The organism is Blautia sp. Marseille-P3201T, assembly GCF_900120295.1.
Lineage (GTDB): Bacteria > Bacillota > Clostridia > Lachnospirales > Lachnospiraceae > Blautia.
Genome location: NZ_LT635466.1, coordinates 1 through 115343, shown reverse-complemented (window position 1 = coordinate 115343; position 115343 = coordinate 1). Strand labels below are relative to the sequence as shown.

Here is a 115343-nt window from a genome sequence, read left to right as displayed (position 1 = left end):
TCCTGATATGAAAATTGTAGGAAATGCAAAAATCTTTTCTATGCTGCCACAGTTCTTTTCCATGGATCTTTCAGAGAGAAGTGTTGTAGTAAAAGAAGGCGAAACATTAAGCCTTGGAAGTCACACACTACAGTTTTTTATGGCTCCAATGGTTCATTGGCCGGAAGTTATGGTTGAGTATGAACAGTCTGAGAAAATCCTGTTTTCAGCAGACGGATTTGGAAAATTTGGCGCTCTTGATGCGGAAGAAGAATGGACAGACGAAGCCAGAAGATATTTCATTAATATTGTAGGAAAATATGGTACACAGGTACAAAACTTGTTAAAGAAAGCAGCAACTTTAGATATTCAGACTATCTGTCCGCTGCATGGACCTGTTTTAAAAGAAAATCTGGGATATTATATTGATAAGTATCTTACATGGAGCAGCTATGAACCGGAAGAAGAAGGCGTGGTAATTGCCTATGCATCTATTCATGGAAATACGGCAAAAGCAGCTGAAAAACTTTCTGAAATTTTAAAAGCAAAAGGTGCAAAAGCAGTTTGCAGTTTTGACTTGGCAAGAGATGATATGGCAGAAGCAGTAGCAGAAGCATTTCGCTATGACAAACTGATACTCATGTCCCCAACTTATGATGGAGCATTATTTCCTTGTATGGAGGACTTTTTATACCATTTAAAAGTAAAGACTTATAAGAAGAGAACAGTGGGAATTGTAGAGAATGGTTCATGGGCTCCTATGGCTGGAAAATTGATGAAAGCATATCTGGAAAATATGAAAGATGTTCAGATTTGTGAGCCGGTTGTCAGTATTAAATCTGTGATGAAAAAATCAGATGAGGAAAATCTGGAAGCTTTGGCAGAGGCAATTTTAGCATAAAAACCAGTGGAAATGAAACTACAAAAGACAGGAGGGCTTTGCCATGAAATGTCCGTTTTGCGGTCAGGAAAATACCAGAGTCATTGACTCAAGACCTGTACCAGATAATAATTCTATAAGACGAAGACGTCAGTGTGATGAATGTGGGAAACGTTTTACAACATACGAAAAAATTGAAACCATTCCGCTGGTGGTCATAAAAAAAGATCAGAGCAGAGAACAGTATGATCGCTCCAAAATTCAGGGCGGAGTCACACGTGCCTGCTATAAACGGCCAATTTCCGTAAAGAGAATAGAGGCTTTAATTGACGAGATAGAAACAGAAATCTTCAATAAGGAAGAGCGTGAAATACCAAGTACTCTTATAGGTGAAATTGTTATGGACAAGCTCAAAGAGCTGGATGCAGTGGCTTATGTCCGATTTGCGTCTGTATACAGGGAATTCAAAGATATTGATACCTTTATGGACGAATTAAAGAAAATGATGAAATAAAAAAGAGATGGAGTTGTCACATTCGATTTATATCCAGAAATAATCTTTAATGTGACAGGTCCATCTCTTTTTACCTGTTACTTTACATTAAGAATTCAATAAGATTTTCATAAATATCCTGACTCTTTTCTTTCCAGTTCATACAGACAGCAGCGGCAGCTTCTTCTGTAGGAACTGCAATTGTTAAATCTACCACAGAAAAATCATTTTTTTTCAGTCGGCAACGCACCTGATAACCTTCCACTTCGCTTTTATAGTAATCGGCAACAGCAGATAACTCTTCCCGCATTTGAATGATATTTTCTTTGAAAAAAGTAGAAATGTCTGATTTGATTTCATCAGAAATCTGGTCTTCAAAGTAGGAAAGCGTCTGTCTGCCCTGAGCAGTGATTTCAAAGTAAGAGGAGTTTCGAATTGTTTTGGACTCAATTAATTCTGAGTCAATGAGCTCCGAAATCGCCTGCTGCAGATGAAAATAGGTGGTATATCCTTTATCCAACACAAAACCGGAAATTTGAGCATTTGTAAGTGGAAAATCTACTTTTTCCAACATATATAGAATAATTAATTTATAGAGTGTGAGGGGTTCTGACATGACTTAATCCTCCTTATTTTCTATTATTTTATACTGTTTTCCCTGAAAAGAATGGCGAAGTTTACATTCACGATGGAGGGTATTTAAAACTGTTCTTTTGGCGCTGCTCCACAAAGGAGCAATAAGCAAGTCCTTTGGACCGTCACCGGTGAGACGGTGAATGACAATTTCCGGATTAAGATGTTCCAGACAATCAATGACAAGATCCAAATATTCTTCCATAGTGTATACCTGAAATTTTCCTTTGAAATAATCATCTGCTAAATCTGTTCCTTTTAATACATGAAGGAGCTGTAATTTAATTCCCTGAATATCCTGATGATTGAGATACTCTATAGTAGATAAAATATCGTTTTTGCTTTCACCGGGAAGACCTAAAATAGTATGTACAATAACGTCCAGATTTCTTTTTCGAAGTTCTGAAACAGCAGTTTCAAAGCAGGAAAGGGCATAGCCCCGGCGAATATATTGGGCAGTAGTTTCGTGAATGGTTTGAAGACCTAATTCCACCCATACAGGCTTTTTTTGATTTAATTCGTCCAGAAGCTGTAAAATATCCTCATCCAGACAATCCGGCCTTGTTCCGATAGAAATCGCTACAATATCAGGATGAGAAAGTGCCTCTGTATAAATTTTACGTAAGTAATCCACAGGAGCATAGGTATTTGTATAGGCCTGAAAATAAGCAATAAATTTTGCAACTCCTCGTTTTTGCCGAATAGAAGCGGTCTGTTTTTCAATCTGTTCTGTAATAGAGTCCTGCCGGTTTCCGGCAAAATCACCGGAACCGCCTGCACTACAGAAAATACAGCCTCGGCTGCCTAAAGTTCCATCGCGGTTAGGGCAAGTCATACCTCCGTTTAAGGCAACTTTATATATTTTTTCTCCAAATTTTTCTCTTAACATATAGTCAAAAGAATGATAGGGTTTTCCATTCCAGTTTTCCATAAGAAATCCTCTCTTTTTATTCTTCTTATATCATACCATTAAGAAAATTCTTTTACAAGAGAAAGAATGCGACAGAAAATAACAGTATCAGGGGAGGAAAAAGAAAATTTTCTATGGAAGGAATGTAACAGAGCGTAAGTTATATGCCATTGACAAAGCTTTTCTATTTGTGTTAATGTGGACTTAAATAAATTTGAAAGATAATAGGATAATGTTTATGAAAAAGAGATACAAAAGCTTTGTTTGTTTAATGGCTGTCATACTCCTATGTTTCAGCGGCTGCAGTATAGGGAAAAGTGAGGCCAGACCTATAGAAAATGGAACACTAAAAGTGGGAATGAACCTGCAGCTGGATAAGATGTGTTATGTTTCGCCGGAAAGCAGTATGCCGGAAGGATTTGAAGTTGAAGTGGCACAGAAAGTAGCAGAGAGATTAGAATTGAAACTGGAGATTGTGGATACATCGGAAGATAATCTTTTAAAATCTCTGGATGCGGATTTATATGATTGTGTAATATCGGCGGTAGGTCTTGCAGACTGGAACGAGAGCCATTATTCCCATTCTGATGCTTATGCAGATATTTCAGAAATTGAGGATATTGTAGGTGTAAATACGGACAATACGAAAATTGCAGCGTTTACAAAGAAAAACAACCCTATGGCAGAGAAAATTAATGAAAAGCTGATAGAACTTAGAAAAGATGGAAGTCTTGGAGAAATTTCAAAAAAATATTTTGAAAAGGATATTACTATTCCGGTTCAATAAAAAGTAGAGAGGAAACAAGGGAAATTTGCCTGAAAAATCCTCTCTTTTTTTGTAGAAATTTACATGTCATTTTTAAGAAAAACAACTTGATTTTTTGTACGTATAATGTTAGCATAAATATATAGTTTAATGACTAAACTAAGTGAGGAGGTTTTGGTTATATTATGGAAATTTTACAGGTTTCCCACCCGAACTTTAAAGCTTACGGAAGGGTAATAACAGGTATTGATGTATCAGATTTATTGGATGTGTTAAGAGAAACACCGAAGCCTGAAGACGTAGTTTATGTGGCTTCTGATGCAAAACTGGAAGCATGTGAAAGTGCAAAAAAAATTGCCTACAGCTTGTATGGCGGTATGCCGATACAAATCGGATATTGTAATGGCAGTAATGTACTTCTAAATGCTGTTGAATATCACAGAGATTCGGAAGTAAATGTGGCGCTGACAGATATGATTTTATTGCTGGGAAAGGAACAGGATATTGAAGAAGACAAGAGTTACGATACGGAAAAAATAGAAGCCTTTTTCATTCCGGCAGGAACGATTGTAGAAGTTTATGCAACTACACTGCACTATGCGCCATGTAACGCAAATGGAGAAAAATTCTCTACAGCAGTTGTTTTACCAAAAGGAACAAATACAGAGATTGAAAAAACGCAGGAAAATGTGAAAGAAGATCAGCTGTTATTTGCCAGAAATAAATGGTTAATTGCTCATGAAGATGCAAAAATTGAGGGAGCATTTGTAGGATTAAAAGGTGAAAACCTTTCAGTAGAATAAAATATTTTCAGGAGGAAAGAAACATGAATTTATCAAATATGCCGGAATTAAAATTAGGTATTGTTGCAGTAAGCCGTGACTGTTTCCCTATGTCTTTATCTGAAAACAGAAGAAAAGCAGTTGTAGAAGCTTATAAGAAAAACTTTAATGGGGAAATTTTTGAATGTCCTACTGTAGTAGAAAGTGAAACAGATATGTTAAAGGCAGCAAAGGAATTAAGAGAGGCAGGCTGTAATGCACAGGTTGTTTATCTTGGAAACTTTGGTCCGGAAACAGAAGAAACTATGTTAGTAAAAGCTTTTCATGGTCCGTCTATGGTTGTTGCTGCAGCAGAAGAAGGAAATCTGGTACAGGGCAGAGGTGATGCTTACTGTGGTATGTTAAATGCCAGCTATAATTTAAAACTGCGTAATCTGCATGCATATATTCCGGAATATCCGGTAGGAACAGCAGAAGAAGTTGCAGAAATGATTAACGAATTTGCTCCGATTGCAAGAGCTGTTGTTGCTCTGAAAAATCTGAAAATCATCAGCTTTGGTCCAAGACCTGCAAACTTCCTTGCTTGTAATGCACCAATTAAGAGATTATATGATTTAGGTGTAGAAATTGAAGAAAACTCTGAACTTGATTTATTTGAAGCATTTAACAAACATGCAGATGACCCACGTATTCCTGACGTTGTAAAAGAAATGGAAGCAGAGTTAGGCGAAGGAAATATGAAACCTGAAATTCTGCCTAAGCTTGCTCAGTATGAAATTACATTATTAGACTGGGTAGAAGCACACAAAGGCAGCAGAAAATATGTGACACTTACAACAAAATGCTGGCCTGCATTCCAGACACAGTTTGGATTTGTACCATGTTATGTAAATAGCCGTCTGACAGACAGAGGAATTCCTGTTTCCTGTGAAGTAGATATCTGGGGAACATTAAGTGAATACATTGGTACAGTTATCAGTCAGGATACCGTTACATTGCTGGATATTAACAATACAGTACCGGCTTATATTTATGATGAAGAAATCAAAAATAAATATAACTATACACAAAAAGATACTTTTATGGGATTTCATTGTGGAAACACAGCAGCAAGTAAGCTGACAGCATGTTCTATGAAGTATCAGATGATTATGGCAAGAACATTGCCGGAAGAAGTAACACAGGGTACTCTGGAAGGAGATATTATTCCTGGAGATATTACTTTCTATCGTTTACAGAGTACAGCAGACTGCAAACTTCGTGCATACATTGCACAGGGAGAAGTTCTGCCGGTAGCAACACAGAGCTTTGGAGGAATTGGTATTTTTGCAATTCCTGAAATGGGACGTTTTTATCGTCATGTTCTGATTGAGAAAAATTATCCTCATCATGGAGCAGTTGCTTTCGGACATTACGGAAAAACATTGTTTGAAGTATTTAAATTCTTAGGTGTGGAAGTTGATGAAATTAACTATAACCAGCCAAAAGGCGCTTTATACCCAACAGAAAACCCATTTGCATAAAATAATTGGAAATACATATTGATATTTTGACATAATTACAGAGGCTGTCTTTCTATGGGCAGCCTCCATTGTTTCATAGGAGGTTTGTTATGTTATATATTGGAGTAGATTTAGGAACTTCAGCAGTAAAGTTGCTTTTAATGAATGAAACAGGGAAAATTGAGAAAATTGTATCAAAGGAATATCCATTGTGTTTTCCTAAGCCGGGCTGGTCTGAGCAGAACCCGGAGGACTGGTGGAAACAGAGCTTAGAAGGAATTAAGGAATTGACGGCAGAATGTGATAAAAGCCAGGTGGCAGGTATCAGCTTTGGAGGACAGATGCATGGCCTTGTAATTTTGGATGAGAATGATGAAGTTATTCGTCCGGCAATTTTGTGGAATGATGGAAGAACACAAAAAGAAACAGATTATTTAAATCAGGTAATTGGAAAAGATAAATTATCTGATTATACAGCAAATATTGCTTTTGCAGGATTTACAGCTCCTAAAATTTTGTGGGTAAAAGAAAATGAGCCGGAGAACTTCAAAAAAATCAGAAAAATCATGCTTCCAAAAGACTATCTGGCATACAGACTTTCCGGTGTTCATTGCTGTGATATGTCTGACGCATCAGGGATGTTACTCCTTGATGTAAAAAACAGATGCTGGTCTAAAGAAATGCTGGAAATCTGTGGCATCACAGAAGAACAGATGCCTACATTATTTGAGAGTTATGAAACTGTGGGGACATTAAAAAAAGAACTGGCAGAAGAACTTCAGATTTCTGAAACATGTAAAATTGTGGCCGGAGCAGGGGATAATGCAGCTGCAGCAGTAGGAACAGGTACTGTAGGAGATGGAAGATGTAATATTTCTCTTGGAACAAGTGGAACAATTTTTATTTCCAGCAAAGAATTTGGAGTTGACCCAAACAATGCACTGCATGCATTTGCTCATGCAGACGGAAATTATCATTTGATGGGATGTATGTTAAGCGCTGCTTCTTGTAATAAGTGGTGGATGGATGAAATTATTGGTACAAAGGATTACGGAAAAGAACAGGCAGAGATTGACAAGCTGGGGGAAAATAAGGTATACTTTCTTCCATATCTGATGGGAGAACGTTCTCCTCACAACAATCCAAATGCAAGAGGAACTTTTATTGGTCTTACTATGGATACAACAAGAGCTGACATGACACAGGCTGTTTTAGAAGGAGTTGCTTTTGCAATTCGTGATTCTTTTGAAGTGGCAAAATCTCTGGGGATTAAAATCGAAAGAACAAAAATCTGTGGCGGTGGCGCTAAGAGCCCTCTTTGGAGAAAAATAATTGCAAATGTTTTAAATATTAAAGTAGATATTATTGAGTCAGAAGAAGGACCTGCTTTAGGCGGAGCCATGCTGGCGGCAGTTGCTAATGGGGAATTTGCGTCTGTAGAGGAAGCAGCAGAAAAAATTGTAAAAGTTATTGATACTATAGAGCCTGAACCGGAATTAGCTGCAAAATACGAGGAAAAATATCGTAAATTTGCAAAAATCTATCCGGCAGTAAAGGAATTATTTGAAGAAATTGTATAAAATTTTGTAAAAGAGGCTGTTGCATTGAGAGCATATTTCTGTTTATGCAATAGTCTCTTTTTCTAAAATCAGAAAAATGCAGGGAGGAATAGGAAATGAAATATGTATTAGATGTGCATACACATACCATTGCCAGCGGACATGCTTATAATACCATGCGGGAAATGGCGAAAGCGGCATCCGAGAAAGGATTGGAGCTTTTAGGGATTACAGAACATGCTATGGCTATGCCGGGAACATGCCACGAATATTATTTTCAAAACCTGAAAATGGTGGAGCGGGAAATGTATGGAATAGAGCTCTTACTTGGAAGCGAAGTCAATATTTTGGACAGTAGAGGAAACATGGATTTAGATGAAAATCTTCGAAAAAAGCTGGATATTATTATTGCAAGTCTTCATATTCCCTGTATAAAACCAGGAACGAGAGAGGAAAATACACAGGCATACATTGAAGTTATGAAAAAACCTTATGTGGATATTATCGGGCATCCGGATGATGGGCGGTATCCGGTGGATTATCTGGCATTGGTACAGGCAGCCAAGGAATATGGAATTCTTTTGGAAGTGAATAATAATTCTCTGGATCCCAGATGTACAAGACAAGGCGGAGCAGAGAATGTAAAAACTATGCTGGGCTATTGTATGGAATATCAGGTTCCGGTAGTGGTAAACAGTGATGCACATACAGATACTTTAGTGGGATTTCACAAGTATGCACAGGAGATTTTTGACGAAATTGCTTTCCCGGAGGACTTAGTAGTGAACAGGAGTGTATGTGAATTGAAAAAATACGTCAATAAATATAAAAATTTATAAAAAATTGGTAACTTTTCTTTACTTTAAAAATTTACTGTGCTACTATATATAGGAAGAATGGGGTGCACACTAAAATGTAAGGAGAATTGAAATATGAGTAAAAAAATTCACACAGAGGCTGTTGATTCACTGTTTGATGCAATTTTAAGTTTAAAAAACAGAGAAGAATGTTATCTGTTTTTTGAAGATGTTTGTACTGTGAATGAAATTTTATCTTTATCTCAGCGTTTTGAAGTGGCGAAAATGTTGAAAGAAAAGAGAACCTATCTGGAAATTTCAGAAAAAACAGGGGCATCTACCGCAACAATCAGCCGTGTTAATAGAAGTCTGAATTATGGAAATGACGGATATGACATGGTATTTGAAAGAGTAGAAGAAAAATAAAAAAGGAGCTGTGGCATAGGTGGCTGGTAAACAGAATGACTTATGTCACAGCTTTTTTACACTTTTCATATAGAAAATCAGTCTTGATTTTTGGAGGGGTCTTGTGTTGCCATCTGGTCAATGAGATTTTCGATGACCTGTTTTTTTACATAAACGTCAAAGCTTAACATACAGATAAAGGCAAATTTTTGAAGAAAATCCTGTTCTTTTTCATCTGCATCAGAGAAAGAAGACCGGGCTTTATTGAATTTTCTGGTAACGTCCTTTATAAGTGGCTCAATCTGTTCTAACTCCAAATCCATAATTTCCTGATATACTTCTGTTAATTTTAAACTGCCATTTCCCGGAAAAAATTCCTCGGCAATAGGCCCTAAAAGAACTTGTATGTCATTGATGGACATAATATTTTTAAAATAATAGATAAATGTCAGCATCAAAATATGTTCCCGAGAATATTTTTTCTTTACAGGAGGGGGAAGCAAATGATTTTTGGCATAGTTGTTAATCATGGTTTTTGTTAATACTTTATCTTCAGGATGACGCTTGGAAGAAGATAAGTGGTTTTCCATGAATGTTGTGACCTGGTCCATATATAAATCAATGCCGGGGATTTCTTCAGGTTTGATATAGTCAATCCGTGAAATACTGGCTAATATGCTGTTTAAAATATCTTTTGTGTCTATCGTCATGTTATCACCTCTACTCCCTATTATATGGTTTTGAATACTATTTGTAAAGAGGGTATTTCAGATTTGAAAAAGAAATCAAGTTGACAGACTTTTTGTACTTGCGTTGTTAAAAAAAGATATGTTATATTAGAAGAACAAATGTTTTGATTGTAACAGGAGTTTAAATGGAGGATAAATAAAAATGAGTATCTATGATACATTAAATACAGAACAAAGAGAGGCTGTTTTTCATACAGAAGGACCTGTACTTATTCTGGCAGGAGCCGGTTCAGGAAAGACAAGGGTTCTTACACATAGAATTGCTTATTTAATAGAAGAAAAGGGTGTAAATCCATGGAATATTATGGCAATTACCTTTACAAATAAAGCAGCAGGTGAGATGCGTGAAAGGGTGGATAAAATCGTGGGATTTGGTGCGGAAAGTATTTGGGTATCTACTTTCCATTCCAGCTGTGTGCGAATGCTTCGCCGTTTTATCGACCGCTTGGGATATGATACAAATTTTACGATCTATGATGCAGATGACCAGAAAACATTGATGAAGGATATTTGTAAGCGTCTCAATATTGATACAAAAGTTTATAAAGAAAAAGCAATTTTGGCAGCGATTTCTTCCGCGAAAGATGAATTAATCAGTCCGGAAGAATATGAATTACAAAATATGGCAGATTTTTCTAAGAAGAAAATTACTTTGGCATACAAGGAATATCAAAAGGAATTGAAAAAAAATAATGCACTGGATTTTGATGATTTAATTGTAAAAACCGTAGAGCTTTTTCAGTCCTGTCCTGATGTGCTGGAATATTTTCAGGAGCGTTTCCGTTATATTATGGTAGATGAATATCAGGATACCAATACAGCACAGTTTAAATTTGTAAGCCTTTTAGCAAGTAAATATCAAAATCTCTGTGTAGTCGGGGATGATGACCAGTCGATTTACAAGTTCAGAGGAGCAAATATCGGAAATATTTTAGGATTTGAAAAGGTATTTTCCAATGCAAAAGTTATTCGTCTGGAACAGAATTACCGTTCAACGCAGAATATTTTAAATGCAGCAAATCAGGTTATTCAAAATAATATGGAGAGAAAGAGAAAAACTCTTTGGACAGAGAATGAAGAAGGTGAAAAGCTTCATTTCAGACAGTTTATGAATGCCTATGAAGAGGCAGAATATGTGGTCGGAGAAATCAGCAAAAAGGTACGGGAAGGCGATGGAGAGTATCGTGACTTTGCTGTATTGTACAGAACAAATGCCCAGTCCCGTCTTTTTGAAGAAAAACTTTTGATGGCGAATATTCCGTATAAGCTGGTAGGTGGTGTAAACTTCTATGCCAGAAAGGAAATTAAAGATTTGCTGGCATATTTAAAAACAGTAGATAATGCAAAAGATGATTTGGCAGTGAGAAGAATTATTAATGTGCCGAAAAGAGGAATTGGAGCCACTACTTTAAGTCGTGTACAGGATTATGCCAGCGAAAGAGGAATGGGATTTTACGATGCACTTCGGGAGGCAGAACAAATTCCATCTATTGGCAGAGCAGCCGTGAAAGTAGAGCCTTTTGTTACTTTTATTCAAACATTGAGAAGTAAGCAGGAATTTCTTTCACCTTCCGAGCTTTTAAAGGATATTATAGAAAGTACAGGGTATGTGGAAGAACTGCGAAATGAAGGCACAGATGAAGCAGAGGCTAGAATTGAAAATATTGACGAGTTGATTACAAAGGTAGTTTCCTATGAGGAAGAAAATGAAACTCCTACTTTATCCGGATTTTTAGAGGAAGTAGCACTGGTAGCAGATATTGACTCTGTGGATGGCGATGATAATCAGGTACTTTTAATGACCTTACACAGTGCCAAGGGTTTGGAATTTCCTTATGTGTATCTTGCAGGTATGGAAGATGGTATTTTCCCAAGCTATATGACAATTACAGCAGATGACCCTACGGAAATTGAGGAAGAAAGACGGCTTTGCTATGTTGGAATTACAAGAGCCATGAAAGATTTAACTTTGACATGTGCACAGCAGAGAATGATCAGGGGGGAAACACAATATAATAAGGTATCCCGCTTTATTAAAGAAATTCCAAGAGAGTTAGTGGAACTGGGAAGAGAGTTTCCAGAGAAAAAATTAAAAGAAATACCAATGCCAACATCTTATCAGCAGATGAAACAGGCATTTAAACAGCCTGCATTTATACCAAAACAGTTTGAGGTGAAAAAAGCGCAGGGGCTTGACTACGGAGTGGGTGACACGGTAAAACATATTAAGTTTGGAGCAGGTGTGGTGACGGATATTACAGAAGGCGGCAGAGATTACGAGGTAACTGTGAATTTTGATAAAGTCGGTGTGAAGAAAATGTTTGCATCCTTTGCAAAATTGAAAAAAATTTAAGAAGTTTTTGAAATTGGAAAACTCCCCTTGAAAAATTTAAGAAGGGATAGTAAAATTCAGATTACAGTGGTATAATAGAAGAAAAAAAGTTGAGTAAACAACAGCTTTCAACAGATTTTACAATAGCTTGTAAAAAGAGAGGACGGTGCAGTATATGAATCGTATTGAGAATTTAATCACAGCATTACAGAAGAAAGAGGAAGAAAAAAACAAAAATACGGTATTATGGGTATTGGCAATTATTGGTGCAGTAGCAGCAATCGCCGGAATTGCTTATGCAGTTTACCGCTTCTTTACACCGGATTATCTGGAAGATTTCGAAGAAGACTTTGATGATGATTTCGATGACTATTTTGAAGACGAGGATGAGGACGAAGAAGATAAATAGGAAAGAAACAGGAAGCTTCGGGAGACCGAAGCTTCTTTTGTTTCATAGGAAATTGCGTCCTATGAAACAAAAAAGGCTTCGCAAGGATGCGCAGCTCGCGGAGATGAAATTATCACTATGTGAACCGCTCGCACGCGGAGATTGCGCTGTTGCGCAATCTTTTTATGTAATGAAAAACAGAAAGGAATTATAATTTGAAAAAGGGAGAAATTTACGAGGGAATTATTGAAACAGTAGAGTTTCCAAATAAGGGAAAAGTACAGGTAGAAGGAAAAACAGTTGTAGTAAAAAACGGTATTCCGGGACAGAAGGTTCGCTTTATGATTAATAAAAAGAAGGGAACACGTCTGGAAGGCAGATTGTTGGAAGTTTTGGAGAAATCTCCTTTGGAAGTGAGGGAGCCTGTATGCAGCATTTTTCCTGCCTGTGGAGGCTGTATGTATCAGACAATGTCTTATGAAGAACAGTTAAATATGAAGGCAGCACAGGTCAAGAAGTTAATTGACGAAGCAGTAATCAGAGGAGGACAGGTAGATACAGAAGGCAAACCGGATTATATTTTTGAGGGAATTAAAGGAAGTCCACAGGAGTTTGCATATCGAAATAAAATGGAGTTTTCCTTTGGAGATGAATATAAAGATGGTCCGTTATCCTTAGGACTTCATAAAAAGGGAAGTACTTATGATGTGTTAAATGCCTGTGACTGTAAGCTGGTACATGAGGATATGACAAAAATACTTACTTGCATTTTGGAATATTGCAGAGAAGAAGGATTTTCCTATTACCATAAAATGCAGCATACAGGATTTTTGCGCCATTTGCTTTTACGCAGAGGAAACACAACAGGGGAAATTCTGGTAAATCTGGTAACTACAAGTGAAATTGAAACAGATTTTGCAGAGCTGCAAAACCGTTTATTAGAGTTACCGTTAGAGGGAAAAATCGTAGGTTTTCTGCACATTATCAACAATTCTCTTTCTGATGTGGTAAGAAGCGATGAAACCAGAATTCTCTATGGACAGGACTATTTTTACGAAGAAATTTTAGGATTGAAGTTTAAAATTACACCATTTTCCTTTTTCCAGCCTAATTCTTATGGGGCAGAGGTGCTTTACAAAACTGCCAGAGAATATATCGGTGATACAAAGGAAATGACAGTATTTGACCTTTATAGCGGAACCGGTACCATTTCACAGATTATGGCTTCTGTGGCAAAAGAAGTCATTGGTGTGGAAATTGTGGAGGAAGCAGTGAAGGCAGCAGGGGAAAATGCACATTTGAACGGAATTGAAAACTGCAGGTTTATTGCAGGGGATGTGCTGAAGGTGTTGGATGATATTCAGGAAAAACCGGACTTTATTGTATTGGACCCTCCAAGAGATGGAATTCATCCAAAGGCATTGCCGAAGATTATTGATTATGGAGTGGATAAACTGGTGTATATTTCCTGTAAACCTACAAGTCTGGCAAGGGATTTGGAGATGTTTTTGGGAAGAGGATATCAGGTGGAGAAGGTTTGCTGTGTGGATCAATTTTGTCAGACGGTGCATGTGGAGACGGTCTGTTTGATGTCAAGGGTCGAAGGAAAATAGGCGCGAAAGCCCAGTAATACTGCGGTTTTCGGGCGATCGGACAAATTTGGCATCGGGCAGGGCAAACGCTTCTCGGTAACTTATCCAAGGGCAATCCGGCTCAAAAAGTGTGAGAGTTGAGTTGCCTTGATAGATGTCAATATGTTGAGTTGCCGAGTTAGATGTTGGGGTAGTTGTGGCTGTGAGATAGATGTCAGAGGAGGTTTTGTATTTGTTTAGTACTTATGATATACGATCTTCTGCAAATGCCTGCAAAACATTAGTAGGACTAAGCGGAGTAGACATTTCAACTTGGGAACAATTCGTAGGGCATGAAAGCGAATACAGATATACAGATGATTTAGTGGAAGATGTAATAAAAAGATTCGGACATCTTCCGAGGACATATCTTGATTTTAATTTTGTGTATTTTCACGTGACGACGAGTGCAAACGAGTGTGAAGCCATAAAGAAATATGGAATCTTAGATTTACAGCAAGCATATCTTTGTGACGAATCAGAATTGAGAGTTTTTTTAGACCGGCACGGGATAATAATAAATATAGAGGACGCTCTATTGACATATAATGGGAAAGTCTTTGATATTTCTTATAACGCTGGCAATTGTCCCAGAACAGGTACACAGGAATATTTATGCTGGTCGATTGGAAGAAAGTTCTATTATGATTTTACGACTTGCGGGTTTTTATCGGTATGGGAAAGAAGTCCTTACGGGGGTCAGGTTCATCGTCGCCCGGAAATACTATGGGATATTGACAACCTATTAAGATTAAATTTATCTGAGGAATGGGAGCAGTCGCATTTCCCATATGAAATAGTAGCTCAAGTAAACGGTTCCGATATTGTTTTTGACGGGGACGATGATCAGAGCGATAAGGACAAAGTATTGATGTATTTAACGATGGCTTACGATACCGCTTTTGGAGAGCCATTTGAACATATCCTCCTGATGAAAAACGGTATTCAGATTTCTCCAGATCGAATAATTGAAATAAAACCTTTAACATGTTGGAGGTAAAGCAAACAAGCATCTCAGATAATAAGTCTGCGATGCTTGCTCTTTTTATGATTCTATGTCGATTGTAATGCCGGACTTGAATTCCACGGTGAAGTGGTCGGCAAAGACGGTGATCTTCTCGATGAGCTTTTTGACCAGCGCTTCATCAAACTGTGTTATGTCGGTTTCCTGCTCGGAGATGAAGTCCTGCAGCTCCTTGATCCGGTTCATGGCTTCTTCCCGGTGGTGGCTGTCAAGCTCTGATTGTTCTTTCTGTTCACGGAGCCGGAAAATCTCATCAGCGATGGCGTCATAGTCCTGTTTGTTATTTGCCTTCTTGATGAGCTCTTTTTGAAGTTCCTCCAGCCGTGCCTGAATGCCGTCCGGTGAGAGAGTGTCAGCGTTAACCACGGCCTTGGCTATGTTCTGCTGTAAGGTTTTCAGGAAAAAGTCCCGTTCAGTAAGAATCTGATGGAAGGCCTTGACCGTGACTTCCTGCAGCAGGAGCTCGTTGACCGTCCGGTTGGTACAGTCCTTTTCAGCGGAGGAGGGCTCCAAGCGACTGATGCAACGCCAGACGATGGACTTGCAGCCGTGGTTGTTCCAGTGAACGCGCCTGTAAAGCTCGCCGCAGTCTCCGCAGAAAACCATCTGTGCAAAACAGTGATTGCAGGAGAAGCTGCGTTTCTTGCCGGTCGGGCTGACGTGGACTACCCGGCGACGGACAAGCTCCGCCTGCACCTGCATGAAGAGCTCTTTCGGAATGATCGCTTCATGGTCGCCCTCGACGTAGTATTGAGGAACGGTGCCGTTGTTCTTGATGCGCTTCTTTGTCAGGAAGTCTGTGGTGTAGGTCTTTTGCAGGAGTGCGTCACCCATGTATTTCTCGTTGCGGAGAATCTTGTTGATGGTGCTGGTGTGCCATTTTGTCTTGCCAGCGCCGGTGAGGATACCGTCAGCCATAAGCCCGTCGGCGATCTTATCCATGCTGGAGCCTTCGAGGTATTCCCGGTAGATGCGCTTTACGATTTCTGCCTGCTCCGGATCGATGATCAGGTGCCCATTTTCATCCTTGGTGTATCCGAGGAATCGATTGTGATTGACCTGCACCTTACCTTGCTGGTAGCGGTACTGCAGTCCCAGTTTGATGTTCTGGCTCATTGACTGGCTTTCCTGCTGGGCAAGGCTCGCCATAATCGTGATCAGCACCTCGCCCTTAGCGTCCAGCGTGTTGATGGCTTCCTTCTCAAAATAAACAGGTATGTTCTTATCCTTCAGCTGCCGGATGTATTGCAGGCAGTCGAGAGTGTTTCGAGCAAATCGGCTGATGGACTTGGTGATGACCATGTCGATGTTACCAGCCATGCACTCGTCGATCATTCGATTGAATTCATCACGCTTTTTTGTGTTGGTGCCGGAGATACCGTCGTCTGCAAATATGCCCGCCAGCTCCCATTCCGGATTCTTTTGAATGTACTCGGTGTAGTGCGTGACCTGAGCCTCGTAGCTTGTTTCCTGTTCTTCGGAATCCGTGCTGACGCGGCAGTAGGCTGCAACACGGAGTTTTTTCTGCGCTGATTGCTTTACTGTATTTCCGACCTGCCGTCTGGCCGGAATCACCATTACATTTCCCATTAGCTTACCTCGCTTTCAATGAGGCTGTAGAGGTATTCTGCCTGCAGCCTCGGATCTTCATAGTGTTGCTCTGCCGCAGCCATACGAAAGCCGGTAGGAGACGCTGCGGGTTTTACACTCTTTTTCCTGTTCAGCCTGCCAAGTTTCCCGGCGCGTTCAAATCGGATGGCGGCAGCTTTATCGTAGGTTTCCTGATCAATGATAGCCGGGTAAAAGTCGTCTCCGAGGTAGTGCCTGTTTTCCATCAGGCGCTTTGCCGTGCCGTGGTAGGTTTCAATGCCAGCAGCGGCAGCAGCCTTGGCCAGTGCCATCCCGGAGAGGTAATTCTCATAGAGCTTTCGTATTTTATTGGCTTCATCCTCTTTAATCGTGGCGCAGCCGTTTTCAATGCTGTAGCCGTAGGGTGTATGTCCCATGTATTCACATCCTTTCTCGAAGCGTCAGACCGCATTTCAGTTCAAAGCGCACTTCATTTCTGGAGCGGACAATGATGCGGTTCACATATTCTTTAAACAGGTCATCATCGAAGTCCTGAAGTATCCCGCCTTTTTCTGTATAGTGCAGAAGCGCTGTGGCTGCGGTAACCTTTGTTACATCTCCGGAAACAGCGTTTTTTAAGGCGTTGATCTCATCCCGGAAACTGTCTGCCTGCGAAAGCAGCTCGTTCGTCTCTTTGTTGAAAAGGATCGGGTCGATGATGCCCTGTGTCATGAGCTTTGTCAGCGTCTCGCGCTTTTCTGTATTCTGCGCCAATAGGGTCTGTATTTCCTGAATGCGCCGAAGCGAGTCATCAGACGATGTGTTTTTCAATGCTTCAACATATGGCTTTAGGATGATCCGGTGCGCGTAGACCAGCTTGTTCATCATGGTGATGAAAGCCTGCTTCAGATCATCGTCCTTTACAAAAAGCATGTGGCATTTATCCTTATCCTTGATGTGGGTACTGCAGCACCATGCGGTGTATTTGTATCCGGTGCAGCTGTGTATCCGGCGCTTAAAGGTATCGCCGCACTCGCCGCAGATGATCTTCCCGGAGAAGGTGTAGCGATTCTGGTATTTGTCGCTCCCTTTGACGACACCTTTTTCCGTTGCCCGCTGGTGAATAAAAGCGTGAGCGGCTTCAAAGTCCTCCCGGCTGATGATTGCCTCGTGATGATCCTTGACCATGTACTGTGTCTGCTCGCCGTGATTGTTGTGTCGGACAAAGCGTGAATCCGAGTACGTTTTCTGGAAAAGGCAGTCGCCGACATATTTCTCATTGGTGAGCATCCCGCGAATGGTTGTCGCCGTCCAACGTCCGTTTCGCTTGGTAGGAATGCCTCGCCGGTTCAGGTCGTCCGCGATGGCGTGGGTACCTTTACCGGAGAGCAGCGCTGCGAAGATTTCCTTTACCACAGCCGCCTGCTCCGGATTAATCACCATCTGCTCGCCATCCCAATCGTAGCCGTAGGGTGGGTAGCTGACCTTATAGGTGCCACTCTCAAAACGTTTCTGGATTGACCACTTGTTGTTTTCCGATATGGAAACAGACTCGCCTTCGGCCATACTGGAGAGAATTGCCAGAAACAGCTCGCTCTCCATTGAGCCGGTGTTGATGTTTTCCTTCTCAAAATAAATCGGAATGTGCAGGGCGAGCAGTTTTCTTACCAGCTCTAAGCAGTCCGTTGTGTTCCGGCTGAAGCGGCTGATGGATTTTGTGATAACAAAGTCCACTTTACCGGCCTTGCAGTCGTCAATGAGTCGTAGGAGCTCCGGGCGCTTGTCCTTCTTGGTGCCAGTAATGCCTTCATCGAAATAGAGTCCAGCAAACTCCCAGTCATCACGGGATGTGATGTAATTTTCGTAGTGGGTTTTCTGTGCCTCAAGGCTTTCAAGCTGGGCATCGGAATCCGTAGAGACGCGGCAGTAGGCGGCTACCCTGATCTTCTTGAGTTTAACTTTCGAGCTCGGTGTTTCTGCGATTTTCGTGACTTTTTTCAAGGGAAGTCCCTCCTTTCCGTACGTCTATACATCACTCTAAAGCGACTACATATCAAGGGATTTTCGGCATTATTTCCGCGAACAAGGGAGAGAAAGTTTCCCGATTGATGGCGGTTAATTTGTTGAATTCAGCCACAGAAATGAGGCCGTCATCGAGCATCTTCTTTGCGATTGTCTGTGCTCTGCGGTAGTCCAGATCGCCCTGAATCAGCTCCTGCGTGAAATATCCAGATTGAACATTTGTGATTTCGTCTGTCATAACATATCCACCTCCAGTTTCCACTGGAGATGAACTGCCTTTTTGAGCGGAGGAAAATAAAAAAGCCTGCGGGCATTCCGAAGAACACTCGCAGGCATAGCAGATTGGATATTCAGTTATTTCACTCTGATCTTCCAGCCGGTCAGAATAAGGTTGACGTTTTTGATGAGCGTCGGGTTGAGCTTCTGGATCGCCGAAACCGTGGTGCTGTATTTCTTAGCAATTCCGGAGAGGGTCTCACCGCTTTTCACGGTGTAGTAGACAGGAGTAGATTCCTGCTTTTTCACCAGAGCATTGACCTTTGCCTGCACGGCAGAATAATCATACCCTGCAGCGGTGAGGCGTTCTTTGCGGTCGGTTCCGTTTCCCCATTTGCCGTCCAGCACCTCTTGCGCCAGCTCATCTACGGTCTTTGCCGGAGTGACCGGAGCAGGAGTGGCAGGCTTGCTGTCATCGGACGCAGACTTTGTAAAGCCGTTGAAGCCGCCGTTCTGGATAATGGCAGGATAATCCACATAGGCGTAGTCCATATCCACATTACCACTGATGCCGTCAACAGAGCCCTTGGAAGAATACTGCCAGATGCCGTAGTCGCCCTTATAAGAACATTTGCTGGCATACTGCGCTACCCAGTGAGCGTAGGGCGTGAGCTTCGTGTCATCCATGCGTTCCTTGAAGCCGGAAACAGCGGAGCCATAGATCCCGACGAAGTATCCGGCATCCTCCATCGTCTTACAGAAAGCAATGGTGGCCTCAGTGATTCCGGCTTTGACAGAAGCGGGCTGTGCCTCGTTATCCATATAGACCGGATATTCCAGCTGCTTGCCCTTCAGGATATGCAGGAAGCGCTCGGCATCTGCTTTTCCGGCGGCAGCAGTCACGCAGTCTTTTCCGACAAAGTAATAAGCGCCGATCGAGATACCGGCAGCCTTCGCACCTTTGTAATTTGCTTCCCATTTGCTATCCGTATAAAAACCGGCATCGGAGCCGCCAGCCTTGATGATGGCAAACTCAATACCGGCCTTTTTGACCTTATTCCAGTCAATGGTTCCCTGCCAATGACTGACGTCGATTCCTTTTCTCGTCATATTATTTTTCCTCCTCATTGTGACGGTCGTGGAGCTGCTCCAAGACCTCCTTTAATTTCTCCGGTACCGGCAGGCCGAGATGTGCTGCGTTCTCCGTCAGTGACAGGCCTTCATTGGACAGGTAGAAGAAGATGATCGCCGTGCGAAGCACTCCCGGATGTCCAAGTACCTGAACATCAATGACGTTTCCGATGCCTACCAGTAGAAAGATCAGCACCTTGCGGCAGATTCCCTTAAAGCCGACCTCGCTTGAGAGCTTTTTGTCTGAGATGGCACACATGATGCCGGTAAGGTAGTCGCAGACCACAAAGATCACAAGTGCAATCAAGAGCCCGTCACAGCCGCCAAGGAAATAGCCAAGCCAGCCTCCGACAGCGGCAAATACCAGTTGGATCGTGTTCCAGAATTCTTTCATGAGAAAATCCCTCCTTTGTGCAAAATAAAAGCCGCCTGCATTTTGCAGACAGCCTCGTGAACTGAATCCGTGTATGAAGTTATATCTGTTTCGGCAGCGCTTCCCAGAGCCGCATATCCTCCTGTCCCAGCGACCACATGGCAAAACCTCTCACTCCCCAGCGGTAGGCCGCTTCGTTTGCCCAGTAAACGAGCGAATCCACATCCTGATAGTAGAGGATGGAAAAGCCGTCTGCGTCTCCGAGAAAGAGCCTTGCTATCCAGATGTCGATATCCTTTGGCGTGATGGTCACCGTATAATCGTTCCCACAGGTCAGAGCAAGCTCATGGGAGTGGTAGAATTCATAATCCAGCGAAATGCTCTCGCTGCGTGTCGCATCCTCCTCAATATCCGAGGTCAGCGTAAACACCTGAAATTCCGTATCCCATGTGACATTCGACCGACTGATCCTGCCATACTGCGTAACTGTGCCGTCCGGGAAGGTAACATCAAAACGCTCATAGGGCTCGTAAGTCCACGCATCGCCAAGACGGAGCAGTTCGCAGACCGTCCGGTTATCTGACCGGTATCCGGCATAGCCTCCGGAAAAGCCGCTGACCGTAGCGGTGAAGCGAAGCGTATAGGAAGAACCAGAATAGACACGCACTGTAGTGGTCAAGCATTTTTGTAACACTTTGTTCGAAAAATTCACCCGGCATATCTGGCTTCAAATGGTGTTTTCCAATCATTGTATGAATGAGGGCGGACATGATTATACCATACATACACATAGCGGTTTAGTGCTTCATCTAAGCTGGCTGCATCATAAAAATGATTGGGATATATCAATTCATTTTTTAGTGTATTATAGAAACGCTCCATCGGTGCGTTATCATAAGGACAGCCTGCCTTACTCATGCTTTGACAAATTCCCTTACTTTCACAATAATTGATAAAATCCCAAGATGTAAACTGGCAGCCTTGATCACTATGTAAAATCAATCCTTTTGCAGGCTTTTCTGTCAGCAGTGCTTTCTCTAAAGTTGCCTTTGCCAGTTCTGTATTGATATAGTCTGAATTTAAACTGGCAACTACACTGCGGTCATATAAGTCAAGAATAGAGCAGTTATAACGCATTTTTCCGTTCCCCATACGGATATAGGTAAAATCTGTACACCATATCCGGTTTGGTTTTGGGCAATGGAAGTTCTGCTTTAAGAGGTTTGGGAAAATCTTATTTTTTATTCCATGGACATACGTCGGCTTTTTTCTCATAATCATTGCATGAAGCCCCAGGATTTGGTTCATATATTTATGAACAGTAGTTTTACTTAAAGAAATCCCCTGTCTTCTCAGAAAAATCATCATAGGTCTATGTCCTAAAATTTGGTTATTATTATAATAAATAGTTTTAATCTGTTCAAAAACCTGTTGCCGATGTTGCAGAAAGGATTTTTTTCGGTTTTTCCGGTAGTTATAATAAGCATTGGGATAAATATGGAAACGCTGGAATAACCAGCGCAGCCCAAAGAAATCCTTATTTTCATCAATAAATCGATAAGCCTCTAATCGATTTCCTTTGCAAAGAATGCCGCTGCTTTTTTTAAGAAAAGATTTTCCTTTTCCAGTTCGTGGATACGCTTCTGAAGTTCGTGAATTTCCTTTGCATTTTCTGAAAAAGAGGGAGAGGTTTGTGGCTTTGTAAACTGGCATTCTTCGCTGTATTTTTTCACCCATCCTACGAGGGTGGATTTTGCAACATGGTATTCTTTTGAAAGTTTTGGATAGCTGGTACCTTTTAAATATTCCTGTACCATCTGCTTTTTAAATTCTTCGCTGTACTTTTTTGTCATGGTGGGTTCTCCTTGTTCGTTTTATTCTATTTTATCCGAACGGAATGTTACAACTTTAGTATACCACAACACTTGCTTATCGTGGATTGCTTTAAACTTTTCTACACGTGAACTTAATGGAACCATCCATAACAGGGAAGTCTTATTGTCACGCAGACAGTAAAAAGTGGGACGATATGTACCGCCTTCTTTATTCTGCATTAAGTTGGTATCCTGTACTTTTTCAAAATATTCATCTTTAATATGGTAAACGTAGCCCTCTTGATATATCATGTTCATCACCTATAAAATAAGCCCTGCCATGCGACAGGGCTGAAATTTTCGAGCCGGATATTTATTAGACGCTTCCGGTGAGCGAACAATATTTTCGAGCCGATCACTTGTAAGCCGCCAACGGTGGGCGAACAATATTTTCGATGACAGAAGTTCTGTCTCTATCATTATTATATGATTGCAATAAAAATATGTCAATAAGAAATAAAAAGAAGTATTAATAATAGTTGGAATAAGTACTAAAATATAATTGGGACAAAGAAACAGAACTATTATAGTGTGGAGAAGAGAATGAAGAATAAAAAAATTAAATGTGATATTTATACCAGAGTATCCACAACCATGCAGGTAGATGGTTACAGCTTAGATGCTCAGAAAGAAAAATTAAGGCGTTATGCAGAGTTTCAAAATATGGAAATTGTAAATGAGTATTCAGATGAAGGTAAATCTGGAAAAAGCGTAGAGGGAAGACCTGAATTTCAGAGAATGCTGGATAATATAGAGAATGGCACAGATGAGATACAGTTTGTACTGGTATTCAAACTTTCCAGATTTGGTCGTAATGCGGCAGATGTTTTGAATTCTTTGCAGAGGATGCAAGACTTTGGGGTGAACCTGATTTGTGTCGAGGATGGGATTGACAGTTCCAAGGATAGTGGAAAGCTGATGATTTCCGTTCTATCTGCGGTAGCTGAGATTGAACGAGAGAATATCCTTGTTCAGACAATGGAGGGACGTAAACAAAAAGCCAAAGAGGGAAAATGGAATGGTGGATTTGCTCCATATGGTTATGAACTGGTAAATGGAGAATTGCAGATCGCAGAGGATGAAGCAGAGGTCATACGTCTGATTTATGATAAATTCATTCATACGAATATGGGAATTGCTGCGATCGCCATATGGCTCAATCAGCATGGATATAAAAAGAAAAAGAGACAGAATAATACACTGGATGCATTTGCCGCTTCTTTTATAAAAGGTGTTTTGGACAATCCGGTTTACTGTGGGAAACTGGCTTACGGACGAAGAAAGAATGAAAAGGTTGCTGGAACACGAAATGAATACCGTATTGTAAAACAGGAGAATTATATGTTATATGATGGTATTCATGAAGGGATTATCTCAGAGACAGACTGGGAACTGGCACATCAGAAAAGGGTAAAAAATGGAGTGAAATATGAGAAGATCCATAGCTTAGATCATGAACATATTTTATCCGGAATCTTGAAATGTCCGCTATGTGGAAGTGGAATGTATGGAAATGTGAACCGAAAGAAAAAGAAAGATGGAACTTTGTATAAGGATTATTTTTATTATGCCTGCAAACACCGTCGTTTAATGAATGGTCACAGATGTGATTACCATAAGCAATGGAGTGAGGATAAGGTCAATAATGCAGTTGAAGAGGTTATCCGGAAACTGGTACAGAATCCTAAATTTGAAGAAGCCATCCGAAAAAAGATTGGTTCAAGGATTGACACAAATGAAATTGAAAGAGAAATCGAAAATTTGGAAAAGCAGTATCGTCAGTTGACGGGAGCAAAAGCAAGGCTTGGTCAGCAGATGGACAGTCTGGATATTACAGATAAATTTTATGAAAAGAAATATCAGGATATGGAAACTCGCTTATATAGGTTGTATGATGAAATTGAAGGCGTGGAAAATAGTATAGAAGAAATTAAGAAGCGTTTGCTGAATATTAAGCAGCAGAAAATATCAGAAGAAAACATCTATCAATTTCTTTTATATTTTGATAAACTATACGATAAGTTTACCGATTTGGAGAAAAAAGAATTTCTTAACAGCTTTGTAGAACGGGTGGATATTTATGAGCAGGAGCAGCCGGATGGTAGATTCCTGAAGCACATAAAGTTCCGCTTCCCAGTGTATTTTGGAGACAGGGAAACACAGGAACTTTGTTGGGACAATGAAAGTACCGTTGAAACAATCTGTCTTTTGTCAAAGAAATCTTGATGTTTTTGTAATTTGATAATGTAAATATTGTTTTACTATGTGGACAGGATTATATAGAATTAAAATGCTTTTGCTAAATTGTTTTATACTTTTTAGCAAAAGCATTTTTGCGTTTGTGACGGAAAAATAAAAAAACAGAAAAGCTTTAAAGTTCAATTAAGGTTAAGAGAGTATTCTGTGTATGTAAAATACAAAAGCACGGGAGGAATACGATGACCTATCAAAGTACTTTTAAGCATTACGAATTAAAATATCTGCTTAACAGGCAGGAAAAAGAACAGCTTCTTTTTACAATGAAACCGTATATGAAAGTGGATCATTTTGGAAGAAGCGTTATAAGAAATATTTGTTTTGATACAGACACATTCCGGTGGAATAGCCCACTTGGACGCATGCTGACAAAAACAATACAGGGAGGATATAGCAATGTTTAATACTTTATTTCATGGAATTTTTGATACAGATATGACTAGTGTGATTTCCGTTTCAGACTTTTTATTGTGTGTGGGATGCGCTCTTGTTATAGGACTGATTTTGGCGGGAGCTTATATGTATGGAACGAAATATACCAAGAGTTTTGTGGCAACGCTGGCTTTGCTTCCGGCAGTTGTCTGCGTGGTAATCATGATGGTCAATGGAAATGTGGGAACCGGAGTAGCAGTGGCAGGAATGGGATATTTGGCTTATGCGCTGTTATCAGCAGTAATTCTCGGAGGAATTATGCTGATTTATAACCGTATGGATTTTGGAACAAAAAAGAATGCTGAACGCTATAAAACTTTACATATCACAATACCGGAAGATTTGGATTACAGTGGAGTATTTGACAAAATATTGAAAAAATATACGACAGAGTATGAGGTTGTGCAGATTAAGACTACAAACATGGGAAGTTTATTTAAACTTACTTATAATCTGATATTGAAAGATCCAGGAAAGGAAAAAGAATTGATTGATGAACTCCGTTGCAGAAATGGAAACCTGGAAATTAATATTTGCAGACAGGAAACGATAATCGGAGAATTATAGGAGGCGATGACGGATGCAAAAAAGAGAAATTTTACTGCTTTTTCTTATTGGAACTTTGATGCTGCCGGGATGCAGTACAAAGACAGACCAAGAAACCCGGCAGAATACAGAAACCAAAGCAACTGAAAGCAATTCTGTTACAGAAATTGATACTTCGAGTATGTTCTCAGAACGAGACAAAGAGACAGGATATGAAGAAACGGAAAGCGTCAAAATTCAGTTATCAGATGCTGGATCTGTGTGTAAATCAGATGCTGTATCTATTACAGAAAATACGGTGACAATTAAAGAAGCGGGGACATATGTGCTTTCAGGTTCACTCTCAGATGGTATGGTGATTGTAGAGGCGGAGGATACAGACAAAATTCAACTTGTATTAAATGGTGTAATGATTTCCAACTCTCAGTCGGCTGCTTTATATATTCGCTCTGCGGATAAGGTATTTGTTACCACAGCTGCAGGAACGGAGAATAGTCTGGAAAATGCAGGTGCTTATGTTGCTGTCGATGATAACAATATTGATGCAGCGGTATTTTCAAAATCAGATATTACCTTTAACGGGGAAGGAACACTTACGGTTTTGGCGAAGGAAGGACACGGAATTGTATCAAAAGACGATCTTGTATTTACAAGCGGTAACTATGAGATTACAGGTGCAAGTCATGGAATTTCAGGAAAAGACAGTGTCCGAATTGCCGATGGTTCTTATACCATTGTATCAGGAAAAGATGGAATTCACGCAGAAAATACAGATGACAGTAATGCGGGGTTTGTTTACCTGGCAGGAGGAACTTTTGATATTACTTCACAGCAGGATGGAATTAGCGCAAGCGCATGGCTGCAGGCAGAAGACGGAACTTATACTATTTTAACTAGAGAAGGCAGCAGCAGTGTACAGAGTCAGAAACCATTACAGTCAACGGAGGAGGAAAATACAACAAGTATTAAAGGAATAAAGGCGACTACACAGATGGTGTTAAAAGGCGGAACCTATACCATTGATGCAGAAGATGATACATTGCATTCCAATGGAAACCTTACTGTTAGTGGCGGTACTTATACCTTGTCATCAGGAGATGATGGGATCCATGCAGATGCGAATGTAATGATTTCCGGTGGAAATATATCAGTTGCTCAAAGTTACGAAGGAATTGAAGGTTTAAGTATTGATATTACAGAAGGTGAGATTTCTGTTCTGGCATCTGATGATGGAATAAATGCTGCCGGAGGGAATGACAGCAGCGGTTTTGAAGGTCCTGGAGGTGACCAGTTTGCAGCAACAGAGGGTGCTTATATCAATATTGCAGGAGGCACACTTCATATTAATGCTTCTGGGGATGGTGTTGATTCTAATGGAGATATTACCGTTTCCGGTGGGGAAACTTATGTCTCAGGTCCTACGAATGATGGAAATGGAACGTTAGATTATAATGGAAGTGCGACAGTTACCGGAGGGATTTTTGCGGCTTCTGGCTCTTCCGGTATGACAGAAAACTTTGATTCTTCTTCAACGCAGGGATGTATTATGATAAACGTAGATGCACAGGAGGCAAATACGGATATTGTACTTTTAGACACTAGTGGCAATGAGATTTTAAATTGGACAGCAGAGAAAACATATTCTTCAGTAATTATAAGCTGTCCGGAAATCAAGGAAGGAGAAACTTATACGATAAAAGGCGAAACTGTAGAGCAAAGTATCACCATGGATAGTTTGGTTTACGGAAGTGGTTCTCCCGCAGGAGGAGGCCATGGAAATGATGGCGGAGACAGAGGAGAAATGCCGGAGGACGGTATGCGGGGCGGACCTGGAAAAGGGCAGGCACCGGGAAATATGGAAAATCCTCCGGGGAATACTCCGCCGACAGATCAGACAGAGAATGACAGTATAGAAAATGGTACGGCAGAAGAAAGGACTGATCTATGAGATCCTATTTAAAAATTGCGTTGATACCTGCATACAATCCGGAACCATGTCTGTTAGATTTAATACAGAAATTAAAAGAAAAAGATTTCTGGATTTTAGTTGTGGATGATGGAAGTACGCAGGAACATAAAAAAATTTTTCAAGATATGGATGAGAGAGTGCTTGTGCTTACCCATAACCAAAATAAAGGGAAAGGAAGGGCTTTAAAAACAGGTTTGCTTTATATTCAAAAACATATATCAGGGGATTATATTGTAGTGACAGCAGATGCAGACGGTCAGCATAGTCCAAATGATGTAGAAAAGGTATGTAAGGCAGCGCAGAGGCATCCGGGATGTTTAGTTTTGGGAAGCAGAAAACTGCAAAAAGAAACACCTTTAAAAAGTAAATTGGGCAATGGGATTACCCGCATGGTCTATGTACTTATTACAGGTATCAACCTTTATGATACACAGACAGGTCTTCGGGCTTTTGACAATACACTTCTTCCGGAACTCATTGAGGTTTCGGGTGAAAGGTATGAATATGAAATGAACGTGCTGTTGGAATGTTCCAGAAAAAAGGTTCCTATGAAAGAAATCGAGATTGAGACCATTTATATTAATGAAAATTCAGGTTCCCATTTTCATCCGTGGAAGGATTCTTACCAGATTTATAAAGAAATTTTTAAATTTTCGGTCTCATCTTTTTTGAGTTTCCTTTTGGACTATGGAATGTATATCCTGTTGCTCTGGTTTACGGGAGGGTTTTCTGAACGCATTTCCCTCTTAGTGTCTAATGTTGCAGCAAGAATAGTAAGCGGATGTTTTAATTATCAGGTCAATCGAAAACTGGTCTTTCAAAAAGAAATAAATTCTATGAAATCAGCAGTGGAATATGTTTTCCTGGCTGCAGTAATTTTATTAGGGAACACTTTGGCTTTAGAACTGCTGGTGCATCTTGGAATGAACCAGTATATTGGAAAACTTTGTATAGAACTATTGTTTTTTATTATGAGCTGGTTTGTTCAAAGGACATTTATATTCAAGCAAAAAAAGGAGTAGATAGTTAAAATGTTCAGATATTTAAAAGCACATTGGCCGGGTATCTTGTATGGTGTTTTGCTGACTGGTTTTACCATATATTTAGTAATGGATACGTTTTTGATCTCAAAGGTTTATCGTTTGGCAGAGCAAAAAGAAACATCAGGGACATATTCTAATGTAACAGAGACATCAAAAACATTTTATGAAGATGACCAGATTTCTATCAAGTTAACAGAATACCGTGAGGAAGATACTACGATTTATGTGGCAGATGTTGTACTTTCTTCACCGGAATATCTCAAGACTGCTTTTGCAAAAAACAGCTATGGGAAAAATGTAACAGAAAAAACTTCAGAAATTGCAGCAGAAAAAAATGCCATATTAGCAATCAACGGAGATTATTATGGAGCTCAGGAAAAAGGCTATGTTCTCAGAAATGGAAATTTGTATCGAAATGAAGCAGAAGAAGGGCAGGAAGATTTGGTTATTTATCAGGATGGGAAGTTTGGGATTATTTCGGAGGAAGATATTACGGCAGAAGAACTTTTAGAACAAGGTGCACAGGAAATTTTGTCTTTTGGTCCTGCTCTTATACAAGATGGAGCTATTTCTGTGACAGAAGAAGAGGAAGTGGGAAAAGCGATGGCAAGCAATCCAAGAACTGCCATTGGAATTATAGACGATTTCATTATGTGTTTGTTGTATCAGATGGACGTACTGAGGAAAGCGAAGGACTATCTCTTTTGGAACTGGCAGAATTTATGGATACGCTTGGCGTAGAAACCGCATATAACTTGGATGGCGGCGGTTCTTCCACTATGTACTTTAATGGAGAGGTTATTAATAAACCGACAACCAGTGGGAGAAACATAAAAGAAAGGAGTGTAAGTGACATTGTCTACATCGGGTATTAAAAAAAACAGAAAAGAGATGGAGAAAATAGTTTTTACTTACTTGCTGGTAACCATATTTTGTGCTGTATTTGGTGCGCTTTATGAGTGGTTTAGTCATGGAGTGTTTTCTTATTATATGATTTATGCTTTCCTGATCCCACTTCTTGGCGGCGTAATCCCTTTTTATTGTCGGTTATACTTTCAAGGAGCATTTCCGAGACGTACAGCACGCCGTTTTCAGCACTTTGGTATTTCAACATTAACGGTAGGATCCATGTTCTGTGGCGCGTTGGAAATCTATGGTACGACCAACAGTCTGACGATATTATATTTTATAGTTGGTGGAATTTTCTTTCTTCTAGGGATCTTTATGTATTTCTTTCAAAAGGATACGGAAAAATAAAGGGGAGGTGGCTATTTGACACCGGAAGAGTACTATGGTGATACATTTTCCTTATTAAAACAGGGAGAAGAGTATTTAAAAACATTAATGGAAACATATGCCAATGATTGGGCAGAAGATGATTTGCAGCCGATTTTATACATTAAAACGAGAATTAAAACTCCGGAAAGTATGATGGAAAAATTAAGAAAACGTGGATTTGCGGAAGATAGTCATACAGCATTAGAAAATATGCATGATGCAATAGGGATCAGAGTCATCTGCTCTTTTGTAGAAGATGTATATAGGATTGCAAGAAGGTTACAACAAAGAGATGATATTCAAATTCTTGAGAAAAAAGACTACATTGCCTATCCAAAACCAAATGGTTATAGAAGTCTTCATTTAATTATACAGTTTACAAAAAACAATTTGAAAGGAATGACAGCTGAAATCCAAATTCGCACGATTGCCATTGATTTTTGGGCAACATTAGAACATCAGATAAAATATAAGAGAAATGTTCATCATGAAGAAACAATTCGGAATGAGCTAAAGAGATGTGCGGATGAAATTGCTTCCGTAGATTTGTCCATGCAGACGATACGGGATATTTTACGAAGCGATACATGGGAGCAGCTATAAAAGAAGAACATTAACAGAAAAAGCAGGTTAACAGTTTTCTTAATTAATGGTAAAATAGAGCAGGAAATCTATGAATAAAATATCAATACAAGGAGAGCCAACATGAAAAAATGCAGAATTACAGTAAAGAGAATTTCTTGCTATAAAGACCTGATGGAACAATATGAAAACCCCATTTCCCATGCCTGCGATATGGAAGAAGGACAGGTTTTTATTGCCAACGGCTGGAAGAAGCCGGATAACTTTTGCGACAGTGCATGGGACAGTATTTCTCCTTTTGTTATGACACTGGCACACGGAGGAGAAAATTTTTATAATGGATGGATGAAGAATAAAAAATCTGCAATGATTTCCTGCAATGACGGATTTCGTCCGGTGAGCTTTCTCATTGAAGCTTTGGAAGAGGATGCGGATTAGAGAGGCGAGAAATGAATATACAGATTTTTGGTACAAAGAAGTCCTTCGACTCGAAAAAAGCAGAGCGTTATTTTAAAGAGCGTGGAATAAAATATCAATTTATCGACATGAAAGAAAAAGGTATGAGTAAAGGTGAATTGCAATCTGTTTGTCGAGCAGTTGGAGGATTGGAAGCTTTGATTGATAAGGGAAGACAGAATGGAAAAAGTTCTGGAAAACCAGAAGGTAATAAAGCTTCCTGTTGTGAGAAACGGCAAACAGGCAACAGTAGGATATGTGCCGGACATATGGAAAAATTATTTAGTATAAAAAAGCTTTTCATGAATAGTTCTTCGTTATTTTGGGGAAAATAAAGTATTATTTTTCACGGAGGAACATTATGAAAAGCTTTTTTTATGGCTGGTATTTTAAGTGCCAGTCAGATACACAGACATTTGCAATAATACCGGCAATACATCAGGGAAAAGGAGGGAGAACCTGTTCTATTCAGATAATTACAGATACAGAAGTTCAAAAAGTTTCTTTTTCTTCAGAAAACTTCTGCAAAAGGAAGAAGAACTTATTTATAGGGAAAAATAGATTTGGGCAGAAGGGCATTTGGCTGGATATAGATGAAGAAGGGTTAAAAATAAAGGGCGTGTTGAAATTTAGCCAAATGTCACCTTTAAAATACAATATTATGGGGCCGTTTGCCTGTATACCGTTTATGGAATGCAGACATCAGGTATGGAGTATGAGGCACTTTGTGAATGGGAAGATAATTATAAATAAGAAGAAATACATTTTTTCGGATGGTTTGGGATATTGGGAAGGAGATGAAGGGTATTCCTTTCCTCGGGAATATGTGTGGACACAATGTCTTTTTCAAGAGGGTTCTGTTATGTTGGCAGTAGCGGACATTCCCATGTTCGGTATACATTTCACAGGGATTATAGGTGTAGTTTTATGGAAGGGAAGAGAATATAGAATTGCAACTTATTTAGGGGCAAAGGCTTCTGAAATAAAAAATAAAACAGTGAAGATTGTACAAAGGGGGATTAAGCTGGAAGCACAGCTTTTGGAAGATACAGAATACAGGCTGCAAGCTCCAATAAATGGGAGTATGGTAAGGCACATTCGTGAAAGCGTCACCTGTCATGCACGTTATAAATTTACAAAATCAGGTTTAACCATCTTTGATTTTGAAACAAAAACTGCTTCTTTTGAATATGAATATGGAAAATAGAAATAAACTATGATACAATATCCAGTGTTTTAACAGACAGAAGAAAGGAAATGAGAGGTGAACAAGTTGGCTTTGGATAAGAAGGAGAAAGCCATAGAGCTTCAGGGAATTACCAAAACCTTTGGAAGTGTGGTTGCCAATGACCACATCAATCTTGAAGTTCGCAGAGGAGAAATTCTGGCATTACTTGGAGAAAATGGTTCAGGAAAGACAACGTTGATGAATATGATTTCAGGTATTTATCATCCGGACGAAGGAACCATTAAAATTAATGGAAAAGAAGTGACAATTAATTCCCCGATAGATGCGGGAAAACTGGGGATTGGTATGATTCATCAGCATTTTAAGCTGGTGGATGTTTTTTCTGCTATGGACAACGTTGCCATGGGCATGGAAGGAAAAAGAGTAAAGCCAAAAGAGTTAAAAGAAAAACTGACAAAACTGACAGAAAAATATGGACTGGAAGTAGAGCCGGAGAAAAAAATATATAATATGTCGGTCAGCGAAAAACAGACAGTGGAAATTTTAAAAGTTCTGTATAGAAATGCAGATATTTTAATTTTAGATGAACCTACTGCTGTACTTACGCCTCAGGAAACGAAGAAACTGTTCCGCATTTTGCGAAAAATGAAAGAACAGGGAAGTGCGATTATTATTATCACCCATAAGTTGAATGAGGTTATGGAAATCAGTGACAGAGTTACGATTTTGAGAAAAGGACAGAGTGTGGAAACTGTAAATACCAGCGAAACTAATGAAAAACAGCTGACAGAGCTGATGGTAGGACGTCCGGTAACTCTGGAAATTCAGAGACCGCAGTGTGAAAATGTATTTACGCGACTGAAAATTGTAGATTTATCTGTAAAGGCAGCTGATGGTAATATGGCTGTAAAGGACTTAAATCTGGAAATTAAAGCAGGGGAAATTCTAGGGGTTGCTGGTGTGGCAGGAAGTGGACAGAAAGAACTCTGCGAGAGTATTGCAGGACTTATTCCGGTGCAGGCAGGAGCAATTTTACATAATAAGGAAAATATTGTAGGAAAAACTCCAAGAGAAATTGCAAATTTGGGCATTAGTTTGGGATTTGTACCGGAAGACCGTCTGGGTATGGGACTTGTAGCTTCCATGGGAATGGTAGACAACATTTTATTGAAGACCTATGATAAGACAAAAGGGATTTTCATTGACAGAAAGCCGGCAAGAAAGATGGCGGAAGACTTAGTCGAAAAGCTGGGTGTAGTAACACCAAGTGTAGATACACCGGTTCGTCTTATGTCAGGCGGTAATGTACAGAAAGTTCTGCTGGGAAGGGAAATTGAGTCAAATCCTTCTGTATTGGTAACAGCATATCCTGTACGTGGTCTGGATATTAACTCTTCTTATACAATTTATGACTTGTTAAATGAACAGAAGAAAAAAGGTGTTGCAGTGCTGTTTATTGGTGAGGACTTAGATGTGCTTCTGCAAATTTCCGACAGAATTATGGTTATGTGTCATGGTGAAGCAATTGGTGTTGTAGATGCAAAAACAACAACAAAAGAAGAACTGGGACTTATGATGGCCGGTAAAAAGAAGGGGGATGCATAAGATGGAAAACAGGAAGAAAAAAGAGCCTCTCATTCGTATTGAAAAGAGAAGCGAAAGAACTCATAATCAGATTATGCGCCTTCGTCTGCTTTCTGTAGTATTGGCAATTGTAGCAGGTGGTTTGTTCATTCTTTTTATTGGATATAATCCGTTTTCTGTATACGGAACCATTGTTTCAGGAGCATTTCGCAGTACCATGGCATTTCAGGCAACCATTAAGCTTATGGTGCCATTATTAATTCCGGCATTAGGTATTACTTTAGCATTTAAAATGCGTTTCTGGAATATTGGTGCAGAAGGACAGATTATTATGGGGGCAATTTTTGCAACCTATTTTGCTCTGTTTTGCTGGGATTTTCCACACTGGCTTTTGATGATTTGCATGTTCCTTGCAGGTATGCTGGGTGGCGCATTATGGGGACTTATCCCTGCATTTTTCAAAGCTAAATTTAATACAAATGAAACATTATTTACTCTGATGCTGAATTATATTGCACTGTATTTAATTTCTTTTTTGCGTGACGGCCCGTGGCAGGACCCGAATTCTTCAGGATTTCCGAAAATTGCGAAATTCGGAGAAGCGGCACAGCTTGATAAAATTTTCGGGGTTCATGCAGGCTGGCTGATTGGATTGATTTTAGTTGTGATTGTATATATTTATTTGAAATATACAAAACAGGGATATGAAATCAGTGTAGTTGGAGAAAGTCGTGCAACTGCGAATTATGCAGGTATGAATTATAAGAAAATTGTACTTCGTACCATGGCGTTTTCAGGAGGTATCTGTGGTATTGCCGGTATGGTACAGGCAAGCGGTTCTGATTTGACATTGACAACTTCTGTAGCCGGTGGTGTAGGATTTACAGCGATTATTGTAGCGTGGCTGGCACAGTTAAATCCTGTAGGCATTTTAATTGTATCATTCTTATTTGCGGTGTTGGAAAAAGGAAGTACGGTTATGCAGTCTGCTCACGGATTATCAGCGTATTCAGCAGATGTTCTTCAGGGAATTATACTTTTCTTTGTACTTGGATGTGAATTTTTTGTACGCTATAAATTTGTCACACGTAAGAAGGGAGGAAAAGCATAATGGATTTTTTTGTAAACTTTTTTGTGGCTGCAGTATTGGCAGGAACTCCTTTATTATTTGGTATTGTAGGTGAAATTATCAACGAAAAAGCAGGACATTTAAATTTAGGAGTTGAAGGAATGATGTCCATTGGCGCCGTAGCAGGGTTTGTCGTAGGATATTGGACAGACAATCTGTTTTTTGCTCTTGTGGCAGCATTTGTGGCAGGTATGCTCTCTGCTTTAATTTACGCAGTGCTTACGGTAACTTTTATGGCAGACCAAAACGTTACAGGTCTTACGCTTACTGTTTTCGGAATTGGATTTAGTAATTTCGTAGGAGATTTCGTAAGAGAAAAAAGTGGAAGTACATCTTTAAAACTTCCGGAAAACATTTTGGAAAGCCTTGGCAAAGTAGAAATTCCGGTACTTACTGATATTCCGGTTATTGGAAAAATGTTCTTTAACTATAATATTTTTGTATATATTGGAATTGTGGTTGCTATCTTAGCGGCTATTTATCTTCATAGAACAAAAGCAGGTTTAAATATCCGTGCAATCGGAGAAAATCCCGCTGCGGCAGATGCGGCAGGAATTCCGGTAACAAAATTAAAATACATCAATCTGATGCTGGGCGGCGGTATCTGTGCCATAGGAGGCGCATACTGCTCTATGATTATCTGTAATGGTGTATGGGTAACAAGCTGTGTAAACGGTTTAGGCTGGATTGCAGTAGCTCTCGTTATTTTTGCTATGTGGGATCCAAATAAAGCAATTATTGCAGCAGTGGTATTCGGCGGCTTTAGTGTATTAAAATACTATGTGCCACAGGTAATTCCAAGCTCTGTATTTGATATGATACCGTTTATCATGACAATTTTAGTGCTGATTATTACTTCTATGCGTTCTTCAAAGGAGAATTCTCAGCCAAAATCCTGTGGTGTAAATTATTTCCGTGAAGAAAGATAGGGAATGTGATGTCTACAAAATCAAGACTTCTGGAGCTTTTAGAACAAAATAGAGGAAAATATCTGTCAGGAAATGAGCTGGCAAAAATGCTGGAGGTTTCCAGAACTGCTGTATGGAAAGGAATGAAAAGTCTTCAGGAGGAAGGATATTCCATTACAGCAGTAACCAACAAAGGCTATTTGCTGGAAGAAGACAATAATATTCTGTCAGAAGAAGCTGTTCGGTTACAGCTTAAAAATGCAGATGTGCTGGTGGAGGTATGGAAAGAAACCGCCTCTACCAATCAACGCATGAAGCAGTTGGCAGTGGAAAAAAAGCTTCCCCATGGTTCAGTGGTGGCAGCACAGCTTCAAACGGAGGGCAAGGGAAGAAAAGGAAGAAAATTTTATTCTCCCAAAGACAGTGGGCTGTATCTGAGTATTCTCTTATATCCCGGAAAGACAGCTCAGAAAAGTCTGGAGATTACTGCGGCTGCGGCTGTAGCAGTGTGCAAGGCAGTGGAAAACTGTTGTGGTATTTCTCTGGGGATTAAGTGGGTAAATGACTTATATTTGGAAAATAAAAAAGTATGTGGAATTCTCACAGAGGCAGTGACAGATTTTGAAACGGGAGACATTGAATTTGTAGTTGTGGGAATAGGACTGAACTTATATGAACCCACAGGAGGCTTTCCAAACGAGCTGAAAGAAAAAGCAGGAGCAATTTTACCGGATGGACAGAAAGTTGATAAAAACCAGCTGGTGGGAGAAATTGTAAACAGGCTGCTTGAGGAAACAGAAAGAGCAGGAATTCCCAGAGAATATATTAACAGAAATATTGTTCCGGGGAAGAAAATCCAGATTACTTTTGGAGCAACAGAGCGGGAAGTACTTGCGAAAGAAATACTTGCTGACGGAAAGCTGCTGGCAATTAATGAAAAAAATGAAGAAGAAATATTTCCTTCGGGAGATGTTTCTGTAAAATGGTAAATGAATATGGCTGTTGTAGGAAATGTATATAGTGGTATGTTTCTTACAACAGCGTTTTTATTTTAGGAAATTTCGTCCTATGAAATCTTTTATAATAAGAAATTATCATATATAATTGACAATGTATTTAATATGTAATAATATATTTGATATAAAGAAAGGAGTGTGTTGATTATGAAAAATGTTACGACCAGTATTCGAATAGATAGTAATACAAAACAGGCAGCTACAGAATTATTAAATGATTTAGGACTTGACTTGAGCAGTGCAGTAAATATTTTTTTGAAACAGGTTGTCTTACAAGGAGGATTACCATTTCAAGTAAAATATCCCCAATATAAACCGGAAGTGCTTGAAGCTATGGAAGAAGCGGAAGCATTGAGCAGAAATCAAAATACAAAAAAATATTCAAGTTTTTCTGAAGCATTAGAGGATATAGATTTATGATGTATGACTTGATTTTAACGAGAAAATTTAAAAAGAGTTTGAAATTTGCTAAAAAAAGAGGTCTAAATATTCGTTTATTAGAAGAAATAGTAAATATACTTCAAAGTGGAGAAGAACTTGATAAAAAATATCGTGACCATGAACTGAAAGGAAAATATAAAAATTTTCGTGAATGTCATATACAACCAGAGTGGCTGTTGATTTATTTGATTGAAAATGATATTTTGACACTCACGTTAGTTGATACAGGAACACATGCAGATTTATTTAATATGTAAGATATGTATTTTGAAAATAGTGGAAAGGGACTGGTGCAATAATTTGCAAGAAGTCCCTTTTGCCTTTATCTATGCTTTTTTGAACGTAAAAACCCATGACAGAAAATCTGCACTGCCAGAATGCCGATAAGAGCCCCTGTACTGTCAATCAGCACATCTTTTTTTGAAGGTCCTCGACCTGCCACAAAGGATTGATGAAATTCATCTGTGCAGGCAAATCCTACACAAAACAGTCCTGCAAACAGGAAAAGGAGAAAACCTCTCACACCATATATATAGAGGGGAAAAGAAACACAAAGAGCCAGAATACAGTATTCTGTCATGTGAGCCAGTTTCCTTACAGGATGTTCAATTCTGTCTGTATAGATTTGTTTTTCACTTTCTGTCAGATTTTTATTTAAAACCTTGTCTGCAACTGAGATAATCTGATAACTGATTTCATGACTCAGACTTCCGGACTCTGTACCGGTCTGACCGGAAAAGCTGAAAATTATATACATAACAGCAAGTGCCGGCAAAAAAGACAAGGGCTTGAGACAATAAATAATAAATTTTTTCATGAAAAATCTCCTTTCGTAAAGATTTTAAAAGAGTATCACTTTTTTTGGGATTTGTAAAGTGCCAGGGAAAGTGTTTTTTGGTTGGAAAAGAGGAGAAGATGGGGTATAATAATAAAAAACGTGGGAAGAAAGGAAAAATTCATGAGTTTAGCAGATGATTTATTTATCCGGATGTGTCAGGATATTTTGGAAAACGGCACAGATACCCAAGGAGAAAAAGTAAGACCAAAATGGGAAGACACAGGGGAGTACGCATATACAATTAAGAGATTTGGTGTGGTAAACCGTTATGATTTGCGGAAAGAATTTCCGGCATTGACACTTAGAAAGACAGCTCTGAAAACCTGTATGGACGAAATTCTCTGGATATATCAGAGAAAGTCTAATAACATTCATGACTTAAACGGACATATATGGGATGCGTGGGCAGATGAAGATGGTTCTATCGGTACTTGCTACGGAGATGTAGTAGGAAGAAAATTTCTCTACAAAGGTGAAGAAGTAGACCAGATGGATTATGTGTTAAAACAACTGAAAGAAAATCCATACAGCAGGAGAATTATGACAAATTTATATCAGTTTGAATATCTTCATAGCGGTGCATTAGACCCATGTTGTTATAGTATGACCTATAATGTAACAAAAGAAAAAAACAGTGATAAGCTGGTGCTGAACGGAGTGTTGAACCAGCGTTCACAGGACATTTTGGCTGCGAATAACTGGAATGTATGCCAGTATGCTATTTTGTTAATGATGGTGGCACAGGTAAATGATATGATACCGGGAGAATTGGTTCATGTGATTGCAGATGCTCATATTTATGACAGACATGTTCCGGTTATTCAAGAGCTTATTAAAAGAGAGACATTTCCGGCGCCAAAGGTTTGGCTAAATCCGGAAGTGAAAGATTTTTATCAGTTTACCACTGATGATTTGATGGTGGAAAATTATCAGGCAGGACCACAGATTAAAGATATACCAATTGCAGTATAAGGAGGAATAAAAGATGAATTTAATTGTAGCAGCAGATGCAAACTGGGGAATAGGAAAAGATAATAAGCTTTTAGTGAGTATTCCTGCAGATATGAAATTTTTCCGTACAACAACAACAGGAAAAGTGGTTATTTTAGGAAGAAAGACATTAGAAACTTTTCCCAATGGACTTCCTTTAAAAAACAGAGTAAATATTGTACTTACAAGAGATAAAAACTATAAAGCAAAAGATGCCATTGTTCTTCACAGTGTAGAAGAGGTTTTAGAAGAAGTAAAAAAATATGATACAGAAGATGTATATGTAATTGGCGGAGACAGTATTTATAAACAATTTTTACCATATTGTGATAAAGCTCATGTGACAAAAATTGATTTTACCTATGAAGCAGATACTTTCTTCCCTAATTTAGATGAAATGCCGGAGTGGAAGGTGACAGAAAGAAGCGAAGAACAGACTTATTTTGATATTGAGTATGAATTTTTAACTTACGAGAAGAAATGAATAAGTAAGTATACATTTAACGAAAGATAAAAAGGAAAAATCAGTTATAAACGATTGCATTTTCCTGTTTTAAAATTAATAATCTTCAATGGAATTTTATGTTTTGAGACATTTATTTCCATTGGAGATTTATTTTTTCTTTCTTATTGATTTAACAACAAATATGATGTATTACAAAGTTGTAAAGAGGAAGGGATTGTACAAAATGAAAAAGATAACTTAACAGAGGATGAAAAGAAAGCCTTTAAAGCTGTTGTGAAAATGTTAAAGGAGGAATAGAAAAAGGTGCTATTCCACTTACAGAAAAAACTGATATGAAAGCAAGAACATATTATGTTGCGGAAAATGATGCAGAATTAATCGCTTCTTTAATTGAAATCAGAAAAGGGGAAAATATTTCTCAATCGGAGCTTGCAGAAATGATTGGCAGCAAACAGCAAGCAATTTCCCGTCTTGAAAGAAATGAGCATAGTCCATCGCTAAAATTATTTTATTCAGTATTAAATGCGTTGGGATATGAGCTGCAGATTGTAAAAAAGAAATCTTCTACTTGAGTATTGAGAAAATATTACAATAAGCAATACGCAGGAATATCTATACATTTTTAGTGAATTTGTTGAGCACGCTTTAAGACTGTAAGCTCAAAGTGAGTGCAGACGGAGCAGAAAATGTATAGATATTCTTTATATGTATTTAAAATGAAGATTTCTTAACAATACTGAATTTCCATCACCCGCAAAATTCCCGGAACTTCATATTTTCTTTTCCCTGCACCTATGCCGATTTTATTAATCTGAAAGGTTTCAGGCAAGGTAAAGGAAGTTGTAATTGCAGCGGCAATTGCAGCGCCGGTAGGTGTCACAAGCTCTCCCTGTACAGGCAGAATGGAGAGCGGAAGATTATGTGCACATACAATATTGGAAGTAGCCGGAACCGGAATAGGGAGAATACCATGCTGACAGCGGATTGTGCCTTGTCCTTCTTTTAGTACAGGCAGGAAAACTTCTTCATATCCCAGAAAATCCATGCAGATTGCAAAAGCGGCAATATCCACAATAGAGTCTACAGCACCGACTTCGTGAAAATGTACTTGTTCTTTTGGCACGCGATGAGCATGGGCTTCTCCTTCAGCAAGAATTTCAAAAATTTTAGAAGCCATGGATTTTGCTCCTACTGTCATATCACTATGTTCTAAAATAGAGAGAATGTCAGGCAAACTTCGGTGTTCATGATGATGGTGTGTATGAATATTATGTGGATGTTCATGTTCGCACTGGCACTCTTTATGGCTGTGTTCCTGTGTTTTGCCATGCAGATATTCCATATCGTGGTCGTGGTTTTCATGTTTTTTATCTAATAAAACGTTGAAGTCACAGGCAGCAATGCCTGATTTTTCCACTTCTGAAATTTCAATTTTATATCCGGAAAGGTTTAAACTGTCTAGGGTGTCTAAAAGCATTTTCTTATCTGCACCTAAATCAAGTAAAGCGGCTACAGACATATCTCCGCTAATTCCTGATGCACAATCAAAATAAAGTGCTTTTTTCATAATAAAAAGTCCTCCTGATGTTATTTTCTGTTTTTGGGCGCTTTGCCACAAGTGTCCCTTTTGGCTATATAATAAGGTAATACTGTTTTTAAAGGAATACGGTGGCCGCCGGTAATACGGTCTATGAGAATTTTGGCTGTCATTCTGCCCATTTCTTCTAAAGGGATATGTACAGTGGTAAGCATTGGTGAAAGATATTGAGCCGTTTCAATATCGTCAACGCCGATAACGGAGATATCTTCGGGAATGCGATAGCCGTGTTCTCGAAATGCTCGGATAGCTCCGATGGCAGTATTGTCATTGGCACAAAAAACAGCAGTAATATCTGCCTTGGTATTAATTAAATGAAGCGCACCTTGATAACCGCCTTCATGAGAAAGCTTTACATTGGCAGTGTTTCTTTGTAAAAAAGGTAATCCCAACGTTTCTAGGGCAGCCTTAAATGCAGTATAGCGAATTTCATTATTTTGTTCTCCAATATAGCCAATTTTATTATGACCCAGTTCATGAAGATAGGAAACTGCACTAAAAGTAATTTCTTTTCCGTCACATACTACCTGATCATATTTATCTTCCATGGGATTGAGTCCGGCATAGATGATGTGTTTATAATTTTTCGTAAAAAGTTTCAGGATATGTTCATCGTATCGTCCTAAGATAACTGCTCCATCTACAGGAGAATTGGCAATTCTAAGGGTTACATCGGGATTTTCTAAATCTAATGCGGTAAAGGAATGTTTGATGAAAAAGTTGCTTTTGAAAGCTTCCTGTTCAATGGCCTTTGCAATATGGGAAAAGAAAAGGTCCGAAACAGCAGAGTCACCTCTTGCATAAATACAGGCAATGGTGCGGGCGGGCATTTCTACAGAAGGAGTCTTTGGCCCAAGCTTTAAGGCACGAGCTGTTGAGTTAGGGGTATATCCGCTTTTTCGTACAATTTCCCAGATACGCTCCTGCACTTCAGGGCTGGCAGCTTTTGTGTTTTTTTGGTTAATTACTCTGGAAACAGTAGAAATAGAAACGTTGGCTTCTTTTGCAATTTCTTTTAGTGTCATATTAAAACCTCACAATACAATAGTGCTATATGGATATATTATAACCGAAATGACGAATAAAAACAACGGAATTTAAGACAACGTTTGCATAAATTGAGTAGAAAAAAACGCAATATTTGAGAAAGGTTTGTTGAAAATGAAAAATAGTTATCGTATAATTGTAAATATGAAGGTTTGATAATGTAAAAACAAGGGAGGATAGTTTAAAATGACGAAACATGAATATTACACTTACACAAAAGAGGAGCTTTTAAACAAAGGAGCCAAGCTGCCGGTGATTGTAATGGAAGATAATGCGGCAGTATTTAGATCCATGGCAGAAGAAATGGCGGAAGAAATTAAGAAAAATAATGCAGAAGGCAAGAAAACAGTATTTATTTGTCCTGTAGGTCCTGTAGGACAGTATCCTTATTTTGTGGAAATGGTAAATCAGGAAAAAATCAGTTTAAAGAATGTTTGGTTTATTAACATGGACGAATATCTGGATGATGATAAAAAATGGGTTCCGGAAACACATCCGTTAAGCTTCCGTGGTTTTATGAACAGAACCGTGTACAGTCAGATTGATCCTGAATTGGTTATGCCAGAAGAACAGAGAGTATTTCCTGACCCTGAAAACGTAGAATATATCCCACAGTTGATTGAAAAGCTGGGTGGTGTGGATATCTGCTTTGGAGGTATTGGAATTAATGGACATGTTGCTTTTAATGAAGCTGATCCATCTTTAAGCAATGAAGAATTCCTGGCACAAAAAACAAGAGTTTTAGATATTACAAAAGAAACAAGAACAGCAAATGCCATTGGAGATTTCAATGGAGCATTGGAAGATATGCCAAAATATTGCGTGACAATCGGTATTTATGAAATTGCCCATGCCAGAAAAATTCGTTTGGGATGTTTTAGAAATTGGCACAGAGCTGTTGTGAGAAGAACTGCTTACGGAGAAGCAACTTCAGATTTCCCTGTATCCCTGTTGACAAATCATCAGGATATTAATCTGAAAATTACAGAGTTTGTAGCTGCATTGGAGGGATGAGAATGAAAACCTGGATTACCAATGGTTATGTATATCGATACGACAAGCGTCGTATGGAGAGAAAAGATTTATGTATAGAAGATGGAAAAATCTGTGAAATTTGCAGTCCTGGAGAAGGGAAAAGAGAAGGAAATATTTATGATGCTTCAGGGAAATCAGTTATTCCGGGTTTTATTGACATTCATACACATGGTGGATGTGGTGTAGACGTTAATGATGCTTTAAAAGATGATTTTGAGAAAATTGGTCATTTTTTTGCTCTTCAGGGAACAACTTCATGGCTTTGCTCTATTCTGACAGATACAAAAGAGCAGACTACAAAATGTATTCATGAAGCATTAAAACACCAAAAAGATCACGCAAATTGTGCAAATCTTTTGGGTATTCATTTGGAAGGACCATTTCTTTCTGTAGAATTTAAAGGCGCTATGCCGGAAGAACTTCTAAGAAAAGCAGATATGGAGCTTTTGAAAGAATATCAGGAAGAAGCAGAAGGAAATATTCGTTATATTACAGTTTCACCGGAAGTAGAAGGTATTCCGGAGGCTGTGCCGGAAATAAAAAAAATGGGTATTACTGTTGCAATCGGACACTCTGGTGCAGACTATGAGACTGCTATGAAATGTATTGAAAATGGAGCAACAGCATGTACACATACCTGTAATGCAATGAAGTTATTCCATCAGCACTTTCCGTCAATGATGGGAGCTGCTTTGGAGTCTGATATTTATTGTGAGGCGATTTGTGACGGACGTCATCTGCATCCGGGCAGTGTAAGGCTGTTTTTGAAAGCAAAAGGATATGATAAAGTAGTTGCAGTAACCGACTCTATTATGGCAGCAGGACTTCCGGACGGAGAGTATAAGCTGGGTGTCAATGATGTGGTAGTCGAAGACGGAGATGCAAAATTAAAATCAAATGGTGTGCGCGCAGGAAGTACCCTGACAACAGGAACAGCTCTGAAGAGACTGATTGATTTTACAGGGGCAGAAATGGAAGATGTGCTTCCTCTCTTAACAATGAACCCTGCAAAGCTTTTAGGTGTAGATGATAAAATCGGAAGTCTGGAAGCTGGAAAAGATGCGGATATTCTGATTGTAGATGAAAGCTATGATATTGTAGATACTTTTGTAAAAGGAAAGCAAATAGAAAGATAAAAGGAGAAAAATTATGCCATTAATACCATTAAGACCATTATTGGAAACTGTTGACAAATACCATTTTGCACAGGGAGCATTTAATGTAAATGCAGTTGCACAGGCGAAAGCTGCTATTGAAGTTCATGAAATGTTCCGTTCTGCAGCTATTTTACAGGGGGCAGATTTAGCAAACGGATTTATGGGCGGAAGAACAGATTTCTTAAACGCTACTTTGGAAGATAAGAAAATCGGCGCAAAAAATATCGCAAATGCTGTGAAAAAATTTGCGGAAGACTCACCTATTCCGGTAGTTCTTCATTTAGATCATGGTAAAAATTTTGACTCTTGTAAAGCGGCTATTGAAGGCGGATATACATCAGTTATGATTGATGGTTCTTCCCTTCCTTTTGATGAAAACGTTGAACTGACAAGAGAAGTTGTTAAATATGCCCATGCAAGAGGGGTGTCAGTAGAAGGTGAGTTAGGTGTACTTGCCGGAGTTGAGGATCATGTATTTTCTTCAACATCTACTTACACAAACCCATTAAAAGCAGTGGAATTTTTCAAAAAGACAGGTTGTGATGCGTTGGCAATTTCATACGGAACTATGCATGGAGCATCAAAGGGAAAAGATGTAAAATTAAGAAAAGAAATTGCAATTGCTATTAAAGAATGCATGATGCATGAAAATCTTTTCGGTGTATTAGTATCTCATGGTTCTTCTACAGTGCCAAAATACATTGTAGATGAAATCAATGCTTTAGGCGGAAATATCCAGAATGCTTACGGTATTTCTATTGAGGAATTAAAAGCTGCAATTCCTTGCGGTATTGGAAAAATCAATGTAGATACAGATATTCGTTTGGCTGTTACAAGAAATATGAAAGAGTTCTTTAAAAATAACCCGTCAAAACGTGACAGCGCTTCCATTGGCGGAGTATATCAGTTATTAGAGGAAAAGAAAGACCAGTTTGATCCAAGAGCTTTCCTTCCTCCAATTATGGATACCGTTATGTATGGTACAATTAAAGATGATGATACAGCAGCGCTGGTAGAAGTTATTGAAAAAGGTGTAAAAGAAGCAATCGGAACTTTGATTGTGGAATTTGGTTCTTTCGGAAAAGCACCTCTGGTTGAGCAGGTTTCCTTGGAAGAAATGATTGAACGTTACAAAAAAATGTAAATAGATATTCTTTTGAACAGGACGTTTTAGGTAAAAGTGATGAATGCCAAAACGTCCTGTTTTGTATTTATGCATAAAAAAACTGAAATAGAAACAAAAGGTTGTTAAAAAATGCACAAATAACTCAAACGTTTGCGTAAAATCGTATTGATTTTCAACCCCATATAGGGGATAATAACCATACAATAACGAATAAGAAATACGTTTTAGTACGAAATGCTGAAACAAAAAGAAACAGGAGGATTAAAATGGGGAAAAAAAGTAAAGGTGGAGCCGACATCATAGGCAAAATACCAAAAGGGATATGGCTGCTGATTTCATTTATAGTAGCGATGCTGGTGTGGACAATCTTATCTATTACTCCACAGACTGCCAGATGTTTTCCGAATGCGATTAAAGTATTACAATCCATTGGACTTATGGTAGAGAGAGGAATTCTTTTAGAGGATATTGCAAGCAGTTTGATTTCTGTATTCTGGGGATTTTTACTTGGCTTTGTGATTTCAGTACCGGTAGCGTTTTTGATGGCATGGTATCGTCCGGTAAGATTTATCTTAGAGCCATGGATCCAGTTTATCAGAAATATTCCACCACTGGCTTATGTACCACTGGTAGTTATCGGTGTAGGTGTAGGTCGTACACCTCAGATTATTGTTATCTGTCTTGCAACATTTTTAATTATGACAGTTACAATCTTCCAGGGTGTTATCAATGTGGATGAAACTTTGATTAAAGCTGCAAGAGTATTAGGTGCAAATGATGCAAATCTGTTCGTGAAGGTTATCTTCCCGGCAACAACACCATTTATTATTACAGCAGTCAGACTTGGTATCTCAACAGCGCTTACAACATTGATTGCCGCAGAATCTACAGGAGCGATTGCAGGTCTTGGTATGAGAATTAAATCTCTGGCAAACTCCTATGAAACAACACCAATGCTGCTTTACATCATTATTATCGGTGTTATCGGTATGCTGGCTGAGAAAGTTCTTAAATACTTTGAAAGGAAGTTAACATCATGGCAGGAAAAGAGGGAAATATAAAAGTAAGTATTCAGGGCGTTGAAAAGAAATACAACACACGAAAAGGTGAGGTTGTTGCTTTAAACGGTGTGGATTTTGATATTAAAGAAAATGAATTTATCTGCGTAATCGGACCATCCGGATGTGGTAAATCTACCTTATTAAATATTATTGCAGGTCTTTTAGAGCCTACAAGCGGTCAGATTTTGGTGGATGGAAAACCGATTAAGGGAACAGGAACAGACAGAGGCGTTGTTTTCCAGCAGTATGCATTGTTCCCATGGCTGACAGTAAAGAAGAATGTTGAATTCGGACTGAAATTAAAGGGAATGTCAAAAGAAGAGTGTGAAGCTATTTCCATGAAATATTTGAAAATGGTTGAACTGGAAAAATTTGCAGACTCTTATCCAAAGGAATTATCCGGTGGTATGAAACAGCGTGTAGCTATTGCAAGAGCTTATGCAATGAACCCGGAAGTTCTTCTTATGGATGAACCATTTGGAGCTTTGGATGCACAGACAAGAACACAGCTTCAGTCAGAGCTTTTAAAAGCATGGCAGGAAGAAAATAAAACATGTTTCTTCGTTACGCATGATATTGAAGAAGCAATTGTCCTTGCGACAAGAGTTGTAATTATGAGTGCTCGTCCGGGACGTATTAAAGAAGTTGTAGATATTGATATTCCATATCCAAGAGATCAGGAAACAAAAATGAGCGAAAGATTTATTGAACTGAAAAATCATATCTGGGGACAGGTATATCAGGAATATCTGGAAGTAAGAAAATAATTCAGAACTTACAATGGGGTAAGCCCGGTGAGAATAAAAAACTATATTATTTTTAAGGAGGAACTTAAAATGAAGAAGAAATTATTATCCATGCTTTTAGTAGGAGTAACAGCGATGTCTATGTTAGCAGGCTGTGGTGGAAGCTCTGAAGAACCAAAAAAGGAAGAAACAAAAACAGAAGCAACAGATGGAAAAGAAGAGAAAAAAGATGAAAAGAAAGAGCTTGATGTAGTAAACGTGGCTTACATGCCAAACTACGCTTCCTTATGGGTAGTAACAACAGCAAAAGAAAAAGGATACTTTGAAGAACAGGGTATCGAAGTGAAAATGACAAAATTCGATGATGGCCCAACAGAAATCGCTGCTATGGAATCCGGTTCTATGGATGTAGCTTACATCGGACCTGGTGCTCATACTCTTGCAATTCAGGGAAATGTTGACGTATTTTGCTTCCAGCAGCTGGGTGATGCTGACTGTGTAATGGGATTAAAATCTCATGGAGTAAATTCTCTGGAAGACTTAAAAGGTAAAAAAGTAGCTTATGCTTCCGGTACATCATCTGAAACAATCTTATTACGTGCATTAGACTCTGTTGGTCTTACAATGGATGATATTGAAGCTTACAACATGGAAGTTACTAATATGCCAAGTGCTATGATTTCCGGTTCTATTGATGCTTGTGCTCCATGGTCACCAAATACAAAAGTTATCACAGATGAATTAGGTGATGATGCACAGGTATTCGTAAGTAATGCAGACTTCTCTGATATCGCAGCAGACCCTGCAAGCTGGGTATGTATGCCTGAATATGCAGAAAAGAACAAAGATTTATTAGTAAGATTTACAAAAGCACTCTACAAAGCAATGGACTTCGGTGCAAAAGAAGAAAACTTTGAAGAAGTTGCAGGATATGTAGCAAACGAAACAAAGACAGACGTTGAAACAGCAATGGGACAGACAACAGATGGTGCATGGATTACATCAGAAGAACTGTTAAAAGGTGTTGAAGACGGAAGCATAAAAGGATACTATGAAATCCAGCAGAAAAACTTCTTAGACAACGGTAAGATTACAGAAGAAGCTCCAGTTGAAGATTATGTATTGTTTGACATTATGACAGAAGCAGGAAAATAATTGACTCAGCAACAAGAAAAAATTGCCAGACATGACTGTAAAACATTAAGCTGTTGAAATTTTGAGATGGGGCTGTTGCATTAAGTGTATATCGAAAATGTTTATATATTTCACGCTCAGTTTGCGCTCACTTTGAGCTTATAATCTCAAAGCGTGCTCAACAAATTCGCTGAAAATATATAAATATTCCGGATTTCTGCTTAATGTGACAGCTCTATTTTCTGTTTATTGAATAGAAAACTGGAAGATTTGGAGGAAAAGAATATGGCAGAAAATTTATTGATTGTGCATGGAGGTGGTCCTACAGCAGTAATGAACGGCTCCTTGTATGGTGCAATAAAGGAAGCAAAAAAATCAGAAAAAATCGGACATATTTATGGTGCGAATAATGGCACAGGCGGATTTTTGAAAAAAGATTTTCTGGAACTGGAAAATGTACCGGAAGAAAAATTAAAGTTATTGCTGCAGACTCCGGGCACAGCGATTGGAACATCCAGAGATCCCATTGAACAGGAACATTATGAAAAAATGGCAGATATTCTGGAAGAAGAAAACATTAAATATGTATTGTTTAATGGCGGAAATGGAACTATGGATACTTGTGGAAAACTGCATAAAACTTGTCAGAAGCGCAATCTTGATGTGAAAGTTATGGGAATTCCTAAAACAACAGACAATGACATTGCAGTGACAGACCACAGTCCCGGATTTGGAAGTGCTGCAAGATATATGGCTGCCTGCACGCAGGAATTAGCCGCAGATGTGCGTTCTTTACCTATTCATGTGGTTGTCATGGAAGCATCAGGAAGAAATGCAGGGTGGATTACAGCTTCCAGTGCCCTGGCAGGAGAAAAGGGATATGCCCCTGACTTGATTTATCTTCCGGAAAGAGCTTTTGATGAAGATAAATTTATTGAAGATGTAAAAAAACTTCTTGAGAAGAAATCAGGAATTCTGGTGGTTGCCAGCGAAGGCCTGACAGATAAAGAGGGAAAACCTATTGTAAAACCTGTTTTTAAAACAGAGCGTGCTACTTATTTTGGAGATGTAAGTTCTCATCTGGCAAATCTGGTTATCCAGAAACTGGGATATAAAGCCAGAGGGGAAAAACCGGGACTTTTAGGAAGAGCATCTATTTTTATGCAAAGTAAAGTTGATATTGAAGAGGCACAACTGGCAGGAGAACTGGCATGCAGAGCGGCTTTGGATGGTGAATCAGGAAAGATGGTGGCATTTTCCAGAGTTTCTGAAAATCCGTATGAAATGAAACCATTTCTTGTGGATATTGATGAAGTTATGATGTATGAACGGACAATGCCGGATGAATTTATCAATGAAGAAGGAAATGGTATTACACAGGCATTTTTAGACTGGTGCAGACCTTTGATTGGGGAAGAACTTCCTGATATGATTTCTTTTAATACACAGTCAGGAAAATATTAAAATAAAGGAGAGCAACATGAAACATATTTATTTGAATTTGAAAAGATTTGATGTACCGGCAGAGCTGGGCGGTGTTAACAGAATTGCTGATATGAAAGACTGGGGAAAATATATTGTAGAAAATACACAGGAGGAATTGAAAAAATATTCTCCTGAGGAAGTAGAATTTGCAATGTTCTTTCCGGAAATTCATCTGTTTTCTGCCTGTGGAGCAAAAACAGAAAACAGTCCTGTTCAGATTGGATGCCAGGGAGTTTTCAGAGATGACGTGGCTCCGGGTAAAAATTTTGGAGCATTTACCACAGGGCGTCCGGCAGCAGCTATGAAAGCAGCCGGTTGTGAAACCGTTATTATCGGACATTGTGAAGAACGAAATAACCTTGCGGGAATTCTGGCAGAAGCAGGGGTGACAGATACAAAAGCAGTAAATACTATTTTGAATAAAGAAATTAAATGTGCTGTAAACAGAGGCATGAAAGTGTTATACTGTATAGGTGAAAAAAGTGAAGAATTAGAACAGTGGCAGGAAGTCCTGGGAGAACAGCTTGAACTGGGATTAAAAGATGTGGATAAATCTATGGTGACTATTGCCTATGAGCCTGTATGGTCTATTGGACCTGGTAAAACACCGGCAGGAAAAGAATATATTACAAAGATTGCCAAATTTGTGAAGGAAAAAACAGATGGCATGGACATTGTCTATGGCGGAGGTCTGAAACAGGATAACGCAGCAATGCTGGCATCTATTCCTGAAATTGACGGTGGTTTAATTGCACTTACAAGATTTCAAGGGGAAATCGGTTATTATCCGGAAGAGTATTTGGAAATTATTTCACTTTACATGAATGCATAATAAGGAGGAAAAAAGAATGAAGTTAGAATTTGAATACGGACATGGTACTATGGCAGCAGAATTGCCGGACAGCACAGATATTTTTATTCCGGGAGAAACAGTAAAAGACCCTGATTATATTCCGGAAGATAAATTGGAAGAAGCTTATCTGGAAAGTCTTGCACACCCAATCGGAATGCCGACACTTACTGAACTGGCACATAAGGGAAGTACTGTTACTTTTATTGTACCTGACAGAGTAAAAGGTGGAGAGCAGCCGACAAGCCACAGAAAAATGAGTATCAAATATATGCTGAAAGAATTATATGCAGCAGGTGTTGAGAAAAAAGATATTTTATTCATTATTTCCAATGGATTACACCCAAGAAGTAAAGAGTCTGATGCAAAAGCAATTTTCGGCGAAGAATTATTCAATGAATTCTGGCATACAGGACAGATTATCAGCCATGACAGTGAAGATAAAGACCACATGGTAGACCTTGGAACAACAAAACGTGGTGATCCGGTTTACATGAATAAATATGTATTCGAGTGTGATATTCCTATTTTAGTAGGTCATGTACAGGGAAATCCTTATGGTGGATATTCAGGCGGATATAAACATAGCGCAACTGGTATTACAAACTGGAAAAGTATTTCAAGCCATCATGTTCCTTCTGTTATGCACAGAAAAGACTTTACACCGGTAAACGGCGGAAGCTTGATGAGAACAAAATTTGATGAAATTTCTATGCACATGGAAGAAAAAATGGGACATCCATTCTTCTGCTGTGACGCTGTTCTAGATACAAATTCCAGACAGATTGCCATTTATTCCGGATATGCAAAAGAAATGATGCCAATTAGCTGGAAATTAGCGGATAAGAGAACTTATGTACATTGGGCAGAGAAGAAGTATGATGTTTTAGTGTTTGGTATGCCTCAGAAATTCCACTATGGTGATGGAATGGGAACAAACCCAATCATGATGATGCAGGCATTAAGCGCACAGGTATTAAGATATAAACGTGTTATGAGTGACAACTGTGTTATTATCTGTTCTTCTCTTTGCAATGGTTTCTTCCATGAAGAATTATGGCCATATTTAAGAGAAATGTATGATATGTTCCAGCATGATTATATGAATACACTGCCGGATATGAACCGCTATGGCGAATATTTTGCAACAAATGAAGAATATATCAGAAAATATCGTTTTACAAATGCATTCCATCCATTCCACGGCTTCAGCATGATTTCCTGCGGTCATATTGCAGAAATGAATACAAGCGCAATTTACATTGTAGGTGCACAGGAACCGGGATACGCAAGAGGAATGGGACTAAAGACAAGAGCTACATTTGAAGAAGCATTAGAAGATGCAAAGAAGAAATTCGTTGGGGAAAATCCAAATATTCTTGCATTACCAATGACATTCAAAAAGGCAGCCGTTCATCTCTGTATGAAAAATCCGGAAGACGACTGCATGGACGCTTACGGACACTGCCATCCATGTATGGAATAAGGAGTTTTAATCAATTGCCGCATTAGGGGTATATCGAGAATATTTGTATATTTTACGTTCGGTCTGATACAAATATTCCGAATGCCGCTTAGTGCGGCAGTTTTTATTGTTTCATAGGAAGTTGCGCCGGATGAAAAATAAAAGGAGATAAAAACGTGCTGAATTTAAGAATAGAAGATAAAAATCCTCATTTAAAAGATGAATTAAATGAAATTATGGAGGAAAACAAGGCTGTTTTTCGTTCTGTATTAGATGGAGAGAGTGAATATGTGGACTCTTTAGGATGGTTTTCTGTGGATAAGTGGGCAAATCCGAAAGAGGTGAAAAAATTACAGGAACTGGCTGTCCATATTCGGGAAAAAGCAGATGTTTTTGTGATTGTTGGGGTAGGTGGTTCCAATAATGCTGCCCGATCCGTGATTGAAGCTTTGCAGTCGGATGATAAAGTAAAGATTGTCTATATGGGAAACACGCTGTCCCCTTGGGAACTGCAAAAAGCATTGAAAGAGTTGGAAGGAAAATCGGTATACATTGACTGTATAGCGAAAAATTTTGAAACCTTAGAACCGGGAGCTTCTTTTCGTGTTCTGAGAAAGTTCCTTTCTGATAAGTATCAGGAAAAAGCCAATGAAAGAATTATTGCAACAGGCACAAAGGGAAGCCCGCTGGAAAAATTATGCCAAGAACAGGGGTATACTTTTCTGGAATTTCCGGAAGATGTAGGGGGGAGATTTTCTGCTATGACTGCAGTAGGGCTTCTTCCTATGGCGGTGGCAGGAATAGATATTGAGAAGCTGGTTTCAGGAGCTCTTGATATGCAAAAATACCTTACAAGTGGAGAAATGATGGGAAATCCTGCATATCAATATGCCTGTCTTAGAAATTTATATTATAAAAAAGGATATAAAATAGAAATGCTCGCCAGCTTTGAACCTCAGTTTCGTTGGTTTTATAAATGGTGGATACAGCTTTTTGGAGAGAGTGAAGGGAAGGATAACAAAGGACTTTTTCCGTCATCAGGAGATTTTTGTGAAGAATTGCATGCTATGGGGCAGTACATTCAGGACGGAGCGCCGTTGCTTTTTGAAACATTTTTAGATGTTCGGGAAAAGAATGCTTCTTTAGCACCTGTGGCAGACATGGTTGCAGATGGATTTGATTATTTAAATGGAAAGGAATTTTGGGAAATTAATAAAGCTTCTTTTCATGCTACAGTAAAAGCTCACAGGGAAAAACTGCCGTGTTTAATCTTGGAAATAGAAAGATTAGATGAGTATGCTTTTGGAGAATTATTTTATTTCTTTCTGTTTTCCTGCTATGTTTCTGCTCGTATTTTGGGAGTTAATCCCTTTGATCAGCCAGGGGTAGAAGCCTATAAAAGATGGATGTTTGAAGCTTTGGGAAAAGGCTGAAAAATTTCTTGTGCAATATTGGATAAAATGTTAATATAGTTAAATAAGAAACTTTACCAATGAAAGCGGAGGATTTAGAATGAAGAAATTAAAAGTTACAAAAGGTGCAAAATGTATGGCATGTCTGGAGTGCGTAAGAGCATGTTCAACAAGCTTTTATAAAGAATTTGATCCGGACAAATCCTGCATTCAGATTATTGAAAAAAATGATGTGGCAAAACCAATGGTCTGTGTACAGTGTGGAAAATGTGCAAAAGCATGTCCGGAAGGTGCAATTACACAGAATGCAAAAGGTGTTTACATGATTAATAAAAAGAAATGTACTGGCTGTGGAAAATGTGTGGAAGCATGTCCATTCGGTGTTATGGTAAAAGCTGAAGAAGCACCTACAAGCAGCAAATGTATTGCATGTGGTATTTGTGTAAAAGCATGTCCTGCAGATGTTTTGGAAATTGTTGAAGACTAATTATAAAAAATAAGAATAGTGGGGGTGCTGTCAGAGCATCCCCTTTTGCTTTTTTGAATTGGGAGGGAAGTTTATGCTGGAAAAGACAGCGCAGATTATTTCGGATTATGATGGGCTTTCTTTGGAAGTACTTTGTGTAGAAAGTGAAAATCCAAAAGGAGTTGTTCAGGTATCTCATGGAATGGCAGAGAATAAAGAACGGTATCTGCCGTTTATGAAATTTCTTGCAGAACATGGATATTCGGCAGTTATTCATGACCATAGAGGGCATGGGAAAAGTGTGAAAAAACAGGAGGATTTGGGCTTCTTTTATAATGGAAAAGAAAAAGCGATTGTAGAAGATTTACATCAGATTACGTTATGGATAAAAGAAGAATATCCAGATATTCCCTGTTATCTTTTAGGGCACAGTATGGGAACTTTAGTAGCCAGAAATTATATAAAAGAATATGACAATGAAATCAAAAAACTGATTTTAACAGGTCCGCCATGTAAAAATCCTGCTGTGGACATGGGGCTTTTGCTGGCAAAAATTCAGAAAAAAATAAAAGGTGACAGATATCGCAGCAAAGAAATCCAGAAACTGGCATTTGGTCCTTTTGAGAAAATTTTTCAGGGAGAGCCTGAGTCGGCGTGGATTTGTTCGGACAGAGAAATTGTAGATAAGTATAATCAGTCAGAGCTGTGTGGTTTTATTTTTACAGCAGATGCCTTTGAAGGATTATTTTTATTGTTAAAGGGAACTTACAGTAAAAAGGGATGGCTTTTAAAAAATAAACAGCTTCCGATACTGTTTTTGGGAGGGGAAAAAGACCCTTGTATTGGAAACGGCAGAAAATTTGTACAGGAGATGCAATTTTTAAAACAGATGGGGTATGAAAATGTAACAGGTAAAATATACCCGGATATGCGTCATGAAATATTGAATGAAAAAGGAAAAGAGAAGGTATACGAAAATATCTTAAGTTATTTAGAAAAATGATGTTTTTTGTTGAAAAGTGGCGGATATGATGATATGATGTGTTCCGTATGATGTTAAAATATTTAAAATTTCAGGAGGAAAATCATGAAAAAGAAAATCTTGGGTGCATTGTTATCCATCGCCATGATTGGAACATTATTTACAGGATGCGGACAGCAGCAGGGGGAAGCAGAAAAAGAAACTTCTAAAAAAGAAGACAGCGCTGACAAGGGCGGCGATGCAAAATTTGAACCGGTTGCAAAAGAAGATTTAAAAGTTGGTGTTATTCATATCGGAGATCCTGCAGATGGTTCTGGATATAGCTATGCTCATGATTTAGGTATTGTAGAAATGCAGAAAGAGTTAGGATTAGAAGATAGCCAGATTATCAGAAAAAATAACATTCCGGATGCAGACCCTACAAAAACAGAGCAGGCAATGAGAGAGTGTATCGAAGAAGGCTGTCAGGTTATTTATGCAACAAGTTTTAACTATATGGATACTTGTGAAGCATTAGCAGAAGAATATCCAGACGTTATCTTTTCTCACGGAACAGGATATAAATCAAATGATACAAACTTCAACAATTATTTCGGAAGAATTTATCAGGCAAGATATTTATCCGGTATTGTTGCAGGTATGAAAACAGAAACAAATAAAATTGGTTATGTAGCTGCAATGGGTTCCGAGAACTCTGAAGTAACAGGCGGAGCAGATGCGTTTGCCATTGGTGTTGCAGAAGTTAATCCAGATGCACAGGTTTATGTAAAGGTTACAAACAGCTGGCTTTCTCCTACAGAAGAAACAAATGCAGCAAAAGCTCTGATTGCAGAAGGATGTGATGTAATCGGACAGCATTGTGATACACCAAACCCACAGACAGAAGCAGAAGCAGCAGGAGTATGGGGCGTAGGTTACAACTCTGATATGGAAAAAGACGCACCGGGCGCTACTTTAACATCTGTTATCTGGAACTGGGGCAAATACTACACAGAAGCTACGAAAAAAGTTATTGACGGAACATGGACTGCTGAAAACTACTTCGGTGGTATGAAAGAAGGTTTAGTGGATATTGCACCATTAAACGAAGACTTAGTTGCGCCTGGAACACAGGAAAAAGTTGACGAAGCAAGAAAACGCATTGTAGAAGAAGGATTTAACGTATTTGACGGTGTTCTGGAAACAAATGACGGAAAAACAGTTGGTGAAGAAGGTAAAACTTTAGATGATGCAACGATCACAGGCGGAATTAACTGGTATTATAAAAATATCGTTGTAAAATAAGTATACGATTTTTAAAAGAAGCATTGCAAAATGGCTGGTATATATCCGTTTTGCGATGCTTTTTTATTTCATAGGACAGAATTTCCTATGAAATAAAAAATGCTCCGACAACTAAAAGATAAAAAAGTATAGTATTTTTTGAGAAGGGAATGGTAGTTTTATAGACTTTTAATAGTTGAAATGAGATTTTGACTTGTTTCATATAGGAGTTTGAGATATAATACTGTGAGAGTATGGGTAAAAGGAAAATAAAGTAATTGTAAAATATATTAAAGTTGAAAGGGAACAAAAGACGTGAAACAGAATATAAAAGAACAAAGATTACTAGATTTGCAATGGGTAAGGCGGGCATTGCTTCTGCTCTTAGGAGATATTGCAATTATTGCGATAGCTTCGGTGGGGGCACTGATTGCCAGATTTGACTTTTCCTATAGCAGCATTGATGCAGAATATTTAGAAAGCATGTATCATTACTTACCTATTCATATGGTTACAACGCTGTTGGTATTTTATTTTTGTAAAATGTATCATAGCCTTTGGAAGTTTGTCAGTATTCATGAATTAGGGTATATCCTGTTAGCAAATGTCGTATCTTTTTTTATGCAGATTACAGGGTTTCATTTGTTACAATATCCTATTCCCAGAAGTTATTTTTTTGCGGAAATTTTGTTGCAGACTGTGATGGTTGTAGGAATACGATTTTCCTATCGTTTTTGCCGATACTTAAAGGAAGCAAGAGAACAGCGATTTGGCTGCGGACAGCCTCAAAAAAGAGTTATGATTATTGGGGCAGGAGATGCAGGCCGTGTCATTATTAAAGAAATCTTAGACAGCCGTTTTCTTACAATGAAAGTATGCTGTGTAATTGATGATGACCGAAATAAAGAAGGGCGATATATTAATGGTATTCCTATTGTAGGAGATCGCTCTGCAATTTTAAAAAGTGTAGAAAAATACAAAATCGATAAGATTATACTGGCAATGCCTTCTGCGTCTAAAGAAGAAAGAAGCGAAATTCTTGAGATATGCAAAATGGCTAAGTGCGAGTTGAAAATATTGCCAGGTATGTATCAGTTAATTGACGGTGAACTGAACATAGGAAAATTGAGAGATGTTGAAATTACAGATTTGCTGGGCAGAGATCCTATACAGGTTAATCTGGATGAAATCATGGGATATGTAGAACAGAAAGTTGTAATGGTGACAGGTGGGGGTGGCTCTATTGGAAGCGAACTGTGCCGCCAGATTGCCATGTATAATCCAAAACAGCTGATTATTTTTGATATATATGAAAATAATGCGTACGAAATTCAGCAGGAGCTAAAAAGACATTACCCAGATTTGAACTTAGTGGTGTTAATCGGTTCTGTGAGAAATACACACAGAATTGAAACTGTATTTGAGAAATATCGTCCGGATATTGTATATCATGCAGCTGCACATAAACATGTACCGCTTATGGAGGACAGTCCAAACGAAGCAATTAAAAACAATGTTTTCGGAACTTATAAAACAGCAAAGGCGGCCAGCGAATATGGCGTGAAGAGATTTGTTTTAATTTCTACAGATAAAGCTGTAAATCCTACAAACATTATGGGAGCATCAAAGCGTTTGTGTGAAATGATTGTACAGAGCTTTGATAAGATTTCAGAGACAGAATTTGTGGCAGTGCGTTTCGGAAATGTGCTGGGAAGTAATGGCAGTGTAATTCCGTTATTTAAAAAGCAGATTGCAGAAGGTGGTCCGGTTACAGTGACCCATAAAGATATTATCAGATACTTTATGACTATTCCGGAAGCAGTATCTTTAGTTTTACAGGCAGGTGCTTATGCTCGGGGAGGCGAAATTTTTGTACTGGAAATGGGAGCGCCTGTCAGAATTGATGATATGGCAAGAAATTTAATTCGTCTTTCAGGTTATACACCAGACGTAGACATTAAAATTGAATATACAGGTCTTCGCCCAGGAGAAAAATTGTATGAAGAACTTCTCATGGCAGAAGAAGGTATGAAAGAAACTGCTAATAAGTTAATTCATATTGGAAAACCGATTGAGATGGACGAAGAAACATTTTTTGATGAATTAGCGGAGTTGAAAGATGCTTGCTATAATGATGATGAAAGAATTAAAGAAAAAGTACAGCAGTTGGTTCCTACTTATTGTATTAAGAAATAAAATCATGGAGGCATAAACAATGAACGTTTTATTTTCACCACCAGATATTACAGAAAGTGAAATTGCGGAAGTAGTAGATACATTAAGAAGCGGCTGGATTACAACCGGTCCGAAAACAAAATTATTTGAAAAGAATATTGCGGAATTTTGTCATACAAGTAAAGCAGTATGTCTAAATTCAGCTACGGCTTGTTCAGAGATGGCATTACGGGCATTAGGCATTGGACCGGGGGATGAGGTTATTACTTCTGCTTATACTTATACAGCTTCTGCAAGTGTGGTCTGTCATGTAGGAGCAAAACTTGTTCTTGTAGATACAGGGAAAAATTCTTACGAAATGGATTATGATAAACTGGAAGCTGCAATTACAGAGAAAACAAAAGCAGTAATTCCTGTGGATCTGGCAGGTATTGTATGTGATTATAAAAGAATATTTGAAATTTTAGAACGAAAGAAACATCTGTTTCAGCCGGCAAATAAAATCCAGAGACAGATAGGCAGAGTAGCTGTTGTGGCAGATGGAGCTCATGCCTTTGGCGCTGCAAGAGAGGGGAAACATTGCGGAGAGATTGCGGATTTTACAAGTTTTTCTTTCCATGCAGTTAAAAATCTGACAACAGCAGAAGGCGGAGCGCTTGTATGGCGAGATATTGATGGGATAGATAATGAAGAACTGTATAAGCAGTTTATGTTATTCTCACTTCATGGACAGTCTAAAGACGCATTGGCTAAGACTCAGTTGGGCGCATGGGAATATGATATTGTAGCGCCATATTTTAAATGTAATATGACCGATATTATGGCGTCTATCGGTTTGGCACAACTAGAAAGATATCCTGCGATTTTAGCGCGCAGAAAAGAAATGATTAAAATGTATGATAAAAGCTTTGAAGGAGAGAATATAGAACATCTTCATCATTATGGGAAAGATTTTTCTTCAAGCGGTCACTTATATATTACCAGACTGCCAGGAAAAACAAGAAAAGAATGTAATGAAATTATTACAAGAATGGCAGAAAAAGGGATTGCCACAAATGTGCATTTTAAACCTCTTCCAATGCTTACAGCATATAAAAATCTGGGATTCGATATTGCAGATTATCCAAATGCTTATGAAATGTTCTCTAATGAAATTACATTGCCATTGCATACGAAATTGACAGATGAAGAAGTAGAGTATGTAATTAAATCCTTTAAAGAATGTATAAGATAGGAAAAGAATAATGAAAAAGTGGAAAGAACTTCCTCCGGAAATGCAAACAGAGGAAGTAAGAAAATATTATAAGATACTGGAAAAGCATAAGGCCGGGCTGGTGGCCAAACGCATTTTCGATGTTGTTGTCGCAGGTATTCTGCTGATATTGCTTTCTCCGGTGCTTTTGGTTTTAAGTATTATGATAAAACTGGATTCTAAAGGACCAGTGCTTTTCAGACAGGTTCGAGTAACCACTTATGGAAAAAAATTCCGTATTTGTAAATTTCGTACTATGGTAGAAAATGCGGAAAAAATTGGTACACAGGTTACGACTAAGGGAGATATGCGTGTAACAAGAATGGGAAAACTGTTAAGAGGCTGTCGGTTAGATGAGCTTCCTCAGTTATTTAATATTCTTGCAGGCGATATGACTTTTGTGGGAACAAGACCGGAAGTAGAAAAATATGTTGCCCATTATACTGATGAAATGAAAGCAACATTGTTACTTCCTGCAGGTGTTACTTCAAGAGCAAGTATTGAATATAAAGACGAAGAAAAGTTACTGGAAGATGCACAAAATGCAGATGAGGTTTATATTCATCAGGTACTGCCTGAAAAAATGAAATATAATTTAAAAGCCATTGAAAAATTCAGCTTTTTTGAGGATATTAAAACCATGTTTGCGACAGTAGCAGCAGTAATAAAATAGGAGTTTTCAGATGATTATATCAGTTTGTGTGGTTGCATATAATGAGCAGAATGCCCTGCCGGCTTTATTAGAGTGTATAAAGAGTCAGGATTATCCTCATAACCAGATGGAAGTCGTTTTGATTGACAGTAAATCTGAAGATGCAACAAAGAAAATCATGGAGAAATTCCGTGATGAGAATAAAGATTTTATTAACGTGCAGGTTTTAGATAACCCGAGGAAAATTCAGGCTGCCGGGTGGAATGTGGCTATAGAGAATTATCAGGGAGATGTTATCATACGAGTAGATGCACACGCTGCAATTCCTCATGATTTCGTACAAAAAAATGCAGAGGTTCTTAAAAGCGGGGAATATGTATCCGGCGGAGTAAGACCTAATATGATTGACGAGAGTACTCCATGGAAAGAAACTCTCCTTTTGGCAGAGCAGTCTATGTTTGGAAGCAGCATTGCTCCTTATAGAAGAAGTGAAAAAAAGACGTATGTAAAGTCTGTTTTTCACGGAGCATATAAAAGAGAAGTATTTGATAAAGTCGGACTTTTTAATGAGCAGTTAGGAAGAACAGAAGACAATGAAATTCATTACAGAATTCGACAGGCAGGATATAAAATATGTTATTCCTCTGATATTATTTCTTATCAGCACACCAGAAGTTCCTTAAAAGCCATGCTGAAACAGAAATATGGCAACGGATATTGGGTAGCGCTGACTTTAAAAGCCTGTCCGAAATGTTTGTCTGTTTATCATTTTGTGCCTTTTTGCTTTGTGTTGGGAATTATCGGTACAAGCATCCTGGCAGCATTTGGATTTCCATTCCTTGCCTATCTGATGTGGGGAATGTACTGGCTTGCTGCAGTAGCAATGTCTGTTTTATCTGTAAAAGGAGTAAAAAAGACATGGTGTCAGTTAGCACTTCCGTTTCTATTTTTCTTATTACATGTTAGTTACGGAATTGGAAGTCTAGTGGGTATGGTAAAATTGCCATTTTGGAAATATAAGAAGTAAACGGAATTATACATAATGTGAAAATACGCCGTGAAGCAATAGGAGAATTTATGAAAGATATTAGAATGAATGCGTTAGCTAATACGCTGGTCAGGCTACTGAATATATTTTTTCCGTTAATTACAACTGCATATCTATCTAGAATTTTGAGTAAGCAGTTATATGGAGAATTTAATATTGCTAATACGTACTTGAATTGGTTTATTCCTTTTGCAACATTGGGAATATATAATTATGGAATAAGGGAGATTAGTAAGGTTAAAAACAATATTGATAAAATAAATACAATGTTTTCCATGCTATTTTATACTTCCGTTTTTTGTACAGCGGTTACATCAGTATTTTATATTGTCATTATGCCTATATATACAAAGAAGCCAAGTGTACATTTATTAATGATTATTCTTGGAATACAGTTAGTGGCCCAAATTTTTTATATCGAATGGATTAATGAGGCTTTTGAAAATTATACGTTTCTATTTTATAAAACCTTGTTAATTCGTATTATAATGCTTGTTTCGATATTTACATTTGTTAAAGAAGCTGACGATATAGTTCAATATGCCCTTATTATGTCTATTAGTCAGTTTTTAAATTATTTTATTAGTTATCTTTGGATAAAAAAAGAGGTACATTTTGTTAAAGTACCTCTTGAAAATTTTAAGTATCTAATAAAACCTTTACTGGGAGTATTTTTGATGTCAAATGCGGGAATGTTGTATACAAATCTTGATCTGACTTTTGTATCTAAAGTAGGGGTTCCAGAACAAGTATCTTATTATGCCAATGGACAAAGGATGATTATGCTTATTTCTGGAGTGGTTAGCGGTGCAATTAGTGTTAGTGTTCCTAGGTTGAGTTATTATATAGGAATGGAAGATGAGGGCGCATATCAGCGACTTATTAATAAAAGCAGTAGTATGTTTAGCTTCTTAATGGCACCTATTGGAATGGGGTTGGTTGTTTTGGGCGTGCAGGCAACTGTTTTAATGTATGGTACACGTTATATGGCAGGTGGAGTTGTTACACAGGTTTTTGCGTTTAGAACAATATCGTGGGCATTAGAAATTATAATGGGAACACAGGTTATTTTAATTAGAGGTTTTGAAAATAAGCTATCATTATTTTACATTGTTGGTGGATTGTGTAATCTTGTTTTTAATAGTATTTTATATCTATGTGGTGTTGTACAGCCACAATACTATGTTTTAACAACATTGCTGTCAGAATATGTTCTTCTATTTATAGAATATTGTTTTATTCGTAAAAATGAATTGGCAGATTTAAAAGAAGTTTTTGCGCCGTTTATAAAATACACATGTGTTGTGGTAGGATTTGTTCCGTTAGCTCTTTTGGTCAATAGGTTTATACCAACAAATATGGTTATAGATACAAACTTTATATTAAATATTATTGTAACAATTATTGTTTGTGCAATTTATTATTTTCTTGTATTAATCCTTGTTAAAGACAAAATTTTGGTAGAAGTATTAGAAAGGATTAGGAAAAGATTACATGGATAAAATTAGTGTTATTGTTCCTGTCTACAATGTCAGGAAGTATTTAAAGAAAGCCATTTATTCTATTATTAACCAGAAATATAGAAATCTGGAAATTATTCTTGTTGACGATGGCTCAACAGATGGCAGTGGTGAAATATGTGATGAATTTAAAGAAATAGATGATAGAATTGTTGTATATCATAAAGAAAATGGTGGTCAATCGTCAGCGAGAAATTATGGGATTCAAAAAGCGATTGGGGACTATATTATTTTTATAGACAGTGATGATTATATTCATCCAGAAATGATTTTATCTTTATATGAAGAAATAAAGAAATCAAAAGCTGATGTATCAGTTTGCGGGATTATGAATGTATATAATACAAAAGAAGTTCCTCAGTGCAATAATACAGAGTTACAATTTATATGTACTGAAAAAGAGTTTTTGAAGGAGCTACTCATTGGCGAAAAAGTTCCTGGATCTATCTGTAATAAATTATTAAAAAAGGAAATAGCTGAAAAATTATCTTTTCCAGAAGGGAAAATTTATGAAGATGCTTTCTATCATTTAGATTTAATTAAGATTGCAAAAACTTATGTGGTTACAACAAAACCATATTATTATTATTATCATCGAAGTAATAGTAGTACAACAGAGAAGTATAATTCAAAAAGATTGGATGCGATAGAGGTGTACGCGAAATATGCCAAGTATATTGAAAAGGAATATCCTGATTTAAAACAGGAAGCCTTTTTTAGGCTGTCTCATTCGTATTTTGTTGTTTTGGATAGTATGTTATTGGTTGATAATTATAAAAAATTAGAGGATTATCCGTCTGTTATAAATTTTTTAAAAAAGAATGCTTTTAGAATATTTAAAAATTCAATTTTTAGAAAAGGTCGGCGTATCGCAGCATTAGCGTTAAAAATTAATGTATCTTTTTATAGAAAGTTGATGTTAGAAGACTTAAAGAGAAATAAAGGGATTAATTAAATGAAAAAATTATCAAATGATGAAGTTAAACAAGTGGAATTGGATATTTTGAGTTATGTTGATCGTTTTTGTAGAGAGCATAATTTGAAATATATTATAAACTATGGCACATTGATCGGAGCGGTTCGTCATGGTGGATTTATACCTTGGGATGATGATATTGATATATCTATGCCAAGAGATGATTATGAAATGTTAATTACAAAATTCCCCCAAAATGGACGATATAAAATTTTAGACTATAGAAGTGATAATAATTATTACAATAATTTTATTAAGATTATAGATACAAAAACTACGATTGTGGATAATCGTAATGATAAAACATATGAATCAGGGTTATTTATTGATATTTTTCCAATGGACAGATTTAATGATCTTAAAGTTGTAGATAAAACTTATAATTTAGAAAGTTTTAAACTTTTATCATTTAGTAAGCATCATAATATTGTTTATGGTGACAGTATTATTAAAGATATGATAAGAAGTACGTGCTGGTTCTTTTTAAAACCTGTTTCACCAAGATATTTCGCAGGTAGAATTGAAAAGGTCATTGAAAAATATAAATGTCAGAATGGAAAGTATATTGGACTGCTTGCTTCAAAATTTAAAGAAAAAGAAGTTTTATTATTTGATCCTTTTGAAGAAATAATAGAGATATCCTTTGAGAATTTAAGACTTAAGGCACCTAAGGAATATGACAAATTATTAAGGCAGTACTATGGTGACTATATGGAATTTCCCCCTGTTGAGAAACAGGTAAATCCCCATGAGCTTGATGCGTATTATAAGTAAAATAAGAGAGGAAAAAATAGATGGAACCGATACAAGAAAAAAGTTTAGAAATGGCAGAGTATTTTGTTTCTTTTTGCAATGAACATAATTTACTATGTTATTTATGCGGTGGCGGTGCAATCGGATCCCTTCGTCATGGTGGGTTTATACCTTGGGATGACGACTTGGATTTTTTTATGCCAAGAAAAGATTATGAAAAGCTTGCTAAGTTGTGGAATGAAGAGGCTGATTCTCGTTATTTTCTGTCGAAAAGCAATGTAGACTATTTAGATCGCAATTTATTTATTACAATAAGGGATAAAGAGACAACGTGTGTTAAGCCATATCAGATAGATCTTGATATACCTCATGGTTTAGCTTTGGATGTATTACCGCTTGATTTTTATCCAAAGAAAAAAGGTGATAGAAAAAAACAAGTGATATGGGCAATGATTTATTCATTGTTTTGTGCCCAGACAATACCTGAAAAACATGGAGGAGTATTAAAAAGCGGAAGTAAAATTCTCTTGGGATTAGTTCCGAGTCGAAAAATGCGCTATAAAATTTGGAAGAAAGCTGAAAAAGAAATGACAAAGTACACAAGAGATAGTAGTGATGGTATTACTGAATTATGTTCAGGACCATATTATATGAAGAAGAAATATCCTATTGGCGCATTTGAAAAAAGTATATTTGTTCCGTTTGAGAATACAAAAATGCCCATACCATGTGGATATGATAGTTATTTAAGTACAGCTTTTGGCGATTATATGACACCTCCTCCAAAGGATAAACAGGTGGCACATCATGATGCTGTACTATTAGATTTAGAAAAAAGTTATCTTGATTATCATGGAGAGTATAATGCAAAATAAAAAGAAAGTATTATTTTATTTATGGTCCTTTTCGTTAGGTGGCGGTGCTGAAAAAATTTTGGCAACAATTGCAAACAATTTGGATCCAGATAAATATGAAATAGATATTTTAGAAATAGAGCATTTTGATAAAGGATTTCCTTTGTTGCGGAAAGATATTAAAGTTTTGAAACCATATAAGTTGAAAAAACATTGTCGGCTTATAGAAGCTTTTATGTGGCGTCTTCGTTTTTGGTGCCCTGATTTGGTTAGACGTCATTTAGTTAAGGACATATATGATATAGAAATTTCTTTTACAATTATGAACCCACCTATGCCGTTTTCTAAGAGAAAAGATGTAAAGAAAATTGCATGGATTCATGGAAGTATTGAAAATATGCCTGAAAATGAGAAGTATTGCCAGTTGCACAAAAAACATCTGGGAAGTGCGGATACAATTGTAGCGATTTCAGAAAAAACAAGAAAATCTATTGAAGAAGTGTTTCCTGATTACAGAGAGAAAATTATTACTGTTTACAATGGTTATAATTTTCAAAATATTAGAGAATTGGCTAGAGAAAAGATTGATATTACAATAGAAGAAAAGAGTATATGTTCTATTGGGCGTATAGAAAAATTAAAAGGAACAGATAGAACACTAGAATTGATAAGAAAATTGCACAAAAAAGGATATCCTTATCATATATACTATATTGGCGCCGGTGAACAAGAAAGGGAGTTAAAAGAAAAGACAGAAAGATATAATTTGACGGGATATGTACATTTTCTTGGTTATCAGGCTAATCCGTATAAGTATTTGAAAGAGATGAAGGTGTTGGTTACAATGTCATTGCAGGAAGGATTTTCTGGAACATGTGTGGAAGCATTAAGTCTTGGAGTTCCCTTTGTATCTACTGATGTAGGTGGAGCAAAAGAACTTTCACAAGATGGAGTTATGGGGAAAATAGTGAGGACCGATGAGGAAGCAATGAATGCTATAATACAGTATGTTTCCACTGAAAACCGTCCAGATTATCAGGAAATGCGGGACTTTATAGAGAAATTTACAATAGAAAATCAAATGCAAAAAATTAATGACATGTTAGATTAAAAACTAGATTATGAAAATGATTAAAGAAAGGAAGAAAAGTTGCTTGAGGATAAAGAAAATAGTTAATAAGGTAGAAGAATATTATGTTATTGTGACAATCATGTGTTATGTTTTGTGTGGACTTGCTCCAGTTGTTGCAGCAATTAAATATACACCATTATACAGTTACCAGAAATATCTTGGGATTATAGGAATATTGATTATACTAGTAGACATAATAGTAAACAAAACTATATATAGAGAAAAGTATAGTTTACTTTTATATGCGCTACTTTTTATTGCATCAGTTTCTTCAGTAATGACAATTAATTATGGATTTAAAAAAAATATATTTAATTTAGCTTGGACGCTGATAATGTTTTTTATCTTTTATCAGTTTTCCTTAAAATGTGGTATGGAACGATTTAAAAATATATGTCATAAATTATATTATATAATTGCTGTAATTTGGCTAATGGCAATCATATTTTCAATTATTAGTTTTTTGTATAATGTAGGATATGGACTTATTACGAATCCTTACACACCAGAAGCTTTAACACGACAGGGATTTTCAGAAAATAGGCTTTTTGGTGTATTTATGTCTATAAATGTTGCTGCCATTACGTCAGGTGTTTTATTGCTTATATCTATTTATATGTTAGGTAAAGAAAAAAAGTTATATGCTAAAGGTTTCTGTATTATAAATATGTTTTTTGATATTATATATATCATTTTATCAGGTAGCCGTTCTGCATATTATGGACTTCTTTTTATTGGTATGATATATGTTATATATGCGATATATTCATATTTAAAGCCGAAAAAGAGTGTTATTGTAAAGTGGTCTTTATCATTATTCGGAAGCGTCGTTTCGGTGATATGTATTATGATAGCAGTTTCTGTAGCGAAAAATGTTTTAGAAACAGTGCCTAAATTTTCAATTTTTGAAAATAAAAAAATAGTGTATGAACAGTTTATAGGAAAATTACCATATACAGAAATGCCGGAAAAAGAAAGCCTAAATGAAGAAGAAATAGATGGAGAAATAGATGGAGAAATAGCTGTTGAGAGTGAAAGTTTACATAGAAAGGATATAAGTGCAGAAAATATTTCAAACAATCGCTTCCAAATATGGGGAGATTATTTACGCCTGTATAGAAAAATTGGACTTGTTGGGCTATCACCATGCAACTATTCAAAAGTAATAGCAGAGAACTACCCGGATATATATATAGTTAAATATATAAAAGATTTTCATCCAGATTTGTATGAGGAAGGAACCATTTATCATCCACATAGTTTATATTTAGAAATTTATGTAGCAACAGGAATAATAGGAGTGCTGTGTTTTTTGGGATTTTGGATATTATGCTTAAAAGATGTAATCGTATACTTAAAGTATTATAAAGGAAAAATACCACCCGTCATCGTAATGGGAATGTTAATAGTAATATATGGTTTATTTACATCGATATTCGATCAAGGATTGTTTTTTCTTACAAATATCGTCAGCTGTATTTTTTGGATTGTGTTAGGATATGTTATGACGACAATAACAGAAAAAAGGGGATTAGTCAGAAAAACTAAAAAGTTTCAGGAGGTAAAATAGAATGGTTTTTGGCGCGATATTAGCAGGTGGAACTGGGACAAGAATGGGTTTGGATAAACCAAAACAGTTTTTAATGTTGGGAGAAAAGCCAATTATTATCCATACAGTAGAGAAATTTTTGTTATGCCAGGAATTGGATCAGATTTTTGTAGGTGTACATCCAGACTGGATGATTTACACAGAAGATTTACTTGCAAAATATATACACACAGACAAAAAAGTGATTTTGGTAGCAGGAGGAAAGGACAGAAACGAAACAATTTTTAATATCGTGGAAAGGATTGAGGAAATGTATGGGGAAAGTGAAGAACATATTCTTGTAACGCACGATTCAGTACGTCCTTTTGTAACACTGCGCATGCTTCATGACAATATTGAAGCAGCTAAAAAATATGGTGCATGTGACACTGTTGTGGCAGCTATCGACACTATTGTAGTTTCAGAAGACGGAGAAGTTATTAAGGACATTCCAAACAGAAAAAATATGTTTCAGGGACAGACACCTCAATCTTTTAATATGAGTATGCTGAAAAAATTATATTATGAACTTTCTATTGAAGAAAAGGAAATCCTTACAGATGCATGTAAAATATGTGTGGTAAGAGGAGTATCGGTGAAACTGGTACGAGGTGAAATTTCTAATATAAAAATTACAACCGTAGATGATATGAAAATGGCTCAGGCAATGCTTTAGGAGGCTGTTATGTTAAATAGTGTATATCAACTTATTAGCCCGAAAATTATTTCAATTAAATATCAGGACATCAGTTTTGAGGATGAAGTGTTGGTGCGTCCTGATTATCTGGCACTTTGCCATGCAGATCAGAGATATTATCAGGGAAAAAGGGACGCAAAGGTTCTCCGTAAAAAACTTCCGATGGCATTGATACACGAGGGATGCGGAACTGTTTTATATGATCCAACTCATACATTTCAGCCAGGTGAAAAAGTGATTATGATTCCCAATGTTTTAAGTACAGACCGTGAGGATGAAATTTTTGAGAATTATCGAAAAGGCTCTGCTTTTTTAAGCAGTGGACGTGATGGATTTATGAGAGAATTTGTCAACCTAAAACCAGACCGACTAGTGCCATATAAAGAGATTGAAGGGAAAATTGCTGCAATTACAGAATTTGTCAGTGTGGGAATGCATGGCGTAAATCGATTTAGTAAACTTGCACATTCTTATAAAGAAAGAATTGGTGTGTGGGGAGACGGAAGTCTTGCATTTGTAGTAAGCAGTATCTTAAAATATCGTTTTCCTGCAAGCAAAATTTGTGTGATGGGAAAAAATGCAGACAAGCTCAATCAATTTTCTTTTGCAGATGAAATCCATCTGATTGATGATTTGACAGACGGATTTACTGTAGACCATGCATTTGAGTGTGCCGGCGGTGAAGGAAGCGCTTATGCCATAGATGACATTATTCGTTTTATCAATCCCCAAGGTGTGGTTGCTTTGATGGGAGTATCAGAAGCAAAAGTACCGATTAATACTAGGGATATATTAGAAAAGGGGCTTGTTTTTGTAGGATGCAGCCGTTCTGGACGTGAGGACTTTGAAAATGCAGTTGATTTTATGAAAGATAAAAAAATCCAAAATCGTTTAAATAGTATAATTTATGAAACTGAGCCTGTAGAAAAATTATTAGATATTCATAGAGTATTTAGTGTGGATATGAATACTAATTTTAAAACGGTGTTTCAGTGGAAAATATAAAAAAAAATAAAATATAAGTAAAAAACAAGATATTCTGGCAGTTATGCTGACAAAAGCAGAAAAAATATTGTTAAAATTTGCGGATTTTTTAAATATTCTTGCTTGACTATCTTACTTCTTATGTTAAAATATATTGTGTGCGGGTACATTTCGCCCGCACTGAGAAAAATAGAAACTAGAAGTTTATTTTTCCAGTATCTACATTTAGGAGGAATGTTCAAAATGGCAAAATGGGTTTATATGTTCACCGAAGGTGACGCATCCATGAGAAACACTCTCGGTGGTAAAGGTGCAAACCTTGCTGAGATGACAAAATTAGGTCTTCCAGTACCACAGGGATTTACAATTACAACAGATGCTTGTACTCAGTACTATGAAGATGGAAGAAAGATTAACGATGAAATCATGGAACAGATCATGGAAGCTATCGTTAAAATGGAAGAAGTAACAGGAAAGAAATTCGGAGATAAAGAAAATCCACTTCTTGTATCTGTTCGTTCCGGAGCAAGAGCTTCTATGCCAGGTATGATGGATACAATCCTGAACCTTGGTTTAAATGAAGAAGTTGTTGAAACTCTGGCAGCAGCATCAGGAAATGCTCGTTGGGCATGGGACTGCTACAGAAGATTTATCCAGATGTACTCTGACGTAGTTATGGAAGTTGGTAAGAAATACTTCGAAGAACTTATCGACAAAATGAAAGAAGAAAAGGGTGTTACCCTTGACGTTGAACTTACAGCAGAAGATTTAAAAACTCTGGCTGGACAGTTCAAAGCTGAATATAAAGAAAAAATCGGTGAAGAATTCCCAGCAGATGCTAAAGAGCAGTTAATGGGAGCTGTTAAAGCCGTATTCCGTTCTTGGGACAACCCACGTGCTAACGTATATCGTCGTGACAACGATATCCCATATTCTTGGGGTACAGCTGTTAACGTACAGATGATGGCATTCGGTAACATGGGTGATGACTGTGGTACAGGTGTTGCATTTACTCGTGACCCAGCAACAGGTGAAAATGGTCTGTTCGGAGAATTCCTGACAAATGCACAGGGTGAAGATGTTGTTGCCGGAGTTCGTACTCCAATGCACATTTCAGAAATGGAACAGAAATTCCCAGAAGCATTTGCTCAGTTCAAAGAAGTTTGCAAAACTCTGGAAACACATTACAGAGATATGCAGGATATGGAATTTACAGTAGAACACGGTAAATTATATATGTTACAGACACGTAACGGTAAGAGAACAGCTCAGGCTGCTCTGAAAATCGCTTGTGACCTTGTAGACGAAGGTATGAGAACAGAAGAAGAAGCAGTTGCAATGATCGATCCACGTAACTTAGATACACTGCTTCACCCACAGTTTGATGCTGCTGCTTTAAAAGCTGCAACACCAATGTCCAAAGCACTTGGAGCATCTCCGGGAGCTGCTTGCGGTAAAATCGTATTCACAGCTGATGACGCTGTTGAATGGGCTGCAAGAGGAGAAAAAGTTATCCTTGTTCGTCTGGAAACATCACCAGAAGACATCACAGGTATGAAGAGCGCTCAGGGTATCCTGACAGTTCGTGGTGGTATGACATCTCACGCAGCAGTAGTTGCTCGTGGTATGGGAACATGCTGTGTATCCGGTTGTGGTGATATCACAATGGATGAAGCAAACAAGAAATTTACATTAGCTGGTAAAGAATTCCATGAAGGAGACAGCATTTCTCTGGATGGTTCTACAGGTGCTATCTATGATGGAATTATCCCAACAGTAGATGCTACAATCGCTGGTGAATTCGGAAGAATTATGGGATGGGCTGATAAATACAGAACAATGAAAGTTCGTACAAATGCTGATACTCCGGCAGATGCTATCAAAGCTCGTGAGCTTGGTGCAGAAGGTATCGGTCTTTGCCGTACAGAGCACATGTTCTTCGAAGGTGACAGAATTGACGCATTCCGTGAAATGATTTGTTCTGAAACAGTAGAAGAAAGAGAAGCTGCTCTTGAAAAAATCCTTCCAGAACAGCAGGGAGATTTCGAAAAATTATACGAAGCTCTTGAAGGTAACCCGGTTACTATTCGTTTCTTGGATCCACCATTACATGAGTTCGTTCCTACAACAGAGGAAGATATCAAGAAATTAGCAGATGCTCAGGGCAAAACAGTTGAACAGATTAAAGCAATCATCGACTCCCTTCATGAGTTCAACCCAATGATGGGACATCGTGGATGCCGTCTTGCAGTTACTTACCCAGAAATTGCTAAGATGCAGACAAAAGCTGTTATCCGTGCAGCAATTAACGTACAGAAAGCTCATGCTGACTGGAACGTTTGCCCAGAAATCATGATCCCACTTGTTGGAGATACAAAAGAATTGGCATACGTTAAGAAATTCGTTGTTGAAACAGCTGACGCTGAAATCGCAGCAGCTGGTATTGAATTACACTACGAAGTTGGTACAATGATTGAAATCCCAAGAGCTGCATTAACAGCTGATGAAATCGCTAAAGATGCTGACTTCTTCTGCTTCGGTACAAACGACTTAACACAGATGACTTATGGATTCTCTCGTGATGATGCTGGTAAATTCTTAGAAGCTTACTATGATGCAAAAATCTTCGAAAATGATCCATTCGCTAAATTAGACCAGATTGGTGTTGGTAAATTAATGGAAACAGCTATCAAATTAGGTAAACCTGTAAATCCCAAATTACACATCGGTATCTGTGGAGAACACGGTGGAGATCCAAGTTCCGTAGAATTTTGCCATAAGATTGGTTTAGACTACGTTTCCTGCTCACCATTCCGTGTACCAATCGCTCGTTTAGCTGCTGCGCAGGCTGCAATTAATGCGAAATAATTCACAGAAGGTGAAAAAATTTATATAATTCATGCGAAAGCGTGAAAGTGTCCAAGCATAAAATGAGACCTTGAAACTTTGAGTAATCAGAGCTTCAAGGTCTTTTTTGAAAAATCTTTCCTATTGATAGCAGCCTGTGCTGCCATTAATGAGAAATAAAATATTGCAAAATTTTTCTTGAATTTCTTTTACTTCTATGCTATCCTTTTAACAAGCAAAAGTAAAAGGGAGGTAAGCGCAAAATATTGCTACGCTGCCCATGAATCACGCTTGCACCAAAATGATAGATGCAAGCGTTTTACTCTATGTTTAGTTTTGACAGTTCGCTTTCGCAGTCTCGCTCCATGGGGCAAGCTGTTCCAGCTGTTCATCTGACATTTTAGCGTCTGGCCGCTGTGATAAGAGGTATGTCAGATATTTGTAGGTATTCAGGTCATTCGCTTTTGCCATCTCAACCATTGTATACACAATAGCGCTAGAGGCCGCTCCCTTCGGACTGGCACTGAACAGCCAGTTTTTCCGGCCAACAGTGAATGGTCTGATTGCATTCTCGCTAAGATTATTGGATAAACTGCAATGACCGTCTTCCAGATAGGTCATCAGGGTGTCTTTCCGATTTTGGGCATAGTTCACCGCTTTCGCCAAACGGGTTCCCTTATTTGGACGCTGTTGATCCAGCCAATTCCAGAATGCCTCCAGTATCGGCTTCTCCTTTTCAAGACGGAACTGTTTTCTCTGCTCCGCAGTATGATTTTTTGCTTTTGAGTACCGCTCACAATCAAACAGCTTGGAGCAGAACTGTACTCCCTGCACTGCCGGAAGGCTGTAATCATACTCTTTCCCTTTCGGTATGGCATCTGTGAAGTAACGTCTCACATGTGCCCAGCAAGAGCATCGTTTGATATCCGGCAGATCGTTATAACCCTGGTATCCATCAGTCTCCAGATATCCGCTGAACCCCTGCAGGAAAGATGCTGCATGGAACTTTGCCCTTGTCTCTGTGTAATGATAGAGCAGGATCGGCGGAAGCCCATCTTCTCCACTGCGGAAGAGCCACATCCAGGAACCTGTTTCAGGATTGCGCTCCGGCTCATTCAGTACCTGAACCCGGGTTTCATCTGCCATCAGATATTTACGCATCCGTAACTGACGGTGAAAATAATCATAAACATGACAGAGGTAATTCTCGGCACAGTAAATGATCCAGTTAGCAAGCGTAGCCCGGCTTAATGGGACACCCAGCTGCTTCCATTCCGATTCCTGCCGGTTTAATGGCAGACCATTCTGGTACTTCTGGTGCATTGCCCATCCTACAACGGATTCCGATGCATAACTTTCTGGGATCAATGGTTCCTGGACAGGCGCTTTGACAAATGTCTGATCATCCGGGTGTTCCTCTGATATGGCACACTCCGGGCATTTATAGGTTTCACGATAGATATTTACTACTTTCCCTTTGGCAGGGGTAAACCGGAATTCATGGCGGACGAATTCTTTCCCAATACATTCCATCTGTGTTCCGCAGGTTGGACAGTTTCGCTCCTCCTCCGGAAGAGAAATGATCTCGTCGCAGGAAGGGACATTTTTAAAGAGATCTGCATGTGTCCGTCGTGCTTTTCGCTTATGTTCCGGAACAGTGATGTCATCAGGAAGTTCCTGTTTCCATGTCGGATCTGCCTCCTGCTCGGCTTCATCAAAAAGATTCAGCTGACCATCGATATCTTTCCGTTTTTCACTGGAAGTACCAAAGAGTTTCTTCGTGAGATATTCAATCTGCTGACGAAGGTTTTCTTTTTCCAGACGGTCTGCTTCCAATGTTTTTTGTAAAGACTGGATCAGTTCTGTCTGTGCGGAAATCGTCTTATTCAGTTGGTTGATCATGTCCTTGTACGCAAGGATTTTTGAATCTTTTGAATTATCGGCCATATGTCTTCTGCTCCTTTTTCATTGCTCTTATTATACCATAAAAAGCAATGAAAAAGAAGCAGAAAATCCAGTATTTACAAGGGATTGCAGACATGATACAGGGTGTAGAAAGCTCTCCATTTTTGTTGGTTGGCATAGAGTTTTTACACGATCATTGCGTAGGTTTGAATGCCTTTGGCTGTTCGATTTCAAGACCGGACATGAGCCAGTCGAATTGCTGCCAGGTCAGTTGCTTTACTTCCAGCTGATTTCTGGGCCAGCGGAACCTGCCCTGGACTTCCATGCGTTTATACAGCAGCACAAATCCGTCAGACTCCCAGAGCAAAGCTTTGATCCTGTCACAACGTTTTCCACAGAAAAGATACAGGGCGCTTCGCCTTGGATCCATATGGAGTTGTTCTTCTACAATAGCACACAGCCCGTCAATGGATTTCCGCATATCCGTTCTGCCTGTTACGATATAGATTTCATCGGCGGCTGTGATATCCCCTAACATTCCAACTCCTTCACAATGCGGAGCGTTTGAGCCAGAAGCTGAGGATCTGTTCCATTTGGTATTGTTAGATGGAAGCTTCCTACAGACAGCTTCATTGGCTCTGCTACGGAAAGGTTATTTCTTTCCGTAGCTACCGGAATCACATTGAATGGCTGTTCATATGGGAGCGGGTCAGTATCATGAAAATCCACTCTGACAACTTCCTGGCTTTCCGGTGCACGATAGCTGCGTCCGGTTGACGCTGGCAAATCCACACAACCTTTCTGACGCAGCCTTTTTACCCAGTTGTAAAAAGTCCCCGGTTTGATGTCGTGTTCCACACACCATTGATGATCTGTCAATCCACTTTGACGGCATTCCATGATGAGACGGTATTGTTCTTTGGCAGGTATTCTTTTGCTTCTCATGAGCACACCTCCATAAATCGGATAGAGTAAAATGCTCGCATCTATCATTTCTGGCAAGAGAAGATAAAGTGAAATGCTTGCATTTTCTAATGATTATTATGGATTCATTTTTAGGGCAACACAATCCGTCGAATTATTTTGCGCTTACAAAGGGAGTAGCTTAACATCTTTTATAGATAGGTTATGAAAGATGGTTTTGTAATCGTCACCCGGTATCGAGAGGTACCTGAGTATTCCAATGCAATAGTGCATGCTTTCCAGAAATTCAGAGCACCCTTTTCCGGAAAAATAGTGCATATCTTTCCGGAGCAGAGTGCAGTCATTTAATTAGTATTCATCTGGAATAGTTATCCCATGCTCTGTAAGAAGTGCCTGTAAACGGTCAATGTATTCTCTTAGATGCTGGATTTCTATCCAATTACCATGACACAGTTCATCGGCTTCTTCTAATTCGTGGCGGGTTATTTCATAATCCGTAAATTTAACGCATTTATGGTCTTGGCTGAAAGCACAATAATCAGTCATTGGCAGCTCCTTTCCGGGAAGCATGAATGCCATGACGTTCCCTCATGGATACGCGGCCATCAAGCATCACCTCATAGGAATTATGAATGATCCGGTCGATGATTGCTTCGCAAATAGTGGCATCACAGTCATTTCCAATGCGGCTGTACCAGCCTTTCGGTTCAAACTGTGTGCAGAAGATTACAGAGCCTTTCACACTACGGGCTTCAATGATTTCAAGAAGTTCCCGTGTTTGTTCCGTGGATACGGGGCTTAACAGGAATTCATCCAGAATCAAAAGATCAATCTTCTGATATGCTTTGATTACTTTTTTCAGCGTGCCGTCCCCATGTGCAACAGCCAGCTCATTCAATAGATCAGGCAGGCGCACATAACGTACTTTGATAAAGTTCCTGCAGGCTGCGATTCCAAGCGCACATGCGATATATGTTTTTCCATTCCCAGATGCTCCTTTTAGAATGATATGGTGGTCATCAGATATATACCGGCAGGTGGAGAATTCCAGCATCTGTCCTTTATCCAGATTTCGGTCAGGATGATACTCAATATCTTCCATACACGCATTGGGATAACGGAATTCAGCACTGCGGATAAGTTTTTGCAGCTTTGTGCTTTTTCGCTTATCCCATTCTTTATCAACCAGCATACCGAACCGGTCTTCGAAAGATAATCCCTGATAGGTGTCAGGATCCTTGCACTGGCATTCAAAGGCATCTGACATTGCAGATAATCGCATATCATGCAGCTTGTCTATGGTTGACTGACGAATCATAAACGGTCACCTCCTTCGTAGTAGGAGGCACCTCTGGTGATGCCATACTTGGAACTCTCTTTATTGGCAGCATTGGAAACAACCTTTGCTACTGCCACTTTATCCTGACCATTTTTCAAAATGGTACTGATATTTTTTAAACTTGGGCTTGGTGTGTAACTAAGTGCCTTGATACAGGCGTTTTCCAAACGTTGCGTACCATAGCGGTCAGCAAGCTTCATCAGCGATGCACAGGATTTATATCCCTGTTGCTCTACCTTATGCATGTATAAAAAATGTTTTACTACAATAAGGGTGGAATGGCCAACACTCTTTCCCCAGTCCAGAAAACTGTCTGTGTTGTATTCCAAAAATTTTCTGTGGTTTTCAGGCATATGCTCCGGTACATAAATCGGTTCCGGAGAGTAAGACCTGCGCACATGCGATGCTATACGGTTGCTATGGTAAAAAACTTCAATACTGTTTTCCGTAGCGCGGATATCGACCTTCTTGCCAATAAATTCATACGGAACAGAATACTTGCAATCCCCGATTTTTATGAGATAATCAGGTTGTATGGTGGCAGTTGACCAGACAGCCGTTTCATACGGGGAAGCAGGTAATGGCATGAGGAAGTCCTTTTCTTCTTCAAGAAATGCAGATAACCGGCTTCCTTTCTTTTTCTGGAAAGGCTTTGCATTGAATTCCTCAAGCTTTTCATGGATGGCTTTATTGAGTTCTTCAAAAGTGAAGAACTTCCGGTTCCTTAGTGCTGCAAGAATCCATGTTTCAAGAACTTTTACAGTGCCTTCCGCATTCGGTTTATCCTTCGGTTTTACCGGTCGGGCAGGAATAATTGCAGTTCCATAGTGCTCTGCCATTTCGTGGTAGGAACGGTTAAGTACAAGCTCTGCCCGTGTGTTTTTAATCACACCTGTTTTAAGATTATCTGGTACAAGAATACGTGTTACACCACCAAAGAATGAATACGCATGGATATGAGCTTCTATCCAGTGGTTGGATTTCATATCTGGGAATGCTTCTGCATATCCATACAAACTGCATGGAAGAACAGCAACAAATATATATGCAGGTATATCGCAGCAACTGGCAGCATCATAAACTTTAAGCGTATCGCCTACCCAGTCTACTTCCATTGTTTCTCCTGGTTTGCGCTTAATTCTGAGAGTTGCTTTCTTTGATGCAGCATAGGCATGATACTTGTCATTAAACTGTGAATGCTGATACGGAATCGTATGCTCTGCCTCACATTTGGCACAGTATTCTGCCCATAAGAGCGAGAGCGTTACACCCGGCTTGGCCAGCTCATTGTAAACATACTCATAATCAGGGAGTCTTCTTCCCTCATTATTGCCTCTGTTTGGATAAAACAGATACTCGATATCTTTGTTGGAAAGAGTTTCTGGAATAGGCCATTCCAGAGAATGTGTTTCAGCAAGCTTCAGCACTTCTGAAACTGTGTTGCGTGAGCAGCATAAGCTGTTGGCAATAGATACATTGCTGAACTTCAGACTATGTAGTCTGATGATTTCTCGATAATCAGTCATGGTTATCGACCTCCTGTAATGAATTTACACATTTTTATGTGTATGGATTCATTATAGGTGATTGCACTATAGGGCGGAAATACCTGCTCTGAAATATCGGATTTAGGTGCTCTGAATTCCCGGAAAAAGTGCACTACTTAAATGGAATATACAAATATGATGGAAGCTTTAATACCAATTTTCTGAAATTGTCCCAGGCAGAACGGAAGAAAAACCTGGAACTGGCGAAAGCAATTCCTTTTTCTGAGACCAACGTGCAGTTGAAGAAATATAGATTTCGCAAAGAGTATCAGCAGGCAGGAAGTATGTGGCAGCTTTTCATGGCTATGAAATCCTGCGGGCTGAAAAATGATGCTCTAATGGAAACCTTTTATGACGTCATTATGGAAAACTATGTTTCAAAGGAGCCTTATGGGATTTTCGTTTTTCATGATCGTTATGATGTGCCGGTAAAAGGCACAGATAAAGAGCGGCAAGGGGAATCGGAAGAAGTCTTTGAATACATTATTTGCGGAATCTGTCCCCTTAAGGGAGAATATGAACCGGAAAAGCCCTTATGGGGATTTCTGTTTCCGGATTTCACAGACAGAAGCGCAGATATTAATTCCATTGCAGTGTTTCGGGAAAGAGAAAATCAGCCGGAAGAAGAATTTTTGCAAAGAATTTTAAAGATATAAGAAAGAAATGGTTATACAGATTGTTTAAAATAGCGTTGCCCCACTGGAAGGGCAGCGCTATTTTTCTAGATAGTTTATAGGAACGTTTTCTTATCCTAAAATATGTTTTTTCGTAAGCGCACCATAGTGCATATATAGACATTATTATAGTAATTTGAGATAATTACCTCAACAATTAATACTTGTCAAAAAAGTTTAGTCAAAAATGTTTAGCCTAAATATTTTTGACCTGTAGGAGGTGACTGTTATAAAAACTCAAACGTCTATAGTTGCACGTCGTTATCGTTTACAAGAGTGGGCACAAATGCTCCAAGAATGCAACAACAGACCCGTTGGAATGTCTGTCAGTGAATGGTGCCAAATGAATTCCATTACGACAGCTAACTATTATTATCGGATGGCTCAGGTTCGTAAAGCTTGTTTAGATTCATTTCCGGAGGAAGGTGCGGAACAATCAATTGTTCCAGTTCCAATGAATCTAGTGGCATCAGATAATTATTCTCTTAAAGAAACGCCACAAATATGTGAGGAATCTTTTATTGACGTATCTTCACATGGAATATCGTTTCGAATTACAGAGAAAACATCAAATTCACTTATTGCAAAAGTTTTGGGAGTGCTTGCTCATGTTGAATGATGCCACTTGTTTCAAACAGGTTTATATTGTCTGTGGCTATACGGATTTACGATTTGGTTTGGATTCGTTGGCTTCTATTATAGAATCAAAAATGGGATGCAAACCTTATGTTCCTGATACTTTATATCTTTTCTGTGGTCGTAAAACAGACCGGATCAAAGGGCTCGTCTGGGAAAAGGACGGTTTTCTATTGTTATATAAACGTCTGGAAAAAGGAAACTTTATGTGGCCAAGAAATGAATCTGATGTACGAGCACTTACCAGTCAGCAGTTCCGTTGGCTTATGGAAGGGCTTACGATTTCTCCAAAGAAAACCGTTCAGGAGATCCAGTCACCGGAACATATGGCATGATGTTTGTGCAAAAGGTAGAAATTTAAAAACTTAAATTCTACCTTGCGATATGAGAATAATACTTGCTTGTCCGTCTGTTATCATACGTTATTTCTGCGTTATTCCGCTTTTACGCAGTTGTAATTTGTTTCAATCATTTCAAAAAAAGCGTTGTTTTTTGAGGTCTGCACTTTCTTTGTAGGAGCTTAGAATTATAGGCAATATGCCGAATTCAAAACAGAGTGGCATTCGCAATTTTTGCTCGTATCTGTTATAATAGACCTCAGAAAAGAGGTACATTATGGCGATAGAATATACAGAAGAACAACTGAATAATTTTGATAAAACAACAGTGATCCAGCTGTTTTTGGCACAACAATCACAGCTGAAAGATATTGATCAGAAACTGCAGTTGTTATTGGAACAGATTGCTGTAATGAACAATAATCGCTTTGGGAAATCATCTGAGAAACTGGAAGTAGATAACCAAATCTGCTTCTTAGAAGTTGATGGTAATATCATTTATTTTAATGAAGCAGAAGCAGTTGCTGCTCTTGATGAGACAGAAGAATCTGTAAAACCAAGAGGTAAAAAAGTAAAGGGAAAACGAGCTGCTGATATCAAAGATCTTCCCATCATTCCAGTTGAACACAAAATGACAGAGGAAGAATTAGCAGCTGAATTTGGTGAGGATGGCTGGTATCAGTTGGAGGATGAAATATATCATCGTTATCGTTTCACACCAATGAAGGTTGAAATCGAGGAACATCATGTCGCTGTGTATAAGTCCAAAAAGGAGAACCGTTTTAAAAAGGCGGATCATCCTGCTTATTTACTGAGAAATAGTCTTGTTTCACCATCTTTACTTGCTGGTATTTGGAATGCGAAATATGTGAACGCGGCACCGCTCTATCGTCAGGAACAGGAATTCCAGCGATTGGGTCTTAATATTGATCGTGCGGATATGGCTCATTGGACAATTCTATGTGCAGAGAGATATCTCTCTATCTTTTATGATTATCTGCATGAAAAACTATATGATTATCATGTGCTTCAAGCAGATGAAACTCCGGTTCTCGTTTCAAAGGAAAACCGCACAACCGGAAACAAGCATTATATGTGGGTGTACCGAACAGGAAAAATGTATCTGAACAATCAGATTGTCCTGTACGAATATCAGCCCTCTCGTAATGCAAGTCATCCAAGGAAGTTCCTGAAAGATTTTCAAGGAGTCTGTCTGACGGATGGATATCAGGTCTACCATACGATTGAAAAAGAGCGTGAAGACCTGAAAATAGCTGGATGCTGGGCTCATTCGAGACGGAGGTATGATGAAGCTGTTAAAGCCCTTCCAAAGGCGAATCGAAAAATGTCTTTGGCATATCTGGCATTGAAGCAGATCCAAGCGATTTATCGTGAGGAAAACAAACTTGAGAAGATGGATTCTGAAGAACGCCTGAAACATCGTCAACTGACTGTGAAACCATTAGTTGATGCTTATTTTGCATGGGTAAAACAGAATCTCATGTCTGTTCCACCGAAAAGTAAAACTGCAAATGGATTTACTTATTCCATAAATCAAGAAAAATATTTGAGAACTTTTCTGGAAGATGGGGAAGTTCCAATTGACAATAATGCTGCGGAACAGGCGATTCGACCATTCTGTGTAGGGAAGAAAAACTGGGTGATGATTGATACCATTGCAGGAGCAGAAGCCAGCGCAATTATTTATAGCATTGCTGAAACTGCAAAGGCTAATCATTTAAAGCCTTACAATTATTTCGAATATCTTTTGACGGAGATTCCAAAACACATGGATGATCATGATACAAGTTTCTGTGAAGATTTGCTCCCTTGGTCAGCTAAACTGCCAGTGGAATGCAGAAAATAGACTAAAAATAATGCCGCTCTTTTGGAGCGGCTAATCAATTAGCAGTACCGGCTATGGTGCGCTTACGTTTTTTCAGGGCCTGAAAGGTTTCGCTGCTCATGTCATGTTCTATTTTGCAGGCATCTTCAGAAGCAGTTTCCTCATTTACTCCAAGACTTATAAGCCAGTCACGGATAACTGTATGCCGCTCAAAGGTTTGTGAGGCAAGGGCTTCTCCCTGTTCTGTAAAGGAAATATAACCTTCCTGGGAAACCGTAACAAATCCCCTGGTTTTTAAATTTTTCATGGCAACGCTGACGCTGGGTTTTGAATATCCCAGTTCTGTAGCTATGTCAATGGAGCGGACTACCGGCAAACGCTTCCGCAATACATAAATAGTCTCCAGGTAGTCTTCCATGGATTCTTCTGATTTATGACTTACATATCCCATACTCTGTTCCTCCTCATTTACTGATATGTTATCATTTTGAGCCGATAAATGCAATATTTATCATAAGACAGCTATAGAATAAAAATTTTATGAAAATCAAAAGCAGTATTGACAAAACATAGGGAGTTAGTATAAACTAATTAAAGAAATAAATAATTAATTATAAGGGGTTTCAGAAGAAAGAGAGGAAAAATTATGGCAGATATTATTGTAATTGCGGTGTTGATTCTGGCAGTTGGACTGGCAGTATCTTATATCAGGAAGGCGAAAAAAAACGGATCGAAATGTATTGGCTGCCCTTTTGGAGGCGCTTGCAATAAAAAGGAAGGTCATTCCTGTAGCTGTCATGTGGAAAACAAGAATTGACAATCATGTGGAGTCAGAGTAAATTGATATTAGTTGGTTAGTTAAAACTAATTTTAAAAAGGAGGCATGTGAATGAGTGTTGTAATCGTAGGCGGACATGACCGAATGGTAGCCCAGTATAAGAAAATATGTAAAAATTATCAGTGTAAAGTAAAAGTATTTACCCAGATGAGGGCAGATTTTAATAAACAGATTGGATGTCCGGACTTGTTGGTTTTATTTACCAATACAGTATCTCATAAAATGGTGAAAACAGCATTGGATGAGGTGGATAGCACACGAACAGATGTGGTGCGCTGTCATACCAGCAGTAAAAATGCGCTCACTGAAATTTTGGAACAGTGCTGCCATTAAAGAAAACTAAGAAAATGCTTGACTGTAGAAGGTGTCAGGTGTTAGAATACACTTGTATAATTCCATAAGCCTATTAAGTGCATCCGTATTCAGAAGAATACTGGTGAAAAGGGAATCAGGTGTGAATCCTGAGCGATCCGGTCACTGTATTTGGGGAGCAACACTACAGGGAATCCATTGTATTACGACGTAGTAGTATGAGAAGGAGTAGTAGAGCAAAGAACCATGAGTCAGGAAACCTGCTTAATAGTAGTAAGGCAAAAACTTCCGTGCAAAGTTTACTCCCACCTGCTGTTTAGGGGCAGCAGAGGTGTCCGCTTTTGTACAGTTTCTTGTAGGAGGCGGATTTTTTTATGGAATGTGAAAGGGGAAGAACCTGAACTTATAGAATTATGCATGATTAAATGGCAGGTGGAAATCCCCGGTTTCCTGATTTTGTTATTTCTGTTACAAACAAAAATTGACCTTGTAACTCCGCAACGTACAGGGCAATGCATCCTCCGCAGAAAACAAGACCCGTGACCGGGAAACAGGGAAATCCACAAAAAATTTCATACAAAAAACAGATGCGATGAGGGATGCAAAAGCAGAGACTCTTAATTCAAAAGTCCGGTGAAAGTCCGGCACGAATTGCTGTAAATGCAGGGCATAAGTCAGCAGGAATCGTATCAGGGAAAAGTAGTTCTGTATAGAAGCGTAGTCTGTTTACATTGGTTTGTAAAAATGTTTATTCTGTAGAGAGTAAGCATTTTTTTTGTGTGGAGAATGGAGGAAAAAATTGGAAAAACTGATGCAAATGGCAAAAGAATGTAAAGACACAAATTATGGAATGGAAAATCCCCAGTGTGAAATTTATCAGAAATATTCACTTGAGACAGAGGAAGGAAGAGCGTTTTATGAACAGATAGAGGATGAAGCGTTGCTTCAGATTTTGAAGGAAAAAGCAGAAGAGTTTGGACGATCTCCTTCGCAGAAAGAAATATTCTGGGTTTGGAGAGATTACATAAAGGAACGGTTTCAAAAATGGCCCTATGCTTTGCAGGCGGCAGGACTCAGCAAGGCGGCAGGCAAGGGAGGAAAGCCGCTGGCTAAAGTCAGGAAAGAGCAGGAAGAGTATCAGATGTTGCTTTCTGAAGTCAGAAATAAGGCGAAAGATTTATGCAGAATCCCACATCCTCAGGAAATGCCGGAGTTAAGCAACCAGATTGCAAAATATGCAAGCAACTGGGGACAGGTGATTTTAGAAGCAGGAATTGACGAGGAGTTTTTTCAAAAATATGCGGTTTATAAAGTAGAAGATTTAGAAGAAGCAGATAGACAGGAGTTAGCTGTGGTACAGGAGATTGCAAGGCAATTACATAGAGCTCCTTTTAAACAGGAACTTCCGGAAAAAACAAAAAAACGGTTGATTGAGAAATTTGGAAGCTACAGGAATGCACTTTATCAGATAGGAATGGAGCCTTCAAAGCAAAGACATTCTTTTTCTGGTATAGAACTGGGAAAAGAAATGAAGGAGGATGTCAAACATCATCAAAGGGACTTCAGACATTGCTATTACAAGGTGCTAAATAGGGATTCTCAGATAGAAAAAGATCTGGAGACTCTATATAAAATTTGGAAAGAAACCGGAAAGATGCCGGATAGGAAGAAAGTAGAGCCGGAGCTTAGGAAAAGATTACAGCAAAGCTGTGGCTCATGGGCAAATGCACTATATCAGCTATATGATAGGGTGGAAAAGTAAAATGTGTATAAGATATTTGGGGTAGATAGGAGAAAGGGTATGGTTTACAGAGTTTTGAGCAGGTCAAATGCTTTAAAAGAAGTGCAGGAGGAATATGTGGTGAATTCCAGGTATACTGTTCTGGCAAAAGAAGCGCTGAAAAATAATATTAAGCTGAAAAAACTGGACCTTACCAGTATTATTGCCATTGAGCGGCAGGCATTGTTTGGATGTACAGCAATGAAAAACGCTAACTTTGCTAAAGCAAATTTGATTGGTAAAGAAGCGTTTGCAAATTGTAGCAATCTGAAGGAGGCTGTTTTTTCCCCTTGTCTGCGCCAGGTTGGAGAAGCTGCATTTTTAAAATGCAAAAGACTTCAAAAGGCAGTATTTCCTGAAAATAAAAATTGTAAAGTGATGTCACGACAAGTATTTGCAGAGTGTCGTAATTTAAGCACAGTGCTTTTACCAGAAAAACTGGAGGAAATCAAAGAAGAAGCTTTTTATAAATGTGACAGCCTGGAGACCCTTGTACTGCCGGAAACCCTGAGAAGAATCGAAAGCAAAGGCTTCTACCAATGCGGATTTAAAGAGTTAGCGCTGCCAAAAGGATTAGAATACATAGGGGACAGCGCCTTTTTGAAATGTAAAAAGCTGGAGTATGTATGTATACCGTCCAGTGTTACTACCATAGAAAAATGGGCGTTCCATGGGTGTGATCGATTAAAGATTCTGGAGATTCATCATGACCCGAAGTATGTGGGCGACTGGATTACAAACAAAAACTGTACCATACGCTGTTACAAGGGAAGCGGTATGGAAGCATATGCAAGGAAGCATGAGATACAGGTGGAGTATCTGTGAGAGGGAGGTGATACGTTGAAGTATCGTTGGAAATCTACATTTATAATTAGTTTGCTGTCTCTTGTTATTCTGCTTGCAGGTTCAACAATCAATATGTTTTGTGAACTTAATTTGCAACAAATAAATGGAGAATACATAGAAGAAATTGTATGGGGGTGTCCCTTTTTTGTGGTTATTATGCATCTAAGTGAATATCCGACTTATCTTCATCCTGTATTTTCCTATAATCCATTAGGCGCAATATTAAATTTTTTAATTGTTTTTTTGCTGTTGAAACTTTTTGATATCATTCGACTAAAATTAAAAAAAAGGAAAGGTAAGGCTGAAATTCACTGTTGACAATTCAGATATTTTGTATTATTCTAAAGATAAATTCAGAGAAAAAGAAAAAATAAAGTTTTTTTAGAAAATCTAAATAATAGAACATGAAATAGTTGCGTACTATGTGCAGCACTAAGAGGAAATCCGGTGAAATCCCGGAGCCAGGCAGGAGTACATCCTGACGTCCGGTAAAGCCCGGCAGACCTACTGTCTCATGGAATACGGTGTGAAATCCGTCAATCCGTAGAGGGCAGTGCATAGTAGGTTGCTGTGAAGATAGAAATCTCTCTACAGATACGGAGAGGTTTCTTTTTTTGTGAAAAAATCCAGGAGCTTCTGGAAAACAGGCGTTATAAAAATTGAATCAAAAACTGAAATGGCCGCAATGCACCATTGCGGAAGGAGGAATGGGGTGAGAGACCCCGCACAGAAACGGTACTGTAAGCGTTATGCCGTTCCAAAGCACAGAGCAATCTGTGTGGACGAAAGTCATCCACTGTGAGAAATCATGGGAAGGTAGGAAACGGACGATGGATGTTTCAATCCGAAGCGTTAGCCAGGATACTCTATTTCAGTGATCCAATCCGGCATTCCCGGATGAGGGCAGTGCATAAATACGTTTGCACCGATTTCCAATAGGAAGTACGGTGCTTTTTATATGGATATCGGAAGCGTTTATAGCAAAACAGAGTGTTTTGTTGTAATAAATCAAAATACGCACAGAGATGCGGAGAAAGGAGTTCGTATTATGAAGAAACGAATTTTGGCATTGGGATTAGCAGGAATCATGATGTTTGGAATGGCAACATCGGTTATGGCTGACGCAGGAGGAACCGTTACCTGCGACGTAACCATTGACACTCGTGCGCTTGCCCTGGAGACTAAGGTGGCTGAGGGTGCCGGAATTACTGGAGCTGTTACAACCTTTGAAAACGTTAAGGTAACAGACCTGGATAACAATGGAAAGATTGATATGCTGGACGCTTTAAAAGCTGCATCTTCCAATCAGACCAACTTTTCCTATACCGTTGTGGACAGTGAGTATGGGGACTATGTGACTGCAATTGGCAACCAGGGACCGGAAGTGACAGATCCTAGCCGCTTACTAATTGGAATGGGAGCTGTACAGAGCGGATGGATGGGCAGTGTAAATGGAGTGTATCCTTCTACTTCCTTAGGACTACAGTCTGTTACGGACCAGGACGATGTTGATTTCAGATTTACCATTACTGGTTCTTATGATATTGATACTGGAAGCTATATTCCTGGACCTAATAAGGACTATCCGGCACTTGACCTTACCTTTCTTGATTTGATTGATCAGGCGCTTGCTTCTCCTGATGCCAGTGTACAGGCTAAAGGACAGCAGTATTATGACGCTATTAATAAGAAGGATGATGGAGAGGGATATACCTCTTCTTATTTCCAGAAGAATGGTCTCACGAAAAAAATTGATGAGTTGTCAAATATTTTGAAGTAAGATTTAAAAATCGGTTTGCCTGTGGAGAATTCTCTTAAGCAATTATTCCACGTTTTGAATAATTGTTAAAAGGGAATTCTCCCTTTTCAGGAGAAAAAGAAATTTTATACAGGTTCTGCGGTTCCCTGGCAATGGAGAGAGGAAATGTGTGAGAATTTTATAAAGTAAAAAGAGAAAAGGAAGATGAATATGAGAATAAAGGTAGTGTTCCCAAGGGCATTGTTGCTCTGTTTTTTTATGATGACAGGAATCCTGTTTTGGGACGTGACGAATGTTAAGGCCGGAGATGACATAGATGAGAATATGAAATGGTCCTCTGTTCTCAAGATTGAATCACCGGAATGTGAAGTGAAAGAAGATGGATATGTAGGCTACAGTGGTACTTATGATACTATAGTTGAAAAAAAAGGGGGTCCGGTAACGTTAAGCATATCTCCGAAAGAAGGCTATGCGGTATATTACCGTAAGTTTAAGGAGGATGAGATTACAAATATGAATAATCCGAAGAGACTTGATGAGGCTGGGCTGATTCAAGGAGGAGAGAGCAAGGAGTTTGTCTTTGTTTTACCAGAAGAACATTATTCTGGTGAATATGAAGGATATCCCTTTGTATATATTGTTTTAAAAGAAAAGGACGGTAAGTATTATAAAGCAGATGGTACAGAGTTTCATGTTGAAACGGCTGAGTCGGAGGATAAAACGGTAAGGTGGCCATACGGAAGAGATGCAGAGAAGCTGGCAAAGGGGGATAAATCCTGGTTTTTCGGAGGCGTTACACAGACTGTAAGAGAAAAACTGCTTCTGGATTCAGTAAAAATTAGTAATGCAACCGATACAAATGGAGGGGAAGTTCAGTTTGACAAAAATACTTTCTGGTATTACCCAAATGTTAAAAATGGGAAAGATATCACCATGACTACAGCAGTAGATTACCATCTGGGAGGAAGCGTAGAATGTAAGATTGACGGTGGAGAGCCAATCTATCCGGATTCAGAAGGACGGATAACCATTCCGGGGTTAGAAAAGGTAGGGACAAGCAAACGTGTGCAACTGGAAACTGTTCCCAAGAAGGGATGTGAATTTGACCAAGCTTCAAGTACGTATTCCTTTACAATTACACGTATCAAAGGTAATGCGCCGCTGGAAAATATAACTGTTACAGGCACTTACAAGCCTTTTGAAAATTTTGCACCAGAGACCTATGACTATTCGGTTGCGGTAGATCAAAAGACAGAAGAAATCGTTGTGCGGGTATCAGGATCGGAAAATAGCACTTCTATTCAATATCAGATTGATAAGGGAGAGAAACAGGATGTTCCTAAAAATGGGAAAATAACGGTACCTATTACAGATGGCGGTCAGCCGCTGCTTAAGATTTATACTACTGCGGATGCAGATTCTGATCTTTATCAGGATGGTGTTTATACGATTCAGGTTTTGCAGAAGCATTCGCAGGAGGAACTGCTGAAGCGGGCAGAAAAAACAGCAGAATTTTATCGTGGGTTAGTCTCCAGCGGCTCAACCTTAAACAGTGTAGATGCTGTCTGGACGATTATGGAACTGAAGACCTATGGTGAGAATCTGGAAGCATTGGGAATTACCAAAGAAAGCTATCTGAACAGCAAAGGATTACAGGAACTGATTTCTAAATGGGACAATCATGGTGGATATTTCCAGGAAAAGGCTGTTATGGGACTTTTGAGCGTAGGCTATACCCTGGATGAGCTTTCCATGTTTCCAGTAGGTGACAAAACGGTAAACCTGGTACAGGAAGATTTCCTGAATAATTTTTCAAGTCTGTGGGCTTTAGCGGACGACAACTTCCGCAGTTATCTGGGAGAGGACCTGGTGCTGGAAAGAGCCCTGGAACTGAGCAAGAATCAGAAGGACACAGGAGAATATATTGACAGTCATACCGGCGGCACAGATGGAACAGCCATGTCCATTCAGGCATTTTCTACCTGGTATGGGGAAAATAAAGAGATTACTGCATCAGTGGATAAAGCATTAGGCTATCTTTCCAGTGTTCAGAATAAAGCCACCGGTCTGGTGCCTTATTCCGGATATGGATATTACAGTTCAGAAACCATATCCCAGTGGATTGTAGCTCTTTGCTCTCTGGGAAGGGATCCGAATAAAGCGGAGGCCTTTACCTCAGATTCTGGTCTGGGACTGGTGGACGTACTGATTGATTATTTCATGCTGGAGGATGGAACCTTTGAACATATCCAGGGTCAGGGAAAAAATGGTATGGCTACAGAGCAGGCATTTCGTGCCCTGTCAGCGTATAAGGCATTTTTGGAGAATAAGGGAGAGAAGACCTTTGTATTTGATCTTCATACCACACAGCCATGGACCGGTACAGAAGCGGTAGCAGCAACGATAAAAGCGATTGATGCTATCGGAACAGTAAATAAGGAAAGCGGTAAAGCCATTGAAACCGCCAGAACTGCTTATGATGCGCTGAACGAAGCAGAACAAAAATCCATGCCGGTACGCTACCCGGAAACACTGACCAAGGCGGAAACAGCTTATGCTCCTTTGAAACCGGTAGCAGATACAGAGGCTTTGATTGCTGCCATTGGTGAGGTAACTCTGGAGAAAGAAGCGGCGATTCAGGCGGCACAGGCTGCATTTGACGCACTGTCAGAGGAACAGAAGAAACAAGTAGAAAATGCGTCTGTCCTGGAAGCCGCAAGTAAGGCGTTGGCAGCAGATAAAGCAACGGTTGCCCAAATCCAGGAAAAACTCAATGGACTTCTGCCGCTGGAAAATCTGACTACTGCGCAGGAGGAAGAGGCAAAAGCGCTCCAACAGCAGATTAAAGCGCTGCGACAGGACATGTATGACGCCCTGGAGAATGCAGACCAGATTGACGCTATTGTACAGAGAATTGAGGATTTGAAGGATGCGGAAAAGGTCGAGGCGCTGATTGACGCCATTGGAACCGTCGATAGTCTGGAAGATGAAGCGGCAGTCATAGAAGCGAAGCAGGCATACGATGCCCTTGGAGAAGCGAAGCAGGAGCTTTTAAAAGAAGGATATAAGGAAAAGCTGGAGCAGGCAGTAGCGGCGGTTCAGGAATTGAAGGACAACGCAGCCGTCCAGAATGTGATTGACAATATCAACAAGTTGGTGGATGAGAATGGAGAGATCCATGTGTCCTTGGAAGATGGAGAGTTCCTTGCCAGTGTAAGGGCGCTGTATGACCAGGTGGATGCGGCAGGTCTTGGCAATCGTGTGACAAACAGTGATATTTTGTTCCGGGCAGAAGCTATGTACACAGAACTGGTTGCCAAGGACGCAGCAGATAAAATCCTGGCGCTTCCGCCTAATGATACGATTACGGGAACAGCAGAGGATGGTTCTGACATTGTTATGACAGAAGAGCAGTTAAATAGTATTTTGGAAGCGCAGACTACCTATGAAGCTCTGACAAATGAGCAGAAGGCAAAAGTAGGGGAAATAGCCGGAGAAGAGGCTATGAATAACTATTATCTGGACGTGCAGACAGCAGAGACTTACAGCGGCTATATAGAAGCAGTTCTGTCTGTATTTGTACAGAAGGTCATGGCTCTGGAGCTGCCACTGACTAATGCGGATATCAATGTAGCGAAAGCAAATCTGGAGAAAGCACAGGCGCTGATAGAACAGTATGAAAGCAATGAGGCGGCACAGAGTTATCTGAACAGCCTGGAAGGATTTGCAGAGAAGAGACAGCAGATAGAAGCAGAAATTTTAAGGGTTCATACAGACCTGGCAAACGCCCAGGCAGTGGATCAGATGATTGGAGCACTTCCTTCTTCTATTACCTCAGACGAAGAGAGGGAAGCAGCCCAGGCAGCAGTCAGCGCTATCAGGACTGCTTATGAGAACCTGAACAGTGATGCACAGAATTATGTGCTCCGTATGGCTGAGGTAGATACCGTAGAACTTCTGATTGCAAACTATGATAAGGCGAAAGAAGAAGCAGTGGCTGTAGAGAAGGTGATTCAGGAGGCGCTGAACCGGGCAGAAGAAAGTCTGACTGCGGACGGTACGGTAGAAGCAGTAAAGACAGCAGAAAAAGCTCTGGCTGACGCTTCTGTCACTGCAAAGAATCTGGTGTCAGCAGACCTGAAAACAGCTCTGGCAGCATTGCCGGAACGCATACAGGGAGCAAAAGCAGAATTGCTTCAGAAGCATGAATTTGCATCCATTGCAGAAAAGCTTCCTTATGATGTGACAGTTGAAATCAGTCTGGAGAAATCTGGAAAAGAATATGAAGCCTTAAAAGACGCTTTACAGTCAAAGAAAAAGGCAGAGATTGCAGAATCAATCCGCATTTCTGCATACCAGGTGGTATGGGATGAAGAGAAGCAGGCCTATGCACAACAGGCATGGACGCCACAGGGCGGATTTACCATTACCTTAAAGACAGACAGCAATCTGTCAGGAAAGGAAATCATGGTGGGTCAGTATCAGGAAAATGGCGATGTTGCTTATATTACTGTAACAGCAGGGGAAGGCCAGGTGACCTTTAAAGCAGATAGCCTTACCGTATATGCGCTGGGATTGAAAGAGAAAGCAGCCCCGGATGATGGTAAAGGAGACGGAAACAATACAGGCGGAAACAACACAGGTGGCAATAACGCAGGTGGAAATAACGCAGGCGGTAATAACGCAGGCGGGACTAACACAGGCAGCGGCAATAAGGGCAATACGCCAACAGGCTCCAAGAATACAGGTGGAACAACAGCAGGCGGCTCTGCTGGAGTACCTAAGACAGGAGACTTCCTTGCGGACAGCCTTGGGGCATGTATGGCATTGCTTACGGTAGCAGCAGTTATTACGCTGGCAGCCATTATAGCCAGAAGAAAGGAAAGGAGCAGGTAACAGATGTATGCCAGGGCTGCGTAAGCAGCTCTGGCTAGGTCTGTTTTAGTGGTGAAAGGTATGAATAGAAGAATGAAGATGGGCAGAAGGCTGCCTGCACTGCTGTTAGCTGTACTTTTGCTGCTGACGGGAATTTTTACCGGATTTGTACCTGCAAAGGCAGCATCAGGACTTGGCACAGTGACGTTGACAATAGAGCGTTTTACCCTAGGGCAGGGGTACCTGGCAGAGCCCATGCTGGTGGAGATTCAGGAAGGGGATGACTATTCGAAACTTCTTACCAGGGTTATGGACAGCCTTGGAATCCGTTATACCTATACAGGGAACGTGGGATGGAGTTTTTACCTGTCAGGAATCAAAGATGCAGATACCGGGAATTTAAACATCCCTCTCTGCATCCGGAATATGCCGCCACAGCGGGACTGGAACGGTCAGAAGGTATACCCTCCTAACAATAGTGCAGTCAATGATTATGCACCGGATTTGCAGGAATATTCCTATAACAGCATGTCCGGATGGATGTATTCTGTAAACAATGAGTTCCCGGATGTGGGAATGGATGGTAAGGTGCCGCAGAACGGGGATGTTTTCCGGGTTCAGTTTACGGTGTTTGGATATGGGCTGGACTTAGAGGGGAGTGATGCGACATACCAGGTAGCAGATAAGAGCCTCCTGACAGCGAAAATTGCACAGATTAATCAGAATAAGGAGGCCTGGTTCTCTATTGAGGGCTGTAAGGAGAACTATAACCGGGCTCTGGAAATTCTCCAGACTGTGGATGCTTCCCAGGAAAGTGTGAATGAGATTTATGCAGCTTTGCCTGAGCGGGCTCCTGTATATCCGGAATCTATTTCCCTGGACCAGACAGAGCTGGAGTTGTATGTTGGGAACACAGCCAGTCTGTCCGCAGACATACAGCCGGAAGATGCAGATGACAAGACACTCCAGTGGTCCACCAGCACTCCGTCTGTTGCCCAGGTATCAGAGGCAGGGACGGTAACAGCAGTGGGACCCGGGGAAGCAACGGTTACTGCGATGACTTCCAATGGGCTTACTGCTTCCTGCCACGTAGCTGTGCAGCACCGGAAGATAGAAGAAATCACTCTTAGCCGGTCCTCTGCGTCTATGGAGGCAGAGCAGACCTTGCAGTTGTCGGTTGCTTCCTATAAACCGGAAAATGCTACGGAAGAGCTACAGGTTTCCTGGGAGAGCAGTAACCAAAAAGTTGCTTCTGTAGATACGCAGGGGATGGTGACTGCCCACGCAAAAGGAGAAGCGGTAATCCGGGCGGTTACGTCCGGGGGGATCAGCGCCCAGTGCCGGATAACCGTAGGAAGTGCGAAAGAAGTAGCCGAGGCATTAGAGAAAAAGATTCAGGAGCTTCCAGATTCTGCTTCTGGTGTAACCTGGGAAAATGCTTCCCAGATAGCGGATGTGTATAAAGAATACGAAGGGATGTCCGAGGCAGCGAAAGGCTATCTTTCCGAAAGCAGCAAAAAGAAACTGGTAAATATCTATGCGGTGGCAGAGAAGATATTAGGACAGCAGGAAAAGGTGCAGCAGGTGACAGCAGCCATCCGGGCGCTGCCTGCCCTGTCGGAGGTCACACTGGACGACGCCGGACAGATTAACCAGGCAAAAGAACAGTATGACAGCCTTTCCACCGCAGAAAAGGGCAGGATTGCGACGAAGGATCTGCAGCGTCTGAACAGTGTGCTGAAAAGACTGGAAGAACTACAGCAGGAGGTTCAGGAAATAGAGGAGGCTGTGCAGGCGATTCCGGAAGGTTTTGCCCTGGATGCAGCGGAAGAGGTCCTTCAGGTGCAGAAATTATATAATGGGTTGACAGAGAGCCAGCAGGCCTCTTTGCCGGAAGAAACAGGGAAACATCTGGAAAGGGCTGTTTTACGGGTCAGAGATTTGGTCAGCCAGGCAATCTGGGCAGTGCCCCAGGACAAACTGCCGGATCTGGATGCCCAGTTAATGCAGGATTTTCTAAAAGCAGACAGTCTGTATGGAAATATGGACGGAGAAATCCAGGAAAGTATGCCGGAGGGAACCAATGAGAAGCGTCGGGAAACAGAAGCGCGGATTGCGGAGGTTATCCATAGCGCAGGAGCGGTTACAGTGGACAATTACTGGTTTGCGAAAACCGCATATGAAACCATGGAGGATGACGCAGAAATTCTGAAAAAGATTAACCGCGCAGAGGGGGCTGCAAGTGCAAAAACGCTGATACACGGAAAAGTTACCTATACGGATATCAGGACAGGGGATGCCTATCAACTGGAAAAGCCGGTAAAATTCTATCTCCAGGTCCCAGAGGACTGGGAGAGTATATCCCTGGCTGTCCTGTACCGTATAGATGGCAATTCTGTGGATAAGATAGATTACACCTATGAGAAAGAGACAGGAAGACTGGTATTTTCTTCCGCAGATGTAGGAGAATTTCTCCTGGCAAGGCTTACCATACCGGCGTCTGACATCTCCCTGGCTTCCAGCCAGAAGGTTGGCAAAGGTGAGACAGTCACTCTGAATGCTAAGGTAGTTCCTGCTAATTATACGGAAGACAAAGCTATGGTGTGGAAGAGCATGGATGAAACAATTGCCACAGTGGACCAGGAGGGAACTGTGACAGGTGTCAGTGAGGGAACTACAAAAATCAGGGTTTCCTTAAAATCAGACTCTTCTATCCAGGCAGAATGTAAGGTGAAAGTGACTTCCAAGGCAAATCCACTGTCCAAGTCGGTCAAAACCGCATTAAAGGAAGCTTCTGACTATATGCTTTCTGTGGATACGAACCCAACAAAGGGAAGCGAATGGTTTGTGATTGGTCTTGCCCGTTATGGCATGGATCCGGACAGCAGCTATTTTACTACCTATTATAATCATATTGCAAATTACCTGAAGGAAAAAGACGGAAATCTGGGAGCCCGTTATACGGAATATTCCAAACTAATCCTGGCTTTGACTGCAATCGGCAAAGATGCCAGAGATATTGCCGGATATAATCTGTTCACTTATTTGGCGGACTTTGAGAAAGTCAGCTCTCAAGGGATTAATGGGCCTATCTGGGCGCTGATTGCCCTGAACAGCAACCCGGCCTATGAGATTCCTACAGTAAAGGGAGTATCGGTACAGACAACAGAACAGCTCCTGTTGGAAACTGTTCTGAAAGCAGAGCTTCCCGGGGGCGGCTGGTCCCTGTCAGGTGAGCAGGCGGATTCGGATATGAGCGGGATGGCGCTGCAGGCTCTGGCTCCTTACTATCAGAAAGAAGGGTATGACAATGTAACAGCGGCTGTAAATCGTGGATTAGAGAAGCTGTCAGATATGCAGCTTTCTACAGGCGGCTACGGAACCATGGGCGCTGAAACCTCAGAATCAAATGCACAGGTTATCACTGCACTCAGTTCTTTGGGAATCGATGCCGGTACGGATACAAGGTTTATCAAAAATGGCAGATGGACGGTGGAAAATCTGCTGTCATATCAGGTTGGCAATACCGGATTTATGCATGTAAAAAAAGGAGCCTCCAATAATGGCGGAGGCGAGGGAGGCAAGGTCAATGGCATGGCAACAGAACAGGCGTTTTACGCATTGGTTGCATACCAGAGACTTTTGGATGGAAAAACCTCTCTGTATGATATGTCAGATCTTTCACCGGAGGCAGGCGGAGAAGGAGATGGAAGTGGAACCGGGCTGGAAAATAGCGGCAGCAGCACCGGTGGCTCAGGAATGTCTCATGGAAGCAGCCTGGGTCAGGGAAGCAATTCCGGAAGCGCCCCTTCCTTAGGAACCTCTACATCCAGCGGCAAGAGAGTATCCTTAACTAAAGGAACCGAAAAAACCAAATCCGGCGCCGGAACATCTGATACAGAGAAGAAAAGCGGATGGAGCTTTACCGGCGATACCTACCGGGGCAGATCAGAAGCTGCTTCTGATACAGAAGGAGGGGCAAAAGCCGGCAATACAGATAAGAAGGGGCAGAATATAGAAAGAGAAGCTTTGGCAGGAGGAGATGTAACGCAATTTCTGCCTTATATAGGCGTCATTGCCGGTGCAGTAGTAGTTATTGTAATCTGCATTGTCCTGAAAAGAAAACGAGCATAAAGAGCTAAGAGGGAGCCGCCATCGGCGGGTCCCTTCTGGCATGGTTTATGGAGGATGGATATGAAGAAACAAAACAGAAACTTTCTGGCTGTATTGACTGCCTGTCTGCTGTTTTGCCTGGCAGGCTGTGGCGGAACAATCAGTTCAGACCAAATTACCCGATTAGACCGGACGGAAGATGTTTCCGGGGATTCAGGAGAAAAGCAGGAAGAGGATGTGGAGGCTTTAACAGAGCACAATGCTCTCCCGGATAATGGGCTTGTTACAAAGGCACAGCTAGAAACGATTGCAGGGAAAGAAGGAACATATGAATTTTATGGAGAGGACGCCTCTACGGGCATTCGTTATACCTGGAGTTATGACGGAAGCAAAATCAAAAATGCTGTGGAACAGAAATTAAAAGTAGCATTTCCAAAAGAGCAGGTGGAAGAAGTAAAAGAGCTTGCCAACCAGGCGTCTGTGGGTCTTGGAGTGACCCTGGAAAAGACGAAGCTGGCGGCTCCTGTGACTTTGAAACTGGAACTGGCAGAAAAGTGGGATGCGGATTCTGTGATTCTGTGCAAAATGGTAGACGGGGCTCCTGAGAAAATGACGGACGTCCAGATTGACACAGAAGAAAGAGACGGAGCAGAAGTAAGCGTACTGACATTTGCAGTGACGGAGATGGGGGACACGTATTACCTGGTCGGTGGAAATTCATCCGGTGAAAGTACCCAGTCCGGGGACAGCAATACAAAGACAGCAAAGCAAAAGTCAGGAAATACGGAAACCTCCGGTACACAAAATGCTGCACAGACTCCGGAAACAGCAGACGGAGGAACCTCCAGTGGGGAGAATGCCCAGACGGAAACTCATACGTGTACGATTTCCATAGACTGTATGACAATCCTGGATAATATGGAACAGTTAAACCAGGAAAAAGCAGATTTTGTGCCGGCAGACGGGTGGATTCTGTATTCATCTACCGTAGAATACACACCGGGGGAGACGGTCTATGATGTGCTTTACAGGGTGTGCCGGGAGGCTGGAATCCAGATGGAAGCAAGTTATACGCCCATGTATGGCTCTTATTATGTGGAAGGGATTAACCAGTTGTATGAATTTGACTGCGGTAAACTTTCAGGATGGATGTATAACGTCAACGGCTGGTATCCAAATTATGGCTGCTCCCAGTATGAAGTCAGCAACGGAGATGTAATTCAATGGCGTTATACCTGTGACCTTGGACGGGATGTGGGGGATTCTTTTTATGAATAAACATGCAGATGCTTTTACAGACTGTCATCCGGCGGTAGCATTCTTTTATTTTCTGACTGTGATTCTGATTTCCATGTTTATGAGCCATCCGGTGCTTCTTAGTATTTCGTTTCTGGGGGCGGCATGTTATGCCATCCGCCTGAAAGGCTGGAGGAAGATTCTGCGTTTTAATCTTTTGTATACCTTGCCGGCAATGGTCATTGTAGCTTTTATGAATCCCGCTTTTAATCATTACGGGGTAACGTTTCTTTTTTATTTGAAGTCAGGGCCCGTAACGCTGGAGGCGCTGGTTTATGGTGTGGTGCTGGCGTCCATGTTGTTTATAGCAATCTTATGGTTTTCCTGCTATAACGAAGTGATGACAACGGACAAATTTGTATATCTGTTTGGAAGGGTGATACCGGCGTTGTCCCTGGTTCTGTCTATGGTATTTCGGTTTGTGCCAAGATTCGGCGCACAGCTAAAAGTAATACGGAATGGACAGAAAGCGGTTGGGCGGGATTTTAGTAATGGAAATCTGTTCCAGAAACTTCGGTATGGAATTACCATCCTGTCTATACTGATTACCTGGGCACTTGAAAATGCCATTGAAACCTCTGACTCTATGCGGGCCAGAGGATATGGTCTGAAGGGGCGAAGCGCATTTTCTATCTTCCGGTTCGATAGCCGGGATTTAAAAGCGTCTCTTATGTTGTTGCTGCTGCTGGGAATCAGTGGAGTAGGATTTGCATCTGGGACTGCCTTTGCTCAGTATAATCCGGTAATCAAAATCGGGGGACTGCCCCTTACCTGGCAGAGTGCAGTGACTTACCTGGCCTGGGCGTTGTTTTGTTTTTTCCCGTTTATCATGGGAGTCTGGGAAGATGCGGTGTTCCGGCGCCTGGAAGCAAAAGCCAGTATGGAGCGGAAGCTGCCCTGGTATATGGCAGAATAGGAGGACAAAAGCTTGGAATGTATAAAAGTGGAGAATTTTAGTTTCAAATATCCAGGAGAGGAGAAACCGGCTCTTATAAATATACAGATGTCTGTGGAGGAAGGCAGTTTTGTGGTACTCTGTGGAAAAAGCGGGTGTGGCAAAAGTACACTTCTGCGGCAGATGAAGAGTGAACTGTCTCCGCATGGGGAAATGCGTGGGACAATCTGCTACATGGGGAAAAAACTAGAAGAGGTAGGACATCGGGAACAAAGCCAGGGCATTGGCTATGTTCTGCAAAATCCAGACAATCAGATTGTAACGGACAAAGTCTGGCATGAACTGGCATTTGGCCTGGAAAGCCTGGGCTATGACACGCCTACCATCCGTCTTAGAGTTGCAGAAATGGCCTCCTACTTTGGCATACAGGAGTGGTTTCTGAAAAGTGTTACCGAGTTGTCCGGGGGGCAGAAGCAGCTTTTGAACTTGGCTTCTGTTATGGCAATGCATCCGGATCTGCTGATTCTGGACGAACCAACTTCCCAACTGGATCCCATTGCAGCTTCTGATTTCCTGGAAACAGTGCGTAAAATCAACCGGGATATTGGCACTACGGTTATTATAACAGAACACCGGCTTGAGGATGTCATTCCATGGGCGGATCAGGTTTATATGATGGATGAGGGACGGATTATCGCCCGGGGCAATCCAGAAGAAATAGGACGCGCCCTAAAAGAAATGAAGCATGATATGTTTCTGGCTATGCCTACACCGATGCAGATTTATGCAGGAGTGGAAAGCACCTTGGACTGTCCGCTGACGGTCAGCCAGGGAAGACGCTGGCTGAAGCGGGAACTGGTGGGAATGGAAGCACCTCTTATTAGACAGGGAAGTGAAAACAGCATGCTGGATTTGTCACCTGTTGGAAAACAGGAGAAGGATAAGGAGGTGCCGGAAATCCGTCTTAAGGATGTCTGGTTCCGGTATGAGAAAAATCTTCCGGATGTGGTAAAGGGACTGAATATGGATGTAAAAAAAGGGGAAATTTTTGCCATGGTAGGAGGGAATGGAACAGGGAAGAGTACATCCATGAGTCTGATTGCCAGAATCCGCTTTCCGTATCGTGGTAAAATCTACCTGGAAGGAAAGGAAATCGGAAAATATAGCGATGAGGAACTGTATCATGGCTTTTTGGGCGTTATGCCCCAGAATCCCCAGAGCCTGTTTGTAAAGAAAACGGTTCGTGAGGACTTATATGAGATGATTGACGGAAAACGGGAAAAAACCAGCAAGGCATATCCCATTGATATGAAAAAAGCAGATGCTATACAGGGAATAGCGGCGCTGACAAAACTGGAGAAGCTGATGGATCGGCATCCTTATGATTTAAGCGGTGGAGAACAGCAGCGTCTGGCTCTGGCAAAGGTATTGCTGCTTCGCCCAAGGATCCTGCTTATGGATGAACCCACGAAAGGAATTGACAATCATTATAAGCAGGAATTAGGAGAGATTCTTCGCACCCTTGCCCGCCATGGCGTCACCATTCTCCTGATTTCCCATGATGTGGAATTCTGTGCCCAGTATGCAGATCGGATCGGGCTTTTTTTCCAGGGGAATCTTGTTTCCTGTAAGGATGCCCGGAGTTTTTTCGCAGGTAATAATTTCTATACCACTGCTGCTAACCGGATGGCACGAGCCTGGTTTCCTGATGCTGTAACAGTTTCAGATGTAATAGAAGCAGTAGGCTCTTGGAAAAGAGGTGAGGGCTGATGCTGCAGGAAGAAAAGCTGGATGCCTTTCTGGATGCTTTTCTGGACGGAAAAAGTGATTCCGTTTCTGTAGATACGGATTTCTGGGAAGAGGAAACAGAAGAGACAGAGAAGGAGGGCTTCTGGGATTACCAGACTGTGCTTGCAGTGCCAAAGGGAAAGGGGAAACTTCCAAAACGCACCCTTGTTTCCATAGGCTTGATTTTGATTGCCATTCCTCTGACAATCTGGATCGGGGTTACCTTTTTTGCGGACAGAAAGTATCTGGTTATCAGTCTGGTGCTTGCTGTGTTCACCATCCTGCCCTTCTTTATGGTGTTTGAAGGGAGAAAACCAAAAGCCAGAGAACTTCTCACGATTGCTGTGCTGGTGGCAATTGCAGTGGCGGGGCGTGCAGCATTTTTCATGCTCCAGAGTTTTAAACCAGTTGCCGCTGTGACGATTATTGCCGGCGTCAGTTTTGGGGCAGAATCAGGATTTCTGGTAGGTGCTATTTCGATGATGGCTTCCAACATGCTGTTTGGTCAGGGACCCTGGACGCCCTGGCAGATGCTTGCGATGGGCATCATTGGCTTTCTGGCGGGAATTTTGTTTCAAAAAGGGTGGTTAAAGGCACGAAAAGGTTCTCTTTGCATCTATGGTTTCCTTGCGGTGCTGTGCATTTATGGCGGAATCATGAATCCGGCTTCCCTGGTTATGATGTCTTATGCCATTACCCCTAAAAATCTACTGGCTATTTATATGTCGGGCTTGCCAGTGGATCTGGTACATGCAACAGCCACAGTGATTTTTCTCTGGCTGGCAAGCCGCCCTATGATTGAGAAGCTGGAAAGAATTAAGGTGAAATACGGATTGATTGAAGAAACATAGTAAGAAAGAGGAAAAATATGGTAGAGACAGAAGAAAAACAGAAGAAAAAACAGCGCATTTTGAACCTGATTATACTGGGCGGAATCTTGGTGATTGTGCTCTGCGTGTGGCATATGATTTCCGTTCAGAATCAGTATAAAAGCGCCAAAGAATCCTATGACAAGCTGCGGAACCAGTATGTTACAGAAGAGGACACAGATGATAGTGAAAGCAGCAGTACTGAGAAACAACAGGAGACCAAAGAAGAACCGGGAATCCAGGTGGATTTAAAGGGATTACAGGAGAAAAATCCAGACATTATTGGATGGATTTACTATGAGCCGGCTGGCATCAGCTATCCTGTTTTGCAGGACGAGGACAACACATATTATATCAAGCATACTTATGTTGGGGAAAAAAACAGCACAGGCAGCATTTTTATGGATGCCTGGAACAGCAGTGATTTTTCCGATATGAATACATTTATTTACGGGCATAATATGCGTAATGGCACCATGTTTGGCTCTTTGAGTGATATACGAAAGAAGGGAACAGTTCAGAAATACCCTTGTTTCTGGCTGCTGACAGAACAGGGCTGGCAGCGGTATAATATTTTCTCCTATTATGAGGCAGATACCGCAGAAAAGAGCTTCACCATACAGTTCCAAAGTGAAGGTGAATATGAAACATTCCTGACTGATATAAAAAAACGCTCAGAAGAAAAGCTGGATGTTGAAGTGGGAACAAAGGATTGCATTGTTACATTGTCAACTTGTACCAGTGACCGAAGTGTCAGATTTTTGGTACACGGAGTTCTTGTTAAGAGAAATACATGATAACCAGACAGAAGGAAAAGGAGTAGAGGAACCTTGCATATTAAGAAATTAAACAAAACAATCGCTGTGCTTTTGGCAGCAGCTATGATAGCGCCGACCAGTGTTTCGGCGGCAGAAAATACAAATAACATAGAAATCCAGACAGAAGCGCCGGAAGCAGAAGAACCGCAGGAAGAAGAGCAGTCTCAGACACCGGAAACCGAAGAGCCAGAGCCGGAAGTCCAAGAGCCGGAAAACCCGGAAATCGAAGAGCCAGAACAGCCCCAGGAACCGGAGCCAGAAGTGCCAGAACAGCCCCAGGAACCGGAGCCAGAAGTGCCGGAACAGCCCCAGGAACCGGAAACAGAAGTCCCGGAGCAGCCTCAGACGCCAGAGCCAGAAACTCCAGAACCAGAAGCACCAGAAACCAAAAGCAATTTTTCACAGATTATGGAAAAATCAAAAAGATTCTCTTGCAGAACTGATGGGAACGATTGAAGAACATTATACAGTCGATAAGGAGGAACATTCAGAGAGGTATGAAGTAGAAAAGTTGCAAAGGGAGTTAGACAGGCTTCAAAAAAGGAAGAATAATCTTGTTGATATGCGACTGGATGATTTGATAGATGAAACTCAATATCAGAAGAAATATAATCTAATTACAGTACGAATTGAAGAGGTTGAGATTTCTTTGCAGAAACTACAATGTGATGGTAAAGAGATAGAGCCTGTAGATGTGACTGCAGAAATACAAAAGATACAAGAATATCTTGATAAGGCTTGCAACTTGGAAGAGAAACAGATTAGTGGAGAACTGATTGAGGCTATTGTAGAAAGAGTTACTCCAACAGAAGAAGGTGTTTTTAAATGGTATTTAAAAGAGGAAGATTATGACATGGAAATGCAATTTCAAGAAGAACAGTATGTGTTGATGGACAGATTCACCTTAGGATTTGAAGAAGCCAAAGCATATCGGAAGTCTTTTGGAAATTTCATCAGAGCAAAGCAATGGAAAGACTTAGTTGTAGAAGTATATATTAAGAAGTTGTAAAAGCAATTTCGTATAATTGATAATAAGGAATATTGAATATGAATGATAGAGGTAAGGACTAATAGAGCGAGAAATCTATTAGTCCTTTTTTGCGTGTTTTTAGGAGGAAAGAGCATGATTACAGGAGAAGTGAATATGAACATTTGGGCAGTTGGAACAGATGATGGGAAAAGTACTTATGAGATTCGGCGAAAATGGGGAGAGGAGGGAAAGAAAGCATTAGTGATAGAGTTGTACCCGACTATTTCGGTAGAGAACTGTGGAGTATTAGATGTATCGACTATGCACTTGATAAATCATGTGAATGATTTTGGGTGGAAAGAAATGCGGATTGTCAATCTGTATGCAAATGTTATTACAAAGAAGCCGAGTGTCAGCGAGTTACAAGAAAACAGTCTTGCGTATATAGAGGAGATTTTGGAAGAGGAGGATATAAAGACATATGATATTGTGATTGCATGGGGAAATTCATTGCTTACACATAAAGGAACAACCAATGTCAAAATAGATTTGTTGTCTATGCTGGAGGAAAAAGGACTGGATAAGAATGTAAAATGTATTTCGGTAGAGGGAATCAGTTTGAAAAGCCTTGGGGTTCATCCGCTCTACTTAGGGTTGCATTATCCAAGAGAGAAATGGAATTTGATGGATTATCCATTAAAAGAAAGTTTAGAAGCCTTAGTACAGAGTGAAAAGCGTGACAAGGCAGAGAAAGGGAAGAAAGTAACGAATACAGCCAAAAAGAAAGGAAAGGCAGAGGGGGAAAGTCATGAACATAAAAATCAAGACGTGGGAAGCGGTGAAAATGTTAAAACAGATAAATCCATTGTTGGCTAATAATGAAATTCCGTTGGAGATTTTAAATACGGTTGAAGAATTACTTGAGAATAAGGATATAGGAAGAAATGGCTATATTTCTATCATCCTGACACCTGTTCAAGATGATACATCAGATGTTTTAGAAGAACTGAATCTTGACCATACTTTAGTGCGGATTCCAGACAATAATTTTCTTCAAATCGACATTAAGAACAAGAAGCACCCAATGAATGAAAATAGGAGATGGGTTAGTTATGATTTGGAATTTTTAGACAGACAGGGAAAGGTGTATGCTATCTATTCCATGAAAACGGTAGGAGAGTGAAAAAGATGATTAAAAAATTTTGGACGATTACGCAAAAAGAAGAAATCGAGAAGTGCTGTTCTGAGTATGAGATTCCACAAGATATAACATCAGAGATGTTCAGAATTATTCATATTTTAGACGAGAACTATGGAGTTGACAGAGCGTTAGAGTCTGATGGCGGATATGTGGCTTTGCTTGTGGAAGAAAATTATTCAGATGACTACGAAAAGATTTTGAAAGAACATAATTTGAAAAAGAGTTATGCTGAGTTTCAAGACATTTTTCCTGTAACAGAAAAAACAGAATGGTGTTCGGATTTATACATAGTGACGAATGATTATGGAATTACAATCATGTATCCCCATGAGAGATAATAAAAGGAGAGAACAAACTTAGAAGTGCGTAGGTTCTCTCTTGAAATATCAATTATTTACTTGGGGGAATGTATTCTAATAAGTCATGTAAATCACATTCTAAGGCATAACAAAGTCGGGAAAGGACAGCAATATCTAAACGCTGAATAGAGCCATCATAATAGTGTTTGAGTTGGGTTCTCTGCATTTCTGCACGAAAAGATAACTTGCTCAGAGAAAGTCCTCGTTCTTCCATAATTTCTTTTAAATGCAATTTGACTGTGCCAAACTCCAAATCGTTCATGTCAAAATCCTCCTGCTTATATCATATTTGATTTCTATTGCTATTGTAAGCGGTGGATATATATGGTATTATCATGGTGTAGATATATACACTAGGAGGATTTTGGAAATGGGAGAATACATAAAAAAGAAAAAAGATATGAAATTTCAAAGCCAAGATGCATTGAAGACAGTACAGAGTGTCATAGACGAAGCAAATGAAGCTTTAAATGACAGGACAAGAACAATTGCAAAATCAGCAATTCCGGAAGTGTTAGCAGGAGCATTAGGAGCAGGAGCAGGAGGAGCACTTAGTTTTGCGGCATTGTATTTAGGAGGTTCTGTTGTAGGACTTAGTGCGGCAGGAATTACAAGCGGACTGGCGGCAGCAGGTGCTCTTGTAGGTGGAGGAATGGCAGCAGGGGTAGCAGTTTTAGCAGCTCCAGTGGCAGTTCTAGGAGCAACAGGAGTAGGAGTAGCGTCACATGTCAAAAATAAAAAATTAAAAGAAGCAAAGGAACTTTGTTATAGGGAAGCGGTTAGAAAGCAAAATGCGATTATAAAAGCATTAAAGAATGAATCAGATGCAGACAAAGAAAGAATTGATTATTTGAATTCTTTAAATACGCTTCTTCAGTCTGCAATCAAAGATTTAGAGTATGACCTTGGCATGAGCTATTAAGGATTGGGGAAATAAGTTTAATTATGAGCGAATTTCAGTATACTAAGGAAGAAAAAGAATTAAATAAGGTTCTTAAATATAATCAAAAATTTTCAGAAAATTTATTGAATGAGGAAGACTACAAAAAAACACGTAATAGTGCAGATGAAAGTATAAATTCGTCTGAAAGATTATTGAAAGAACTGGGATATGGAAAAGAACTTTCAAATGTGAAAAGAAATACTCAAAACACAACGAGAGATTCCAAATTACAGCATAGCTCAGAGCTGGAAGAGTGGGAGGCTCTTTTGCAAAAAGCAGAGAAAGAAGTGCCAGAAGAAACTTTTTTGGAAGATATTTTATCTCAAGAAGAAATTGCAAGAGTATACAATGAGTTAGATGAGATTAATAAAGAATTTTCCCAGAAGACGAGCATTATAAATAAGACAGATTTAAGCTTTTTAGCTGTTGCAACAGCGTTACAGGTGACAAAAGTCTTGCTTTTTCCATATTTTGCCGAGAAAGCAAAATATGGGGAAAGTTTTGATAAAACAGAACGGTTGATACATAATGATAAGTCCATTGAAAAGGCTCACAGAGAAGCAAATGACAGTTTTAGAGATAAACATTCTGAAACCCACGGAAAAGGTTATTGGATAAATATTCTGTATCAGACACCACCCTATGATATTACAAAAGGTTCAAAAGATTTAGGAATCAATATGCAGGGAAAATATCATAGAATGTATACACTGGGACATGACCCGATTTTGGGGTGGTTATTTGGGACAGCTAATATCTTAACAGATGTGATTACAATGAATGACTTTCATTCCTATCGGGTAGAAAGAAAACCCCATATGAGAATAACAGGGGAAAAAGTAAAAATGGACAAATTATTCGAGGAAAGTTACCACGTCATTAAGGCAGATTATTTAAATCTCTTAGCTGCAATTTTTGCTCAGGCACAGCATTTAAAATCTGATGAGTACACAAAGGTGGGATTGCCTGTTCCCTTGCTTGCAAGTTTTAATGAAACCTTTGCAAGTGATTTGTATAAGAAACAGTATGATGCTTTATGCTTTTCCCGTGATGTTAAGATTGTTACGACCTCTTATATTGTATCTATATTCATTGATATGATTATCAGTTCTGTACACAGTTTGTTCCGAAGCGAGTTAGAAGAGCAAAAATTATACAGCGTAAGGACGAGAAAAATCTTATTAGTGTCCAATACAATTGCGTCGACAAGTAGTATTCTTAATGCTTATATTACGAAAAATCCGAAAAAACTAGATATAGGAAGTTTGCTTTTAACAATAACACATTTGTTTACAGATGTTCGATTTATGGCAAAGATTAAAGATGAGTTTATTCATAATGAAATTAACAAAAAAGTTTGTCAGGAGTTAGAAGAAACGGATAAAATTTTTCGGGAATATTTGTAATGTGTTCTAACCCGAGGAATGGTTACAGGTTTCGTAGAGCATGAAGGGAGATAGAAGTGTGCAGGGCAAAATGATATTTTATCCAAATGAACAATGTCTTTCCTATGCAGAAAAAGTTGTTACAGAGATTGAGAATATTCTAAAAAACCCTAAGAAAACAATAGAGAATAGTCTTTTAAGAAAAAATATCCATTGATATTAGAAGCAAACAAAAATATCCAATTAGATGAAAATGCATCACAGGAAAGAAAAGATATTTTGAAAGGCTTAGAAATTATGCTGAAAAAGGTAATAGATGAATTAGAAGCAGATTTAATTATGTAAAACAGGGGGAATGAAAATGCCAGAACCATGTTGGTATTGTAGAGGAACGGGGACTGTAGAGTGTGATTATTGTCAAGGTATAGGATTTTCAGACGGAAGTTGTCCTGCTTGTTCAGGAGAAGGACGTCATACTTGTCCTGAATGTAATGGCTCAGGTGTCATAAGAGATGAGGATGAGGAAGACGACGAAGACTTTGATGATGAATTTTAACTTAAATAGAGAGAGCAATATTATTTCGAGCATATAGCAATACGTTATATGCTCGTTTATCAATTTAAAGAGGCGAGAGAAAATGAGAAAATATTTAAAAGGAATATTGATGATTCTTACGGTCATGCTCATAGGAGTATTGGTAGGGTGTTCTAATTCCCAAAAAGAAAATGAGGAAGAATCAGAAAAAAAGATTGGTTTATTAGAAACAGTAGAATGGCAGGACGACAGTAAAAAAATAGAAGAGTTCAAAAAATGCTCTATATCTGCTTATTCTAATAAACCGATAGGAGAAACTGTATCATCTCAATTTTCGGTGAATAAATGGCAATATGGACATTCAGAAAAAGAAGAATATCTTCTATGTTCCTATGTGAAAGAGGACAAAGAGGTTATTTTGATATTTTATAAGGATTCCTATGAGAATGTGAATATAGCAGAGTATTATGTGGAAAAGGAGAAGCAGAACAAAGAAGAAATTACAAAAGTAACAGAAGAGATTTTTGAGGAGAAGGAATTTTCCAGCGAAAGAACAGGCTTTTTCTCTAATGGAAAATGGGCAATGGAAATTTCTAAGGTTGATGTGGCAAATAAGAAAATAGAATATTATTCTTATTGGTGGAATTTTGAAAAAGAGCAGATGGAACAATCTGAAACAGATGCAAAAACATTAGATATTTTAGATGTTGATACAATGGGAAACTCTGATTATTCGATTGAATGGAACGGGATAGACTCTTTTAAGATGGAGAAATATGATTGTGAACTTCTCTTTAACAATGACACTATTGGAAGTAGAGAGGGGAGAAGTGAGGAATTTTGGAATAGTGGCATGGGTGAATTTAAACGTATAGAAAAGCCTGAAAATATTCCAATATCCGAATTTGAATCTGCACAAGAACCATCTTCACAGGAGAATGAAGAAAGTGAAAATCAAAGAATTGTGCTTCCACAAGTACCACCTGCAGGTACATATTGGGAAGCAGACCGTTCTCCACTATATGCACGATATTACATAGAAATCAGCAACACACAAGATAATAGTTTTGATTTTGAAATTTATCAGGCACAGACTTTTAATCAGTATGAAGAAGCATCAGATTATAAACTTGTCTTTAAGAAACATACAGCCACATTCACAGACGCATATCATGCAGTATATGAAGGACAACAGTACACATTACATTTTGAATGTGGTACAAATACAGGGTATATTACAATTAGCGGATTTAGTGAAGTTATTCCTGATGGTTCGCAGTTATGTAATACAGAATGGCTACAGGTTTCCTAGAGCGTGAAGGGAGATAGAATTGTGCAAGGCAAAATGATATTTTATCCAAATGAACAATGTCTTTCCTATGCAGAAAAGGTTATTACAGAGATTGAGAATATTCTAAAAAATCCCAAGAAAACAATAGAGAATAGTTTTTTGAAAAAATATGTTTTTGTATTGGAGAAAGGACAATGTGATGATTTTTTGAAAGTGTGTACAGAGAAATACAAACTTTTGAGAATGGGATATCCTTATATAGTAGCAGGACCAATTATCCTTCCGTTCATATTTCCGCCAAAAGGAATATTGAGAAAGAAAAAGCAACTGCTCTATTCTAAATGTCTGCTTTCTTTGAAAAGTATAGAAGAACAATTAAAGAGTACAACAAAAAACGATAGGATTTTTTTGTTAAAGGTGGCTGAGATTTTAGATAAAACAATAGCGGAAGAATTAAAACATGATTTACTAAATCAATAGGACGAAAGGCTGACATGTGAAAATGTGTCAGTCTTATTTTTTTAGGAGTGTGAGAGAATGACGAAGATAAATATTGAAGAATGGTTTTTTTCTTCGAAACGGTGGGAAAAAGAACATGAATGTTTAAACATGGAAAACATCAATGAAAAGCCTTGTGCTTATGAGGGAAGTTTAGAAGATTGGATAAAAGAAATGACAACATTTATTTTTCTTTATCCGAAAGAATGGAATAGAGTTTTGTCAGAATACAAAGCCATTCATTCTAAACGAAAACAGCAGAAATGTAATGAGTTAGATTTTTACAGAGATGAGGAAGGGTATTTGCGGAAGGTAGGAGAAAAAGATAATCTTCTTCGGTTTCATTTTAAATCAGACAGTTTTAGATATAAAAATCAGATTGCCTATGTAATGGAAGAAACAAAAATTCTATCCTTTGATGAATATCTGAAATATTGTAGATTGAACGGAAAAGAAAGAACGCTATATTTGCAGAGATTAAAAGATAAATTAACTAAAGAGGGCTTTCAAACACAAGAAGCGTTTCAAATTTCCTTTGAAACAGATTATGATATTGTCAATATTGGTTTACACTTTTTTCTCAAGAATGTTCGACCTTATGCTGCCTCCTGTAGCGAAGCATAGTATTGTTGTCGCTTAACCATTGGAGGTAGTCCACCATTAGCAGAGCAGATCCTCCGATTATTCCAGTAGCTGATGAAGTATCTCCAGATGAGCGTCTTTAACTGCTCTACGGTCATTGAGGTAGGATCGTAACGACCATAAAGTAATTCCTCTTTGAAGCGTGCCCACATGCTTTCGCATCTGGCATTATCATGGCATCTGCCACCGGCACTGTTCATGCTTTGAACAATGCCATATCTGTTGATAGCTTTACGATATAGCTCACTGGTATACTGGGTTCCCCTGTCACTGTGAAGAATAGCTCCACGGAGCATCGGGTAAGCTTTGCAAGCATTCTCTAAGGTTTGTTCGCATAGGGTAGCTCTCATATTTGTATCCATAGCAAGTCCCAATACTGCTAAATCATAGCAGTCAAAGATAGCTGAAACATAGAGCTTCCCGTCAGAAGCCTTTATTTCAGTCATATCGGTCATGCACTTTTCAAGAGGCTTTTCAGCAGCGAAGTCACGCTTGATTAAATCGTCGGATTTACTGGCTTCTCTATCAGCTTTGGTAATACCATTCGGCTTACGTTTTGGTTTATGATTAAGACCAATTTCTGCCATGACACGATAAACAGTTCTCTCACCGGGAATATGTACTCCCTCAGGCTGTTTGAGTTGTAAGGCCTGATACATACGGATTCTTCCATAAGTGTCATTGCATTCATCTTCGCTGCAAATATCAAGCATTGCATCTGCCAGTGCCTGATATTTCCAAGGGGTATCTTTTGTTTTTAGGAATTTGTTGAATGCCTGCCTTGAAACATGAAGCACTTTGCAATAAAAAGAAATTTTACCCTTAATCCGGCCGTCATCCGTTTTGATTGCAATAAACATTAATCTCTGTTTTTTGCTGACTTCCGACGGCTGGCTGCGAAAAAAGCACTTGCTTCCTCAAGGAATTCGTTTTCTTCTTTTAAGCGACGAATTTCCTTATCCTGCTCTTTTACACGCTTTCTGAGTTCAATAAGCTCATCGTTAAGGGATAAAGCATTCTTGGGCGTATGAACTGCTTCATTTGCACTGAGACGCCCCTCTTTGAAGGCTTTTATCCAAGTGTACATAGTACCCTTTGGAATCCCTAATTCCTGAGCAGCTTTATGACCGCCGATTTCCTGGGCAAGCTTTACCGCCTGTGCTTTAAATTCATTGTCATAAGATTTTTGATTCTGTGCCATAGGTTTTTCTCCTGTTCTCGTATTGATTATGATTATATATCAAAATCCTTGAGAATAGGGTGTCAACTTTTATGATACAACACCATTATGACTCCTCAGATTTTAATAATAGGGATATTTATGTTGATATGTTAAATCATACCTATGTATTTTTATAAAAGCCAATGTACAGAGATGAAAGGTATATTGGCTTTTAAATTGCAAAAGAAAAGGAGAAAAATAATGTATTTGAAACTTACCAATGAAAGTGAAGTCAGACTATTAAGGCAGATAAACTGTCTGCTTGGGAAAAAGAAATTGCCAAATGATGTACTAGGAACAGCAAGAAGAATCATAGAAAAGGAAAAGTTTACAGTACATGATTGTGTTGTTATTTTTATGAACCCAATCAAAAATGATACGATTGGAATTTGTGATGAGTTAAGAATCTATCCATATACAATAGAAACGGATGAAGATTACACAATGGATATTAAAGTCCCAAAAGGAACAGAACTTGAATGGTCAGGGTATATGATTAGGATTAAAGAAACGGGAGGACGGATTTATTTAATCTATCCAATGAGAAAGCAAGATGTGAAAAAGAGAGTTGGTTTATAAATGGAGGAATCTATGGAATACATTATGATTGGAACAGGAATGGCAGTAGCAATTACTTGCATTTTGATTTTAGAGATGATAGAATACAGGAGGATTCAAAATGAAACGAGAAAAGTTATTTGAGTATTTTTTACAAGGAATTACAGTGATTGTTACTCTGTATGAAATATCAAGAACAGGTAAACGCAGTCGAAGAAAGTGACAATTTTAATACAGGGGAAATCCTAAGATAAGGCAATTCCTACATGGATGGTGTACTGCCAGTCATATAGCACCCAACAGGCTGCTATTAACAACAAGTAATATACTGGGATAAAAGAGCTTTATATAATTTAATTCATGCGAAAGCGTGAAAGTGTCCAAGCATAAAATAAGACCTTGAAACTTTGAGAAATCAGAGCTTCAAGGTCTTTTTTGAAAAATCTTTCCTATTGATAGCAGCCTGTGCTGCCATCAATGAGAAATAAGATATTGCAAAATTTTTCTTGAATTTCTTTTACTTCTGTGCTATTCTTTTAACAAGCAAAAGTAAAAGGGAGTAGCTTAACATTTTTTATAGATAGGTTATGAAAGATGGTTTTGTAATCGTCATCCGGTATCGAGAGATACTCGTAGCAAATGAGAAAGCAAGACTTTTATTGTGGCAGAGGTCATGATAAAGGTCTTTTTTTATTCCTTTTATTTCTTCCCTCATACTTCTTCCACAGAGATTTGCTGATACAGAAGGAGGATTATTATGTGTAATCAAATTATGAAAAAAGAAGTACAGGAAGCAATAAGAGCAGGAGAGCAGGCTTTGCAGAGCCTGTATCATGCAAGTGAAAAATTAGAAAATGCAGGAAAATGGGGGATTTTCGATATGTTTGCAGGAGGCTTCTTTAGCAGTTATATGAAACATTCCCGTATTAAAGAAGCAGAAGCTTTGTTGGAGCAGGCGAAAACAGAACTGCAGCTTTTTCAAAGAGAATTAAATGATGTGGGAGAAGCTTTACATTTACAGATTGAAATCGGAGATTTCCTTACATTTGCAGATTTCTTTCTGGATGGATTTATTACGGACTATTTGGTGCAAAGCAAAATTTCAGATGCCAGAGAAGATATAGAGCTTGGAATTTTACATGTAAAGACCATACTTGATGAATTATATAGGAAATTAGAAGGATATTCGGATAGAAAAATTAGAAAAAATTATTAAAAAACTTTAAAAATATAAAAATTATGATATAATTTGTGAAAAAATCAGGTTGAATATATGAGGAGGAAGAAGAATATGGTAAAAACAGTGGGAATTGTCAGTTTATCAAGTGGAACAATCGGGGAAGACTTTGTAAAGCATGAATTAGATTTAGGTATTGAAAGGTTAAAAAATTATGGCTTAAAAGTAAAATTTATGGACCATGCTTTAAAAGGAATTGATTATTTAAAAGAGCATCCTGATAAAAGAGCGGAAGACCTTTTACAGGCATTTTCCGATCCGGAAATCGATATGATATTGTGCGCCATCGGTGGTGATGATACATATCGACTGCTTCCTTATCTATTCGAAAATGGAGAGTTGCAGAAGGCAGTTACAAAGAAGATATTTTTGGGATTTTCAGACAGTACCATGAACCATCTTATGCTTCATAAAGTAGGATTAAATACTTTTTATGGGCAGGCATTTCTTTCCGATATCTGTGAACTAGGGAAAGAAATGTTACCCTATACAAAGAAATATTTCGAAGAATTGATTACAACAGGCACAATCAAAGAGATTACTTCAAGTGATGTGTGGTATGAGGGAAGAACGAATTATGATGAAAATCAGGTAGGAGTGGAGCTTCCGGAAGAGCTTAACAGGGGATATGAGCTATTACAGGGAAGTTCTGTTTTCTCTGGTAAAATTTTAGGCGGATGTTTGGATACCATATTTGATATATTTGATGGAGAACGATATGAAAATTCACCGGAACTTTGTAGTAAATATCAACTGTTTCCGTCTAAAAATGAGTGGGAGGGAAAAATTCTGCTTTTGGAAACCAGCGAAGAAAAGATGACACCGGATAAGCTGAAACGAGCACTTTTGAAATTAAAAGAGATCGGAGTATTTGAGAGTGTGAACGGAGTGCTGGTAGGAAAGCCCATGGATGAAACTTATTATGAAGAGTATAAAAAAGTGCTGATAGAAACTATTGATAATCCTGCATTGCCGGTTGTATATAATGTCAATGTAGGACATGCACTTCCAAGGTGTATTATTCCTTTTGGAATAGAAGCAACAGTGGATGTAGAGAAACAGAAAATTAATTTTCAGACAGAATAATTATAAAAAGATATTGGCAGCAGTCTGTGACAGGATTGAAAAAACGGCAATGATATGCTAAGATTATCTCTGCTAATGAAAATAAAGAGAGAACAAGGGAGAAATTTATGAGGTATGATTATCTAATAGTAGGCGCCGGTTTATTTGGTGCAGTGTTTGCTCATGAGGCAAAGAAAAAGGGAAAGAGATGTCTTGTTATTGATAAAAGACCTCATATTGCCGGAAATGTTTACTGTGAAGATATAGAAGGAATACATGTACATAAGTATGGAGCACATATTTTTCACACTTCCAATAAGGCAATATGGGAATATATGAACCAATTTGCAGAGTTCAATAATTATATTAATTCTCCCATTGCAGTATATAAAGATGAATTATATAATCTTCCTTTTAATATGAATACATTCAGCAAAATGTGGGGAATTCGTACACCGAAAGAAGCAAAAGAAATGATTGAACACCAGATTGAAGAATTACATATTACAGAGCCTAAAAATCTGGAAGAACAGGCACTTTCTTTGGCAGGTACAGATGTGTATGAAAAGCTGATAAAGGGATATACGGAAAAGCAATGGGGACGTCCGTGTACAGAGCTTCCGGCATTTATTATTAAAAGACTGCCGTTTCGTTTTACCTATGATAACAATTATTTTAATGATACTTATCAGGGAATACCAAAGGGCGGATATACAGTGATTGTAGAAAAAATGTTGGAAGGCATAGAGGTAAAAACCAATACGGATTATTTTACATTCAGAAAAGAGAATGAAAATATAGCGGATAAAGTGGTGTTTACAGGAATGATTGACGAGTATTTCGGATATCAACTGGGAGCACTGGAATACCGTTCTGTACGTTTTGAAACAGAGGTTCTGGATACCGATAATTATCAGGGAAATGCTGTGGTAAATTATACAGACAGGGAAGTTCCGTACACAAGAATTATTGAGCATAAACACTTTGAATTTGGAAAACAGGAGAAAACCGTTATTTCTAGAGAATATTCTTCTGAGTGGAAAGTGGGAATGGAGCCTTATTATCCGGTGAATAACGAGCAAAATAATGCACTGTTTGAGAAATACAGAAAATTGGCTGAAAAGGAAACGAATGTGATATTTGGCGGACGTCTTGGCAATTATAAGTATTATGACATGGATAAGGTTGTGGAAGCTGCGCTTCAGGCGGCAGAAAAAGAATTAAAGTAAAATATTTTAGGAAAGAGACAATGAACTGTTTTAAGACGTTGTCTCTTTGTTTATGAAAAAATTTTGAGTTCCTGCAAAAAGCATTTTCGCAAAATAAAGAAAATAATCAATTGACAATATATATATATATATATATATATATAATGTAAGCGCAAAATAATTCGACGGATTGTGTTGCCCTAAAAATGAATCCATAATAATCATTAGAAAATGCAAGCATTTCACTTTATCTTCTCTTGCCAGAAATGATAGATGCGAGCATTTTACTCTATCCGATTTATGGAGGTGTGCTCATGAGAAGCAAAAGAATACCTGCCAAAGAACAATACCGTCTCATCATGGAATGCCGTCAAAGTGGATTGACAGAT

The 115343-nt window shown here is 39.2% G+C and carries 116 protein-coding genes, 1 pseudogene and 2 riboswitches (1 of these 119 running past the window's edge); of the genes and pseudogenes, 92 read left to right on the top strand and 25 right to left on the bottom strand.

What is annotated here, in order from left to right; genetic code table 11:
* A protein-coding gene (locus tag BQ7352_RS02140) for an FprA family A-type flavoprotein (protein ID WP_072446580.1) crosses the window boundary here: on the top strand, window positions 1–880 show its 3' portion. 284 nt of this gene lie to the left of the window's left edge; only the last 880 of its 1164 coding nucleotides appear in the window; its start codon lies beyond the left edge, outside the window; the stop codon is at window positions 878–880.
* A 43-nt stretch (window positions 881–923) separates the two neighbouring features.
* Window positions 924–1373 (top strand): transcriptional regulator NrdR, encoded by a 450-nt coding sequence (nrdR, locus tag BQ7352_RS02135; RefSeq protein WP_072446578.1) that lies wholly within the window; start codon window positions 924–926, stop codon window positions 1371–1373.
* A gap of 82 nt (window positions 1374–1455) precedes the next feature.
* On the opposite strand, the gene BQ7352_RS02130 is transcribed toward nrdR, so the two are convergent.
* Both BQ7352_RS02130 and BQ7352_RS02125 read right to left on the bottom strand, forming a co-directional pair.
* A complete protein-coding gene (locus BQ7352_RS02130) occupies window positions 1456–1968 on the bottom strand; it encodes a DUF4364 family protein (RefSeq protein ID WP_072446576.1) in 513 nt (170 codons plus the stop codon).
* A gap of 3 nt (window positions 1969–1971) precedes the next feature.
* Window positions 1972–2916 carry a tRNA modification radical SAM protein MnmL/YtqA gene (locus BQ7352_RS02125; protein ID WP_072446574.1) on the bottom strand — a complete coding sequence of 315 codons (945 nt, stop codon included), beginning with the start codon at window positions 2914–2916 and terminating at the stop codon, window positions 1972–1974.
* A 217-nt stretch (window positions 2917–3133) separates the two neighbouring features.
* Between BQ7352_RS02125 and BQ7352_RS02120 the strand changes: the two genes are divergently transcribed.
* From BQ7352_RS02120 to BQ7352_RS02095, 6 genes are all read left to right on the top strand, one after another.
* On the top strand, window positions 3134–3682 hold the full coding sequence (locus BQ7352_RS02120; protein ID WP_072446572.1) for a transporter substrate-binding domain-containing protein: 549 nt from the start codon (window positions 3134–3136) through the stop codon (window positions 3680–3682).
* A gap of 164 nt (window positions 3683–3846) precedes the next feature.
* The gene (locus BQ7352_RS02115; protein WP_083429826.1) at window positions 3847–4464 is read left to right on the top strand and encodes a DUF4867 family protein; all 618 of its coding nucleotides are present in this window, start codon (window positions 3847–3849) and stop codon (window positions 4462–4464) included.
* A gap of 23 nt (window positions 4465–4487) precedes the next feature.
* Window positions 4488–5966, top strand: a complete 1479-nt coding sequence (locus tag BQ7352_RS02110; RefSeq protein ID WP_072446570.1) for an L-fucose/L-arabinose isomerase family protein — start codon at window positions 4488–4490, stop codon at window positions 5964–5966.
* Window positions 5967–6055: 89 nt separating this feature from the next.
* On the top strand, window positions 6056–7525 hold the full coding sequence (gene xylB, locus BQ7352_RS02105) for a xylulokinase (protein ID WP_072446568.1): 1470 nt from the start codon (window positions 6056–6058) through the stop codon (window positions 7523–7525).
* Window positions 7526–7620: 95 nt separating this feature from the next.
* Entirely contained in the window at window positions 7621–8343 is a 723-nt protein-coding gene (locus tag BQ7352_RS02100) for a phosphatase (protein ID WP_072446566.1), read from the top strand.
* Window positions 8344–8436: 93 nt separating this feature from the next.
* On the top strand, window positions 8437–8727 hold the full coding sequence (locus tag BQ7352_RS02095; RefSeq protein WP_003023216.1) for a YerC/YecD family TrpR-related protein: 291 nt from the start codon (window positions 8437–8439) through the stop codon (window positions 8725–8727).
* Window positions 8728–8804: 77 nt separating this feature from the next.
* On the opposite strand, the gene BQ7352_RS02090 is transcribed toward BQ7352_RS02095, so the two are convergent.
* The gene (locus BQ7352_RS02090) at window positions 8805–9416 is read right to left on the bottom strand and encodes a DUF1836 domain-containing protein (protein ID WP_072446564.1); all 612 of its coding nucleotides are present in this window, start codon (window positions 9414–9416) and stop codon (window positions 8805–8807) included.
* A gap of 181 nt (window positions 9417–9597) precedes the next feature.
* On the opposite strand from BQ7352_RS02090, the gene pcrA reads away from it, so the two are divergent.
* From pcrA to BQ7352_RS02070, 4 genes are all read left to right on the top strand, one after another.
* Entirely contained in the window at window positions 9598–11808 is a 2211-nt protein-coding gene (gene pcrA / locus BQ7352_RS02085; protein WP_072446562.1) for a DNA helicase PcrA, read from the top strand.
* Between the two features lie 154 nt (window positions 11809–11962).
* Window positions 11963–12196 carry a DUF4366 domain-containing protein gene (locus BQ7352_RS02080; protein ID WP_072446661.1) on the top strand — a complete coding sequence of 78 codons (234 nt, stop codon included), beginning with the start codon at window positions 11963–11965 and terminating at the stop codon, window positions 12194–12196.
* Window positions 12197–12390: 194 nt separating this feature from the next.
* A complete protein-coding gene (rlmD, locus tag BQ7352_RS02075; RefSeq protein WP_072446560.1) occupies window positions 12391–13788 on the top strand; it encodes a 23S rRNA (uracil(1939)-C(5))-methyltransferase RlmD in 1398 nt (465 codons plus the stop codon).
* A 211-nt stretch (window positions 13789–13999) separates the two neighbouring features.
* Window positions 14000–14806 (top strand): hypothetical protein, encoded by an 807-nt coding sequence (locus BQ7352_RS02070; RefSeq protein WP_031476009.1) that lies wholly within the window; start codon window positions 14000–14002, stop codon window positions 14804–14806.
* A gap of 45 nt (window positions 14807–14851) precedes the next feature.
* Here BQ7352_RS02070 and BQ7352_RS02065 read toward each other — a convergent pair whose 3' ends face one another.
* From BQ7352_RS02065 to cptIN, 9 genes are all read right to left on the bottom strand, one after another.
* A complete protein-coding gene (locus BQ7352_RS02065) occupies window positions 14852–16420 on the bottom strand; it encodes a recombinase family protein (protein ID WP_031476011.1) in 1569 nt (522 codons plus the stop codon).
* Entirely contained in the window at window positions 16420–16836 is a 417-nt protein-coding gene (locus BQ7352_RS02060; protein ID WP_009242888.1) for an integrase, read from the bottom strand. Before BQ7352_RS02060 ends, BQ7352_RS02065 begins: the two co-directional genes overlap by 1 nt.
* A gap of 4 nt (window positions 16837–16840) precedes the next feature.
* Window positions 16841–18400 carry a recombinase family protein gene (locus tag BQ7352_RS02055; protein WP_031476013.1) on the bottom strand — a complete coding sequence of 520 codons (1560 nt, stop codon included), beginning with the start codon at window positions 18398–18400 and terminating at the stop codon, window positions 16841–16843.
* A gap of 52 nt (window positions 18401–18452) precedes the next feature.
* Entirely contained in the window at window positions 18453–18659 is a 207-nt protein-coding gene (locus BQ7352_RS02050) for an SHOCT domain-containing protein (protein ID WP_031476015.1), read from the bottom strand.
* Window positions 18660–18775: 116 nt separating this feature from the next.
* A complete protein-coding gene (locus BQ7352_RS02045; protein WP_031476017.1) occupies window positions 18776–19747 on the bottom strand; it encodes a GH25 family lysozyme in 972 nt (323 codons plus the stop codon).
* 1 nt (window position 19748) lies between these two features.
* Window positions 19749–20162, bottom strand: coding sequence for a phage holin family protein (locus BQ7352_RS02040; protein WP_031476019.1), 414 nt, complete (start codon window positions 20160–20162; stop codon window positions 19749–19751).
* 79 nt (window positions 20163–20241) lie between these two features.
* On the bottom strand, window positions 20242–20835 hold the full coding sequence (locus tag BQ7352_RS02035) for a hypothetical protein (protein WP_330390342.1): 594 nt from the start codon (window positions 20833–20835) through the stop codon (window positions 20242–20244).
* Window positions 20836–20849: 14 nt separating this feature from the next.
* Window positions 20850–21994, bottom strand: a protein-coding gene (locus BQ7352_RS14245) for an IS3 family transposase (RefSeq protein ID WP_143143368.1) whose coding sequence is annotated in 2 segments (ribosomal slippage) — window positions 20850–21754 and window positions 21754–21994 — 1146 coding nt in all. Because the reading frame shifts where the segments join, the coding sequence is not laid out codon by codon here.
* A 21-nt stretch (window positions 21995–22015) separates the two neighbouring features.
* Window positions 22016–22267 carry a type III toxin-antitoxin system CptIN family toxin gene (gene cptIN / locus BQ7352_RS02020; RefSeq protein ID WP_242948497.1) on the bottom strand — a complete coding sequence of 84 codons (252 nt, stop codon included), beginning with the start codon at window positions 22265–22267 and terminating at the stop codon, window positions 22016–22018.
* A 291-nt stretch (window positions 22268–22558) separates the two neighbouring features.
* On the opposite strand from cptIN, the gene BQ7352_RS02015 reads away from it, so the two are divergent.
* The 18 genes and pseudogenes from BQ7352_RS02015 to BQ7352_RS01935 all read left to right on the top strand — a co-directional run bounded on the left by BQ7352_RS02015 (window position 22559) and on the right by BQ7352_RS01935 (window position 37101).
* The gene (locus BQ7352_RS02015; protein WP_072446555.1) at window positions 22559–24241 is read left to right on the top strand and encodes a recombinase family protein; all 1683 of its coding nucleotides are present in this window, start codon (window positions 22559–22561) and stop codon (window positions 24239–24241) included.
* 212 nt (window positions 24242–24453) lie between these two features.
* Window positions 24454–24675, top strand: coding sequence for a CYTH domain-containing protein (locus BQ7352_RS02010; protein ID WP_200791358.1), 222 nt, complete (start codon window positions 24454–24456; stop codon window positions 24673–24675).
* On the top strand, window positions 24668–25270 hold the full coding sequence (locus BQ7352_RS02005; RefSeq protein ID WP_072446552.1) for a DUF4956 domain-containing protein: 603 nt from the start codon (window positions 24668–24670) through the stop codon (window positions 25268–25270). The genes BQ7352_RS02010 and BQ7352_RS02005 overlap by 8 nt, the downstream gene beginning before the upstream one ends.
* A 13-nt stretch (window positions 25271–25283) precedes the next feature.
* On the top strand, window positions 25284–27197 hold the full coding sequence (locus BQ7352_RS02000; RefSeq protein WP_072446550.1) for a carbohydrate-binding domain-containing protein: 1914 nt from the start codon (window positions 25284–25286) through the stop codon (window positions 27195–27197).
* Window positions 27194–28240, top strand: coding sequence for a bifunctional glycosyltransferase family 2/GtrA family protein (locus tag BQ7352_RS01995; RefSeq protein WP_072446547.1), 1047 nt, complete (start codon window positions 27194–27196; stop codon window positions 28238–28240). Before BQ7352_RS02000 ends, BQ7352_RS01995 begins: the two co-directional genes overlap by 4 nt.
* Before the next feature lie 9 nt (window positions 28241–28249).
* A complete protein-coding gene (locus tag BQ7352_RS01990) occupies window positions 28250–29002 on the top strand; it encodes a phosphodiester glycosidase family protein (protein ID WP_330390341.1) in 753 nt (250 codons plus the stop codon).
* Window positions 28915–29136, top strand: coding sequence for a phosphodiester glycosidase family protein (locus BQ7352_RS15045; protein ID WP_330390340.1), 222 nt, complete (start codon window positions 28915–28917; stop codon window positions 29134–29136). The genes BQ7352_RS01990 and BQ7352_RS15045 overlap by 88 nt, the downstream gene beginning before the upstream one ends.
* Before the next feature lie 16 nt (window positions 29137–29152).
* On the top strand, window positions 29153–29518 hold the full coding sequence (locus BQ7352_RS01985; RefSeq protein WP_143143367.1) for a hypothetical protein: 366 nt from the start codon (window positions 29153–29155) through the stop codon (window positions 29516–29518).
* A 15-nt stretch (window positions 29519–29533) separates the two neighbouring features.
* Window positions 29534–30142, top strand: a complete 609-nt coding sequence (locus tag BQ7352_RS01980) for a GTP pyrophosphokinase (protein ID WP_072446543.1) — start codon at window positions 29534–29536, stop codon at window positions 30140–30142.
* 102 nt (window positions 30143–30244) lie between these two features.
* On the top strand, window positions 30245–30559 hold the full coding sequence (locus BQ7352_RS01975) for a TIGR04076 family protein (RefSeq protein WP_072446541.1): 315 nt from the start codon (window positions 30245–30247) through the stop codon (window positions 30557–30559).
* Between the two features lie 11 nt (window positions 30560–30570).
* Window positions 30571–30868 (top strand): annotated as a pseudogene (locus BQ7352_RS01970) (arsenate reductase family protein).
* 70 nt (window positions 30869–30938) lie between these two features.
* A complete protein-coding gene (locus tag BQ7352_RS01965; RefSeq protein ID WP_072446539.1) occupies window positions 30939–31784 on the top strand; it encodes a tocopherol cyclase family protein in 846 nt (281 codons plus the stop codon).
* 66 nt (window positions 31785–31850) lie between these two features.
* Entirely contained in the window at window positions 31851–33371 is a 1521-nt protein-coding gene (locus BQ7352_RS01960) for an ABC transporter ATP-binding protein (protein ID WP_072446537.1), read from the top strand.
* A gap of 1 nt (window position 33372) precedes the next feature.
* Window positions 33373–34461 (top strand): ABC transporter permease, encoded by a 1089-nt coding sequence (locus tag BQ7352_RS01955; protein ID WP_072446535.1) that lies wholly within the window; start codon window positions 33373–33375, stop codon window positions 34459–34461.
* Window positions 34461–35408, top strand: coding sequence for an ABC transporter permease (locus tag BQ7352_RS01950; RefSeq protein WP_072446533.1), 948 nt, complete (start codon window positions 34461–34463; stop codon window positions 35406–35408). Before BQ7352_RS01955 ends, BQ7352_RS01950 begins: the two co-directional genes overlap by 1 nt.
* Window positions 35409–35416: 8 nt before the next feature.
* A complete protein-coding gene (locus tag BQ7352_RS01945; RefSeq protein WP_072446532.1) occupies window positions 35417–36376 on the top strand; it encodes a biotin--[acetyl-CoA-carboxylase] ligase in 960 nt (319 codons plus the stop codon).
* 174 nt (window positions 36377–36550) lie between these two features.
* Complete coding sequence (locus tag BQ7352_RS01940) at window positions 36551–36823, top strand: type II toxin-antitoxin system RelB/DinJ family antitoxin (RefSeq protein WP_072446530.1); 273 nt, start codon at window positions 36551–36553, stop codon at window positions 36821–36823.
* Window positions 36820–37101, top strand: a complete 282-nt coding sequence (locus BQ7352_RS01935; protein WP_072446528.1) for a type II toxin-antitoxin system YafQ family toxin — start codon at window positions 36820–36822, stop codon at window positions 37099–37101. The genes BQ7352_RS01940 and BQ7352_RS01935 overlap by 4 nt, the downstream gene beginning before the upstream one ends.
* Before the next feature lie 65 nt (window positions 37102–37166).
* Here BQ7352_RS01935 and BQ7352_RS01930 read toward each other — a convergent pair whose 3' ends face one another.
* Entirely contained in the window at window positions 37167–37661 is a 495-nt protein-coding gene (locus BQ7352_RS01930; protein WP_072446526.1) for a VanZ family protein, read from the bottom strand.
* Between the two features lie 141 nt (window positions 37662–37802).
* Between BQ7352_RS01930 and thyA the strand changes: the two genes are divergently transcribed.
* From thyA to BQ7352_RS01915, 3 genes are all read left to right on the top strand, one after another.
* Window positions 37803–38654 (top strand): thymidylate synthase, encoded by an 852-nt coding sequence (gene thyA, locus BQ7352_RS01925; protein WP_072446524.1) that lies wholly within the window; start codon window positions 37803–37805, stop codon window positions 38652–38654.
* A 13-nt stretch (window positions 38655–38667) separates the two neighbouring features.
* Complete coding sequence (locus BQ7352_RS01920; RefSeq protein ID WP_072446523.1) at window positions 38668–39156, top strand: dihydrofolate reductase; 489 nt, start codon at window positions 38668–38670, stop codon at window positions 39154–39156.
* Window positions 39157–39470: 314 nt separating this feature from the next.
* Complete coding sequence (locus tag BQ7352_RS01915; RefSeq protein WP_083429825.1) at window positions 39471–39710, top strand: helix-turn-helix transcriptional regulator; 240 nt, start codon at window positions 39471–39473, stop codon at window positions 39708–39710.
* A 155-nt stretch (window positions 39711–39865) separates the two neighbouring features.
* On the opposite strand, the gene BQ7352_RS01910 is transcribed toward BQ7352_RS01915, so the two are convergent.
* Both BQ7352_RS01910 and BQ7352_RS01905 read right to left on the bottom strand, forming a co-directional pair.
* Entirely contained in the window at window positions 39866–40705 is an 840-nt protein-coding gene (locus BQ7352_RS01910) for a nickel pincer cofactor biosynthesis protein LarC (protein WP_072446519.1), read from the bottom strand.
* 20 nt (window positions 40706–40725) lie between these two features.
* Entirely contained in the window at window positions 40726–41760 is a 1035-nt protein-coding gene (locus BQ7352_RS01905; RefSeq protein ID WP_072446517.1) for a LacI family DNA-binding transcriptional regulator, read from the bottom strand.
* Window positions 41761–41968: 208 nt separating this feature from the next.
* Here BQ7352_RS01905 and BQ7352_RS01900 point away from each other — a divergent pair, with 208 nt between their 5' ends.
* From BQ7352_RS01900 to ppdK, 26 genes are all read left to right on the top strand, one after another.
* Entirely contained in the window at window positions 41969–42796 is an 828-nt protein-coding gene (locus BQ7352_RS01900) for a sugar phosphate isomerase family (protein WP_072446514.1), read from the top strand.
* A gap of 2 nt (window positions 42797–42798) precedes the next feature.
* Window positions 42799–43953 carry an N-acetylglucosamine-6-phosphate deacetylase gene (nagA, locus tag BQ7352_RS01895; RefSeq protein WP_072446512.1) on the top strand — a complete coding sequence of 385 codons (1155 nt, stop codon included), beginning with the start codon at window positions 42799–42801 and terminating at the stop codon, window positions 43951–43953.
* A gap of 13 nt (window positions 43954–43966) precedes the next feature.
* Entirely contained in the window at window positions 43967–45118 is a 1152-nt protein-coding gene (locus BQ7352_RS01890; RefSeq protein ID WP_072446510.1) for a class II fructose-bisphosphate aldolase, read from the top strand.
* A gap of 248 nt (window positions 45119–45366) precedes the next feature.
* Window positions 45367–46161, top strand: a complete 795-nt coding sequence (locus BQ7352_RS01885) for an ABC transporter permease (protein ID WP_072446508.1) — start codon at window positions 45367–45369, stop codon at window positions 46159–46161.
* The gene (locus tag BQ7352_RS01880; RefSeq protein WP_072446506.1) at window positions 46137–46928 is read left to right on the top strand and encodes an ABC transporter ATP-binding protein; all 792 of its coding nucleotides are present in this window, start codon (window positions 46137–46139) and stop codon (window positions 46926–46928) included. The genes BQ7352_RS01885 and BQ7352_RS01880 overlap by 25 nt, the downstream gene beginning before the upstream one ends.
* A gap of 69 nt (window positions 46929–46997) precedes the next feature.
* The gene (locus tag BQ7352_RS01875) at window positions 46998–48062 is read left to right on the top strand and encodes an ABC transporter substrate-binding protein (protein ID WP_072446503.1); all 1065 of its coding nucleotides are present in this window, start codon (window positions 46998–47000) and stop codon (window positions 48060–48062) included.
* 264 nt (window positions 48063–48326) lie between these two features.
* Window positions 48327–49505, top strand: coding sequence for a diphosphate--fructose-6-phosphate 1-phosphotransferase (locus BQ7352_RS01870; RefSeq protein WP_072446501.1), 1179 nt, complete (start codon window positions 48327–48329; stop codon window positions 49503–49505).
* Between the two features lie 16 nt (window positions 49506–49521).
* Window positions 49522–50358: a triose-phosphate isomerase family protein gene (locus BQ7352_RS01865; RefSeq protein ID WP_072446499.1), complete on the top strand. Its 837-nt coding sequence runs from the start codon at window positions 49522–49524 to the stop codon at window positions 50356–50358.
* A gap of 16 nt (window positions 50359–50374) precedes the next feature.
* Window positions 50375–51862, top strand: a complete 1488-nt coding sequence (locus tag BQ7352_RS01860; protein ID WP_072446497.1) for a lactate racemase domain-containing protein — start codon at window positions 50375–50377, stop codon at window positions 51860–51862.
* Between the two features lie 155 nt (window positions 51863–52017).
* Window positions 52018–53274 carry a glucose-6-phosphate isomerase gene (locus tag BQ7352_RS01855; RefSeq protein WP_072446496.1) on the top strand — a complete coding sequence of 419 codons (1257 nt, stop codon included), beginning with the start codon at window positions 52018–52020 and terminating at the stop codon, window positions 53272–53274.
* 79 nt (window positions 53275–53353) lie between these two features.
* Window positions 53354–53740 carry a 4Fe-4S binding protein gene (locus BQ7352_RS01850; protein WP_004223386.1) on the top strand — a complete coding sequence of 129 codons (387 nt, stop codon included), beginning with the start codon at window positions 53354–53356 and terminating at the stop codon, window positions 53738–53740.
* A 73-nt stretch (window positions 53741–53813) separates the two neighbouring features.
* Window positions 53814–54722, top strand: a complete 909-nt coding sequence (locus BQ7352_RS01845; RefSeq protein ID WP_083429824.1) for an alpha/beta fold hydrolase — start codon at window positions 53814–53816, stop codon at window positions 54720–54722.
* Window positions 54723–54806: 84 nt separating this feature from the next.
* Window positions 54807–55985: a BMP family ABC transporter substrate-binding protein gene (locus BQ7352_RS01840; protein WP_072446495.1), complete on the top strand. Its 1179-nt coding sequence runs from the start codon at window positions 54807–54809 to the stop codon at window positions 55983–55985.
* A gap of 294 nt (window positions 55986–56279) precedes the next feature.
* A complete protein-coding gene (locus tag BQ7352_RS01835; protein WP_083429823.1) occupies window positions 56280–58160 on the top strand; it encodes a polysaccharide biosynthesis protein in 1881 nt (626 codons plus the stop codon).
* A 19-nt stretch (window positions 58161–58179) separates the two neighbouring features.
* Window positions 58180–59373, top strand: coding sequence for a DegT/DnrJ/EryC1/StrS family aminotransferase (locus BQ7352_RS01830; RefSeq protein WP_072446494.1), 1194 nt, complete (start codon window positions 58180–58182; stop codon window positions 59371–59373).
* 10 nt (window positions 59374–59383) lie between these two features.
* Entirely contained in the window at window positions 59384–60064 is a 681-nt protein-coding gene (locus BQ7352_RS01825; RefSeq protein ID WP_072446493.1) for a sugar transferase, read from the top strand.
* A 10-nt stretch (window positions 60065–60074) separates the two neighbouring features.
* A complete protein-coding gene (locus BQ7352_RS01820) occupies window positions 60075–61070 on the top strand; it encodes a glycosyltransferase family 2 protein (protein WP_072446492.1) in 996 nt (331 codons plus the stop codon).
* A gap of 50 nt (window positions 61071–61120) precedes the next feature.
* Window positions 61121–62593, top strand: a complete 1473-nt coding sequence (locus tag BQ7352_RS01815; RefSeq protein ID WP_072446491.1) for an oligosaccharide flippase family protein — start codon at window positions 61121–61123, stop codon at window positions 62591–62593.
* Window positions 62586–63566: a glycosyltransferase family 2 protein gene (locus tag BQ7352_RS01810; protein ID WP_072446490.1), complete on the top strand. Its 981-nt coding sequence runs from the start codon at window positions 62586–62588 to the stop codon at window positions 63564–63566. Before BQ7352_RS01815 ends, BQ7352_RS01810 begins: the two co-directional genes overlap by 8 nt.
* Window positions 63567–64361, top strand: coding sequence for a LicD family protein (locus tag BQ7352_RS01805; RefSeq protein WP_072446489.1), 795 nt, complete (start codon window positions 63567–63569; stop codon window positions 64359–64361).
* A gap of 20 nt (window positions 64362–64381) precedes the next feature.
* Window positions 64382–65215 carry a LicD family protein gene (locus tag BQ7352_RS01800; RefSeq protein WP_072446488.1) on the top strand — a complete coding sequence of 278 codons (834 nt, stop codon included), beginning with the start codon at window positions 64382–64384 and terminating at the stop codon, window positions 65213–65215.
* Complete coding sequence (locus BQ7352_RS01795; RefSeq protein ID WP_072446486.1) at window positions 65205–66305, top strand: glycosyltransferase; 1101 nt, start codon at window positions 65205–65207, stop codon at window positions 66303–66305. Before BQ7352_RS01800 ends, BQ7352_RS01795 begins: the two co-directional genes overlap by 11 nt.
* 43 nt (window positions 66306–66348) lie before the next feature.
* Window positions 66349–67896, top strand: a complete 1548-nt coding sequence (locus tag BQ7352_RS01790; RefSeq protein WP_072446484.1) for an O-antigen ligase family protein — start codon at window positions 66349–66351, stop codon at window positions 67894–67896.
* Between the two features lies 1 nt (window position 67897).
* Complete coding sequence (locus BQ7352_RS14355; RefSeq protein ID WP_143143366.1) at window positions 67898–68590, top strand: IspD/TarI family cytidylyltransferase; 693 nt, start codon at window positions 67898–67900, stop codon at window positions 68588–68590.
* A gap of 9 nt (window positions 68591–68599) precedes the next feature.
* Window positions 68600–69616: a zinc-binding dehydrogenase gene (locus tag BQ7352_RS14350; protein WP_143143365.1), complete on the top strand. Its 1017-nt coding sequence runs from the start codon at window positions 68600–68602 to the stop codon at window positions 69614–69616.
* A 222-nt stretch (window positions 69617–69838) separates the two neighbouring features.
* A complete protein-coding gene (gene ppdK / locus BQ7352_RS01780; protein ID WP_072446482.1) occupies window positions 69839–72463 on the top strand; it encodes a pyruvate, phosphate dikinase in 2625 nt (874 codons plus the stop codon).
* A gap of 309 nt (window positions 72464–72772) precedes the next feature.
* Here ppdK and BQ7352_RS01775 read toward each other — a convergent pair whose 3' ends face one another.
* The 6 genes from BQ7352_RS01775 to istA form a co-directional block, all read right to left on the bottom strand.
* Window positions 72773–74389 (bottom strand): IS66-like element ISRgn2 family transposase, encoded by a 1617-nt coding sequence (locus tag BQ7352_RS01775; protein ID WP_072446480.1) that lies wholly within the window; start codon window positions 74387–74389, stop codon window positions 72773–72775.
* Between the two features lie 151 nt (window positions 74390–74540).
* The gene (gene tnpB, locus BQ7352_RS01770) at window positions 74541–74885 is read right to left on the bottom strand and encodes an IS66 family insertion sequence element accessory protein TnpB (protein WP_003023173.1); all 345 of its coding nucleotides are present in this window, start codon (window positions 74883–74885) and stop codon (window positions 74541–74543) included.
* Window positions 74879–75292, bottom strand: a complete 414-nt coding sequence (tnpA, locus tag BQ7352_RS01765; protein WP_200791357.1) for an IS66 family insertion sequence element accessory protein TnpA — start codon at window positions 75290–75292, stop codon at window positions 74879–74881. Before tnpA ends, tnpB (BQ7352_RS01770) begins: the two co-directional genes overlap by 7 nt.
* Before the next feature lie 327 nt (window positions 75293–75619).
* The gene (locus BQ7352_RS01760; RefSeq protein ID WP_242948496.1) at window positions 75620–75850 is read right to left on the bottom strand and encodes a mobility-associated LCxxNW protein; all 231 of its coding nucleotides are present in this window, start codon (window positions 75848–75850) and stop codon (window positions 75620–75622) included.
* Window positions 75810–76589: an IS21-like element helper ATPase IstB gene (istB, locus tag BQ7352_RS01755; protein ID WP_072446474.1), complete on the bottom strand. Its 780-nt coding sequence runs from the start codon at window positions 76587–76589 to the stop codon at window positions 75810–75812. Before istB ends, BQ7352_RS01760 begins: the two co-directional genes overlap by 41 nt.
* Window positions 76586–78136, bottom strand: coding sequence for an IS21 family transposase (gene istA / locus BQ7352_RS01750; RefSeq protein WP_072446472.1), 1551 nt, complete (start codon window positions 78134–78136; stop codon window positions 76586–76588). The genes istB and istA overlap by 4 nt, the downstream gene beginning before the upstream one ends.
* 128 nt (window positions 78137–78264) lie before the next feature.
* Here istA and BQ7352_RS01745 point away from each other — a divergent pair, with 128 nt between their 5' ends.
* The 4 genes from BQ7352_RS01745 to tnpC all read left to right on the top strand — a co-directional run bounded on the left by BQ7352_RS01745 (window position 78265) and on the right by tnpC (window position 81672).
* On the top strand, window positions 78265–78813 hold the full coding sequence (locus BQ7352_RS01745; RefSeq protein ID WP_072446469.1) for a DUF4317 family protein: 549 nt from the start codon (window positions 78265–78267) through the stop codon (window positions 78811–78813).
* 337 nt (window positions 78814–79150) lie between these two features.
* A complete protein-coding gene (locus tag BQ7352_RS14485; RefSeq protein ID WP_159430625.1) occupies window positions 79151–79450 on the top strand; it encodes an IS66 family insertion sequence element accessory protein TnpB in 300 nt (99 codons plus the stop codon).
* Window positions 79440–79802: an IS66 family insertion sequence element accessory protein TnpB gene (tnpB, locus tag BQ7352_RS01735; RefSeq protein ID WP_055154304.1), complete on the top strand. Its 363-nt coding sequence runs from the start codon at window positions 79440–79442 to the stop codon at window positions 79800–79802. The genes BQ7352_RS14485 and tnpB (BQ7352_RS01735) overlap by 11 nt, the downstream gene beginning before the upstream one ends.
* A gap of 280 nt (window positions 79803–80082) precedes the next feature.
* Window positions 80083–81672: an IS66 family transposase gene (tnpC, locus tag BQ7352_RS01730; RefSeq protein WP_055154302.1), complete on the top strand. Its 1590-nt coding sequence runs from the start codon at window positions 80083–80085 to the stop codon at window positions 81670–81672.
* Window positions 81673–81706: 34 nt separating this feature from the next.
* On the opposite strand, the gene BQ7352_RS01725 is transcribed toward tnpC, so the two are convergent.
* Entirely contained in the window at window positions 81707–82102 is a 396-nt protein-coding gene (locus tag BQ7352_RS01725) for a metal-dependent transcriptional regulator (RefSeq protein WP_072446467.1), read from the bottom strand.
* A gap of 195 nt (window positions 82103–82297) precedes the next feature.
* On the opposite strand from BQ7352_RS01725, the gene BQ7352_RS01720 reads away from it, so the two are divergent.
* The 18 genes from BQ7352_RS01720 (at window position 82298) to BQ7352_RS01635 (ending at window position 104349) form a co-directional block, all read left to right on the top strand.
* A complete protein-coding gene (locus BQ7352_RS01720) occupies window positions 82298–82468 on the top strand; it encodes a FeoB-associated Cys-rich membrane protein (RefSeq protein WP_072446465.1) in 171 nt (56 codons plus the stop codon).
* A gap of 72 nt (window positions 82469–82540) precedes the next feature.
* The gene (locus tag BQ7352_RS01715; protein ID WP_072446463.1) at window positions 82541–82822 is read left to right on the top strand and encodes a DUF2325 domain-containing protein; all 282 of its coding nucleotides are present in this window, start codon (window positions 82541–82543) and stop codon (window positions 82820–82822) included.
* A 58-nt stretch (window positions 82823–82880) separates the two neighbouring features.
* Window positions 82881–83083: riboswitch (cobalamin riboswitch) on the top strand.
* 517 nt (window positions 83084–83600) lie between these two features.
* Window positions 83601–84563 carry a homing endonuclease associated repeat-containing protein gene (locus BQ7352_RS01710; RefSeq protein WP_072446461.1) on the top strand — a complete coding sequence of 321 codons (963 nt, stop codon included), beginning with the start codon at window positions 83601–83603 and terminating at the stop codon, window positions 84561–84563.
* Between the two features lie 39 nt (window positions 84564–84602).
* Window positions 84603–85406 (top strand): leucine-rich repeat domain-containing protein, encoded by an 804-nt coding sequence (locus BQ7352_RS01705; RefSeq protein ID WP_072446459.1) that lies wholly within the window; start codon window positions 84603–84605, stop codon window positions 85404–85406.
* A 15-nt stretch (window positions 85407–85421) separates the two neighbouring features.
* A complete protein-coding gene (locus BQ7352_RS01700) occupies window positions 85422–85745 on the top strand; it encodes a hypothetical protein (protein WP_072446457.1) in 324 nt (107 codons plus the stop codon).
* Window positions 85746–86087: 342 nt separating this feature from the next.
* Window positions 86088–86312, top strand: a riboswitch (cobalamin riboswitch).
* 163 nt (window positions 86313–86475) lie between these two features.
* Window positions 86476–87207 (top strand): DUF4430 domain-containing protein, encoded by a 732-nt coding sequence (locus BQ7352_RS01695; protein WP_159430624.1) that lies wholly within the window; start codon window positions 86476–86478, stop codon window positions 87205–87207.
* A gap of 189 nt (window positions 87208–87396) precedes the next feature.
* Window positions 87397–92082 (top strand): cadherin-like beta sandwich domain-containing protein, encoded by a 4686-nt coding sequence (locus tag BQ7352_RS01690; protein ID WP_072446452.1) that lies wholly within the window; start codon window positions 87397–87399, stop codon window positions 92080–92082.
* A gap of 60 nt (window positions 92083–92142) precedes the next feature.
* Window positions 92143–96195: an Ig-like domain-containing protein gene (locus tag BQ7352_RS01685; RefSeq protein WP_083429819.1), complete on the top strand. Its 4053-nt coding sequence runs from the start codon at window positions 92143–92145 to the stop codon at window positions 96193–96195.
* Between the two features lie 60 nt (window positions 96196–96255).
* Window positions 96256–97452: a DUF4430 domain-containing protein gene (locus tag BQ7352_RS14700; RefSeq protein WP_083429818.1), complete on the top strand. Its 1197-nt coding sequence runs from the start codon at window positions 96256–96258 to the stop codon at window positions 97450–97452.
* Window positions 97445–98386 (top strand): energy-coupling factor transporter transmembrane component T, encoded by a 942-nt coding sequence (locus BQ7352_RS14335; RefSeq protein ID WP_072446446.1) that lies wholly within the window; start codon window positions 97445–97447, stop codon window positions 98384–98386. Before BQ7352_RS14700 ends, BQ7352_RS14335 begins: the two co-directional genes overlap by 8 nt.
* Window positions 98387–98398: 12 nt before the next feature.
* Window positions 98399–100135: an ABC transporter ATP-binding protein gene (locus BQ7352_RS14330; protein ID WP_072446444.1), complete on the top strand. Its 1737-nt coding sequence runs from the start codon at window positions 98399–98401 to the stop codon at window positions 100133–100135.
* Window positions 100135–101004, top strand: a complete 870-nt coding sequence (locus BQ7352_RS01665) for an ECF transporter S component (RefSeq protein ID WP_072446442.1) — start codon at window positions 100135–100137, stop codon at window positions 101002–101004. Before BQ7352_RS14330 ends, BQ7352_RS01665 begins: the two co-directional genes overlap by 1 nt.
* Before the next feature lie 17 nt (window positions 101005–101021).
* Window positions 101022–101819 carry a class B sortase gene (srtB, locus tag BQ7352_RS01660; RefSeq protein WP_072446440.1) on the top strand — a complete coding sequence of 266 codons (798 nt, stop codon included), beginning with the start codon at window positions 101022–101024 and terminating at the stop codon, window positions 101817–101819.
* Between the two features lie 33 nt (window positions 101820–101852).
* Window positions 101853–102296 carry a hypothetical protein gene (locus BQ7352_RS01655; RefSeq protein ID WP_072446438.1) on the top strand — a complete coding sequence of 148 codons (444 nt, stop codon included), beginning with the start codon at window positions 101853–101855 and terminating at the stop codon, window positions 102294–102296.
* A complete protein-coding gene (locus BQ7352_RS01650) occupies window positions 102283–102849 on the top strand; it encodes a hypothetical protein (RefSeq protein WP_072446436.1) in 567 nt (188 codons plus the stop codon). The genes BQ7352_RS01655 and BQ7352_RS01650 overlap by 14 nt, the downstream gene beginning before the upstream one ends.
* 114 nt (window positions 102850–102963) lie before the next feature.
* The gene (locus tag BQ7352_RS01645) at window positions 102964–103686 is read left to right on the top strand and encodes a DUF1643 domain-containing protein (protein ID WP_072446434.1); all 723 of its coding nucleotides are present in this window, start codon (window positions 102964–102966) and stop codon (window positions 103684–103686) included.
* Entirely contained in the window at window positions 103655–103993 is a 339-nt protein-coding gene (locus BQ7352_RS01640) for a hypothetical protein (protein WP_072446432.1), read from the top strand. The genes BQ7352_RS01645 and BQ7352_RS01640 overlap by 32 nt, the downstream gene beginning before the upstream one ends.
* A gap of 5 nt (window positions 103994–103998) precedes the next feature.
* A complete protein-coding gene (locus tag BQ7352_RS01635) occupies window positions 103999–104349 on the top strand; it encodes a hypothetical protein (RefSeq protein WP_072446430.1) in 351 nt (116 codons plus the stop codon).
* A gap of 52 nt (window positions 104350–104401) precedes the next feature.
* Here the strand turns inward: BQ7352_RS01635 and BQ7352_RS01630 are convergent, their stop codons facing one another.
* Window positions 104402–104632, bottom strand: coding sequence for a helix-turn-helix domain-containing protein (locus BQ7352_RS01630; protein WP_004614149.1), 231 nt, complete (start codon window positions 104630–104632; stop codon window positions 104402–104404).
* Between the two features lie 108 nt (window positions 104633–104740).
* On the opposite strand from BQ7352_RS01630, the gene BQ7352_RS01625 reads away from it, so the two are divergent.
* The 7 genes from BQ7352_RS01625 to BQ7352_RS01600 all read left to right on the top strand — a co-directional run bounded on the left by BQ7352_RS01625 (window position 104741) and on the right by BQ7352_RS01600 (window position 109646).
* Window positions 104741–105292 (top strand): hypothetical protein, encoded by a 552-nt coding sequence (locus BQ7352_RS01625; RefSeq protein WP_072446428.1) that lies wholly within the window; start codon window positions 104741–104743, stop codon window positions 105290–105292.
* A 23-nt stretch (window positions 105293–105315) separates the two neighbouring features.
* Window positions 105316–106719, top strand: a complete 1404-nt coding sequence (locus BQ7352_RS01620; protein ID WP_072446426.1) for a hypothetical protein — start codon at window positions 105316–105318, stop codon at window positions 106717–106719.
* Window positions 106720–106911: 192 nt separating this feature from the next.
* Complete coding sequence (locus tag BQ7352_RS14950; protein ID WP_256381127.1) at window positions 106912–107043, top strand: hypothetical protein; 132 nt, start codon at window positions 106912–106914, stop codon at window positions 107041–107043.
* Between the two features lie 16 nt (window positions 107044–107059).
* Window positions 107060–107254: a hypothetical protein gene (locus BQ7352_RS01615; protein WP_072446423.1), complete on the top strand. Its 195-nt coding sequence runs from the start codon at window positions 107060–107062 to the stop codon at window positions 107252–107254.
* An 82-nt stretch (window positions 107255–107336) separates the two neighbouring features.
* A complete protein-coding gene (locus BQ7352_RS01610) occupies window positions 107337–108545 on the top strand; it encodes a hypothetical protein (RefSeq protein WP_072446421.1) in 1209 nt (402 codons plus the stop codon).
* 21 nt (window positions 108546–108566) lie between these two features.
* On the top strand, window positions 108567–109004 hold the full coding sequence (locus BQ7352_RS01605; protein ID WP_072446418.1) for a hypothetical protein: 438 nt from the start codon (window positions 108567–108569) through the stop codon (window positions 109002–109004).
* Between the two features lie 57 nt (window positions 109005–109061).
* Complete coding sequence (locus BQ7352_RS01600; protein WP_072446416.1) at window positions 109062–109646, top strand: hypothetical protein; 585 nt, start codon at window positions 109062–109064, stop codon at window positions 109644–109646.
* Here the strand turns inward: BQ7352_RS01600 and BQ7352_RS01595 are convergent.
* A complete protein-coding gene (locus tag BQ7352_RS01595; RefSeq protein ID WP_072446414.1) occupies window positions 109619–110524 on the bottom strand; it encodes an IS3 family transposase in 906 nt (301 codons plus the stop codon). The genes BQ7352_RS01600 and BQ7352_RS01595 overlap by 28 nt on opposite strands.
* Window positions 110524–110865 (bottom strand): transposase, encoded by a 342-nt coding sequence (locus BQ7352_RS01590; protein ID WP_004615554.1) that lies wholly within the window; start codon window positions 110863–110865, stop codon window positions 110524–110526. Before BQ7352_RS01590 ends, BQ7352_RS01595 begins: the two co-directional genes overlap by 1 nt.
* 222 nt (window positions 110866–111087) lie before the next feature.
* Between BQ7352_RS01590 and BQ7352_RS01585 the strand changes: the two genes are divergently transcribed.
* The 4 genes from BQ7352_RS01585 to glf all read left to right on the top strand — a co-directional run bounded on the left by BQ7352_RS01585 (window position 111088) and on the right by glf (window position 114975).
* The gene (locus BQ7352_RS01585; RefSeq protein WP_072446412.1) at window positions 111088–111465 is read left to right on the top strand and encodes a hypothetical protein; all 378 of its coding nucleotides are present in this window, start codon (window positions 111088–111090) and stop codon (window positions 111463–111465) included.
* A gap of 736 nt (window positions 111466–112201) precedes the next feature.
* Window positions 112202–112660, top strand: a complete 459-nt coding sequence (locus BQ7352_RS01580) for a hypothetical protein (RefSeq protein WP_072446410.1) — start codon at window positions 112202–112204, stop codon at window positions 112658–112660.
* Window positions 112661–112735: 75 nt separating this feature from the next.
* Window positions 112736–113767, top strand: coding sequence for a S66 family peptidase (locus BQ7352_RS01575; RefSeq protein ID WP_072446408.1), 1032 nt, complete (start codon window positions 112736–112738; stop codon window positions 113765–113767).
* A gap of 107 nt (window positions 113768–113874) precedes the next feature.
* On the top strand, window positions 113875–114975 hold the full coding sequence (gene glf, locus BQ7352_RS01570) for a UDP-galactopyranose mutase (protein WP_072446406.1): 1101 nt from the start codon (window positions 113875–113877) through the stop codon (window positions 114973–114975).
* The last annotated feature ends 368 nt before the right edge of the window (window positions 114976–115343 follow it).

What these genes read in the sequence shown, in the direction of transcription:
- nrdR (WP_072446578.1), top strand. Translation starts at nt 924, where the DNA reads ATGAAATGTCCGTTTTGCGGTCAGGAAAATACCAGAGTCATTGACTCA.
- BQ7352_RS02130 (WP_072446576.1), bottom strand. Translation starts at nt 1,968, where the DNA reads ATGTCAGAACCCCTCACACTCTATAAATTAATTATTCTATATATGTTG.
- BQ7352_RS02125 (WP_072446574.1), bottom strand. Translation starts at nt 2,916, where the DNA reads ATGGAAAACTGGAATGGAAAACCCTATCATTCTTTTGACTATATGTTA.
- BQ7352_RS02120 (WP_072446572.1), top strand. Translation starts at nt 3,134, where the DNA reads ATGAAAAAGAGATACAAAAGCTTTGTTTGTTTAATGGCTGTCATACTC.
- BQ7352_RS02115 (WP_083429826.1), top strand. Translation starts at nt 3,847, where the DNA reads ATGGAAATTTTACAGGTTTCCCACCCGAACTTTAAAGCTTACGGAAGG.
- BQ7352_RS02110 (WP_072446570.1), top strand. Translation starts at nt 4,488, where the DNA reads ATGAATTTATCAAATATGCCGGAATTAAAATTAGGTATTGTTGCAGTA.
- xylB (WP_072446568.1), top strand. Translation starts at nt 6,056, where the DNA reads ATGTTATATATTGGAGTAGATTTAGGAACTTCAGCAGTAAAGTTGCTT.
- BQ7352_RS02100 (WP_072446566.1), top strand. Translation starts at nt 7,621, where the DNA reads ATGAAATATGTATTAGATGTGCATACACATACCATTGCCAGCGGACAT.
- BQ7352_RS02095 (WP_003023216.1), top strand. Translation starts at nt 8,437, where the DNA reads ATGAGTAAAAAAATTCACACAGAGGCTGTTGATTCACTGTTTGATGCA.
- BQ7352_RS02090 (WP_072446564.1), bottom strand. Translation starts at nt 9,416, where the DNA reads ATGACGATAGACACAAAAGATATTTTAAACAGCATATTAGCCAGTATT.
- pcrA (WP_072446562.1), top strand. Translation starts at nt 9,598, where the DNA reads ATGAGTATCTATGATACATTAAATACAGAACAAAGAGAGGCTGTTTTT.
- BQ7352_RS02080 (WP_072446661.1), top strand. Translation starts at nt 11,963, where the DNA reads ATGAATCGTATTGAGAATTTAATCACAGCATTACAGAAGAAAGAGGAA.
- BQ7352_RS02065 (WP_031476011.1), bottom strand. Translation starts at nt 16,420, where the DNA reads ATGGGAAATGTAATGGTGATTCCGGCCAGACGGCAGGTCGGAAATACA.
- BQ7352_RS02060 (WP_009242888.1), bottom strand. Translation starts at nt 16,836, where the DNA reads ATGGGACATACACCCTACGGCTACAGCATTGAAAACGGCTGCGCCACG.
- BQ7352_RS02050 (WP_031476015.1), bottom strand. Translation starts at nt 18,659, where the DNA reads ATGACAGACGAAATCACAAATGTTCAATCTGGATATTTCACGCAGGAG.
- BQ7352_RS02045 (WP_031476017.1), bottom strand. Translation starts at nt 19,747, where the DNA reads ATGACGAGAAAAGGAATCGACGTCAGTCATTGGCAGGGAACCATTGAC.
- BQ7352_RS02040 (WP_031476019.1), bottom strand. Translation starts at nt 20,162, where the DNA reads ATGAAAGAATTCTGGAACACGATCCAACTGGTATTTGCCGCTGTCGGA.
- cptIN (WP_242948497.1), bottom strand. Translation starts at nt 22,267, where the DNA reads ATGATATATCAAGAGGGCTACGTTTACCATATTAAAGATGAATATTTT.
- BQ7352_RS02015 (WP_072446555.1), top strand. Translation starts at nt 22,559, where the DNA reads ATGAAGAATAAAAAAATTAAATGTGATATTTATACCAGAGTATCCACA.
- BQ7352_RS02010 (WP_200791358.1), top strand. Translation starts at nt 24,454, where the DNA reads ATGACCTATCAAAGTACTTTTAAGCATTACGAATTAAAATATCTGCTT.
- BQ7352_RS02005 (WP_072446552.1), top strand. Translation starts at nt 24,668, where the DNA reads ATGTTTAATACTTTATTTCATGGAATTTTTGATACAGATATGACTAGT.
- BQ7352_RS02000 (WP_072446550.1), top strand. Translation starts at nt 25,284, where the DNA reads ATGCAAAAAAGAGAAATTTTACTGCTTTTTCTTATTGGAACTTTGATG.
- BQ7352_RS01995 (WP_072446547.1), top strand. Translation starts at nt 27,194, where the DNA reads ATGAGATCCTATTTAAAAATTGCGTTGATACCTGCATACAATCCGGAA.
- BQ7352_RS01990 (WP_330390341.1), top strand. Translation starts at nt 28,250, where the DNA reads ATGTTCAGATATTTAAAAGCACATTGGCCGGGTATCTTGTATGGTGTT.
- BQ7352_RS01985 (WP_143143367.1), top strand. Translation starts at nt 29,153, where the DNA reads ATGGAGAAAATAGTTTTTACTTACTTGCTGGTAACCATATTTTGTGCT.
- BQ7352_RS01975 (WP_072446541.1), top strand. Translation starts at nt 30,245, where the DNA reads ATGAAAAAATGCAGAATTACAGTAAAGAGAATTTCTTGCTATAAAGAC.
- BQ7352_RS01965 (WP_072446539.1), top strand. Translation starts at nt 30,939, where the DNA reads ATGAAAAGCTTTTTTTATGGCTGGTATTTTAAGTGCCAGTCAGATACA.
- BQ7352_RS01955 (WP_072446535.1), top strand. Translation starts at nt 33,373, where the DNA reads ATGGAAAACAGGAAGAAAAAAGAGCCTCTCATTCGTATTGAAAAGAGA.
- BQ7352_RS01950 (WP_072446533.1), top strand. Translation starts at nt 34,461, where the DNA reads ATGGATTTTTTTGTAAACTTTTTTGTGGCTGCAGTATTGGCAGGAACT.
- BQ7352_RS01945 (WP_072446532.1), top strand. Translation starts at nt 35,417, where the DNA reads ATGTCTACAAAATCAAGACTTCTGGAGCTTTTAGAACAAAATAGAGGA.
- BQ7352_RS01940 (WP_072446530.1), top strand. Translation starts at nt 36,551, where the DNA reads ATGAAAAATGTTACGACCAGTATTCGAATAGATAGTAATACAAAACAG.
- BQ7352_RS01935 (WP_072446528.1), top strand. Translation starts at nt 36,820, where the DNA reads ATGATGTATGACTTGATTTTAACGAGAAAATTTAAAAAGAGTTTGAAA.
- BQ7352_RS01930 (WP_072446526.1), bottom strand. Translation starts at nt 37,661, where the DNA reads ATGAAAAAATTTATTATTTATTGTCTCAAGCCCTTGTCTTTTTTGCCG.
- thyA (WP_072446524.1), top strand. Translation starts at nt 37,803, where the DNA reads ATGAGTTTAGCAGATGATTTATTTATCCGGATGTGTCAGGATATTTTG.
- BQ7352_RS01920 (WP_072446523.1), top strand. Translation starts at nt 38,668, where the DNA reads ATGAATTTAATTGTAGCAGCAGATGCAAACTGGGGAATAGGAAAAGAT.
- BQ7352_RS01915 (WP_083429825.1), top strand. Translation starts at nt 39,471, where the DNA reads ATGAAAGCAAGAACATATTATGTTGCGGAAAATGATGCAGAATTAATC.
- BQ7352_RS01910 (WP_072446519.1), bottom strand. Translation starts at nt 40,705, where the DNA reads ATGAAAAAAGCACTTTATTTTGATTGTGCATCAGGAATTAGCGGAGAT.
- BQ7352_RS01905 (WP_072446517.1), bottom strand. Translation starts at nt 41,760, where the DNA reads ATGACACTAAAAGAAATTGCAAAAGAAGCCAACGTTTCTATTTCTACT.
- BQ7352_RS01900 (WP_072446514.1), top strand. Translation starts at nt 41,969, where the DNA reads ATGACGAAACATGAATATTACACTTACACAAAAGAGGAGCTTTTAAAC.
- nagA (WP_072446512.1), top strand. Translation starts at nt 42,799, where the DNA reads ATGAAAACCTGGATTACCAATGGTTATGTATATCGATACGACAAGCGT.
- BQ7352_RS01890 (WP_072446510.1), top strand. Translation starts at nt 43,967, where the DNA reads ATGCCATTAATACCATTAAGACCATTATTGGAAACTGTTGACAAATAC.
- BQ7352_RS01885 (WP_072446508.1), top strand. Translation starts at nt 45,367, where the DNA reads ATGGGGAAAAAAAGTAAAGGTGGAGCCGACATCATAGGCAAAATACCA.
- BQ7352_RS01880 (WP_072446506.1), top strand. Translation starts at nt 46,137, where the DNA reads ATGGCAGGAAAAGAGGGAAATATAAAAGTAAGTATTCAGGGCGTTGAA.
- BQ7352_RS01875 (WP_072446503.1), top strand. Translation starts at nt 46,998, where the DNA reads ATGAAGAAGAAATTATTATCCATGCTTTTAGTAGGAGTAACAGCGATG.
- BQ7352_RS01870 (WP_072446501.1), top strand. Translation starts at nt 48,327, where the DNA reads ATGGCAGAAAATTTATTGATTGTGCATGGAGGTGGTCCTACAGCAGTA.
- BQ7352_RS01865 (WP_072446499.1), top strand. Translation starts at nt 49,522, where the DNA reads ATGAAACATATTTATTTGAATTTGAAAAGATTTGATGTACCGGCAGAG.
- BQ7352_RS01860 (WP_072446497.1), top strand. Translation starts at nt 50,375, where the DNA reads ATGAAGTTAGAATTTGAATACGGACATGGTACTATGGCAGCAGAATTG.
- BQ7352_RS01850 (WP_004223386.1), top strand. Translation starts at nt 53,354, where the DNA reads ATGAAGAAATTAAAAGTTACAAAAGGTGCAAAATGTATGGCATGTCTG.
- BQ7352_RS01845 (WP_083429824.1), top strand. Translation starts at nt 53,814, where the DNA reads ATGCTGGAAAAGACAGCGCAGATTATTTCGGATTATGATGGGCTTTCT.
- BQ7352_RS01840 (WP_072446495.1), top strand. Translation starts at nt 54,807, where the DNA reads ATGAAAAAGAAAATCTTGGGTGCATTGTTATCCATCGCCATGATTGGA.
- BQ7352_RS01830 (WP_072446494.1), top strand. Translation starts at nt 58,180, where the DNA reads ATGAACGTTTTATTTTCACCACCAGATATTACAGAAAGTGAAATTGCG.
- BQ7352_RS01825 (WP_072446493.1), top strand. Translation starts at nt 59,384, where the DNA reads ATGAAAAAGTGGAAAGAACTTCCTCCGGAAATGCAAACAGAGGAAGTA.
- BQ7352_RS01820 (WP_072446492.1), top strand. Translation starts at nt 60,075, where the DNA reads ATGATTATATCAGTTTGTGTGGTTGCATATAATGAGCAGAATGCCCTG.
- BQ7352_RS01815 (WP_072446491.1), top strand. Translation starts at nt 61,121, where the DNA reads ATGAAAGATATTAGAATGAATGCGTTAGCTAATACGCTGGTCAGGCTA.
- BQ7352_RS01810 (WP_072446490.1), top strand. Translation starts at nt 62,586, where the DNA reads ATGGATAAAATTAGTGTTATTGTTCCTGTCTACAATGTCAGGAAGTAT.
- BQ7352_RS01805 (WP_072446489.1), top strand. Translation starts at nt 63,567, where the DNA reads ATGAAAAAATTATCAAATGATGAAGTTAAACAAGTGGAATTGGATATT.
- BQ7352_RS01800 (WP_072446488.1), top strand. Translation starts at nt 64,382, where the DNA reads ATGGAACCGATACAAGAAAAAAGTTTAGAAATGGCAGAGTATTTTGTT.
- BQ7352_RS01795 (WP_072446486.1), top strand. Translation starts at nt 65,205, where the DNA reads ATGCAAAATAAAAAGAAAGTATTATTTTATTTATGGTCCTTTTCGTTA.
- BQ7352_RS14355 (WP_143143366.1), top strand. Translation starts at nt 67,898, where the DNA reads ATGGTTTTTGGCGCGATATTAGCAGGTGGAACTGGGACAAGAATGGGT.
- BQ7352_RS14350 (WP_143143365.1), top strand. Translation starts at nt 68,600, where the DNA reads ATGTTAAATAGTGTATATCAACTTATTAGCCCGAAAATTATTTCAATT.
- ppdK (WP_072446482.1), top strand. Translation starts at nt 69,839, where the DNA reads ATGGCAAAATGGGTTTATATGTTCACCGAAGGTGACGCATCCATGAGA.
- BQ7352_RS01775 (WP_072446480.1), bottom strand. Translation starts at nt 74,389, where the DNA reads ATGGCCGATAATTCAAAAGATTCAAAAATCCTTGCGTACAAGGACATG.
- tnpB (WP_003023173.1), bottom strand. Translation starts at nt 74,885, where the DNA reads ATGTTAGGGGATATCACAGCCGCCGATGAAATCTATATCGTAACAGGC.
- tnpA (WP_200791357.1), bottom strand. Translation starts at nt 75,292, where the DNA reads ATGAGAAGCAAAAGAATACCTGCCAAAGAACAATACCGTCTCATCATG.
- BQ7352_RS01760 (WP_242948496.1), bottom strand. Translation starts at nt 75,850, where the DNA reads ATGGCATTCATGCTTCCCGGAAAGGAGCTGCCAATGACTGATTATTGT.
- istB (WP_072446474.1), bottom strand. Translation starts at nt 76,589, where the DNA reads ATGATTCGTCAGTCAACCATAGACAAGCTGCATGATATGCGATTATCT.
- istA (WP_072446472.1), bottom strand. Translation starts at nt 78,136, where the DNA reads ATGACTGATTATCGAGAAATCATCAGACTACATAGTCTGAAGTTCAGC.
- BQ7352_RS14485 (WP_159430625.1), top strand. Translation starts at nt 79,151, where the DNA reads ATGTCTGTCAGTGAATGGTGCCAAATGAATTCCATTACGACAGCTAAC.
- tnpB (WP_055154304.1), top strand. Translation starts at nt 79,440, where the DNA reads ATGTTGAATGATGCCACTTGTTTCAAACAGGTTTATATTGTCTGTGGC.
- tnpC (WP_055154302.1), top strand. Translation starts at nt 80,083, where the DNA reads ATGGCGATAGAATATACAGAAGAACAACTGAATAATTTTGATAAAACA.
- BQ7352_RS01725 (WP_072446467.1), bottom strand. Translation starts at nt 82,102, where the DNA reads ATGGGATATGTAAGTCATAAATCAGAAGAATCCATGGAAGACTACCTG.
- BQ7352_RS01720 (WP_072446465.1), top strand. Translation starts at nt 82,298, where the DNA reads ATGGCAGATATTATTGTAATTGCGGTGTTGATTCTGGCAGTTGGACTG.
- BQ7352_RS01715 (WP_072446463.1), top strand. Translation starts at nt 82,541, where the DNA reads ATGAGTGTTGTAATCGTAGGCGGACATGACCGAATGGTAGCCCAGTAT.
- BQ7352_RS01705 (WP_072446459.1), top strand. Translation starts at nt 84,603, where the DNA reads ATGGTTTACAGAGTTTTGAGCAGGTCAAATGCTTTAAAAGAAGTGCAG.
- BQ7352_RS01695 (WP_159430624.1), top strand. Translation starts at nt 86,476, where the DNA reads ATGAAGAAACGAATTTTGGCATTGGGATTAGCAGGAATCATGATGTTT.
- BQ7352_RS01690 (WP_072446452.1), top strand. Translation starts at nt 87,397, where the DNA reads ATGAGAATAAAGGTAGTGTTCCCAAGGGCATTGTTGCTCTGTTTTTTT.
- BQ7352_RS01685 (WP_083429819.1), top strand. Translation starts at nt 92,143, where the DNA reads ATGAATAGAAGAATGAAGATGGGCAGAAGGCTGCCTGCACTGCTGTTA.
- BQ7352_RS14700 (WP_083429818.1), top strand. Translation starts at nt 96,256, where the DNA reads ATGAAGAAACAAAACAGAAACTTTCTGGCTGTATTGACTGCCTGTCTG.
- BQ7352_RS14335 (WP_072446446.1), top strand. Translation starts at nt 97,445, where the DNA reads ATGAATAAACATGCAGATGCTTTTACAGACTGTCATCCGGCGGTAGCA.
- BQ7352_RS01665 (WP_072446442.1), top strand. Translation starts at nt 100,135, where the DNA reads ATGCTGCAGGAAGAAAAGCTGGATGCCTTTCTGGATGCTTTTCTGGAC.
- srtB (WP_072446440.1), top strand. Translation starts at nt 101,022, where the DNA reads ATGGTAGAGACAGAAGAAAAACAGAAGAAAAAACAGCGCATTTTGAAC.
- BQ7352_RS01650 (WP_072446436.1), top strand. Translation starts at nt 102,283, where the DNA reads ATGGGAACGATTGAAGAACATTATACAGTCGATAAGGAGGAACATTCA.
- BQ7352_RS01645 (WP_072446434.1), top strand. Translation starts at nt 102,964, where the DNA reads ATGATTACAGGAGAAGTGAATATGAACATTTGGGCAGTTGGAACAGAT.
- BQ7352_RS01640 (WP_072446432.1), top strand. Translation starts at nt 103,655, where the DNA reads ATGTTAAAACAGATAAATCCATTGTTGGCTAATAATGAAATTCCGTTG.
- BQ7352_RS01635 (WP_072446430.1), top strand. Translation starts at nt 103,999, where the DNA reads ATGATTAAAAAATTTTGGACGATTACGCAAAAAGAAGAAATCGAGAAG.
- BQ7352_RS01630 (WP_004614149.1), bottom strand. Translation starts at nt 104,632, where the DNA reads ATGAACGATTTGGAGTTTGGCACAGTCAAATTGCATTTAAAAGAAATT.
- BQ7352_RS01625 (WP_072446428.1), top strand. Translation starts at nt 104,741, where the DNA reads ATGGGAGAATACATAAAAAAGAAAAAAGATATGAAATTTCAAAGCCAA.
- BQ7352_RS01620 (WP_072446426.1), top strand. Translation starts at nt 105,316, where the DNA reads ATGAGCGAATTTCAGTATACTAAGGAAGAAAAAGAATTAAATAAGGTT.
- BQ7352_RS01615 (WP_072446423.1), top strand. Translation starts at nt 107,060, where the DNA reads ATGCCAGAACCATGTTGGTATTGTAGAGGAACGGGGACTGTAGAGTGT.
- BQ7352_RS01610 (WP_072446421.1), top strand. Translation starts at nt 107,337, where the DNA reads ATGAGAAAATATTTAAAAGGAATATTGATGATTCTTACGGTCATGCTC.
- BQ7352_RS01600 (WP_072446416.1), top strand. Translation starts at nt 109,062, where the DNA reads ATGACGAAGATAAATATTGAAGAATGGTTTTTTTCTTCGAAACGGTGG.
- BQ7352_RS01595 (WP_072446414.1), bottom strand. Translation starts at nt 110,524, where the DNA reads ATGTTTATTGCAATCAAAACGGATGACGGCCGGATTAAGGGTAAAATT.
- BQ7352_RS01590 (WP_004615554.1), bottom strand. Translation starts at nt 110,865, where the DNA reads ATGGCACAGAATCAAAAATCTTATGACAATGAATTTAAAGCACAGGCG.
- BQ7352_RS01585 (WP_072446412.1), top strand. Translation starts at nt 111,088, where the DNA reads ATGTATTTGAAACTTACCAATGAAAGTGAAGTCAGACTATTAAGGCAG.
- BQ7352_RS01580 (WP_072446410.1), top strand. Translation starts at nt 112,202, where the DNA reads ATGTGTAATCAAATTATGAAAAAAGAAGTACAGGAAGCAATAAGAGCA.
- BQ7352_RS01575 (WP_072446408.1), top strand. Translation starts at nt 112,736, where the DNA reads ATGGTAAAAACAGTGGGAATTGTCAGTTTATCAAGTGGAACAATCGGG.
- glf (WP_072446406.1), top strand. Translation starts at nt 113,875, where the DNA reads ATGAGGTATGATTATCTAATAGTAGGCGCCGGTTTATTTGGTGCAGTG.